The organism is Mesorhizobium sp. AR10 (assembly GCF_024746795.1).
GTDB lineage: Bacteria > Pseudomonadota > Alphaproteobacteria > Rhizobiales > Rhizobiaceae > Mesorhizobium.
This window is the reverse complement of sequence record NZ_CP080524.1, coordinates 2,410,838-2,523,380: the sequence shown is the minus strand read 5'-3', so window position 1 is coordinate 2,523,380 and position 112,543 is coordinate 2,410,838. Positions and strand designations below refer to the sequence as shown.

General features: G+C 61.8%; 104 protein-coding genes, 1 tRNA gene and 2 pseudogenes (2 of these 107 cut by a window edge). 57 read left to right on the top strand and 50 right to left on the bottom strand.

Annotated elements, in window-relative coordinates; all coding sequences use genetic code 11:
- The 3 genes from LHFGNBLO_RS15780 to LHFGNBLO_RS15770 all read right to left on the bottom strand — a co-directional run.
- Window positions 1-216 carry the 5' portion of a type II toxin-antitoxin system VapC family toxin gene (locus LHFGNBLO_RS15780; protein WP_258608824.1) on the bottom strand. It extends 171 nt beyond the left edge of the window, so 216 of the gene's 387 nt are visible here — the first part of the coding sequence; it begins with the start codon at window positions 214-216; the stop codon falls past the left edge of the window.
- Between the two features lie 9 nt (window positions 217-225).
- Window positions 226-459: an antitoxin gene (locus LHFGNBLO_RS15775; protein WP_258608823.1), complete on the bottom strand. Its 234-nt coding sequence runs from the start codon at window positions 457-459 to the stop codon at window positions 226-228.
- A gap of 79 nt (window positions 460-538) precedes the next feature.
- A complete protein-coding gene (locus LHFGNBLO_RS15770) occupies window positions 539-1,618 on the bottom strand; it encodes a hypothetical protein (protein ID WP_258608822.1) in 1,080 nt (359 codons plus the stop codon).
- A gap of 99 nt (window positions 1,619-1,717) precedes the next feature.
- Between LHFGNBLO_RS15770 and LHFGNBLO_RS15765 the strand changes: the two genes are divergently transcribed.
- The 6 genes from LHFGNBLO_RS15765 (at window position 1,718) to LHFGNBLO_RS15740 (ending at window position 8,039) form a co-directional block, all read left to right on the top strand.
- Complete coding sequence (locus tag LHFGNBLO_RS15765; protein WP_258608821.1) at window positions 1,718-2,155, top strand: DsrE family protein; 438 nt, start codon at window positions 1,718-1,720, stop codon at window positions 2,153-2,155.
- 63 nt (window positions 2,156-2,218) lie between these two features.
- Window positions 2,219-3,004 carry an SDR family NAD(P)-dependent oxidoreductase gene (locus tag LHFGNBLO_RS15760; RefSeq protein ID WP_258608820.1) on the top strand — a complete coding sequence of 262 codons (786 nt, stop codon included), beginning with the start codon at window positions 2,219-2,221 and terminating at the stop codon, window positions 3,002-3,004.
- Between the two features lie 51 nt (window positions 3,005-3,055).
- Entirely contained in the window at window positions 3,056-3,364 is a 309-nt protein-coding gene (locus tag LHFGNBLO_RS15755) for a putative quinol monooxygenase (RefSeq protein ID WP_258608819.1), read from the top strand.
- 82 nt (window positions 3,365-3,446) lie between these two features.
- A complete protein-coding gene (locus LHFGNBLO_RS15750; RefSeq protein ID WP_258608818.1) occupies window positions 3,447-4,535 on the top strand; it encodes an AbrB family transcriptional regulator in 1,089 nt (362 codons plus the stop codon).
- Between the two features lie 175 nt (window positions 4,536-4,710).
- Window positions 4,711-6,822, top strand: a complete 2,112-nt coding sequence (locus tag LHFGNBLO_RS15745; protein WP_258608817.1) for a TonB-dependent siderophore receptor — start codon at window positions 4,711-4,713, stop codon at window positions 6,820-6,822.
- Window positions 6,822-8,039: an MFS transporter gene (locus LHFGNBLO_RS15740; protein ID WP_258608816.1), complete on the top strand. Its 1,218-nt coding sequence runs from the start codon at window positions 6,822-6,824 to the stop codon at window positions 8,037-8,039. Before LHFGNBLO_RS15745 ends, LHFGNBLO_RS15740 begins: the two co-directional genes overlap by 1 nt.
- Window positions 8,040-8,060: 21 nt before the next feature.
- On the opposite strand, the gene LHFGNBLO_RS15735 is transcribed toward LHFGNBLO_RS15740, so the two are convergent.
- From LHFGNBLO_RS15735 to LHFGNBLO_RS15720, 4 genes are all read right to left on the bottom strand, one after another.
- On the bottom strand, window positions 8,061-9,140 hold the full coding sequence (locus tag LHFGNBLO_RS15735; protein WP_258608814.1) for a siderophore-interacting protein: 1,080 nt from the start codon (window positions 9,138-9,140) through the stop codon (window positions 8,061-8,063).
- Window positions 9,141-9,280: 140 nt separating this feature from the next.
- Window positions 9,281-9,595 carry a nuclear transport factor 2 family protein gene (locus LHFGNBLO_RS15730; RefSeq protein ID WP_258608813.1) on the bottom strand — a complete coding sequence of 105 codons (315 nt, stop codon included), beginning with the start codon at window positions 9,593-9,595 and terminating at the stop codon, window positions 9,281-9,283.
- Window positions 9,595-10,371: an esterase family protein gene (locus LHFGNBLO_RS15725; protein WP_258608811.1), complete on the bottom strand. Its 777-nt coding sequence runs from the start codon at window positions 10,369-10,371 to the stop codon at window positions 9,595-9,597. Before LHFGNBLO_RS15725 ends, LHFGNBLO_RS15730 begins: the two co-directional genes overlap by 1 nt.
- 4 nt (window positions 10,372-10,375) lie before the next feature.
- Window positions 10,376-11,542 (bottom strand): ATP-grasp domain-containing protein, encoded by a 1,167-nt coding sequence (locus LHFGNBLO_RS15720; RefSeq protein ID WP_258608809.1) that lies wholly within the window; start codon window positions 11,540-11,542, stop codon window positions 10,376-10,378.
- Window positions 11,543-11,958: 416 nt separating this feature from the next.
- Between LHFGNBLO_RS15720 and leuA the strand changes: the two genes are divergently transcribed.
- From leuA to LHFGNBLO_RS15700, 4 genes are all read left to right on the top strand, one after another.
- Entirely contained in the window at window positions 11,959-13,719 is a 1,761-nt protein-coding gene (leuA, locus tag LHFGNBLO_RS15715; protein ID WP_413774690.1) for a 2-isopropylmalate synthase, read from the top strand.
- A gap of 172 nt (window positions 13,720-13,891) precedes the next feature.
- The gene (locus LHFGNBLO_RS15710) at window positions 13,892-15,664 is read left to right on the top strand and encodes a hypothetical protein (RefSeq protein WP_258608807.1); all 1,773 of its coding nucleotides are present in this window, start codon (window positions 13,892-13,894) and stop codon (window positions 15,662-15,664) included.
- A 123-nt stretch (window positions 15,665-15,787) separates the two neighbouring features.
- A complete protein-coding gene (locus tag LHFGNBLO_RS15705; protein WP_258608798.1) occupies window positions 15,788-16,591 on the top strand; it encodes an alpha/beta fold hydrolase in 804 nt (267 codons plus the stop codon).
- 73 nt (window positions 16,592-16,664) lie between these two features.
- Window positions 16,665-17,282: a hypothetical protein gene (locus tag LHFGNBLO_RS15700; RefSeq protein ID WP_258608797.1), complete on the top strand. Its 618-nt coding sequence runs from the start codon at window positions 16,665-16,667 to the stop codon at window positions 17,280-17,282.
- On the opposite strand, the gene LHFGNBLO_RS15695 is transcribed toward LHFGNBLO_RS15700, so the two are convergent.
- Entirely contained in the window at window positions 17,272-18,207 is a 936-nt protein-coding gene (locus LHFGNBLO_RS15695; protein WP_258608796.1) for a metallophosphoesterase family protein, read from the bottom strand. The two genes, LHFGNBLO_RS15700 and LHFGNBLO_RS15695, sit on opposite strands and share 11 nt — an antisense overlap.
- Before the next feature lie 53 nt (window positions 18,208-18,260).
- On the opposite strand from LHFGNBLO_RS15695, the gene LHFGNBLO_RS15690 reads away from it, so the two are divergent.
- Complete coding sequence (locus tag LHFGNBLO_RS15690) at window positions 18,261-18,758, top strand: NUDIX domain-containing protein (protein WP_413774720.1); 498 nt, start codon at window positions 18,261-18,263, stop codon at window positions 18,756-18,758.
- 1 nt (window position 18,759) lies between these two features.
- Here LHFGNBLO_RS15690 and LHFGNBLO_RS15685 read toward each other — a convergent pair whose 3' ends face one another.
- The gene (locus tag LHFGNBLO_RS15685; protein ID WP_258608793.1) at window positions 18,760-19,749 is read right to left on the bottom strand and encodes a glutathione S-transferase family protein; all 990 of its coding nucleotides are present in this window, start codon (window positions 19,747-19,749) and stop codon (window positions 18,760-18,762) included.
- A 269-nt stretch (window positions 19,750-20,018) separates the two neighbouring features.
- Between LHFGNBLO_RS15685 and LHFGNBLO_RS15680 the strand changes: the two genes are divergently transcribed.
- The 6 genes from LHFGNBLO_RS15680 to LHFGNBLO_RS15655 all read left to right on the top strand — a co-directional run bounded on the left by LHFGNBLO_RS15680 (window position 20,019) and on the right by LHFGNBLO_RS15655 (window position 24,791).
- The gene (locus LHFGNBLO_RS15680) at window positions 20,019-20,543 is read left to right on the top strand and encodes a GNAT family N-acetyltransferase (protein WP_258608790.1); all 525 of its coding nucleotides are present in this window, start codon (window positions 20,019-20,021) and stop codon (window positions 20,541-20,543) included.
- A 120-nt stretch (window positions 20,544-20,663) separates the two neighbouring features.
- Window positions 20,664-21,425, top strand: a complete 762-nt coding sequence (locus LHFGNBLO_RS15675; RefSeq protein ID WP_258608787.1) for a 3-hydroxyacyl-CoA dehydrogenase — start codon at window positions 20,664-20,666, stop codon at window positions 21,423-21,425.
- Between the two features lie 21 nt (window positions 21,426-21,446).
- On the top strand, window positions 21,447-22,619 hold the full coding sequence (locus LHFGNBLO_RS15670; RefSeq protein WP_258608785.1) for a CaiB/BaiF CoA transferase family protein: 1,173 nt from the start codon (window positions 21,447-21,449) through the stop codon (window positions 22,617-22,619).
- A gap of 38 nt (window positions 22,620-22,657) precedes the next feature.
- Window positions 22,658-23,446 (top strand): HugZ family protein, encoded by a 789-nt coding sequence (locus tag LHFGNBLO_RS15665; RefSeq protein ID WP_258608783.1) that lies wholly within the window; start codon window positions 22,658-22,660, stop codon window positions 23,444-23,446.
- A 146-nt stretch (window positions 23,447-23,592) separates the two neighbouring features.
- Window positions 23,593-23,931: an ArsR/SmtB family transcription factor gene (locus LHFGNBLO_RS15660; protein ID WP_258608781.1), complete on the top strand. Its 339-nt coding sequence runs from the start codon at window positions 23,593-23,595 to the stop codon at window positions 23,929-23,931.
- A gap of 56 nt (window positions 23,932-23,987) precedes the next feature.
- Window positions 23,988-24,791, top strand: a complete 804-nt coding sequence (locus LHFGNBLO_RS15655; RefSeq protein ID WP_258608779.1) for a TrmH family RNA methyltransferase — start codon at window positions 23,988-23,990, stop codon at window positions 24,789-24,791.
- Between the two features lie 123 nt (window positions 24,792-24,914).
- On the opposite strand, the gene LHFGNBLO_RS15650 is transcribed toward LHFGNBLO_RS15655, so the two are convergent.
- Complete coding sequence (locus LHFGNBLO_RS15650) at window positions 24,915-26,072, bottom strand: hypothetical protein (protein ID WP_258608777.1); 1,158 nt, start codon at window positions 26,070-26,072, stop codon at window positions 24,915-24,917.
- A 192-nt stretch (window positions 26,073-26,264) separates the two neighbouring features.
- Window positions 26,265-26,801, bottom strand: coding sequence for a DUF1134 domain-containing protein (locus tag LHFGNBLO_RS15645; protein ID WP_258608776.1), 537 nt, complete (start codon window positions 26,799-26,801; stop codon window positions 26,265-26,267).
- 417 nt (window positions 26,802-27,218) lie between these two features.
- Here LHFGNBLO_RS15645 and chpT point away from each other — a divergent pair, with 417 nt between their 5' ends.
- Both chpT and LHFGNBLO_RS15635 read left to right on the top strand, forming a co-directional pair.
- Window positions 27,219-27,848, top strand: a complete 630-nt coding sequence (gene chpT / locus LHFGNBLO_RS15640) for a histidine phosphotransferase ChpT (RefSeq protein WP_258608774.1) — start codon at window positions 27,219-27,221, stop codon at window positions 27,846-27,848.
- A gap of 251 nt (window positions 27,849-28,099) precedes the next feature.
- Entirely contained in the window at window positions 28,100-28,468 is a 369-nt protein-coding gene (locus LHFGNBLO_RS15635; protein WP_258608766.1) for a response regulator, read from the top strand.
- A gap of 94 nt (window positions 28,469-28,562) precedes the next feature.
- Here the strand turns inward: LHFGNBLO_RS15635 and ctrA are convergent, their stop codons facing one another.
- Window positions 28,563-29,258: a response regulator transcription factor CtrA gene (ctrA, locus tag LHFGNBLO_RS15630; protein WP_006203583.1), complete on the bottom strand. Its 696-nt coding sequence runs from the start codon at window positions 29,256-29,258 to the stop codon at window positions 28,563-28,565.
- A gap of 449 nt (window positions 29,259-29,707) precedes the next feature.
- On the opposite strand from ctrA, the gene LHFGNBLO_RS15625 reads away from it, so the two are divergent.
- Window positions 29,708-30,085, top strand: a complete 378-nt coding sequence (locus tag LHFGNBLO_RS15625; RefSeq protein ID WP_258608764.1) for a flagellar export protein FliJ — start codon at window positions 29,708-29,710, stop codon at window positions 30,083-30,085.
- Between the two features lie 103 nt (window positions 30,086-30,188).
- Here LHFGNBLO_RS15625 and LHFGNBLO_RS15620 read toward each other — a convergent pair whose 3' ends face one another.
- Entirely contained in the window at window positions 30,189-30,593 is a 405-nt protein-coding gene (locus tag LHFGNBLO_RS15620) for a winged helix-turn-helix transcriptional regulator (RefSeq protein WP_258608762.1), read from the bottom strand.
- Window positions 30,594-30,683: 90 nt separating this feature from the next.
- On the opposite strand from LHFGNBLO_RS15620, the gene LHFGNBLO_RS15615 reads away from it, so the two are divergent.
- Complete coding sequence (locus LHFGNBLO_RS15615; protein WP_258608760.1) at window positions 30,684-31,610, top strand: NADP-dependent oxidoreductase; 927 nt, start codon at window positions 30,684-30,686, stop codon at window positions 31,608-31,610.
- 72 nt (window positions 31,611-31,682) lie between these two features.
- Here LHFGNBLO_RS15615 and LHFGNBLO_RS15610 read toward each other — a convergent pair whose 3' ends face one another.
- Window positions 31,683-31,958 carry a DUF1153 domain-containing protein gene (locus tag LHFGNBLO_RS15610; protein WP_006203587.1) on the bottom strand — a complete coding sequence of 92 codons (276 nt, stop codon included), beginning with the start codon at window positions 31,956-31,958 and terminating at the stop codon, window positions 31,683-31,685.
- Window positions 31,959-32,216: 258 nt separating this feature from the next.
- Between LHFGNBLO_RS15610 and mnmA the strand changes: the two genes are divergently transcribed.
- Entirely contained in the window at window positions 32,217-33,407 is a 1,191-nt protein-coding gene (gene mnmA / locus LHFGNBLO_RS15605) for a tRNA 2-thiouridine(34) synthase MnmA (protein ID WP_258608757.1), read from the top strand.
- Between the two features lie 4 nt (window positions 33,408-33,411).
- Here the strand turns inward: mnmA and LHFGNBLO_RS15600 are convergent, their stop codons facing one another.
- On the bottom strand, window positions 33,412-34,377 hold the full coding sequence (locus tag LHFGNBLO_RS15600) for a Gfo/Idh/MocA family protein (RefSeq protein ID WP_258608755.1): 966 nt from the start codon (window positions 34,375-34,377) through the stop codon (window positions 33,412-33,414).
- Between the two features lie 238 nt (window positions 34,378-34,615).
- Between LHFGNBLO_RS15600 and LHFGNBLO_RS15595 the strand changes: the two genes are divergently transcribed.
- From LHFGNBLO_RS15595 to LHFGNBLO_RS15585, 3 genes and pseudogenes are all read left to right on the top strand, one after another.
- A tRNA-Met gene (locus LHFGNBLO_RS15595) sits at window positions 34,616-34,692 on the top strand.
- Window positions 34,693-34,842: 150 nt separating this feature from the next.
- Window positions 34,843-35,960 (top strand): annotated as a pseudogene (locus LHFGNBLO_RS15590) (ABC transporter substrate-binding protein); the annotation flags it as partial.
- Between the two features lie 76 nt (window positions 35,961-36,036).
- Window positions 36,037-36,692 (top strand): annotated as a pseudogene (locus LHFGNBLO_RS15585) (IS5 family transposase); the annotation flags it as partial.
- A 122-nt stretch (window positions 36,693-36,814) separates the two neighbouring features.
- Here the strand turns inward: LHFGNBLO_RS15585 and LHFGNBLO_RS15580 are convergent.
- The 5 genes from LHFGNBLO_RS15580 to LHFGNBLO_RS15560 all read right to left on the bottom strand — a co-directional run bounded on the left by LHFGNBLO_RS15580 (window position 36,815) and on the right by LHFGNBLO_RS15560 (window position 41,669).
- Window positions 36,815-37,852: a trans-3-hydroxy-L-proline dehydratase gene (locus LHFGNBLO_RS15580; protein WP_258608753.1), complete on the bottom strand. Its 1,038-nt coding sequence runs from the start codon at window positions 37,850-37,852 to the stop codon at window positions 36,815-36,817.
- A 139-nt stretch (window positions 37,853-37,991) separates the two neighbouring features.
- The gene (locus LHFGNBLO_RS15575) at window positions 37,992-38,429 is read right to left on the bottom strand and encodes a GNAT family N-acetyltransferase (protein WP_258608751.1); all 438 of its coding nucleotides are present in this window, start codon (window positions 38,427-38,429) and stop codon (window positions 37,992-37,994) included.
- Between the two features lie 65 nt (window positions 38,430-38,494).
- Complete coding sequence (locus LHFGNBLO_RS15570; RefSeq protein ID WP_258608750.1) at window positions 38,495-39,601, bottom strand: Ldh family oxidoreductase; 1,107 nt, start codon at window positions 39,599-39,601, stop codon at window positions 38,495-38,497.
- Complete coding sequence (locus LHFGNBLO_RS15565) at window positions 39,511-40,257, bottom strand: N,N-dimethylformamidase beta subunit family domain-containing protein (protein WP_319944225.1); 747 nt, start codon at window positions 40,255-40,257, stop codon at window positions 39,511-39,513. The genes LHFGNBLO_RS15570 and LHFGNBLO_RS15565 overlap by 91 nt, the downstream gene beginning before the upstream one ends.
- Window positions 40,170-41,669, bottom strand: a complete 1,500-nt coding sequence (locus tag LHFGNBLO_RS15560; RefSeq protein WP_258608746.1) for a N,N-dimethylformamidase beta subunit family domain-containing protein — start codon at window positions 41,667-41,669, stop codon at window positions 40,170-40,172. The genes LHFGNBLO_RS15565 and LHFGNBLO_RS15560 overlap by 88 nt, the downstream gene beginning before the upstream one ends.
- 342 nt (window positions 41,670-42,011) lie before the next feature.
- On the opposite strand from LHFGNBLO_RS15560, the gene LHFGNBLO_RS15555 reads away from it, so the two are divergent.
- The 9 genes from LHFGNBLO_RS15555 to LHFGNBLO_RS15515 all read left to right on the top strand — a co-directional run bounded on the left by LHFGNBLO_RS15555 (window position 42,012) and on the right by LHFGNBLO_RS15515 (window position 50,305).
- Window positions 42,012-42,677: a GntR family transcriptional regulator gene (locus tag LHFGNBLO_RS15555; protein ID WP_258608744.1), complete on the top strand. Its 666-nt coding sequence runs from the start codon at window positions 42,012-42,014 to the stop codon at window positions 42,675-42,677.
- 173 nt (window positions 42,678-42,850) lie between these two features.
- Complete coding sequence (gene lhpH / locus LHFGNBLO_RS15550; protein WP_413774689.1) at window positions 42,851-43,918, top strand: trans-3-hydroxy-L-proline dehydratase; 1,068 nt, start codon at window positions 42,851-42,853, stop codon at window positions 43,916-43,918.
- Window positions 43,919-43,994: 76 nt separating this feature from the next.
- Window positions 43,995-44,816 (top strand): transporter substrate-binding domain-containing protein, encoded by an 822-nt coding sequence (locus LHFGNBLO_RS15545; RefSeq protein ID WP_258608741.1) that lies wholly within the window; start codon window positions 43,995-43,997, stop codon window positions 44,814-44,816.
- A 112-nt stretch (window positions 44,817-44,928) separates the two neighbouring features.
- Complete coding sequence (locus LHFGNBLO_RS15540) at window positions 44,929-46,137, top strand: amidohydrolase (RefSeq protein WP_258608739.1); 1,209 nt, start codon at window positions 44,929-44,931, stop codon at window positions 46,135-46,137.
- Window positions 46,138-46,224: 87 nt separating this feature from the next.
- The gene (locus LHFGNBLO_RS15535) at window positions 46,225-47,046 is read left to right on the top strand and encodes a transporter substrate-binding domain-containing protein (protein WP_258608738.1); all 822 of its coding nucleotides are present in this window, start codon (window positions 46,225-46,227) and stop codon (window positions 47,044-47,046) included.
- Between the two features lie 106 nt (window positions 47,047-47,152).
- The gene (locus LHFGNBLO_RS15530; RefSeq protein ID WP_258608736.1) at window positions 47,153-47,815 is read left to right on the top strand and encodes an amino acid ABC transporter permease; all 663 of its coding nucleotides are present in this window, start codon (window positions 47,153-47,155) and stop codon (window positions 47,813-47,815) included.
- 10 nt (window positions 47,816-47,825) lie between these two features.
- On the top strand, window positions 47,826-48,479 hold the full coding sequence (locus tag LHFGNBLO_RS15525; RefSeq protein ID WP_258608735.1) for an amino acid ABC transporter permease: 654 nt from the start codon (window positions 47,826-47,828) through the stop codon (window positions 48,477-48,479).
- Window positions 48,476-49,198, top strand: a complete 723-nt coding sequence (locus tag LHFGNBLO_RS15520) for an amino acid ABC transporter ATP-binding protein (protein WP_258608733.1) — start codon at window positions 48,476-48,478, stop codon at window positions 49,196-49,198. Before LHFGNBLO_RS15525 ends, LHFGNBLO_RS15520 begins: the two co-directional genes overlap by 4 nt.
- A gap of 153 nt (window positions 49,199-49,351) precedes the next feature.
- Complete coding sequence (locus LHFGNBLO_RS15515; RefSeq protein WP_258608731.1) at window positions 49,352-50,305, top strand: ornithine cyclodeaminase family protein; 954 nt, start codon at window positions 49,352-49,354, stop codon at window positions 50,303-50,305.
- A 280-nt stretch (window positions 50,306-50,585) separates the two neighbouring features.
- Here LHFGNBLO_RS15515 and LHFGNBLO_RS15510 read toward each other — a convergent pair whose 3' ends face one another.
- Window positions 50,586-51,536 (bottom strand): LysR family transcriptional regulator, encoded by a 951-nt coding sequence (locus LHFGNBLO_RS15510; protein ID WP_258608729.1) that lies wholly within the window; start codon window positions 51,534-51,536, stop codon window positions 50,586-50,588.
- Between the two features lie 93 nt (window positions 51,537-51,629).
- On the opposite strand from LHFGNBLO_RS15510, the gene LHFGNBLO_RS15505 reads away from it, so the two are divergent.
- From LHFGNBLO_RS15505 to LHFGNBLO_RS15465, 9 genes are all read left to right on the top strand, one after another.
- Window positions 51,630-52,505 carry a dioxygenase gene (locus LHFGNBLO_RS15505; protein ID WP_258608727.1) on the top strand — a complete coding sequence of 292 codons (876 nt, stop codon included), beginning with the start codon at window positions 51,630-51,632 and terminating at the stop codon, window positions 52,503-52,505.
- Entirely contained in the window at window positions 52,502-53,560 is a 1,059-nt protein-coding gene (locus LHFGNBLO_RS15500; RefSeq protein ID WP_258608725.1) for a maleylacetate reductase, read from the top strand. Before LHFGNBLO_RS15505 ends, LHFGNBLO_RS15500 begins: the two co-directional genes overlap by 4 nt.
- Window positions 53,561-53,594: 34 nt before the next feature.
- A complete protein-coding gene (locus LHFGNBLO_RS15495) occupies window positions 53,595-54,875 on the top strand; it encodes an ABC transporter substrate-binding protein (RefSeq protein ID WP_258608723.1) in 1,281 nt (426 codons plus the stop codon).
- Window positions 54,876-54,877: 2 nt separating this feature from the next.
- A complete protein-coding gene (locus LHFGNBLO_RS15490) occupies window positions 54,878-55,597 on the top strand; it encodes an ABC transporter ATP-binding protein (protein WP_258608720.1) in 720 nt (239 codons plus the stop codon).
- On the top strand, window positions 55,597-56,298 hold the full coding sequence (locus tag LHFGNBLO_RS15485) for an ABC transporter ATP-binding protein (protein WP_258608718.1): 702 nt from the start codon (window positions 55,597-55,599) through the stop codon (window positions 56,296-56,298). Before LHFGNBLO_RS15490 ends, LHFGNBLO_RS15485 begins: the two co-directional genes overlap by 1 nt.
- A gap of 238 nt (window positions 56,299-56,536) precedes the next feature.
- Complete coding sequence (locus LHFGNBLO_RS15480) at window positions 56,537-57,403, top strand: branched-chain amino acid ABC transporter permease (protein WP_258608716.1); 867 nt, start codon at window positions 56,537-56,539, stop codon at window positions 57,401-57,403.
- 5 nt (window positions 57,404-57,408) lie between these two features.
- Window positions 57,409-58,500 (top strand): branched-chain amino acid ABC transporter permease, encoded by a 1,092-nt coding sequence (locus tag LHFGNBLO_RS15475; RefSeq protein WP_258608715.1) that lies wholly within the window; start codon window positions 57,409-57,411, stop codon window positions 58,498-58,500.
- Window positions 58,493-60,259: an FAD-dependent oxidoreductase gene (locus tag LHFGNBLO_RS15470; RefSeq protein WP_258608713.1), complete on the top strand. Its 1,767-nt coding sequence runs from the start codon at window positions 58,493-58,495 to the stop codon at window positions 60,257-60,259. Before LHFGNBLO_RS15475 ends, LHFGNBLO_RS15470 begins: the two co-directional genes overlap by 8 nt.
- 8 nt (window positions 60,260-60,267) lie before the next feature.
- Window positions 60,268-61,152 (top strand): intradiol ring-cleavage dioxygenase, encoded by an 885-nt coding sequence (locus LHFGNBLO_RS15465; protein WP_258608711.1) that lies wholly within the window; start codon window positions 60,268-60,270, stop codon window positions 61,150-61,152.
- 301 nt (window positions 61,153-61,453) lie between these two features.
- Here the strand turns inward: LHFGNBLO_RS15465 and LHFGNBLO_RS15460 are convergent, their stop codons facing one another.
- Together LHFGNBLO_RS15460 and LHFGNBLO_RS15455 are read right to left on the bottom strand one after the other, a co-directional pair.
- Complete coding sequence (locus LHFGNBLO_RS15460; protein WP_258608709.1) at window positions 61,454-62,320, bottom strand: dienelactone hydrolase family protein; 867 nt, start codon at window positions 62,318-62,320, stop codon at window positions 61,454-61,456.
- A gap of 236 nt (window positions 62,321-62,556) precedes the next feature.
- Entirely contained in the window at window positions 62,557-62,772 is a 216-nt protein-coding gene (locus tag LHFGNBLO_RS15455; protein WP_183445348.1) for a CsbD family protein, read from the bottom strand.
- Between the two features lie 224 nt (window positions 62,773-62,996).
- Between LHFGNBLO_RS15455 and LHFGNBLO_RS15450 the strand changes: the two genes are divergently transcribed.
- Window positions 62,997-63,476: a pyridoxamine 5'-phosphate oxidase family protein gene (locus LHFGNBLO_RS15450; protein ID WP_258608707.1), complete on the top strand. Its 480-nt coding sequence runs from the start codon at window positions 62,997-62,999 to the stop codon at window positions 63,474-63,476.
- Window positions 63,477-63,670: 194 nt separating this feature from the next.
- On the opposite strand, the gene LHFGNBLO_RS15445 is transcribed toward LHFGNBLO_RS15450, so the two are convergent.
- From LHFGNBLO_RS15445 to LHFGNBLO_RS15435, 3 genes are all read right to left on the bottom strand, one after another.
- Entirely contained in the window at window positions 63,671-64,558 is an 888-nt protein-coding gene (locus LHFGNBLO_RS15445) for an SMP-30/gluconolactonase/LRE family protein (RefSeq protein ID WP_258608705.1), read from the bottom strand.
- 62 nt (window positions 64,559-64,620) lie between these two features.
- On the bottom strand, window positions 64,621-65,391 hold the full coding sequence (locus LHFGNBLO_RS15440; RefSeq protein WP_258608704.1) for an SDR family oxidoreductase: 771 nt from the start codon (window positions 65,389-65,391) through the stop codon (window positions 64,621-64,623).
- A gap of 206 nt (window positions 65,392-65,597) precedes the next feature.
- Window positions 65,598-66,362, bottom strand: coding sequence for an SDR family NAD(P)-dependent oxidoreductase (locus LHFGNBLO_RS15435; RefSeq protein ID WP_258608703.1), 765 nt, complete (start codon window positions 66,360-66,362; stop codon window positions 65,598-65,600).
- A gap of 156 nt (window positions 66,363-66,518) precedes the next feature.
- Here LHFGNBLO_RS15435 and LHFGNBLO_RS15430 point away from each other — a divergent pair, with 156 nt between their 5' ends.
- Window positions 66,519-68,000 carry a flavin-containing monooxygenase gene (locus LHFGNBLO_RS15430; protein WP_258608700.1) on the top strand — a complete coding sequence of 494 codons (1,482 nt, stop codon included), beginning with the start codon at window positions 66,519-66,521 and terminating at the stop codon, window positions 67,998-68,000.
- A gap of 9 nt (window positions 68,001-68,009) precedes the next feature.
- Here LHFGNBLO_RS15430 and LHFGNBLO_RS15425 read toward each other — a convergent pair whose 3' ends face one another.
- Window positions 68,010-69,089, bottom strand: a complete 1,080-nt coding sequence (locus tag LHFGNBLO_RS15425) for a helix-turn-helix transcriptional regulator (protein WP_258608697.1) — start codon at window positions 69,087-69,089, stop codon at window positions 68,010-68,012.
- Between the two features lie 85 nt (window positions 69,090-69,174).
- Between LHFGNBLO_RS15425 and betI the strand changes: the two genes are divergently transcribed.
- Complete coding sequence (gene betI, locus LHFGNBLO_RS15420) at window positions 69,175-69,807, top strand: choline-responsive transcriptional repressor BetI (RefSeq protein ID WP_258609747.1); 633 nt, start codon at window positions 69,175-69,177, stop codon at window positions 69,805-69,807.
- An 89-nt stretch (window positions 69,808-69,896) separates the two neighbouring features.
- On the opposite strand, the gene LHFGNBLO_RS15415 is transcribed toward betI, so the two are convergent.
- Complete coding sequence (locus LHFGNBLO_RS15415; RefSeq protein ID WP_258608696.1) at window positions 69,897-70,730, bottom strand: GNAT family N-acetyltransferase; 834 nt, start codon at window positions 70,728-70,730, stop codon at window positions 69,897-69,899.
- Between the two features lie 268 nt (window positions 70,731-70,998).
- On the opposite strand from LHFGNBLO_RS15415, the gene LHFGNBLO_RS15410 reads away from it, so the two are divergent.
- Both LHFGNBLO_RS15410 and LHFGNBLO_RS15405 read left to right on the top strand, forming a co-directional pair.
- Window positions 70,999-71,862 (top strand): hypothetical protein, encoded by an 864-nt coding sequence (locus LHFGNBLO_RS15410; RefSeq protein WP_258608695.1) that lies wholly within the window; start codon window positions 70,999-71,001, stop codon window positions 71,860-71,862.
- Between the two features lie 140 nt (window positions 71,863-72,002).
- Window positions 72,003-72,869, top strand: coding sequence for a hypothetical protein (locus tag LHFGNBLO_RS15405; protein WP_258609745.1), 867 nt, complete (start codon window positions 72,003-72,005; stop codon window positions 72,867-72,869).
- 28 nt (window positions 72,870-72,897) lie between these two features.
- Here the strand turns inward: LHFGNBLO_RS15405 and LHFGNBLO_RS15400 are convergent, their stop codons facing one another.
- Window positions 72,898-74,112 (bottom strand): ROK family transcriptional regulator, encoded by a 1,215-nt coding sequence (locus tag LHFGNBLO_RS15400; protein WP_258608694.1) that lies wholly within the window; start codon window positions 74,110-74,112, stop codon window positions 72,898-72,900.
- A 218-nt stretch (window positions 74,113-74,330) separates the two neighbouring features.
- Here LHFGNBLO_RS15400 and LHFGNBLO_RS15395 point away from each other — a divergent pair, with 218 nt between their 5' ends.
- The 6 genes from LHFGNBLO_RS15395 (at window position 74,331) to LHFGNBLO_RS15370 (ending at window position 80,403) form a co-directional block, all read left to right on the top strand.
- A complete protein-coding gene (locus tag LHFGNBLO_RS15395) occupies window positions 74,331-75,569 on the top strand; it encodes an extracellular solute-binding protein (RefSeq protein ID WP_258608693.1) in 1,239 nt (412 codons plus the stop codon).
- An 84-nt stretch (window positions 75,570-75,653) separates the two neighbouring features.
- Window positions 75,654-76,538: a carbohydrate ABC transporter permease gene (locus LHFGNBLO_RS15390; RefSeq protein WP_258608692.1), complete on the top strand. Its 885-nt coding sequence runs from the start codon at window positions 75,654-75,656 to the stop codon at window positions 76,536-76,538.
- A complete protein-coding gene (locus LHFGNBLO_RS15385) occupies window positions 76,538-77,383 on the top strand; it encodes a carbohydrate ABC transporter permease (protein WP_258608691.1) in 846 nt (281 codons plus the stop codon). Before LHFGNBLO_RS15390 ends, LHFGNBLO_RS15385 begins: the two co-directional genes overlap by 1 nt.
- Complete coding sequence (locus LHFGNBLO_RS15380; protein WP_258608690.1) at window positions 77,380-78,402, top strand: SIS domain-containing protein; 1,023 nt, start codon at window positions 77,380-77,382, stop codon at window positions 78,400-78,402. The genes LHFGNBLO_RS15385 and LHFGNBLO_RS15380 overlap by 4 nt, the downstream gene beginning before the upstream one ends.
- Complete coding sequence (locus tag LHFGNBLO_RS15375; RefSeq protein ID WP_258609743.1) at window positions 78,402-79,340, top strand: PfkB family carbohydrate kinase; 939 nt, start codon at window positions 78,402-78,404, stop codon at window positions 79,338-79,340. The genes LHFGNBLO_RS15380 and LHFGNBLO_RS15375 overlap by 1 nt, the downstream gene beginning before the upstream one ends.
- Window positions 79,327-80,403 (top strand): ABC transporter ATP-binding protein, encoded by a 1,077-nt coding sequence (locus tag LHFGNBLO_RS15370; protein ID WP_258608682.1) that lies wholly within the window; start codon window positions 79,327-79,329, stop codon window positions 80,401-80,403. Before LHFGNBLO_RS15375 ends, LHFGNBLO_RS15370 begins: the two co-directional genes overlap by 14 nt.
- A gap of 59 nt (window positions 80,404-80,462) precedes the next feature.
- On the opposite strand, the gene LHFGNBLO_RS15365 is transcribed toward LHFGNBLO_RS15370, so the two are convergent.
- The 11 genes from LHFGNBLO_RS15365 to LHFGNBLO_RS15315 form a co-directional block, all read right to left on the bottom strand.
- Complete coding sequence (locus LHFGNBLO_RS15365) at window positions 80,463-81,974, bottom strand: aldehyde dehydrogenase family protein (RefSeq protein WP_258608681.1); 1,512 nt, start codon at window positions 81,972-81,974, stop codon at window positions 80,463-80,465.
- A 177-nt stretch (window positions 81,975-82,151) separates the two neighbouring features.
- Complete coding sequence (locus LHFGNBLO_RS15360) at window positions 82,152-83,426, bottom strand: RNA polymerase sigma factor (RefSeq protein ID WP_258608680.1); 1,275 nt, start codon at window positions 83,424-83,426, stop codon at window positions 82,152-82,154.
- Window positions 83,423-83,797 carry a YciI family protein gene (locus LHFGNBLO_RS15355; protein WP_258608679.1) on the bottom strand — a complete coding sequence of 125 codons (375 nt, stop codon included), beginning with the start codon at window positions 83,795-83,797 and terminating at the stop codon, window positions 83,423-83,425. The genes LHFGNBLO_RS15360 and LHFGNBLO_RS15355 overlap by 4 nt, the downstream gene beginning before the upstream one ends.
- An 84-nt stretch (window positions 83,798-83,881) precedes the next feature.
- A complete protein-coding gene (locus LHFGNBLO_RS15350) occupies window positions 83,882-84,973 on the bottom strand; it encodes a DNA topoisomerase IB (protein WP_258608677.1) in 1,092 nt (363 codons plus the stop codon).
- A gap of 60 nt (window positions 84,974-85,033) precedes the next feature.
- Complete coding sequence (locus tag LHFGNBLO_RS15345) at window positions 85,034-85,585, bottom strand: hypothetical protein (protein WP_258608675.1); 552 nt, start codon at window positions 85,583-85,585, stop codon at window positions 85,034-85,036.
- Between the two features lie 202 nt (window positions 85,586-85,787).
- The gene (locus LHFGNBLO_RS15340; protein ID WP_258608673.1) at window positions 85,788-86,678 is read right to left on the bottom strand and encodes a glycosyltransferase family 2 protein; all 891 of its coding nucleotides are present in this window, start codon (window positions 86,676-86,678) and stop codon (window positions 85,788-85,790) included.
- Window positions 86,671-87,606: a glycosyltransferase family 2 protein gene (locus LHFGNBLO_RS15335; protein ID WP_258608671.1), complete on the bottom strand. Its 936-nt coding sequence runs from the start codon at window positions 87,604-87,606 to the stop codon at window positions 86,671-86,673. The genes LHFGNBLO_RS15340 and LHFGNBLO_RS15335 overlap by 8 nt, the downstream gene beginning before the upstream one ends.
- A gap of 138 nt (window positions 87,607-87,744) precedes the next feature.
- The gene (locus tag LHFGNBLO_RS15330) at window positions 87,745-88,629 is read right to left on the bottom strand and encodes a transglutaminase family protein (RefSeq protein ID WP_258608669.1); all 885 of its coding nucleotides are present in this window, start codon (window positions 88,627-88,629) and stop codon (window positions 87,745-87,747) included.
- An 8-nt stretch (window positions 88,630-88,637) separates the two neighbouring features.
- Complete coding sequence (locus LHFGNBLO_RS15325; protein WP_258608668.1) at window positions 88,638-91,049, bottom strand: circularly permuted type 2 ATP-grasp protein; 2,412 nt, start codon at window positions 91,047-91,049, stop codon at window positions 88,638-88,640.
- 6 nt (window positions 91,050-91,055) lie between these two features.
- A complete protein-coding gene (locus LHFGNBLO_RS15320; protein ID WP_258608666.1) occupies window positions 91,056-94,415 on the bottom strand; it encodes a DUF2126 domain-containing protein in 3,360 nt (1,119 codons plus the stop codon).
- Window positions 94,416-94,671: 256 nt separating this feature from the next.
- The gene (locus tag LHFGNBLO_RS15315; RefSeq protein WP_258608664.1) at window positions 94,672-95,868 is read right to left on the bottom strand and encodes an acyl-CoA dehydrogenase; all 1,197 of its coding nucleotides are present in this window, start codon (window positions 95,866-95,868) and stop codon (window positions 94,672-94,674) included.
- A 109-nt stretch (window positions 95,869-95,977) separates the two neighbouring features.
- On the opposite strand from LHFGNBLO_RS15315, the gene LHFGNBLO_RS15310 reads away from it, so the two are divergent.
- On the top strand, window positions 95,978-96,889 hold the full coding sequence (locus tag LHFGNBLO_RS15310; RefSeq protein WP_258608662.1) for a LysR family transcriptional regulator: 912 nt from the start codon (window positions 95,978-95,980) through the stop codon (window positions 96,887-96,889).
- On the opposite strand, the gene LHFGNBLO_RS15305 is transcribed toward LHFGNBLO_RS15310, so the two are convergent.
- The 8 genes from LHFGNBLO_RS15305 to LHFGNBLO_RS15270 all read right to left on the bottom strand — a co-directional run bounded on the left by LHFGNBLO_RS15305 (window position 96,890) and on the right by LHFGNBLO_RS15270 (window position 107,476).
- On the bottom strand, window positions 96,890-99,211 hold the full coding sequence (locus LHFGNBLO_RS15305; protein WP_258608660.1) for a Tex family protein: 2,322 nt from the start codon (window positions 99,209-99,211) through the stop codon (window positions 96,890-96,892).
- Window positions 99,212-99,330: 119 nt separating this feature from the next.
- On the bottom strand, window positions 99,331-100,509 hold the full coding sequence (locus LHFGNBLO_RS15300; RefSeq protein ID WP_258608658.1) for a serine hydrolase domain-containing protein: 1,179 nt from the start codon (window positions 100,507-100,509) through the stop codon (window positions 99,331-99,333).
- A 33-nt stretch (window positions 100,510-100,542) separates the two neighbouring features.
- Window positions 100,543-101,739, bottom strand: a complete 1,197-nt coding sequence (locus LHFGNBLO_RS15295) for a serine hydrolase domain-containing protein (RefSeq protein WP_258608656.1) — start codon at window positions 101,737-101,739, stop codon at window positions 100,543-100,545.
- Window positions 101,740-101,802: 63 nt separating this feature from the next.
- Entirely contained in the window at window positions 101,803-102,837 is a 1,035-nt protein-coding gene (locus LHFGNBLO_RS15290) for an extracellular solute-binding protein (RefSeq protein ID WP_258608654.1), read from the bottom strand.
- A gap of 23 nt (window positions 102,838-102,860) precedes the next feature.
- On the bottom strand, window positions 102,861-103,661 hold the full coding sequence (locus tag LHFGNBLO_RS15285; protein ID WP_258608652.1) for an ABC transporter permease: 801 nt from the start codon (window positions 103,659-103,661) through the stop codon (window positions 102,861-102,863).
- On the bottom strand, window positions 103,654-104,574 hold the full coding sequence (locus tag LHFGNBLO_RS15280) for an ABC transporter permease (protein ID WP_258608650.1): 921 nt from the start codon (window positions 104,572-104,574) through the stop codon (window positions 103,654-103,656). The genes LHFGNBLO_RS15285 and LHFGNBLO_RS15280 overlap by 8 nt, the downstream gene beginning before the upstream one ends.
- Entirely contained in the window at window positions 104,574-105,668 is a 1,095-nt protein-coding gene (locus LHFGNBLO_RS15275) for an ABC transporter ATP-binding protein (RefSeq protein ID WP_258608648.1), read from the bottom strand. Before LHFGNBLO_RS15275 ends, LHFGNBLO_RS15280 begins: the two co-directional genes overlap by 1 nt.
- A 128-nt stretch (window positions 105,669-105,796) precedes the next feature.
- Entirely contained in the window at window positions 105,797-107,476 is a 1,680-nt protein-coding gene (locus LHFGNBLO_RS15270) for an amidohydrolase (RefSeq protein WP_258608646.1), read from the bottom strand.
- Window positions 107,477-107,734: 258 nt separating this feature from the next.
- Between LHFGNBLO_RS15270 and LHFGNBLO_RS15265 the strand changes: the two genes are divergently transcribed.
- Window positions 107,735-108,388: a TetR/AcrR family transcriptional regulator gene (locus LHFGNBLO_RS15265; RefSeq protein WP_258608645.1), complete on the top strand. Its 654-nt coding sequence runs from the start codon at window positions 107,735-107,737 to the stop codon at window positions 108,386-108,388.
- Window positions 108,389-108,411: 23 nt separating this feature from the next.
- Window positions 108,412-109,443, top strand: a complete 1,032-nt coding sequence (locus LHFGNBLO_RS15260) for a histone deacetylase family protein (protein WP_258608643.1) — start codon at window positions 108,412-108,414, stop codon at window positions 109,441-109,443.
- Window positions 109,444-109,482: 39 nt separating this feature from the next.
- On the opposite strand, the gene LHFGNBLO_RS15255 is transcribed toward LHFGNBLO_RS15260, so the two are convergent.
- On the bottom strand, window positions 109,483-110,676 hold the full coding sequence (locus LHFGNBLO_RS15255) for a TMEM43 family protein (protein WP_258608641.1): 1,194 nt from the start codon (window positions 110,674-110,676) through the stop codon (window positions 109,483-109,485).
- A gap of 98 nt (window positions 110,677-110,774) precedes the next feature.
- Window positions 110,775-112,543: the 3' portion of a M16 family metallopeptidase gene (locus LHFGNBLO_RS15250; protein WP_258608640.1), read on the bottom strand. The gene runs 1,138 nt beyond the window's last position; only the last 1,769 of its 2,907 coding nucleotides appear in the window; its start codon lies off the right edge, out of view; its stop codon occupies window positions 110,775-110,777.

The following is a 112,543-nucleotide window of genomic DNA, read 5'->3' as shown; positions in this document are numbered from 1 at the left end:
TTCCCGGTCGAATTCGAGGACCGGAAACTGCAGCGCTTCTATGCGCGCCAGATTGTCGGCCTTCCGCTGGCTCTTTTCAGCACCATAGTAGAGTTCGTGCACAACAATGGCCGAAAGCGCAAAATCCTGAGGCCTGTGGTGCTTGAGCCGCGCCAGCAAATCCGCATCGCCTTTCATGATCGCGATGACGGCATTGGTGTCGAGCAAATAGATCACTTGAAGACGTCATCCAAAAGCAGGTCGATCCTGCTCGCCCGGTCGTTCAAGCGCCGCCTTGGCGAAATCGTCATCGAGCGTTCCAGTCACCTGGTCGAGCCAAGCCCAGTCCTGCGCAAGCGGCTCGAGAATTACGCTCTGGCCGTGACGGCGGATTGAAACCTCCTCGCTTTCAAAACGAAATTCCTTGGGCAGGCGCACCGCCTGCGAGCGGCCAGACCAGAACACCTTTGCCTTTTCCACAGTGTCCAACTCCTCGATGATACATACCAAAAATATATATCACTCTAGCGGCATAAACAAGACGGCGCGATACCAAATTTTAGGGCGCGCAAGCGGATTGCGGCATCGGGTTCAGGCGATAGATCTTGTCGTCGGATATGGTCTCGCCGTCGGCGGCCTTCGAACACAGGTCGACGATCGGCAGGCTGCTGTTGGGGTTGGCCAGCATCATCGTGCCATTGGCGCCGCGACGCAAGAAGACTTCCTTCTGGGTGATGTCGCAGGACAAATCACTCATCTTCGCACTCGCCGCGCAGCGCCACTGGTCGCCCTCGCCCTGGCAGGAATAGGTCTGCGTGACCTTGCTCGCCTTCTGGCGCGTGGTGACTGAGATAGTGAGATCGGCCCCGTCCGGCCAATTGGCGGTATCACCGCCAGCGGCAAAGGACGCCAGTTCGACCGGCGCACGGAAAACCCGGATGGATTGCGTCACCTGGTCGGGATGCGAGCCGAGATGCGCGGCATCGTAGTCGCGCCCGTAGCAGAAGGCCTGGTCCGGCTTCAGCCGCTCGCGCAATGGCGGGCCAAGCGCCGGGTCGATCGGGTCGACTCGCGCGAACTCCGCCTTGCAGGTTGCGGCCGGCATCGGGTCGAGGCGGAAATTGTCATCCTCCTTGCCGAGCGCCTGCCTGTCATATTCAGCCTCGCCAAGTTCGTCTTCCGAACCCGCGTCGAGATAAAGATCAGGCGAGACATCGTTGACGATCAACCGGCCCTTCTCGTCGACCTTCAACGAAGCCATGGTGCGGTCGCAATCCATGCCGCAATGGATCGGGCCGGTCTTGCCGTCCTCGGACTCGTGATTGCACCAGCCGCCGGCCCATTCAGGCGCCTTGGCGCCGCGCACCGTGGTGGCGATGAAGGCGTTGTAGGATGTATCGGCGCCCGGCCCCGGTTCTTCGTTGGGCCGGCTGACCGGGTCGTAGCCGTAGAAGAAGAATATCCGCGCCACCTTCTGCTTCGGATGCGCCTTGAGATGCGCAGCGTCATAGACACGGCCGAAACAGGCATCCTTGCCGTCGGGGCTGAGTTCGGTGAGCTTGGGCGTGTCGCCGGCGAAGGCCGTGCCGGCAAGTGACGCAAGCAGGGCAACGGCGCCCACCATTGTCTTCAACGGCATGTGACCTCTCCTCGCACCGACAGGACGTCGCCTCAATTTATGCTAGGATTGAGGCCGAGGCCACGCAATTTGCAAGGGCCGGAACCGGAGGATGAAGTCATGCAACGCCGCGACATTTTCCGCGTGGGTCTTGCCGGAGCCGCCGGTCTTTTCGGGCTGCGCCAGGCCAAGGCGGCGACCGTGGAAGAGGAGAAGCAGAAGGTTGCCTATCACCTGAGCGATGTCGACAAGGTCAATTTCGTGCTCGGCAACATCAAGAACCACTATGAAGGGACCGGCGGCAATGTCGACATCGCGCTGGTCGTGCATGGCCCCGCTCTCGCCGCCTTCAAGTCGAAGGGCATATCGGCAGCCATTTCCGGGCGTTTCGCCGGCCTTGTCGAGGGCGGTCTCAGCCCGCACGCCTGCACCAACACCATGCACGGCATGGATATCGCGCTCACCGACCTGCTCGAGGGCTTCCACGCCGCCGACAAGGGCGGCGTCGTCAAGCTCGCCGAACTGCAGCGCCAGGGCTATGTCTATCTCAGGCCCTAGGGCTTGAAAGCGCAGGCGGCAAGGGCCTACGAAGGGCGGGCAGAAATCCCGGAGGAATTTGACGTGCCAGCTACCGCGACCGACCTTGTCATCCCTGACCTCGCCGGCAAGGCGGTGCTGGTCACCGGTGCATCCACCGGCATCGGGGCGGCACTCGCGCTGGCCTATGCCGCACAGAAATGCCTTGTTACGCTGCATTACAATTCAAGCCGCGAGGCGGCCGAAAAACTGGCCAAAACCATTCGCGACCAAGGTAGCGAGGTGTTCCTCACAAAGGGTGATTTTTCGGTGGCCGCCGATGTCGAGCGCGTCGTCGAGGAAAGTGCTGAAAAATTCGGGCGGCTCGACGGGCTGGTCAACAATGCCGGCGGCATGCTCGGCCGTGTGCCCTATGCCGAGCAGACAGAGGCGCACTACGACGCGGTGATGGACCTCAACGCCCGCTCCGTGCTCACCGCCTCGCGCAAGGCTATCCCGTGGCTGAAGAAGCAGGGCGGCTTCATCGTCAACACCTCGTCGATCGCCGCGCGCAACGGCGCCGGTGGCGGCGCCGGGCTCTATGGCTCGGCCAAGGCCTTCGTCTCCAATGTGACCCGCGGCATGGCCAAGGAACTGATCGGCTTCGGCATCCGCGTCAACGCCGTGGCGCCGGGCACCATCGCGACACCCTTCCACGAACGCTATTCGACCGACGAGCAGATGAAAGGCATGATCGCCACCATTCCTCAAGGGCGCGCCGGCACGGCCGAGGATTGCGTCGGCGCCTATCTGTTCCTCTCGTCGGATCTTCTGAGCGGCTACATCACCGGCCAGGTGATCGAGGTCAATGGCGGCCAGTTGATGCCTTGAGCGACGACCTGCATACTGCTGTTCGCGCAACCCTGAAGGGAGACAAAGGGAATGTACGGACTGATCGGCAAGATGCGGGCGACGCGCGGCCAGCGTGACGCGATCATGGACGTCCTGCTCACCAGCACCGGCGCCCTGCCGGGCTGCCTGAGCTATGTCATCGCCAAGGACCCGGCGGACGTCGACGCGATCTGGGTGACCGAAGTGTGGACCAACGCCGAGAGCCACAAGGCCTCTCTGCAACTGCCCGAAGTCCAGGCGGCGATCGCCAAGGCGCGACCCATCATCGCCGGCTTTGAATTCCAGGTCGAGACCAACCCCGTCGGCGGCTTCGGCCTGCCCGCCGTCAAAAGCGACTGACACCTGCCGGCTTCAACAAACCACGCGCATTTTCCACTGCGTCGGGGTTCGCATTTTTCCGCGATGGGTCTAAGAGCCGGATATGGACTCCTCGCCTGACCAGCCGCCCCTAGAGCGCATGGCGCGCATGCGCCCGCTCTGGCAGTGGCTGGTTCTGCTGTTTTTCTCGGTCCTGTTTGCCGGTGCGCTGGAATTCGCCGCACTGCCCGCCGCATTGCTGATCGGACCGATGCTGGCGGCGATCCTCGCCGGCACCAACGGCGCCACGGTGCGCGTGCCGCGCCCGCTGTTCGGCTCCGCCCAGGCGGTCGTTGGCTGCCTTGTCGCCAGTTCGATCTCCGCCGATATCTTTCCGGTCTTCTACAAGGAATGGCCGCTGTTCCTCGGCGTCGTGGTGGGGACCGTGGCCGCGTCCAGCCTGCTCGGTTGGCTAATCAGCCGCTGGCGCATCCTGCCCGGCACCACCGCGGTCTGGGGCTCATCGCCGGGTGCTGCCACCGCCATGGTGCTGATGGCCGGCGCCTTCGGCGCCGACCAGCGCCTCGTCGCTTTCATGCAATATCTGCGCGTCATCTTCGTTTCGATGACGGCAGCACTTGTCGCAAAAATGTGGGTCGATACATCAGGCATCGAGGTCCCGGCGATCATCTGGTTTCCGCCGATCGAGCCGACAGCCTTTGCCGCGACGCTGGGCGTAGCATTCGCCGGCAGCCTGCTTGGAAAGCTACTCAGGCTGCCGTCGCCGTTTTTCCTCGGCACCTTCATTTTCGGCACCGCGGTCCATCTCGGCCTCGGCGTGACGATGCAATTGCCGCAATGGCTGCTGGCCGTCAGCTATGCGGCGGTAGGCTGGTCGATCGGGTTGAATTTCACCCGGCCGATCCTGCGCCATGCGACGCGGGCACTGCCGCAGATCGTCGGCTCGATCATCGTGCTGATCGCCTTTTGCGGCGGCCTCGGCTTCATGATCAGCCATCTGCTCGGCATCGACCCGCTCACCGCCTATCTGGCGACCAGCCCCGGCGGCATGGACAGCGTCGCCATCATCGCCGCCGCGGCGCAGAACGTCGACATCTCCTTCGTCATGGCGCTGCAATCGGCCCGCTTCCTCGTCGTGCTGCTGGTCGGGCCGAGCGTGGCGCGGCTGGTGGCGAGAAGCTTGAAGGACTGAGAGCTTCCGCATCCCCCTGAGTTCATAGGCTGGTTTCGCTGAAACCGGATGCGTTTTGCCGTCTGGTGACAACGCCAGACCAACCGGAGGACAGTGGCAAAAAATACTTGACTAAACCACTCATATTTGAGAGCGCGTGTCGGCAATCCTGCGTGTAGACAGTGGAGACGAGTTGATGCGGAAGCGGCCGACGACATGGCGCCTGGGAATATCATTGTTGGGTGGCGCAGCGATGCTCGGCCAGTCCGGACAGGCTTGCGCTCAAGACAGCGGAGACGTCACTGTCCTCAAGAAGATCGAGATAACCGCCGAGAGCGACGAGATACTGGTGCAGGATGGCTATGTCGCCAAGAAGGACCGCATCGGCACCAAGGTCGACACGCCGATCGCCAAAATCCCACAGGCCGTTTCGGTGGTGACGCAAAAGCAGATCGAGGACCAGAAGCCGCGCACGTTGAACGAATCGCTCGGCTACACGGCCAGCGCCAATCCCAACAGCTTCGGCTTCGACACCCGCTACGACGCCTTCTTCCTGCGCGGCTTCCAGGCCTTCTACAATGGCATGTTCCGCGACGGGCTGCGCCAGTACAACGGCCCCTCGGCCTGGTTCAAGACCGAGCCTTACGGCATCGAGGGCGTCACAATCCTCAAAGGTCCAGCTTCCTCGCTCTACGGCATCAGTGGCCCGGGCGGCATCGTCAACGTCGTCACCAAGCGCCCCAAGGAAGAACAATATCGCGAGATCGAATTGCTTGCGGGCGAGCACAATCGCTTCCAGGCCGGGCTTGACGCCTCCGGGCCGGTCAACGCGGACGGCAGCATTCTCTACCGCTTCACCAGTCTCGGCCGCACCAGCGACACCGAATTGCCTGCCTATCCCGATGACAAGATCTATCTGGCGCCGGCAATCACCTTCAAGCCGGACGAGGACACCAAACTGACCATCCTCGGCGAATATTCGAAATCCGCCACCGGCGGCACGGCGGCCTTCTACAATTCGGCCTATGGCGTGCTGTCCAACGTCTATGAGGGCGATCCGGCCTGGAACGACTTTGCCCAGAGCCAGGGCCGCATCGGCTACGAGTTCGAGCACCGTTTCAACGACGTGCTGACGGTGCGCCAGAACCTGCGCTACAACGCCGTCGACAGCGACATCGAATACAGCGGCCACTATTCGATCGGCGCCGACCAGCCGCTGCAGCGCTACTGGGGCCACTACACCGAAAACATGAAGAACTTCGTCGTCGACAACATGGCGCAGTTCGAGTTCGACACTGGACCGGTCAAACACACCGCTGTCGGCGGCATCGACTACGCCTGGTCGGACTACGATGCCGCCAGCGGTCTGTCCTATGTCTCGGTCGACGACATCAAGGCGATGCCAGTTCCCCACTCTGGCGGACAGGAGATGAACCAGCTCGGCGTCTATCTGCACGACCAGATGGAGTGGAACGACTTCACCCTGTTTGCCAGCGGCCGCTACGACTGGGTCGACACCACCTCCACCGCCGCCGACTTCACTGAGTCCAGCCAAAAGGACAGCGCCTTCTCCGGCCGGCTCGGCCTGTCCTACCAGACCGAATGGGGCATCACGCCCTACGTCAACTATTCGACCTCGTTCTCGCCCAACATCGGCTTTGTCTATGACGACGTCAGCAGCGACGTCTCCCGTGTCGCCCGCCCGACCATCGCCACGCAAAAGGAGATCGGCGTCAAATACGAGATCCCGGATTACAACGCGACCGTCAGCGCCGCTTTGTTCGACATCGACCAGAAGGACGGCGTCGTGTTCGACGCCTCGACCGGCATCAACAAGCAGCGCCAGCTCGACCTCAACTCGCGCGGCGTCGAGCTGGAAGCCAATGCCTCGCTCGAAAACGGCTTCAGTTTCATCGCCTCCTACACCTATCTGCGCGTGAAGATCGAGCGCGGCGCCGAGGAAACCACGGGCAAGGAGCTGTCGGCGACGCCGAACCACATCCTGTCACTCTGGGGCCACTACCAGTTCGAGAACGGCACGCTGGAGGGGCTTGGGCTGGGTACGGGCGTCCGCGTCGCCGGCTCGAGCTATGGCGACGACACCAACACCTTCAAGAATGACGCGCGCGCCTTCGTCGACGCCTCGCTTTCCTACGATTTCGGCTACCGCAATCCGGCCCTTGAAGGCGTGAAATTGCAGGTGAACGCCAAGAACCTGTTCGACAATCAAAAGACCATCTGCTCAGCCGGCTATTGCTACCGCGACGAGGGCCGCTCGCTGTTCGCCAGCTTGCGCTACCGCTTCTGATGGATATCGCCGTTTCGAGGCGGGCATCGCCATCGCCTGTAACCGTCCTCCTGTCGATCGGCGGCCTCTACGTCGCGCAGAGCGTGATCGGCGGCATCACCTGGACGGGCCTGCCGGCCGTCATGCGCGACCAGGGCTTGCCCCTCGATCGGATCGGTCTCATTTCGCTGGTCGCGCTACCATGGGCGCTCAAATTCCTGTGGTCGCCAGCGATCGAGCGCTATCGGCTTCCGCCGGCGGGAAAAACCCGCACCGGCACGATTGTTGTTGCCGGCGGCCTGGTGTCCATCGCCGGAATGTGCGCGGTCGGCGCGCTCGGCCCGGCTGCATGGTGGCCGGTTCTGGCTTGCCTGACCGTGGTCGCCTTCGCCGCCGCTACCGTCGACATCGCCTGCGACGGTTTCGCGGTGCAAAGCCTCGCAAAGGAAAACCACGGCTGGGGTAATGCCGCGCAGGTCGGCGGCGCCTATCTCGGCTCGGCCATCGGCGGCGGCCTGTTTCTGTTTCTGGTCGATAGCCATGGCTGGCGGATCGCCGTCTGGGCCATGGCTTTCCTGCTCCTGCCGCTCGGTCTTCCCTTCCTGCTCGGCGTGGCCAACCGGGCGCGCGCAGAGACGCGCGCGCACGTTCCCTCGCTCGCCAGCGCGTTGCGGCGCCCGGAAATACGGGGCGGTCTCGCCGCCTCGGCGATCTATGTCCTGGCCCAGAAGGCGGGGCTGGCCATGCTCGGCCCGTTCCTGATCGACGCCGGGCTCAACCTCTCCACAATCGGGATCGTGAACGGCATCGGCAGCATGTTCGTCGGCGTTGCAGCGGCGCTCGCTGGCGGCGCTCTCGTCCGATGGTGCGGCACCCGCAATGTGCTCGTCCTGGCGCTCATCCTGCAGGCCGGATCATTGTTCTTCTTTTCCGTCTTCGACGTGTTCGGGGGCTTCTCGACAACCGTTCTGATAGCCGTCGCAGTGCTCAGTTCATCAGGCGTCATGGCTCTTGGGTTCGTGGCACTTTACGCGCAGTTCATGCGCTGGTCGGACCCGAAGCAGGCGGGCGTGGATTTCACGCTTTTCCAGTGTATGGACGCACTGGTCAGCATGGCGGGTGGGATCGTGGCAGGCTATGCAGCGCAGTATTTCGGCTATGGCGCGTTTTTTGCCGGCGCCGGCGTGATCGCGCTCATGGCGGTGCCGGCGATTGCCGTGGTGTCCAACCGCCGCTGACCACAGCCGCGCGCAGCAGCACTATTCCTCGCTGCCCTCGTCCTCGCCTTGTGCCCCCCGACGCCAATAGGCCGTGACCAGATGCCGGTCGCGCGCCACGCCCCACTCCTTGCGGACGATCTTGCGGATCTCGCGGAAATCGCCAAACTCGCATCCGGCCCATACATAAAGGTTGTCCGGGAGCGCCATGCGATTCCGCTCCTTCAGGATTGCGGGCAGCAGTCCGGCAGTGCCGGCCTCGCGCCCTTGCCGATAGAGCCAGGTGACGTCGATATTCTTCCCGGTGGCCAACGGAACCCGGTCTTCGGGACCATCGACTTCGATGAACGCCTCGGCGCGGGTCGACGGCGAAAGATGCTCCAGGATTCTTCCAATGGCGGGAAGAGCGGTGTCGTCGCCGACCAGAAGCAAATTGTCCGCGTCAGGTACGCCGCCACCGCCGGGTCCGATCATGCCGATGACATCGCCCGCCAAAGCGTTTTCCGCGAAAGCGGCGGCGGGCGTGTCCCTGCCGGGATGAAGGACGAAATCGACGTCGAGCCAGCCGCTTGCGGCATCGAGTGCCCGGATCGTGTAGACGCGAACGACGAGAGCGTCGTCGCCCGAGGGCCAGACCAGCAGGCCGTCGGCGCCCATCGACGGCCAGGCCGGTCGCCGTCCAAGCGGCGGCAGCAGCAGCCGCACATGCAGGCCGCCTCGGGCAAACCGGCCGAGATCCTTGCCGGCGAAGCGGACTCGCTGCATGTGCGGAGAAATCCGCGTCGCGGACATCACCGTGATCTCGCGGAAGAACACCGGCGTGCCGGCATCGCTGCCGTCGCCTTCCCAGCGGATACCTTTGGTCGTGCCGAGATGTTCGGAGAAATGGCCGGCGACTGCCATCTTCATGTAGGAGAGGCAGGTTTCATCTTCAGCCGCGACCCGTATCAGCACGCTTTCGTCATCGAGCGTGGCGCGTAACGAGCCGTAATGCGTGCGAAATTCCCATTGATCGGCAACGCCGCTGTCGATCTCGAATTCACCGTGCTCGGCGCGAAGCTTGTCCATCACCAACCGGATGGCATCGTCGCTGATACGGGTTTGCGCGCTCAATTGGTCCATCGTTCGCCTCTCGAAATCGGTTGAGGCGACATGCCACAGCGGCACCGGCGTTTCCATAGAAACTTGATGAATGTAGTCATATTTTCACGAATGAGAGACCTGCATCGCACGGGTATGTTCCGCAGCCACGCGACAAATCCTCAGGCGATAACCAGGCTCGAGATGAGATCGCCGTCCAGCGTGAAGGTCATGTCGCCTTCGCCATTGAAGCCGTTGCCCCTCACGGCGATCCGGACGCGATAGGTGCCGTCCACTGCGGCGATGCGGACGATGCTGAGATTGGACTGCACACCGATATTGTCCGACTGGTTCCACTTCGCAATTTGCGCGCGGCCATTGAAAGTGCGGCCCCAGTCGCTGAGGAAAGCGTCGGCCGTGAAAATGTCCAGAAAAGCTTCCGTGTCACCTTCGTTGGTGGCTTCGACAAAGCGGCGAATGGCATCGGGCGTGGTCATCAGTCCAGTCGGTGCATCAGATCGTCATCGAGCCAGCGGGCAAAGAAATAGACCAATTGCTTGTGCCACCACGGCCAGTCATGGGCGACGTCGCCGCCCCAATAGTCGACCCATGCGGGGATAGATTTGTCGCGCAGGATCTGCTCCAGCGCATGCGTCTCGACCAGCATCCGTTCTTCCCAGGCGCCCTGCCCGCAGCAGAAGATCAACCGCAGCGCCTTCAGCCGGGCAAGCAGTTTCTGGTCGACGATGCCGGGCAGATAGTCGAGCGGCGAGTTGAAGAAAATGTCGCCGTCGAGCGCCTTGCCGAAGAAGTCGCGGGTCGAATAGACGCCCGACAGCGCGATCACCCCGCTGGCCAGTTCCGGAAAACGGAACACGAAGTTCGACGAGTGGTAGCCGCCCATCGAACAGCCGCAGAACAACGGCTTCAGCGCCCGCCCGCCATTTGCCTCTGAGGCTGTGGACTGCAATTCCGGCAACGCCTCTTCGCGCACATAGCGGAAATAGGCTTCATGGCGGCCGATGCGATGGGCGGGATCGGCATGCTTGTCGAAGAAGGATTCCGAATCGATGCCGTCGAGCGTGAACAGCTGGATGCGGCCGGTGTCGATGAAGTCGGCTAGCGCCCCGACCCCGCCGGAATCCTCGAACTGATAGAACCGGCCCTGCGAGGTCGGGAACACCACCACCGGCCTGCCGGCATGGCCGTAGCGCTTATATTCCATGTCGCGACCAAGGTTGCGGCTGGACCCCTTGTGATAGGAGATGTCCATTGGCTCACGCCTTTTCCGCGTGGATATAGTCGACCGCCTGGCGCAGCGCCTTTGGATCCTTGGAACGCATCTGGTAGGCGTAGTTTCCCATGGCGCGGCTGAAAACCTCTTCTATCGGCTGATGGTGGACGATCTTGTCGCCGTGGGCGGCTAGCACGTCCGCATGGCTGTGCAAATAGTGGAGGTGGCGCTTGCGGCTGGCATAGGCGGTGAAATACTTGCCCTTGTAGGGCCCGCCGGCGGCATCCTTCACCACCATGTCGGCCCATGCGCCGTAGACGTCGATGTCGAACGTGTAGTTGATCGCATCGGTCATCCAGGCGCCAGGCGGCCGCATGTTGACCTCCAGCGCGATGACACGGTTGTCCTGCGTCTCGAACAGCTCGATGTGGAAGAACCGCTCGCGCACGTCGAATGCCTTCAGGATTTTCCTGCCGGCCTCTTCCACCGCTGGGCTGATTTCGGGAAAGCAGGTGTAGCTCATGTGGCGATCCCGGTTGACCACCTCCATGACGCTCTGGTCGTAACGGTGGCTGGCGGCCAGCACCACCTCGCCGTCGCGATTGACCAGCCCGTCGAAGGTCACCACCAGCCCTTCGATGAACTGTTCCATGACGAAGCTGACATCCTCCGGCTTGTCCTTGAAGAACTGGTCGAGTTCCCGGGTGTTGGAAATCTTGTAGGTATTCGAGGCGCCGGAGCCGGAATCCGGTTTCACCACCACAGGGTAGCCGACACGGCGGATGAAAGTCATGGCGCCGGCGCGGTCGGAGCATTTGCGCTGCGGGATGGTCTCGACACCGCTCTTGCGGAAGAAGGCGCGCATGCGGCTCTTGCGCTTCAAATTCTTCACGAAATCGAGCTTGGTGCCGAAGATGTTGAAGTCTGTGCGGATGTTGGCTTCCAGCTCCAGCCAGTGCTCGTTGAGCGATTCAAAGCGGTCGATACGGCCCCATTTATGGATGAAATGGCCCATTGCCCGAAACACCGGCTCGTAGTCCTCCATGTCGGCGATACGGTAGTATTCCGAAAGCGCTGCCTTGAGCTTGCCGTCCAGCGCGTCGAAGGGCGCATCGCCGATGCCGAGCACCGTGGCGCCGGCCTTTTTCAGCCGGTCGCAGAAATCGGCGCCGTTGGCTGGAAAATGTGGCGAGAAAAACACGAAATTCATGGATGACCCCTCCCGGCAGCGAAGCAATACAGCCCCGTCGACGTGCAAGTTTGGCGTATTTGCCGCGCGTGTGGAAGAGCGCTGCGGGCAAGCGACAGAACGGCCCACTTGCCTGTCTTTGGCCGCTCCTGTATGAGAACCGTCATGAACACGCGCCCCGCATCGAACTCGACCCGTCAGACCGGCTTTGCCGGCGAGACCATGCGCGCGCTCGCTTCCACCCTGCTGCTTCTCGGCCTTATCGGCGATCGCCGGGTTCGCTGAAGGAGCGCCCGGCGGTCGAACCGCCGCTCACGCACGCTCCTTGGCCAGTCTCAAAATTGGCAAGTCACATCAAGCGAATGAAATCTGGTAAAGGCGCCGCTCGGCATCAATCCGCCTGAAGGTGGACCCGCGAGCCGCCGGGAGAAATGACGATGAACGCACGAGAAGAGATCCGTCCAAATGCCGAGAAAACCGGCAAGGATGCGACACGGGACATGCCAGAGGCAGCCCGGGGCATGCCGGACGCTGCCCGCAAATATCAGCCCTATCCGACCGTCGGTCTCACCGATCGCACCTGGCCTTCGAAGGTCATCGACAAGGCGCCGATCTGGTGCTCGGTCGACCTGCGCGACGGCAATCAGGCGCTGATCGATCCGATGGGCCATGAGCGCAAGGCGCGCATGTTCGCCCTGCTGCTCGACATGGGTTTCAAGGAGATCGAGATCGGCTTCCCGTCGGCCTCGCAGACCGATTTCGATTTCGCCCGCTGGTGCATCGAAGAAGGCAATGTTCCTGCCGATGTCTCGCTGCAGGTGCTGGTGCAGTGCCGGCCGGAGCTGATCACCCGCACCTTCGAGGCGCTCAAGGGCGCCACCAACCCGATCGTCCATTTCTACAATTCGACCAGCGAATTGCAGCGCCGTGTCGTCTTCGAGAAGGACGTCGCCGGCATCAAGCGGATCGCCACCGATGCGGCCAAGATGATCACCGACATGGCAGCGAAGGCCGGCGGCGGCTTTCGCTTCGAATACTCGCCGGAAAGCTTCACCGGCACCGAGCTCGAAGTGGCGCTGGAAATCTGCAACGCCGTCACTGAGATCGTGAAGCCGACGGCAGACAACAAGCTGATCATCAACCTGCCGTCCACGGTCGAGATGTCGACACCCAACATCTATGCCGACCGCATAGAATGGATGTGCCGCAACCTGGACAACCGCGACAGCCTGTTGATTTCGCTGCATCCGCACAACGATCGCGGCACCGGCATCGCCACCACCGAACTCGGCCTGATGGCGGGTGCCGACCGCGTCGAAGGCACGCTGTTCGGCAATGGCGAGCGCACCGGGAATGTCGACATCGTCACGCTGGCGCTCAATATGTACACGCAAGGCGTCGATCCCGGACTGGATTGCTCCGACATCAACCGGATGAAGGACGTCTACGAATATTCGAACCAGCTGAAGATCCCCGAGCGCCACCCTTATGTCGGCGAGCTCGTCTATACGGCCTTTTCCGGTTCGCATCAGGACGCCATCAACAAGGGCATGAAGGCGCTGCGCAAGGCCAACACGCCGCACTGGGAAGTACCATATCTGCCGATCGATCCGGCCGATGTCGGCCGCAACTACGAAGCGATCATCCGCATCAACTCACAGTCCGGCAAAGGTGGCATCGCCTATGTGCTGCAGGCGGACTATGGCCTCAACCTGCCGCGCAACCTGCAGATCGAATTCAGCCAGCACATCCAGGCGATCACCGACGCCGAAGGCAAGGAGGTGCCGGCCAGGCGCATCTACGAGCGCTTTCTCGAAACCTATGTCGACCAACCCGGTGGGCGGCTGAAATTCCTCGACCACCACACCTATCCGGACACCGAGACCAAGGGCAGGCGGGTGGTGGAGGCAATCATCCTCGACAAGGGCAAGGAGATGACGATCACCGGCTCCGGCACCGGCCCGATCGACGGTTTCGTCGATGCGCTGTCGCGCCATGTCGGCGTGGAGATGTCGGTCCTCGATTATTCCGAGCATTCCATGCAGCGCGGCTCGAATGCCTCGGCGATCTCCTATGTCGAGATGGAATATCCCGGTGGCAAGCTGTTCGGCGCCGGCATCAACACCAACATCGTCGCCGCATCGCTGGAAGCAGTGGTTTCGGCAGCCAACCGCATCGTCGGCCGCAAGGGCGGCTGAGCTTTTACGTCTGCGCATGATCCGGGCATCTCCGGTTTTCCGGGTCATGCGTTAACCCACCGGGAAATATCTGGTGGGGTACGTGATCGCATAATGCATGCATGCTTGTATGGCACTGTAGGCACTATATGATCCCAACCTTAACCTGTGCCGACTTCGAGAGGATCGACACTTGCAGCATGCCACGCCTGCCGCCCCCGCAGTGCGCGAGACGTTGGAGCGATTGCTTGCCAGCGAAACGTTCGGGAGATCCGAACGCGCGCGAAAACTGCTGCGCTATCTCGTCGAGCGCGAGCAGGCAGGCGAAGCCGACAGGCTCAAGGGCTTTTCCATCGCCATGGACGTTTTCGGCAAGGACGGCGATTTCGATCCGTCGACCGATGCCGTGGTCAGGGTGCAGGCGGGCAGGCTGCGCGAGCTTTTGCAGCATTATTTCGCCAACGAAGGCGTTGCCGAACCTGTCCGCATCGCCATTCCGCGCGGCGGCTATGTTCCATCCTATGAACTCAACGCCATTCGCTTGCCGGTCGGACAAGAGCCGGTCGAACAAGCAGCGGCGGTGACCGCCCTGTCCGAGCTGTCTGAAGAGCCCGGCGTCGGCGCTCCTGCTTCTTTGATGTCTTCGACAGTTCCCGAGCCGGTGCCTTCGTTGGCGCGCCATCTCCAGCTCTTCTGGGGCGCGATGGCTCTGGTCATCGCCATGCTGGGTGTGCTGATCCTTCGCCAAAGCGGCGATGTCTTGCTCAACAGCGATGAAGCAGCCTCGGCAATCGAGACCGCAGCGGCAACGAGCAGCATAGCAACGCCTCCGGTGGAGACCTTGCCCCTGGTCTATATCGCCGCGAAAGCCGATGGCGCCGAGGCTGCCCGTGTTGCTGCATCGTTGCGCGCCGGCCTTGCCGGCTTTGACACCATCGACTTCATCGGACGCGACGCCCACGGCCCGCCCGACCCGATCACCGACGCCACCAGTTTCGTATTCGATATCCTGCCGGGGCCAGCGGCGGGCGATGTCACGCTCGAACTTCAGAGCGTCGCGACCGGCCGCGTGTTGCTGTCACGCAATTTGACCGCCGCCGACAGCGCCCCCGCCGCCGTCGAGGACAGTATCGCCAACATCTTGAGTTCGACCATTCCCGCCTCTGGAACGATCTACGGCTATATCGAACAGAGCGGCATTGGGACCGGCCTAACCGAATGTCTGGTGCTCAACGACAAATACTATCTCGATCAGAGCGCCAAGAGCCATGAGGCTGCCTATCGCTGTCTCGAAAACCTGGCCAACAGGGACGCAAAGTCGTCGCTGGTCTATTCGGAACTCGCGTCCCTGCATCTTGAGGCGGTAACCGATCACTACGCCTATCCGCCCGGTGCAACGGTCGAACAGGCGATGTCGTTCGCCCATCGCGCCGTACAGATGGGACCGACGAGCCCCTATGCGCATCGCGCCTATGGCTACCTCAATTCGCGCCTCGGCAATTCCGAAGAATCGATCCGCTGGATGCACAAGGCCTACGAGCTCAACCCATACGACCTCGGCATGGCCGCGGCTTATGGCTATGGACTGATTTTCGCCGGTAAATACGCAGAGGGAACACCGATCCTTGCTCACGCGGTCGATACCGCCAGCGGCCATCCTACCTGGTGGGATTTCGGGCTCTTTGTCGGTGAGTTCATGCTGGGCAACATGGACAAGGCCGCGCTTGCCAGCGATGCATTGCGAACGACAGCAACGAAATCGCATTATCTGGCTGCGCGGCTGATCGGCGCGAAAGCCGCCGGCCGCGATCAACTGGCAAGCAAACTCGTGGACGAACTGACTGCCAAATTTCCGAAATTCGCCGCCGATCCACGCGCGACTTTCGTCGACAGAAAATATCCGGCCGACCTGACCGACCGGCTGATCGAGGCTCTGCACGCAGCCGGGCTTGGCAATGCCAGCTAGTTTCTTTTAAACTGCGCACTGAGCGCGGAAGTTTTACTGACCATCGTTCTTGACAAAGAGCGATCCAGCCACAATTTAAAACTCGGTGTTCTGCCCGATCTTGCAACGAAATCATACATTTTCATGATCTCATCTCTTTACGCTGCCGAACGGGGCACCGGCTCGAAGACGATCGTCTTCTTGCACGGCTTCGGCGGCAGCCACGAAGTCTGGCGCGAGGTAACCTCGGCGCTGTTGCCTGGGATTCGGGCCCTATCCTATGACCTTCCTGGCCATGGCCTATCCCTCGATTTTCCGGGCAGCGGTCCCGCCAAGACGGCCGCCCGGGCCGTTCTCGCGGATATAGCCGCGCGCGGACTAAAAAGGGTGCATCTCGTCGGCCATTCGATGGGTGGAGCGGTGGCAACGCTGATTGCATTGGCCGAGCCCGAAAAAATAGCATCGCTGACGCTTTTGGCGCCGGGTGGTTTTGGGACGGAGATCAATGGACCGCTGTTGCGCCGCTACGCCGCGGCTGCCGACAAGGATGAAGTTCGCGCTTGCCTCGCTGCGATGTCCGGACCGCAAAGCCTGCCTTCGGAGCGCATTGTCGATATTCTTGCCGACATGCGCCGGCGTCCCGGTCAGTTGCAGAAACTTGTCGAAATCGCGGCCGCCATGACCAGGGACGATCGACAGGGTGTCATCCCGCGCGAACAATTCGACACGCTGAACATGCCGGTCATGGTGGTCTGGGGAACAGACGATGCGGTGCTGCCCTTCACTCAGGCCGATGATCTGCCGGTGCATTTTCACCTGCATCATGTGCTGAAGGCCGGTCATATGCTGGTCGAGGAAGCGCCAGGCCTGATTGCCGAGGTCGTGCGCCGCAATATGAACCGCCGCAGCAGGCGCCCACGTCCGGGGCTTGAGACAGCGACGGGCTGACCGCAACACGCCAGTGCAATTTGCCGGCGGCTGTGTTAACTCGCTGTTAACCAGACCCGCGAGGCAAATGCCGATGAAGGACACAGGCGAGAAAATCACCCCCATCGTTCAGTCGCACAAACTGTCCGATGCCATTCGCGACGTGAAGAATGCATTCGCCGACCGCGACGATGTCGTGGTCGACATGCGCGAGGCGCATCGCATGCGGCTCGATTTGCTTGCCGCCGAACTTGCCCCCGTCTTCGCGGAGGTGCCGGCCGACATGGACAATTTCGACTTCGCCGTGTCGTCCGGTCTGCAGCCGCGCCTGTGGATCGATGCCGTCAGCCATGTCGCCATGGGGCGCGATCGCCGCACCTATCGCTTCCTCAGGGATACGCGCGTCGGCCGTGTGGTGCTCGCCGAATCGACCGATATGAAACCCGTTGCCGATCAGGTGACGCGCTATCTGGCGGAGCGCGTCGTCGAGCGCCAGCGGATGATGGAAGGCGGAGTCGAGCAGGCTGTCGCCGGCATGAGACGCGCTGCCGCGCCGGAAGCCGAGCCGCCGCTGCAATCCGCCACGCGCGGCAATGGCTGGTCGACCTTCTTTTCCGGCCTCGGCGTGATCACCGCCGGCGCGCTTGTCGGGCTGGCCGTGTCGGCCGCGCTGTTCTGGGATCGCCTCATGGCGATGAAAATCAGCTTTTGATCAGTGGCCGGGATGCTTCGGTATCCGCGCCAAGCTCCAGCACCTGCAGATCGGAAGGCGGTATGGCCGGCCCCGTCAGGCCGCGTCGCGTCAGCCTGATCCGCCAGTCGCCCTTCTCGCCGTCGATATCGAGCAGATTGTACTGTGCTGCCGGGTTCCTGCCGCCAGGCGCCTGCCCAGCGGCAGCAACACCGACGATCGGAATTCTGGCGCCGCGTCCGCCGATGAAGAACAGCGACGGCAGATGCGAATGGCCGTGTAGCACGAGTTCGGCCCCGTGCCGGTGAACGGTCTTGTGGAAGCGGGCGATGCCGAACAGCCGCTTATACTGAGAAACGGCGCCGCGCACTGGCGGATGGTGGATCATGATCACCCGGAACAAGTCGCGCTTGGCCGTTGCGTCGAGCACCGTGCCCAGCCTTTTGGCCTGGCCTTCGAGAAAAAAGCCGTTGGCCATGAACGGGGCCGTGGCACGCGCTGTCGAGACACCGATCAGTGCGACATTGCCGCGCACGCGCAGATAGGGAAAGGCGTTGCGATCGACCGGAGTGCTGACGCCGTCGCCGCTCATCCACGCCGCCCAGGACCGGCAGGTCTTGTCGAAGGCGCCTGGCACATAGGCGTCGTGGTTTCCCGGAACGACCGACACGTCATCGGGAGAGCCCAGCGTCTCAAGCCAGTGTTTGGCCATCTCGATCTCGCCATCGAGCGCCAGATTGACCAGATCGCCGGTCACAGCGAGGTGGTCGGGTGCGCTCGCCTTCATGTCGGCGACGATCGTGTCGATGACGGCGTCGTGCATATGGCGGCGGCGATTGCGCTGCCAGTTGACGTAGCCGACCACGCGCTTGGAGGCGAGATCGCGATAGGTTACATCGGGGAGTGGCCCCAGATGGACATCGGAAATATGCGCGAGCCTGAACATTCCTCCTTCATAAGCGACGCGCCCCCCGCTTTCCACTCACGGTTTCAAGGATGATGGCGACCAATACGGAGGCCGCTTTCCGCCAGACCGGTTGGGCCGGTCTCAGGGCAAGGCTGTTCCACCTCTATTTCGTGCTGCGGCGACCAATGACGCTCGGTGTGCGCGGCCTGATCCATGACCGTACTGCCAATTCCGTCTTCCTCATCCGCCACACCTACGTTCCGGGCTGGCAGTTTCCGGGCGGTGGCGTCGAGGTCGGCGAGACACTGGCCGAGGCGCTGGCGCGTGAGCTGGCCGAAGAAGGCAACATCGCCTTGACCGCCCCACCAGTGCTGAAATCGATGCATTTCAACCGCCGCTCCAGCCGCCGCGACCATGTCGGCCTCTACCTGATCGAACACTTCAACCAGGCCGCACCCAAATTGCCGGACCACGAGATCGCCGAAGGCCGCTTCTTCCCACTCGACAGTCTGCCGAAAGAAACAACGCCGGCGACGCTACGGCGGATCGCTGAAGTGCTTGGCGGCGAACCACCCTCGCCCTACTGGTAGATCAAGCGGCCTTCCTGAACCGCGTCCGATCATGCAGCGCGGCATAGTCCAGTTCGGGCCCTACCGGGACGATCCGCGTCGGGTTGATCGTCTCGTGGCTACCGTAATAATGCGCCTTGATGTGGTGCAGATTCACCGTGCCCGCGACGCGAGGTACTTGGTAAAGATCGCGCAGATAGTTCGACAGGTTCGGATAGTCGGCAATGCGGCGCAGATTGCATTTGAAATGGCCGACATAGACGGGATCGAAGCGCACCAGCGTGGTGAACAGCCGCCAGTCGGCCTCGGTGATCCGGTCGCCGACCAGATAGCGCTGGCGTGACAGGCGATCCTCCAGCGTATCGAGTGCCGAGAACAACTCGCCAAATGCTTCTTCATAGGCGCCTTGTGTGGTGGCGAAGCCGGTTCGATAGACGCCGTTGTTGACCGAGGGATAGACCAGCACATTGATGCGGTCGATCTCGCCTCGCAGCGCTTTCGGATAGAAATCGAGACTGGCATCGCCCCATGCGTCGAAGGCCGAATTGAGCATCCGGATGATCTCGGAGGATTCGTTGGAGACAATTGTCTGCTCTCGTTTGTCCCACAGCACCGGCACCGTCACCCGGCCCGAATAGGTAGGATCGGCCTTGGTGTAGATCTGATGCAGGAAGTCGAGACCATAAAGCGTGTCGCCGGTGGCGCCGTCTTCCGCCAGGAATGTCCAGCCGTTCGCGCCCATGAAATGATGCACGATCGAAACGGAGATGATGCCTTCGAGCTTTTTCAGCGCCCGAAAGATCAGCGTCCGGTGCGCCCACGGACAGGCAAGCGAGACATAGAGATGATAGCGGCCAGGCTCGGCCTTGAAGCCGTGGCTGCGGTCTTGCGCCGGCGCACCGTCGACGGTGATCCAGTCACGCCACTGCGCCTGCGTCCGCACGAACTTGCCGCCGCTGGCTTTGGTGTCATACCAGCGATCCTGCCATCTGCCTTCGACCAGCAATCCCATGCAATGCCCTTTCGTCTTTGTGCCCATATAGGCGCAAAGCAGCCGTGCCGAAGTCGCCAGGCACTGAACAGACCGTCACTCGGCGGGGGCGGCTGACGAAAACGGCTGATTGCGGAGGCTGACAATTGGTGCTAGCGGAAAATCCGCATGTTCGACTTTGCTTTGATCCGGTTCGACCGACGACGAAAGGGCGCCCGCGCTTGATGCGCTGACTGGCGAACGCTGCCGCTTGCAGCAAACCTTTCCTCGTAGACCGGAACGCAAAGACCATGAGCCTTGCCGACGTGAAATACCTGCCGGAAACTCCGGCGCATGACCCCCAAGTCGAAGCCATCAACGAAGAAGCCTTCGGGCCGGGTCGTTTCGTGCTGGCCGCCTACAAGATCCGCGAGGCAGGCCCGCATGAGCGCGCCCTGTCTTTCGTGGCCGTCGATGGCGACATCGTCGTCGCCTCTGTGCGGATGACGCGCATCGCCGCCGGCTCTGGCCGTGCACTGATGCTCGGGCCGCTCGCCGTACGGCCGGCCTTCAAGAATCTCGGTATCGGCCGCCGGCTGGTGGCGATCGCGCTGGAGGCCGCTGGCAAGGCCGGCGTGCCGGCCGTGATGCTCGTCGGCGACGAGCCTTACTATGGCCCGCTTGGCTTCAAGAAAATCCCGCGCGGGCAGATCTCCATGCCGCGCCCGGTCGATCTTGACCGGCTGCTGTCGCATGAGATCGAACCGGGCGCCGTGGCGCGGCTCTCAGGTGAGGTCTGCCATGCCGACCTGGCGCGGATTGCCGCCATCGCCTGACAGGTTGCGCCTCCGCTCTGTGTTTTCGAATCTATTGCATCGGTCCGAAAATCGATTCCGATCTTCGGACCGATGCAATAGGCTTCGCAGCATGATCCTGAGAGGTTGGAGGATACCGGTATGAACCCGAATGGCCAGATTGCGATCGTCACCGGCGGCGGCTCTGGCCTCGGCGAGGCGACAGCCCGCGCTCTTGCCGCGAAAGGCGCCGACGTCGCCATATTCGATATCGGCATCGACCGGGCAGCGAAGGTGGCGGGCGACATCGGCGGTATCGCCGTCCAATGCGACGTGAGCAGCGCCGACAGTGGTGCCGCAGCAGTCGCGGAGGTGGAAAAGAGGCTCGGCGCACCGCGCATCCTGGTCAATTGCGCCGGCATCGCCATCGGTGTGAAAACCATCGGCAAGGAGGGTCCGCACCCGCTGGAACAATACCGCAAGGTCATCGAGATCAACCTCATCGGCACCTTCAACATGATCCGCCTTGTTGCCGACCGCGCTGCGAAGCTCGAGCCCCTGCAGGGCGGCGAGCGCGGCGTCGTCGTCAACACCGCATCGGTCGCCGCCTATGACGGCCAGATCGGCCAGGCCGCCTATTCGGCGTCCAAGGGCGGAGTCGTCGGCATGACGCTGCCGGTGGCCCGCGACCTGGCCCGCTCAGGCATTCGCGTCTGCACCATCGCGCCCGGCATCTTCAAGACACCGATGATGGCCGGCATGCCGCAGGACGTCCAGGATTCGCTGGGGGCTGCGGTGCCCTTCCCGTCGCGTCTGGGTGAGCCTTCCGAATATGCGGCACTTGTGCTCCATATCGTCGAGAACCAGATGCTGAACGGCGAGACCATCCGCCTCGATGGCGCCATTCGCATGGCGCCGAAGTAGCCAGCCATGAGTGCCCCGGCCGTGAGTACCGACGTCTCCGGCTCGGCCAAGACCGGCCCGCTCGCCGGCCTGACGGTGATCGAGATGGCCGGGCTTGGGCCCGTGCCGCTGGCCGGCCTGATGCTGTCGGAAATGGGAGCCGAGGTGTTGCGCATCGAGCGCGCCGGTTCGAGCCGGCCGTTCCTGTCGCTGCCGGAGGAATACGATCTGGACCGCCACGGCCGCTCTATCCTGCGGATCGATCTGAAGCGCCGGGAAGGCACCGAGCTGGTGCTGCGCCTTGCCGAACGTGCCGACATGTTGGTCGAAGGCTTTCGTCCTGGCGTGATGGAGCGGCTGGGTCTCGGGCCGGACACCGCACTGGCACGCAACCCGGCGCTGATCTACGGCCGCATGACCGGCTTCGGCCAGCACGGACCGCTTTCGGGTCGCGCCGGCCACGACATCACCTATCTCGCCTATTCCGGCGTGCTGCACGCCATCGGCCAGGAAGCAGGCCGGCCAGTCCCGCCGCTCAACCTCGTCGCCGACTATGGCGGCGGTGCCATGATGTTGATTGCCGGCGCCCTCGCCGCGCTGTTCCAGCGCTCGCGCACCGGCAAGGGCCAGGTGATCGACGCGGCAATGGTCGAGGGTGCTTCAATGCTGGCGACACCTGTGCATGCCTTAATGGCGGCAGGTCTATGGAGCGATACGCGTGGCGCGAACGTGCTCGATTCCGGCGCGCCTTTCTATGATACCTATGAGACGGCGGACGGACGGCACATCGCCGTCGGTTGCCTTGAGCCCCGATTCTTCGCCGAATTCGCAAAACTGCTGCCGCTCGACGAGCGTTTTGTCCGCGGACAATACGACAGGACATTGTGGCGAGAGATGCGCGCAGCCATTGCAGATCGGGTCAGGCAAAAGTCGCGCGATGACTGGGCCGGTCTGTTTGCCGAGACCGATGCCTGCGTTGCGCCGGTGCTGTCATTGCGGGAGGCCAGGGATCATCCTCATAATCGTGCTCGCAACGCCTTTGTGAAGGCCGGCGGGCTTGAGCGCCCAGCGCCCGCGCCGCGCTTCTCGGGCTCCCAACCGACGCCTGCCACCATGCCGGCCGATGACAACTGTCGGCCGGCGATCGTGCTGGCGCGCTTCGGCATTGCGGAAAGCGAGACTGAAGCCCTTGTCAGATCCGGTCTGATTGGTTGATAACCGGACAAGAAAATCAACTTATTGCGGTGAGCACAGTGGCCGATCGTAAGAAGGACGTGATCCGCGAGACCGACGCCGAGGCAGTCAGGCTGGCCAGCACCTTGATCCGCAGCGCTCGTTTTGGCGCACTGGCGGTGATTGAACCCGGCACCGGTTCGCCGCTGGCCAGCAGGGTCGGCATCGCCACCGACATCGATGGCGCGCCGCTGATCCTCGTGTCGATGCTGTCCGCCCACACGCGAGCGGTTCTCGCCGACCCGCGTTGCTCCTTGCTTGTCGGCGAACCCGGCAAAGGCGATCCGCTGGCGCACCCGCGATTGACGCTGGTCTGCCGGGCGGTGCGGCTTGAGCGTGGATCGAACGAGCACGTCCGCGCCGAGCGGCGTTATCTCAACCGCAATCCCAAGGCGAAACTCTATGCCGGGCTTGGCGACTTCTCGATCTTCCGCCTCGAGCCCGAGCGCGCCAGCCTCAATGGCGGCTTTGGCAAGGCCTATTTGCTCGATCGTTCGAATCTGATCGCCGCCGGACCGATCGTCGACGAACTTGCCGCCGGCGAACAATCAGCCCTCGACCACATGAATGCCGACCATCTCGACGCAATCGCCGTGTACGCGCGTCATTTCGCCAAGGCCAAAGGCGATGGCTGGACCCTCACCGGTTTCGACGCCGAAGGCATGGACCTGGCGTCGGGTGACAGCATTTGCCGGGTCTTTTTTCCTGAGCCCCTGAAGACGGCGCGCGACCTGCGGCATGTTCTGGTCGACATGGCCAGGACCGGACGGCAGCCGGCTATTCACAAAGTCGGTAGTTTATCGTCATAAATCGAAAGCAAGTCTTGAGATTTGGACGAAATGTTCTACGATTCCATATGTCGCTGATTCAGCAGCGCGTATCCAGAAGCGAGTCTATGGAATCAGACGCTATTGCCCCCATAGCGTTCGGATGAGCTGGAAAACATGGGGGATCGATGGTCTCGACCAAGCTAATTGCCAACGCCGGATCAGCGGCCACATTTCTCACGCTGATGGGCAACGAAAAACGGTTGTTGATCATGAGCTACCTGATCGACGGTGAAATGTCGGTCGGCGCCATCGCCGAAAAGGTCATGCTCAGCCAATCCGCTCTGTCGCAGCATCTGGCCAAGCTGCGGGCCCTCGATCTTGTCGAGACCCGCCGCGACCGGCAGATGATCTATTATTCCTGCAAATCCGGAGCTGTGCGCGAACTCCTCACCATGCTGGACGGCATTTTCGGCGAAGGTGAGTTATCCCAGATGGCCTACCGCCTGCGCCGCGCCGGGACTTGACCGGCAGGCCGGATCGTCCCTTACCTCGCTGACGGTTTTTCGTCCGCGAGGTGCACGTGGTTCCGGTCCATATCGATGATCCACAAGATCCGCGCGTCGCCGCCTATCTCGATATCCGCGAACGCGATCTCACCGGCCGGCACGGCCGCTTCATTGCCGAAGGCAAGGTGGTGCTGGACGTGCTGCTCTCGGCCGGGCGCTTTGCCGTTGAGTCGGTTCTGGTTCTTGAAAACCGGCTGGCCGGCCTCGATGAGACCTTGCGCAAGGCACCATTGGACCTTCCGGTCTATGTCGTGGCCAGCGAGGTCATGGACAGGATCGCCGGTTTTCACATGCACCGTGGCATATTGGCGATCGGCAGCAAGGGCACCTTGCAGCCGGCCGAGGCCTTGCTGGACACCTTGCCCGCCAGCGCGCTGTTGGTCGTACTGGTCGGCATCGCCAACCATGACAATATGGGTTCGATCTTCCGCAACGCCGCCGCCCTTGGCGCCGATGCCGTGCTTCTGGACGCGACCTGCTGCGATCCGCTGTACCGCAAGGCGATCCGCGTCTCGGTCGGCGCGGCGCTGAAAGTTCCCTTTGCATCGTTCGGCGACACCGCCGGCTTCACCGCGGCGCTCGACCGGCTGGGCTTCAGCCAGTTCGCCCTGTCGCCTCGCGGTCGAACCGACATTCGCGACGCGAGAAGAGTGGAACGACTGGCGCTCTATCTCGGCACGGAAGGTGAAGGCCTGCCCGCAAGCCTGCTCGCCCGGCTTCAGACGGTGCGGATCGACATGTCCAAGGGTTTCGACAGCCTGAATGTCGCTGCCGCATCAGCCATCGCCCTACATCACTTTTCCGCGATCAAGGCCTGATGCATGTCGGCCAAAAGCCTGCCTTCGGACTTGACCCGAGGGTGCGCAGCGGTTTTGGGACAGCGACATGCATCAAAACTTGGAGCGTGCCGACTGAACCCGTTCAACGCGACGCGCACTATCTCAATTTGTCGAAGCGGCCTTTTGCAGCGCCCGCACGCGGTCGGCGAGGCTGGTGGTCCCGGACCGCACGTCCTGAGATGCTGAAAGCGCCTTGGCGATCGGCGAGTCCGGCCCGTCGAGTTTCACCGTCAGATAGACGACCTCCGCCGCCAGTTGGTTCATCTGCTCGCGCAATGCCGCATTTGCGGCGCGCGCACCGTTGCCATCTTCGGATCTCGATGCTTCGATGGCGGCGATATCCATCTTCAGCCTCTTGTTCTCGCGCGCCAGCGTCGTCAGCCTGGCCTCCAGCCGCTCCCGGTCGCCGTCAAGCTTGGTGATCGCCTTGTCGATGTCGTCAGCCCTGGCGGGTTGATTATCCTGCTCTCCAACGGATCCCGCGGGCGGAGCATTTCCTGCGGCCTCGCCTTTCGATCGTTCGCGAAGCCGTGCGAGCTCCTTTTCGCGGCGATCAAGCTTGTCCTCGCGATCGGCAAGCGTTGCGAGCAGCCGCTCGAGCTTCTTGTCCAGTTCGGCGTTTCTTTTCTTCTCGGCCTTCAGGTCATCCCGGGCCGCCTTGCTTTCGGCCGCAATCTCCTGATTGCGCCTGTCCGCCTCCTTGCGCTGACCGCGCAGCGCCGAGATGTCGTTGGCAAGCTTTTCCAGTTCGGATTCCCGCGCCACGAGTTCGATCTGACGGCTGCTGGAAGAGAAGCTGGCCTCGTCATACATATGCTCCAGCTTCTCCAGTTCGAGTGCGCGCTTTTCCAATATGCGCTCCGTCTGTGCCAACCGGTCCGATAGGCGCTGCGACTGCTCCTCGCGCTGCCGAAGCGCTTCGCTCTTGGCTTCCAGTTCGGAAAGCGCCTGGTTCTTGTCCTTCCGCTCGACCGCCAGCCCCTTCAGCGCCTCATGCCCGCGATTGATCTCGACGAGCTGTTCGGCCGATTTCTCTCGCAGCGTCTTGACGCTTATTTCGAGCCGGCGCATCGACATCGCGAACTCGGCCCGGATGCGATCCTTGTCCGCCTGGATCTCGGTCAGAGTCTGCGGCACCGAAGCCTCGACGCGTTTGCGCGTCAAGGCGACGGCACGCCGCCAAATCGCCGGAGCAACCATCAGCACCAGAAAGCCGGCGCAGAGAAAGCCGAGGGCGAAGAACAGGATCGACTGGACCAAGGTGACTATCCGTTATGGATGGCAGAGAACCGCCAAAGCTGGACTTTGCCATCTTCGCATGACGGAAATCCAGTGCTGCGGCAAGGGTATGCCGCAGCAACGTTCAGCTTGTGCCTCACAAAATCCGGTCGATGCGCTGTCACGGCGAAGGTTCAGGCCAGGCCGGCATTACCTGAACACCGACAAGCAAGGTCAGAACGGGTTCCAGGTCGGCTTTTGCGTAAGCTTCAGATAGCCGAGATTGATGCCGAGCCGCGCACCGACGCCGGTCCGGATCGGTACAAGCAGAACCCTGTTGTTCTGCAGCACGTTGAAACCGACGCCCGCCACGACATAGGCGGAGCCGGCAACGCCGCCGAAGCGATTGTAAAGACTGGTCACATCATCGAGATTGTAGACTAGCATCATCACGCGCGATCCCTCGCCGCCGAAATCCCAGCCGAGCGACGGACCCTGCCAGAACACTTTGTGGTCGCCGGCATTTTTGGTGTAGAGCGTGCCTTCGCCATAGGTCAGGCCGCCGATCAACGCGCCGGAGCCCTCTTCGCCGAGCAGATAGCCGTTGGGCAGGCCATAGGAGGAAAAGATCTTCTCGACGACAGTGGCGAGCCCGCCCGATGTCGCCCCGAAGAATTTGTGACCGGAATCGACAATCTCCTGAGCGGTGTATTCCTGCGCCCGCGAAGCCGAGGTCGAAAAGACGAGGAGGCCCATGAGGGCAATCGCCATTGAGAAGACACGGAAAAAAGTCCGGTCTGAGATGACACGGAAAGGAGTCCGGTCGTAGAATCGGGAAAACATGCTTCCAATCTCCGTCAGGGAGCACTTTCGCCGACGCCTCGCACCCGTGCGGCTCTTTGGCGGCCGTTCGGGGTGACTGTTACGGGCAAACTATGCCGTAATCCTTTTTCAACCATTAAGTTCCCACATGAAGATGGCGGTTCGAAGGCTGTTTCGAACCGCCTGCGCAGGCGCGCCACCCTGCGTGAACACGCCATTTTCGCCGATGACAATTTTGGATTTGTTGCTGCACGCACGGGCGCTGTGTATTCAGAATGCTTGCGAAAGAGTGTGATTCGCGTGAACAGGCGCGACTGTTGATCGCCCGGCCATCAGGGCCATGAATTTTTAGCAGGGATTTCGTCGATGGCCGAGCTTTTCACCCTTTCCGCACCCGATCTCGCAGCGTTGTTGTGCAGCCGGGTCTGCCACGACATCATTTCGCCCGTCGGCGCCATAAACAACGGCCTAGAGCTGCTCGATGAAGGCGGTGCTGACGAAGACGCCATGAAACTGATCCGCCAGAGCGCCAAGAACGCTTCGGCCCGCCTGCAATTCGCCCGCATCGCCTTCGGCGCCGCCGGTTCGGCCGGCATGATGATCGACACCGGCGACGCCGAGGCCGTTGCCATCGCTTTCCTGAAGAACGAGAAGCCGGAACTGATCTGGAACGGACCCCGCGCGCTCTTGCCCAAAAACAAGGTCAAGTTGCTGCTCAACCTGCTTCTCGTTGCCAATGCCGCCATCCCGCGCGGCGGCAAGCTTGTGGTGACGCTGGAAAATCTCGACACCGAGCCACGTTTTGCACTTGCAGCAAGCGGCCCGATGCTGCGTGTGCCGCCGAAATTCCTGGAGCTGCATTCCGGTCACAAGCCCGAGGAGCCGATCGACGCCCATTCGGTTCAGCCCTACTACACGCTGCTCCTGGCGCGTGAGGCCAGCATGACGATATCGATCCACGCGACCGCCGAAGAGATCGTGCTTTCAGCGGCCTGAATTTTCGCCCCGATCGGCAGGAACAGATCAAGTGTTTGTTTCTGCTAATATTTACGACACCGGTTCGCAATTAAAGGCAAGCACGCTTCGCTGGCCTGGCCGCGCCGAACTGGCGACGAAAACGGTGCGTAATAGGCATCTTTGCAAAAACTTTACCTAACGGCTTTTCAGCTTCTTTACCAAATCGCTCTATGGTGCCTCGCAGATGCCCGGATGCCGCCGGTTCGCCCCATGGCTAAGAGGACCCGGAAATGAAACGCTGCATGTTCGTCGACGATTCAAGCGTCATCAGGAAAGTTGCAAAACGCATCCTTGGCGGCTCCGACATGGTGGTGATCGAAGCGGCCACCGGACTTGACGCCGTCGAGATGTGCGCTGCCGACATGCCTGATGTCATCGTTGTCGACGGTGCGTTGCCGGACATGCCGGCGGTGGACCTCATCCGCCGGGTCCGCGCCATGGAGGGCGCGATAAGGCCTCAGATCCTGATTTCACTGGTCGAGGTCGACGTCGCCTCGATCATGCGGGCAAAGCGTGCCGGCGCTCAAGGCTACCTGCTGAAGCCATTCAACCGGCCGCAGTTGCTCGAGCGTTTCCGCACCTTGAAAATCGCCGCCTGATTCGCTCGACCGCGATCGTCCAGCAACACATGCAAAAAACCCGGCCGAGGCCGGGTTTTTGTCGGGGAAAGTCAGTCGGACGGGCGTTTCTCGTTCAGGCGCTGACGCGAATATCTTCCGGTTCGCGCAGCACATAGCCGCGGCCCCAGACAGTCTCGATGTAATTCTGGCCGCCTGAAGCGGCGTCGAGCTTCTTGCGCAGCTTGCAGATGAAGACGTCGATGATCTTCAATTCCGGTTCGTCCATGCCGCCGTAGAGGTGGTTGAGGAACATTTCCTTGGTCAGCGTGGTGCCCTTGCGCAGCGAGAGCAGCTCCAGCATCTGGTATTCCTTGCCGGTCAGATGCACGCGCTGGCCGCCGACTTCAACGGTCTTGGCGTCGAGATTGACCACCAGGTCGCCAGTGGTGATGACCGACTGGGCATGACCCTTGGAACGCCGCACGATGGCGTGGATTCGCGCCACCAGCTCGTCTTTGTGGAATGGCTTGGTCATGTAGTCGTCGGCGCCGAAGCCGAGACCGCGCACCTTGTCCTCGATTCCGGCCATGCCGGACAGGATAAGGATCGGTGTCTTCACCTTGGAAAGGCGAAGTGTTCTCAAGACTTCATAACCCGACATATCGGGGAGGTTGAGATCGAGAAGGATGATATCGTAGTCGTAGAGCTTTCCGAGGTCGACACCTTCTTCGCCAAGGTCGGTCGTATAGACGTTAAAGCTTTCCGATTTAAGCATCAATTCGATGCTTTGTGCGGTTGCACTGTCATCTTCTATCAGCAGAACGCGCATTTCATTCCCCTTTTCTGCTGCCGGACCATTTCACGACCCGTCCGGGACCGGAGCAGTGATTGCCTGAACAGAAGGTGCCATCGAATGGTTAACAAAACCTAATTCCGCATCGAGGACGGTACCAGATTTTTTAACCCCTTTCTACACCTACTTGAATTTAATAACGAATCACAAAATCAAACCGCTAATGCAACACATTAATAAGCCGGACTAAGTGACTCCAGGGACTCGTCGGCCGTGCTTCCGTGTCGAAAGCCGGAATTTTTACCCGGCCTTAAGTCCTGGGCCGTATGATTAACAATGCCCGTAAACGAATGGTTACCGCCGGCAAAAAACTTTAGGAGTTTGTTTCCCATAGTTCCGGGAATGCCGGTGGAAACGGGTGGCACCAGGCCATTGCCGGGTGGATTGGACGATATGCAGGTGTGCGTTTCCGGGAGTACCGAATCATGAAGTCACGTGAGAACCTCGTTCGACTGAAGCAGTTTCAGGTGAATGAGAAGCGGCGGCAGCTGCTGCAGCTCGACATGATGATCGCCGAGTTCGAGCGCATGGCTGTCGAGCTGGAGCTTCAGATCACCGCCGAAGAAAAGAAGGCCGGCATCACCGACATCAATCATTTTGCCTACCCGACCTTCGCCAAGGCGGCGCGCTTGCGCCGCGACAACCTCAGAAATTCGCAAGGCGACCTCGCTCAGCAGCGAAGCGCTGCCGAATCATTACTCGGCGAAGCTGAAGCGGAGCTTTCCAAAGCGGAAATGCTCGAATCGCGCGACACCAAGATCCGCGACGCCGAATTGGGCGGTCGCAGCGCCATGATCGGCTGAAAACAGGACCTTGCACCCAGTCGGCGGTCGCAGCGTGGCGCTGCCGCTCGTCCAGCAAAACGCCCAAGGCTAGCAGCCCGATCCGGCACCTTGGACCCCAGCCTCAGGCTTGAGGCAGCAAATCCTCTTCGTGACCTCCGGCCGCCCGCGCGCGGGCATCCTTGATATCGGGTGCATGCTGCTCCGACCAGGATCTTATCTGATTGAGCAGTCCCGCCAGGTTCTGGCCGAGTTCGGTCAATTCATATTCGACCCGCGGCGGGATGACCGGAAAGATTTCGCGTCGCACCAGGCCGTCGCGTTCGAGGACCCGTAGCGTCTGCGTCAGCATCTTTGGCGTGATGCCTTCGAGCTTGCGCGCCAACTCGCCATTGCGCATCCGGCCCCGCCGCAGCGCGCAAACCGTCAGATAGACCCATTTGCTGGCCAGCATCTCCAACACGGTGTGCGAAGGGCACGTCCGCCGGAAGGCGTCGTAACCGAAGGGGCAATCGTCATCACTTTCCATGAGGTGCCTATATATAGAAAAGGTACATACTAGACAAGAGAATATTACTATCCAAATGATAGCGGCATCAACCAAGCAGGAGAGCCTCCCATGCGTGCTGTTATCCAGAATTCCGTCGGCGGACCCGACGTCCTTGTCAGCGCCGATCAGCCCAACCCGAAGCCAAAAGCCGGTGAGGTGCTTGTCCGCGTCAAGGCGGCCGGCATCAATCCGGTCGACGGCGCGGTGCGCGGCGGCCACTATCCGCTGCTCGGCGAACCGCCTTTCATCCTCGGTTGGGATATTTCGGGGACCATCGAGGCGCTGGGCGCAGGCGTGACCGGCCTCAAGGTCGGTGACGCCACATACGGCATGCCGCGCTTTCCCAAGCAGGCAGCGGCCTATGCCGAACTTGCCGTCTCGCCTGCCGACGAGATTGCGCTGAAACCGAAAAGCATCGACCACATCGATGCAGCGGCGCTGCCTCTGGCAGGCCTGACGGCCTGGCAAGGCCTGGTTCGCCATGGCGGAGTGAAACAAGGCCAGCGCGTGCTGATCCATGCCGGAGCCGGTGGTGTAGGACATCTGGCTGTCCAGATCGCGAAGGCGCGCGGCGCTTATGTCACCGCCACAGCCAGCCCGGAAAAGCTCGATTTCGTCCGCTTGCTCGGCGCTGACGAGGTCATCGACTACACCAAGGGTGATTTCACCGACAAAGTCCGCGAGCTCGACCTGGTGCTGGAAACACTGGGTGGCGAGCATGCGGAACGCTCATTGAAGGTGCTCAGGAACGGCGGCGTGCTGATCTCGCTGCTCAATGTCAGCGACGCCACCAAGACACAGGCCAAGGCGCGGAACATCCGTGTCGAGCGGATGTCCGTCGTGCCCGACCGCGAGGGCCTTGTGGAACTTGGCAAACTGGTCGATGCGGGGAAGCTGGCCGTTCACGTGGCGAAGACCTTTCCGCTCGAAGAAGCGGGCGCCGCCCATGCGTTTCTCGCCACCAGGCCGATCGGCAAGGTCGTACTGACGGTGTAAAACCGTCAGGCAATACAAAAAGGGGCGGTGTTGCCGCCCCTTTTCAGTGCAATAGTTGCTTTGCAGCGAAATCTAATGCCGGTATTGCTGAATGCGCGTCGTGCGCAGCCCGGCAAGGCCGTATTCGTCGATCGACGCCTGCCAGGACAGGAATTCCTCGGTTGTAAGCTTGTAGCGCTGACATGCCTCTTCGAGGCTCAAAAGCCCGCCTCGCACAGCCGCCACCACTTCCGCCTTGCGCCGGATAACCCAGCGACGAGTGTTCGTCGGCGGCAGATCGGCAATCGTAAGGGGGCTGCCGTCAGGCCCGATAACATATTTGACTCGCGGTCTAACCAGATCGGTCATCGTACTCTCTACAAAAAACTCAAAGACCCAATCCCCACCACATTACCGCCACAGCTTTAAAAATTGCCTAAGCAGACCCTAATGACTAGGTAAGGATCATGAACGCCGCGTTAGGCTTTTCGTCGGCATTTGAAATACCTGCCGGCAAGTCGGGAATTTGCTCGCAAAAATCGGCTGTCGCTCAAAGCTGGCGCACCCGGAGAGCTTGACCTATATTCGCGCCATTGGCATTCAAGCGCCGTGCAGTACGAAAGAACCATGAACAGCCTCGATCTTCCCGGACGCCCGCAAGACACCCGCATCGTCGTCGCAATGTCGGGCGGCGTCGATTCATCGGTCGTCGCCGGCTTGCTGAAGCGCGAAGGCTACGATGTCGTCGGCGTCACACTGCAGCTCTATGATCACGGCGCGGCAACGCACCGGGCCGGCTCATGCTGCGCCGGCCAGGACATCGACGACGCCCGCCGCGTTTCCGAGACGCTGGGCATCCCGCATTATGTGCTCGACTACGAGGAGCGCTTCCGCAAGGCGGTCATCGATCCTTTCGCCGAAAGCTACGTGGCCGGCGAAACCCCGATCCCTTGCGTCTCCTGCAACCAGACGGTGAAGTTCGCCGATCTTCTGGCGACCGCCAAGGAGCTTGGCGCCGACGCGCTGGCTACCGGCCACTACATCCGATCGGGCGCCAATGGCGCGCATCGCGCGCTGTACCGCCCGGTCGATGCCGATCGCGACCAGAGCTATTTCCTGTTTGCCACCACCCAGGCGCAGATCGACTATCTGCGCTTTCCGCTCGGTGGCTTGTCGAAGCCTGAGGTTCGCACCATTGCCGAGGACATGGGGCTGACTGTCGCCACCAAGCAGGACAGCCAGGACATCTGCTTCGTGCCGCAGGGCAAATATTCCGACATCATCGCCAAGCTGAAGCCGACTGCCGCCAATCCGGGCGACATCGTCCACATCGACGGCCGCGTGCTCGGCCGCCATGAAGGCATTTTGCGCTACACGATCGGTCAGCGCCGCGGCATCGGCATCGCCTCCGGCGAGCCGCTTTACGTCGTCCATCTCGACGCCGACCGCGCCCGCGTCATCGTCGGCCCGCGCGAGGCGCTGGAGACGCACAAGATCTATCTGCGCAACATGAACTGGCTGGGCGACGGGCAGCTCGCCGACATCCCGGCAGCCGGGCTGGAACTTTTCGCCAAGGTCCGCTCGACGCGCCCGCCGCGCCCGGCCGTGCTGCATCACCGTGCCGGCAGCACCTTTGTGGAGCTGGTCGACGGCGAGTCCGGCATCGCGCCCGGTCAGGCCTGCGTGCTCTATTCGGACGACGGCAACGAGGCCCGCGTCTTCGGCGGCGGCTTCATCGAGCGCTCCGAGCGTGGCGCCGAGGCGGAAGCCATGCTGACGCGTCTGGCAGCGCGCCCGGCGCAGGTTCCCGCCGAGTAAATCTTCAGGAACTGGATTTGGTGTGCGTAACCGTGCCCGCGGTCAGGATGCGCAGCACCCTGATGGCTTCCTCGCCGCTGGTGCGCGGTTCGGCCCGCGTTTCGATGCACTGGATGAAGTGCTCGAGCTCACGCGTCAGCGGCATGCCTTGCGCAACAGCCACATAGGACGGTTCATTGGCGGTGAAGGCCCACTGGCCGCTGTCCTGCCACACGGCGTGGCGGTAGACGGCCAGCTTTCGCTCCCATGGCTCGACATCGTCGAACACCGCCATTGCCTTGGTGCCGACCACGGTCAGCCGCCTCTCGCGATAGGGATTGAGCCGTGAGGTGAAGAGATGGCTGCGCAGGCCGTTGGGAAAACGCATGTGCAGATGCGCGAAATCGCTGAGATTGTCGAGCAAGGCAGCCCCCTCGCCCCGCACCTCGATCGGCTCCGTGCCGGTGATCGCCAGGATCATCGACAGATCGTGCGGCGCCAGATCCCACAGCGCGTCATTCTCGGTGTGGAACTTGCCGAGCCCGAGCCGGTGCGAATGGATATATCGCACCTCGCCGAGCTCGCCATTGTCGATCAGCGCCTTCAGCGTCTCGAAGGCGGGATGAAAGCGCAGCACGTGGCCGACCATGAAGACGCGGCCATTGTCCTTTGCCGCCTGCACCGAGCGCTCGGCATCGGCCACCGTCAGCGCAATCGGCTTTTCCACCAGCACGTCCTTGCCACCCATGACGGCGCGTACCGCCATGTCGGCATGGAACTGCGGCGGCAGCGCCATGACGATGGCGTCGATGTCGTCGTGAACGAACAACTGCTCTGGCTCGATCGCCAGGCAATCCTGTTCGCTGGCAAAACCTTCCGCGCGGGCGCTATTGAGGTCCGAGACCGCGTGCAGCGCGCCGAGCGCCTTGAGGGTGCGGATGTGGTTGCTGCCCCAGTATCCGCAACCGAGGACTGCGATGCGCGGTTTCATTGTTTTCAACTCTAGAATTTCTTGGCCGAGACATAGCGACGTGCCCCGTCGAACTCAACCCCGGTATCTCAGCTCAAATGTCTGCCCGGCAAAGCTTTTCGGCGACGCGCGAATATGCCGACAGCCGGTTGCTTCGATGCTTGACAGGCTTGCCCTCCCAACCTTATATCCGCGCGACCTTGGCGAACGCCTCGACACGCCTTTCGATTTGAGGCGGATTTCGGGCCTTTCGCCCCCTGGCGGGGTAGCTCAGTTGGTTAGAGCACGGGAATCATAATCCTGGGGTCGGGGGTTCAAGTCCCTCTCCCGCTACCAAATCCTGATTAACCAACTGAAATATATAATAAATCTCTCCCTTCGGCGGTGACGCCCTCAGACGGAATTTGACCATCGTTTGGCCGGGGAGCAAGCGCTTGTTCGACTATCTGCCTTCAGGTTCGGGAAACTGCCTAGTCGAACCGCGCGAAGTCAAAATCCGGCGCCCTTGGTCTGATGCGCGGGATCGACACGATCAAAGCTGATGGCGACAGCGTTGTCATAGGTTTGAAAGATGGCGACGCTGATCTGCCCTATATCTTGGCGGACTATCATCTGGCGATCCAACCAAACGGGGGCAACGACGATCCCGCGGCAGGAATAGGAACCGGGCCATACAAGGTTTCGACCAACCAGCCGGGTGTGCGGCATGCTGGAGAGAAGTTTTCTGGATACTGGAATGGCGATGTAGGCCATGCCAGCGAGGTCGAGATCATTGTGATCAACGACACAACAGCTCGTACCGCCGCACTCCAGGGCGGTCAGGTCAATATGATCAATCGTGTCGAGCCGAAGATCGTCGATCTGATCAAACGAGTACCTGGCGTGACGATCCGCACGGTTGCAGGAAGGGGACATTACCTGTTCGTCGTTCACTGCGACACCGTGCCGTTCGACAACAATGACCTCAGGTTGGCGCTGAAATATGCGGTTGACCGCGACGAAATGGTCAAGAAAATTCTGAACGGCTATGGCAGCGTCGGCAATGATAGCCCCGATAAACGCGACTTATCCGCTCTACACGCAAAGCCGCCTTCCATTATAAGAAATCCGGACACAGCGGTTCAATCCTTCTGCGAACCTCCGAGGTCGCGTTTCCCGGCGCGGTCGATGCGGCGCAGCTTTATCAACAGAGCGCTTCCAGGGCGGGTATCAAGCTGGACATCAAGCGCGAACCTGGAGACGGCTACTGGTCAGAGGTGTGGAACAAGCAGCCATTTTGCGCTTCTTATTGGGGCGGGCGGCCAACGCAAGATCTCATGTACACGACGGGATATTATTCCAAGGCCGATTGGAACGAGACCCGATTCTTCCGCGATGATTTTGACAAGATGCTCCACCAGGCCCGCTCGGAGTTGGACGCTGAAAAACGCAAGAAACTATACGCTGACATGGGATCCATTGTCAGGAATGGTGGCGGGGCCGTCGTTCCCATGTTCAACGATTACATCGACGCAACCGGTCCAAATGTGGAGGGCTGGGTCGACGATCCAAATTTCGAAATGTCCGGTGGCTCAGCCTTGGTCCGCTGCTGGATGACCTCCTAGGACGTGTGGACTCTTGGGATTCCCAAGTGTGAGGGTCTGTGATTCAAAGCTGTCTTTTGGAGGCAGCGATGGGTGTTTTCGGGAAGCGGTCTTGTGGATCGTGCGTACCGGATCGCCGTGGCGCGATCTGCCCGATGTCTTCGGCGACTGGAACAGCGTGTTCCGCCGCTTCAGCCGCTGGAGCCATAAGGGTGTCTGGTGGCGCATCTTGGCGGCGATGTCGGACGATCCGGACTTCGAGTATCTGATCGTCGATTCCACGATCATCCGCGCCCATCAACATGCTTCGGGCGCCAAAAAAGGGGGTCTGAAGAGATCAGGCCCTTGGCCGTTCCCGCGGCGGCCTGAGCACCAAGATCCATATGGCCGTCAGAGGTCTCGGTTGCCCGGTGCGCTTCACCCTGACCGCCGGCCAACGGGGAGATTGCCCACAGGCTTATGCCCTGATCGACGGCTTGCCCGCCAAGGTCGTCATGGCCGACGCTGCCTACGACGCCGATCGCCTGCGTCAGGTGATCGCAGACAAGCACGCCGTGGCTGTCATCCCCAACAACCCGTCGCGGGCTCGAAAATACCCTATCGACAACCACCTCTACGCGCAGCGCCACCTGATCGAATGCTGCTTCTCAAAACTCAAACAGTTCCGACGCGTCGCAACACGCTTCGAGAAAACAGCAAGGAACTTGCCTCGCCGTCGTAACCCTCGCCGCTACAATCCTATGGATCAGATAAGTGTCCACAACTCCTAGCAGGCGGTTCGCCCTACCAAATCCTTTGCATAATCTCGTGCGGTCTGGCGACTCGGAGAGGAGGCCTGACTTGTTTTACCAGGAAGAGGCCGAACACCATCGCCTTCAGTTCACGTCCTCAGCCGGCCAAGTGTCAGAAAGCCGATAGCCGGTTGGAAACGGATCGGTTGGATCAAGCATGTGCTGGTGGATACCCGTTATCCACGCGCTTCCCGAAATAATCGGGACGATTCCGGCCCTGCCAGCCACCGAGACCTCTGACTCAATGTGACAGTCGAATTCGGATCCGATTATGGACTTTCCAACAAACCGTTGACCGATGCCGAGGCGACCCTTCGCATGCAGGATGGCCATCCGCGCCGAGCAGCCGGTGCCGCAAGGCGAACGGTCGATTTTTCCAGGGCGAATGGCAACTGCGTTGACGCCTATGAGCGTATTGTTGTCGGAGACAATCGGACCCGCAAATTGACAGAACGAAATATGATCCCAGTCAGAATTCTCAGGATGTGAGAAGCCAATCTGCTCATTCGCGGCCCGAGTTATCTTGACACCCAGTTCCGCAAGGTCGCGTGCCTCATCAGGGCGGACGGTAAAGCCGAGCGCCTCGGCATCGACAACCACGAAGCTGTCACCGCCATAGGCGATATCCACGGTCAAGGTGCCGATGCCGGCCACTTCGAGCTGCGCGTCGAGCTTGTCCGTGAACGATGCCACATTGCGCACGCTTATTTGCTCGGCCTTGCCGTTCCTGCAACGCGCAGTCACCTCAATGAGGCCTCCGGGTGGCTCGAGCACCATGCGCGTCTCCGGCTCCTGCATTGGTACCATGCCCGTCTCGAGCAGGACGGTCGCAACGCACATCGAATTCGAGCCCGACATGGGTGGGGTGTCCGCAGGTTCCATGATGATCCACCCAAACTGGGCGCCAGGCGTCTTTGGCGGCACCAACAGGTTCACATGCCTGAAGACGCCACCCCGAGGTTCGTTGAGAACAAAGTTCCGCAAGGTCTGGTCGGCGGCGATGAACCGGGACTGCTCCCACACCGTCTCACCCGGCGGAGATGCAACACCGCCAACGATCACGTCGCCGACCTCACCTGCAGTATGGCAACTTACGACGTGGACAACTTTCGAAGTGCGCATCGACGCCTCCCCTCTCATTTCGAATTGACCAATGGAATCCGCGCTGCTCGCGTCTGCGGCATCTGCCGCGCCGGACACGCAGGCTGCACCTTGGACGACCTCGTCTTGGATGCAGGCGAATGGAGCTTTGCTCTCGCCTCTAGGTGGACTGTCTCATGAAATAGAGGCCCGGCAGCTTATCCGTGAATCCCCATTTTTCATAGAAAGGCACCATGTCCTGTAGACAGTAGAGCTCTCGGTGCTTGACGTTGGCGAGTGCGGGATCATTCAGCACGGTCTCCATCAACAAGGCACCCAATCCCGTGCCGCGCCATGTGGTTTTGACGATGATGTCAAAGATCATCGCCTTGTAGACGCCATCCGTGATGGTGCGAGCGAATGCGACAAGATCGTCGCCCTCGGGATCCACGAACGCGAACATCGGCCCACCCAGTTGCAAGGCTCTTTCGGTGTCTGCCCGCGTTCGGCCCTTTGTCCACCATTCGGTCTGAAAGAGGGCCACCAGCTGGTCGGTCTGCGAGGAGGTAAGCGACCGCTTGAGGGCGAGGCGATTTTTGTCTTGAACAAGGTTGGTCATGCTGTTTCCAGTGACATTGGTTGTGAATTCCGATCCTGCGTTTCTTTCCGTGAGAAATCGTCTCGTCAGGCAGCCAAGGCTTTCAGTTGAAGAAGATTGTCCCCTGAGATTGGAATGCCGAAGCGTTCTGCGTTGAGGCGGCTTGCGTAGCGTCGTTGACCTGGCAACCGATCCTGGCCGGCATCGATCAGTCGTGAGCACAGATGCGAAACGCGCTGCGCAAATCCGGCGTTGCCGCCGCGCGTCGGGTCTATGACCATGAGCAACTGTCCAGCCTTCGGTGTCTGCGCACCGACGCATTCGCCAAAGTCGTTTTCGAAGGACAGTTGGCCGCCCGTCAATGCCCCGGCCATGAGCTCGACCAGGAACGCAATGGACGACCCCTTGTAGCCGCCGAAGGTGTTGAGCGCTCCGCCCGCCAAGACGGCATGGGGGTCCGTGGAAGGCCTTCCGGCACTGTCGACACCAGCCCCTGGCGGAAGCGGGGTGTTGGCAAGGGCATGAAGCCTAACCTCCCCATTGGCCATCACGCTTGTCGCCTGATCGACGACGAGTGGTTCGGCATTTGCCACAGGCGTTGCGAAGGCAATTGGGTTCGTTCCGTAGACCGGGGCGTGGCCGCCGTGCGGCACAACGTTGGCCAAACCGTTGACGAAGGTAAGCGCTAGCAAGCCTTCGCGGGCAAACGGCTCGACATCGGGCCAGAGCGCGCTGAAATGATGAGAATTTCGGATGGCAACGATCGCTATGCCCGTGCTTTCCACCGCGGTCTTGATGGCCTCCGCACCCGCGGCCAGGGCCGGTTGAGCGAAGCCGTTGCGTGCGTCGATACGAATGAAGGACGGACTTATCCGCTCGACGTCAGGTTCTGCCTTGCCGTCGACCCAGCCGGTTTCAAGGGATGCCAGATATCCGGGAATACGAAATATGCCATGACTGATGGCGCCGTCTCGCTCGCAGCCAGCGCAATTTGCGGCAAGAATATCGGCAGCGACGTTCGATGTTCCGTTGTTGAGAAAAATGTCCCGAAGGACAGATCGGAGATCGTTGAAACTGATGCGGAGTTCGCCCGGTCCCGTTGTCATTGCGGCGCCTCGAGAAATTTCCGCAGGCAATTTTCGAGAAGGCGCGAAACGTTGTTGTCGTAGCCATTGTGCGAAAGACTGCCGCAAAAGGTGATCGAACCCACGGCGAACAGGCCTCCGCCATTGTCCGCGATCCCGCAGACAATGTTCGAACGGATGCCGCCATAGGGTCGTGGATCTCCATCGAAGACGCCAGGCAGCAGCAGTTCTTCAAATGTGGTTTCGAACGTTGGCCCATGGCCTTCGGACGCGGCAACGACGCGTGCAAAATCTGGCGTCCCGAGATCCGCGGCGGCCTGGTCGATCTCAAATCCAGCAGCGCCACCGCCGGAGAGGCCGAAGTCGCCTATTCTCTGATCGTTCGGGATGCCGTCGAACAAGAACGACAGGTCGGCTTCAACCGACTCTTTGGTGCGGACATAGTAGGTTCCTTCAAAGGCGCCTTCGGCGGTGAAGCCGACGCCGGCGACCCTCTGCGGTGCTATGCCGTTGCGGCGCCACAATCCGCCATATTCGCCGTCGAGCTGATTGTAGTATTCTCCGGGCCGACTGGCCCAAACCCGCATGCCGCCTTCGGCCCGGCGAATCTCGATCATATGGGGTTCATTTGGACTGCGACCGATCTTCCAGTAGAAGCCGTTGCCGCCGAGATACATCAGCTTGCCGCCTCCCTCCCTGTAGGAGATGAGCGCATCAAGTGTCTGACGGGTGTGGTACTCCGGATGCGTCCCCGTGATGACCACATCATACCCGGACAGGCGTCCGCGCCGTCGCGATCCAGATCTTCGTCGGTCAAGACATCGAATGAAAAGCCTTTGACCCTTAGCCAATCCGTCAGATGGGAATCCGCGGAAAAATGGCGCATCCCCGAGCCATTTGCGTCGAAGTATGTGAGATATTGCGGGCGCATCGTCATGATCGGCCGCAGCCGCGATGACAGGGTTACGCCCGATCCGTCCGGATGGCGGTTGTAGGTGGAACAGCCAAAGGCGCCGATATTATCAGGATTGTGGGGGAATGCGTTCCACTCCTTGACCCGCGCTTCCAGCGCGCCGGAAAAATTGCCCCGAGCGTGGTTCGCGTAGGCCATGTAGGTGAATGTCGGCGCCAGGAACAAGATTCTTTGCCTGGGCAATTCCGGATTGCGCAGGACATAGAACGGAATGATGTCGGTGCCGACCCCGTTGTCGACCAAGAGACCATAGACGCCTGAGGGCACTTCTGCCGGCACCTCGATCGCTATCGTTGTTTCCCACTTGCAATCGCTCAGATCATCGGAATGGAAAGTGATCGCGGCATAGTCCTGCGGCGCAACCTTCCAATCCATGTCGCGGCCGGTCCAGCTTGAAGACCGGACAGCGCGCATCGGCATGTTGATCAGAGTAAGACGGCGCGACCGATCGACATTGTCCTCAACCCATTCGCGGCCGATGGTATTCGCGAGGGTCCAACTGGCCAGGACATCACCGCTGGCGTCGCTTACAACAGGTGCTTCGATCGATCCATTGAAGCAGTCTTCGGGATGCCCAATCCAGGTTGCCGCGAAGCAAGTGTGATCAACTTCGCGAAGCACATTCAAAACGTCGTGCGCTGCAACAGCGACTTCTGAGTTTTCGCGGGTGTGGATGACGGACCTGCGAGCGGAGACACCGTTCTCGTAGAAGGTGACGTTGAGCTTGGTCCATTCGTTCAATCGCAGATCGAGTTTCAGGTCGATGGTTACCTGAGGTTTCCGCAGCGCCTTGAGAAAGAGATTTCCGTCGACCAGAACCAGGGCCAAGCCCTTTGAGCCATCGGAATTCTGCAGCGAGAAAATGGTCTGGCTAGAGGCACTTGAAAGTCTTGGCTGGACGACAAGGCTGATGACCAGGCCCTGAATTTCAGGGCGTTTTGGAAAGGGTCCAATTGCGCAGGAGCCCAAATGAGCCCTCTGCTCGACCGCCCGATACCTCCGCTCCAATCCGAATTCGACCCGCTCGCGCTTTACTCCCGGGCCAGCCGGATTTGGGTCGCAGCAGTCCAACCTGAAGACGTTTGCCGCTACATCACGGTTACCCGCCGACGAAATCTTGAACTGAAGAATCTCACCGGCTTTCGCACTGAGGGGCGTCACGTAGCCGATGACTGCCGGCAGAGGATTGTGGGAATTGAGCATGTCGTACCAATACGAGAGACACCAAGCCGGTCTTCGGTGATGACGCAGACAACAGCTTGCAACGGCAAAACGCCTACGCTACATATCGCGCAGGATCGAATATCGTATACGCTATCCGATTTGTCAACGGGAGTTCGGATTGTCCCGGCCCCCCGGGCCCTCCTCGGGGAGCCCTTGGTACTGGACATCCGATTAACTCAACACTAAGTGGAATATTGTATACGTTTTGAGATTCGACCGGCGATGTGCAAGGTAAACACCAACTGCAGATATGTTCTGCGACCAAGCTCTAGATCGGACAGTTTCACGGACGCGCTGTAACTTGCGGACCTGGAGATACCATTGCCCCTGAACCCCGCAGGTCTGCCATCTCTCGGTTCCGCACCGACGGCCTCCGACCTCATCGCCAAGCACATGCGGGAAGCCATCATCACGGGCGAGTTTGACGAGGGGGAACCCATCCGTCAGGACGACGTCGCGAAACTGTTCGATGTCAGCAAGATACCGGTTCGGGAAGCGCTCAAGCGTCTCGAAGCCGAAGGCCTGGTGGAGTTCCAACGCAACCGTGGCGCTGTCGTCAGAAGTGTTTCGGAGCCCGAAATAGCGCAGATCTTCGAAGTAAGAGCCATGCTGGAGTCGAGCGCCTTGAAATTGTCGGTGCCGCACATGACGGCAAAGACGTTCCGGCGGGCTGAAGAATATTGTGATGCGTTCGCCCGGGAGACGAACGTTGCGCGATGGGCCGAGCTCAACTGGCAGTTCCACTCCTGCCTCTACGAAGACGCCAACCGAACCTTCCTGATGAACCTTATTCGGTCCGTTAACGACCGGATAGAGCGCTATCTACGCATCCAGATCACGCTTCAGGGCGGAACTGGCATTGATGACAGGGAACACCGCGAAATTCTTGCGGCTTGTCGCGACGGAGATGCCGATCGAGCGGCACAATTGCTGCATGACCACATCACCAAGGCATGCGCGTCCCTGCTGGCAAACATTCGCAAATAGACATTTCCAGGTTCCGCACTCCCTCCCACAGCCGGAAATCCTACATCGGCTTTCGAACCGGCAACTTTTGCCCTTGACGTCAACCGTTTATCGTATACGATATATTATGTAAGGTTCATTTTGTCCGAAGATACCTTGCCTTGAGGCCTGCGCCTCAAGGTGGGCACTGGTCAATGTTGCCTGCCCGCTACCTCCGTGACGGACTAGCGAGAGATACCGTTTTGGGGAGTGATATGAAGTACGAGAGGTTTTTGAACACTGTCGAGTTGCACACGTGCGGTGAGACATTCCGGCTGGTAACGCAGGGGCTCCCGAAAATCCCCGGCAAGACCATTTTGGAACGCAGCGCCTGGCTGAAGAAAAACGCGGATCAGTACAGGCGCGCCGTGATGCTTGAGCCGCGCGGCCATAAGGACCTCTACGGCGGCTACCTGACTTCCCCTGTCAATGAAGGAGCGGATTTCGGCATCATCTTCCTGAGCAATTTGGGCTACAGCCCGCATTGCGGTCATGGCGTCATCGCACTCGCGACCGCTGCGGTGGAGTTGGGCTGGATCGAGCGGGTTTCCCCGGAGACCCGTGTCGGCATCGACGCTCCTTGCGGTTTCATCGAAGCCTTTGTCGAATGGGATGGCGAGAGGGTTGGATCCGTTCGGTTCGTGAACGTGCCGTCATTCGTCTTCAAGCGGGATGTAACCGTCGATACTCCAACTTTCGGCCAGGTGACCGGTGACATTGCCTATGGCGGCGCAACATACTTCTACGTCGATGGGCGCCAGCACAACATCACCATTCGGGAGAAAGACCTGCAGAACATCACGCAGCTTGGCTACGAGATCAAGACTGCCGTGAACGCCAAGATGTCCGTCATTCATCCCGAAATTCCTGAGTTCAACGATGTCTACGGCGTCATGGTCCACGGCGCACCGCGCCATGAGGGATCAACGCAGGCCAATTGCTGCGTCTACGCCGATCGGGCGATCGACCGGTCCCCGACCGGATCAGGGACAGCCGGCCGAGTCGCGCAATTGTACCTGCGTGGGGAGCTAACCGCAGAAGACACTCTGGTGAACGAATCGATCATCGGGACGATCTTCAAAGGACGTGTTCTCAGCGAAACAAAGGTCGGGGAGTTCGACGCCGTCATTCCCGAAGTGAGCGGGCGGGCCTCGATCTGTGGCTTCGCGAACTGGGTCATCGATGAGGCCGATCCGCTGACCTATGGCTTCCTTGTACAGTAGTATCGTATACGATATTTCAGATACGATATCGATACCGTGTCTAGAGCCTGCAATCAAAACAAAGAGAAAAACTGAAATGCGCATTTCTCCATTCATCTTCGCCACCGCTCTGGCATCTGGGCTCGCGACCGCGGCACATGCCGACCAGCTGGACGACATCATCTCGGCCGGTAAACTGCGGTGCGCGATCGAGCTCGATTTCCCGCCAAACGGGGCGCGCGACAAGGACAACAAGCCGATCGGCTTTGACGTCGACTACTGCAACGATCTGGCGAAGGCGCTTGGCGTGGAGGCCGAGATCGTCGACACGCCCGATCCCGATCGAATTCCCGCAATTCTTTCAGGACGCGCCGACGTGGGCATCGCGGTTGCATCCGACACACTGGAGCGGGCGAAGACGATCGGCTTCTCGATCCCCTATTTCGTGTTCAAGACCATCGTTCTGGCACGTGAGGATTCCGGCATCAAAAGCCCGACTGATATCAAGGGGCACACCGTCGGAGGACCGGCGGGCGCCTATGAGACGCTTGCTCTTGAAGAGCAAGTCAAAGGCTTCAATGACGCGAACGGCAAGATGCTTACCTTCCAGTCCCAATCCGATACGTTCCTGGCGCTGAGCCAGAAGCAGATCGATGCGACCTACACGACATCCACGATCGCGACGTCCATCATCCAGTCGGGCAAATATCCCGGCCTGAAGATTGTCGGTGACGCTCCCGTCGACGCCGACTATTGCGCGCTCCTCGTGCTGCGCCACGAGCAGGGATTGCTCAACTATGTGAACCTGTTCCTGAACCGGCAGGTTCGCTCCGGCCGCTATGCCGAACTCTACAAGAAATGGGTCGGGACAGAAGGCGGCCCCGCTCCTGATCTCTCCGTAGCAGGCGTCTATCGGTAGCAGTTCGCGCCGCCCCGGATGCAGTCTTGTGACTGCGTCCGGGATGCTTGCGACGACCTGTCTCTACTGATTTCAGCCCGCGAAACTGCAAACATGTCGAGGAGGCGTTCTGATGGTCGAGTTGTCGGCGTTGCAGCGCGAAATGATGGTGTGGAGGCGCGATCTCCACCAGCACCCGGAGTTTGGTTTCGAAGAGCAGCGCACGGCGGCATTCGTGGCTGCCAAGTTGCGTGCATTCGGCTTGGATGACGTCGTCGAAGGCGTCGGTGGCACCGGCGTTGTCGGCACGCTGAAGCGGGGCACAGGCAATCGCTCGATCGCCCTCCGGGCCGATATGGACGCGCTGCGTATCCCGGAACAGGGGAGCGTAACCTACAGGTCGACGAATCCCAGCCTCATGCACGCCTGCGGCCACGACGGACACACCTCGATGCTTCTCGGCGCCGCCAAGCTCCTGGCCGAGGAAGGTGGTTTCAATGGCACGGTCCGCTTCGTTTTTCAGCCGGCCGAGGAAACGGGGCAAGGCGCTCTCGCCATGCTTGCCGACGGCTTGATGGAACGGTTCCCATTCGAGGAAATCTACGGCATCCACAACATGCCCGGCGTCCCCGTTGGCGAATTCCGGACGCGCGGCGGTGCCATAATGTCGGCAGAGGATCTGTTCGAGATCACGTTGCGGGGAATTGGAGGCCACGCCTCCCAGCCTCATATCAGCAACGAAACGCTCGTTGCGGCCTGTGCACTCGTTACAAATCTTCAGACCATCGTGTCCCGCCGCATCAATCCGACGGACGTGTCGGTGGTGTCGGTGACTGAACTGATCACCGACGGGATATGTAACGCGCTGCCAGGGCTCTCCCGTATTCTTGGCGACGCGCGCAGCTTCAGGCCGGAGGTCAGCGCCAACATCGAAAAGCAGATGCGCATCATCGCACAAGGTATCGCGCTCGCGCACAATGTTTCAGCAGAGGTCGGATACACGCGCCGATGCCTATCGACAATCAACGATGAAGATCTCACAACTGAGGCTCTGGCTGCCGCGGCTCTCGTCTTCGGTCAAGACGCAACGATGACCGCTAACGCCCCCGCCCCGGGATCGGAGGATTTCGCTCAATTCCTCAACCATGTTCCAGGTTGCTATGCCTTCATCGGCAATGGTGAAGACTCCGCGCCACTGCACAACCCAACCTATGATTTCAACGATGCCGCCCTTATGGGCGGAGCAGGCTTTCACGTCGCAGTCACTCGGCGCCGGCTGCCAGCCGTGGAAGGCCCTAAACGAGCGGGGCGAGCCTCCATCAGTGACGCTGGAAGGATTTGACCAAATCGTAGTTTCGTATACGATATTCTAGATACGATATCAGGCACCGTGTTCAATGCCTGCAATCAAAAAAGAGAGGAACTGAAAATGCGCATTTCTCCATTCATCTTCGCCACCGCCTTGGCATCCGGGCTTGCGACAGCGGCACATGCCGACCAGTTGGACGACATCATCTCGGCCGGTAAGCTGCGGTGCGCGGTCATGCTCGATTTCCCGCCAAACGGATCGCGCGACAAGGACAACAAGCCGATCGGCTTTGACGTCGACTACTGCAACGACCTGGCGAAGGCGCTTGGCGTTGAGGCCGAGATCGTCGATACGCCCGGTCCAGAGAAAATTATCTCTGTTCTTTCAGGACGGGCCGACGTCGGCGTCGCCATTACGTCCGACACGCTCGAGCGCGCAAAGACGGTCGGCTTCTCGATCCCCTATTTCGTATTCAAGACCATCGTTCTGGCGCGGGAAGATTCCGGCATCGAAAGCCCGGCTGATATCAAAGGTCACACCGTCGGCGGGCCGGTGGGCGGCTATGAGACGCTTGCTCTTGAAGAGCAAGTCAAAGGCTTTGGTGACGCCAACACCAAGATACTGACCTTCCAATCTCAAGCCGACACGTTCCTGGCGTTGAGCCAGAAGCAGATCGATGCGACCTACACGACATCGACGATTGCGACAGACATCATAAAGTCGGGCAAATATCCGGGCCTGAAGATCGTCGGTGACGCTCCGGTGGACCCCGATTATTGCGCGCTCCTCGTGAAGCGCGAAGAGCAGGGACTGCTCAACTATGTGAACCTGTTCCTGAACCGGCAGGTTCGCTCCGGACGCTATGCCGAGCTCTACAAGAAATGGGTCGGGACCGAAGGCGGTCCGGCTCCTGATCTCTCCGTAGCAGGCGTCTATCGATAACAAGTTCGGACCGTCCCGGACGCCGTGTTTCGATTGCGTCCGGGATGCTCGAAGACCTGTCTTTGCTGGCCGAAGAACAGCATCCATCGCATGAAGGGGTCCTCGCATGGCATACACCTTCCAATGGCGCCCCGTGCTCCACTCACTGCCAGAGATGCTGTGGGGTGCGTTGGTGACACTCGAAATCGCGGCCCTGGCGATGGCAATCGGCACGGTCTTCGCTGTTCTGATGGCGCTTGCAAAAAGATCGGGCGGAAAGACGCTCGCGGCCCTGGCCGACATATGGATCGAGACCGCGCGAAACACCCCTGCCCTGTTTCAGATCTACCTGATCTATTTCGGCCTGGGATCCTTCGGGCTTCGTGTCGACTCCTATTCCGCGCTCTTGCTGGGCATTACCTTCAACAATGCCGGCTACCTTGCTGAAACCTTTCGCGGCGGATTCTCGGCTGTCCCGGAAACCCAGACACGCGCGGCACGCTCACTGGGATTGGGTCAAATTCGGACCATGTGGCACATCGTCCTGCCGCAAATGCTGCGCGCGGTGTTCCACGCCATGACAAACCAGATGGTTTGGTCGATCCTGATGACATCGCTTGGGGTGGTAGTCGGCCTGACAAGTGACTTGACCGGCGTTACGCAGCAATTGAATGTCAAGACTTACAGGACATTCGAATACTTCTTTGTCGCAGCCTGCTTGTACTACATGATATCCAAGATATTCACGATAGGCGCACGCCTGGTTGCGTCGCGCCTGTTCCGTTACTGAGGATCTGCAAATGTTTTTTGGCGCCTCATTGTCATTGAGCGACATTCTCTTTATGTTGAATGGCGCTGTCACCACGATCGCCATCACCTTGGCCTCCGTGGCCATCGGCACTGGCCTTGGCGTTTTGTTCGGCCTTGCCAGGGCCGGCTCACCATGGTGGGTCAGTTGGCCGATTGGCGGAATTCTGGACATCTTCCGGTCCATCCCGTTGCTCATCCAACTGGTGCTGTTCAATTCGTTCAACAGCATGTTTCGCCTTCATTGGCCGACCTATCTGGTGGCCTGCCTTTGCCTGGGCGTCTATGCTGCGGCGTTTTGCACCGAGATCGTCAGAAGTGGTGTAACGGCAGTCCCGACAACGACGAGGCGAGCCGCCCGATCGCTTGGTTTGACCTGGTTTCAGGAGGTCGTGGCGATCACCTTGCCGATGGCAACCAGGATCGTGTTTCCGAGTTGGATCGGTCTGGCGCTGGGGGTCATGAAGGATACAGCCCTCGTGCTCTGGATCGGCATCGTCGAGCTTCTGCGAAGTTCGCAGATTGTTACCACCAGGGTGCAGGAGCCACTGCTGATCCTGTCCATCGCTGGCCTGATCTATTTCCTGATGAGCTTCCCGATTGCGAGGCTCGGAGCACAGCTCGAGAAAAGGTGGCGGATACAATGATAAAGATAGAAAACGTACACAAACACTTCGGCGCTCTGCACGTTCTCAAGGGTGTAAGCCTGAATGTGAACAAGGGTGAAGTTCTGTCGATGATCGGTGGGTCGGGCTCCGGCAAATCGACCATGCTAATGTGCATCAACGGTCTCGAGGGCATCCAGAAGGGACGTATCAGCGTCGACGGGATCGACGTTCATGCCAAGGCGACAGATCTCAACAAGCTTCGCCGCAGGATCGGCATCGTCTTCCAGCAATGGAACGCCTTCCCACACCTCACCGTCCTCGAAAACGTGATGCTCGCTCCCAGGAAGGTGTTGGGCAAATCGAAGCAGGAAGCCGAGGCCATCGCCGTCCAACAGCTTGGCCATGTCGGGCTCAGTGAAAAGCTTAGGGCGTTTCCGTCGCGTCTCTCCGGCGGACAGCAGCAGAGAATGGCCATCGCACGCGCGCTGGCCATGTCACCCGACTACATGCTGTTCGACGAAGTGACCTCCGCACTTGATCCTCAATTGGTCGGCGAGGTTCTGGACACTTTGCGCATGCTCTCGAAAGAGGGAATGACCATGATCGTGGTGACGCACGAAATGCGCTTCGCACGGGAAGTATCAGATCGCGTCGCCTTCTTCTGCCAGGGACAAATTCATGAACTTGGCACGCCCGAGCAGATTTTCGACAACCCTCAGAAGCCGGAGACAGTCGACTTCCTGCGCTCGGTACTGTGACCGTCGGCTGCGGGACAATTGGCACAGAACCTACACGCAAACGACCGCGGCCTGCAGGTGGGCAGCCAGCATGAGGGTTTGCTGTCAGCGCCACTACCAGACCGTCGGCAAGGGCGCCCTGAAGCGATGCCGGCCGCTCTTAACGGAGAAGACATGACCATGCTCAAAGTCGCAGACGCCGAAACAACATCGCGTCACCTGGACTACGGTCGATTGATAGAGGCGCTTGAACGCGGATTTGCCCAAGGCTGCGTCGTCCCGATGCGCCACCATCACACCATCGAAAAGGACGGCCAGCCCGATGCCACTCTGCTCTTGATGCCGGCCTGGAGCAGCAACTCCGATGAGGTCAGATATCTTGGCGTGAAGCTCGTGACCGTGTTCCCCGGCAACACGGCGAAGGGCTTGGCGGGCCTCACTTCGACGTATGTGCTCTACGATGGCGACACAGGACAACACCTGGCGATGCTGGATGGCGGCGTCATCACCGCGCGGCGGACAGTGGCGACCTCAGCGCTTGCGGCGCGCTACCTTTCCCGTGAGGACTCTCGAAAACTGCTCGTCCTGGGCTCGGGCCGCGTGGCAAGTCTTATACCTGAGGCCTATCGCGCCGTTCGTCCGATTGCCGAGGTGTCCGTCTGGGACATCAATGCGGAGAGCGCAGCCCGCCTGGTTGCCGATCTGCGCGACAAGGGTTTCTCAGCATCGATCGAGAGTGACCTCGAAGCCGGAGTAAGAAATGCGGATATTGTCAGCGCGGCGACGCTTGCCACATCGCCTTTGATCCACGGCGAATGGCTCTCCTCCGGGACCCATGTTGACCTGATCGGAGGTTTCACACCAAAGATGCGCGAGGCGGATTCCGAGGCCGTGCGGCGCGCTGCCGTGTATGTGGATACCCCCGAGGCACTGCATGAGGCCGGAGATTTGAGCCAGCCGATTGCGAGCACACTTATATCCGCAAATCATATCCGTGGCACCCTTGCGGAGCTTGCAAGGGGAGCGATCAGCGGGCGGAGCAATCCGCAGCAGATCACGCTTTTCAAGGCAGTCGGCTCGGGCCTGGCAGATCTTGTCGCAGCTAAACTGGTGTTTTGCTCGCTGTGAGCCAGCGCACAATTTGGCGCCTGCTGTGCATTCCCCTTTCATTGCGACCGGCAGTTCTCAGAAGCCCACCATAAATCAATGAAATCTTGTGCCGTCTGAGTTGACCGTGACCGTTGGGGCACAGACCGTGGTGACGATGTTTCACGAGCGGATCAGCGTGCAACCTGACGAACCATCTGGCTGCAACCGCAGGCCAATCGCGTAGTTCGACACCGCTGGGCGGCGGATGACTTGGAACCTGTTAGCAAACAACGAGGTCTCGAGCGCGGCATAATGAAGCTCACATACCCCAGACCACCGCCTGCTCGTGGCGCTTGATCAGGTGCTTGAGGTTGTCGAAACTCTGGCGGATGTGGCGGGCAAAAGCATCAACGGCCGGCGCACGCGGCGTATCGGCAAGTCTGAGCAGACCGAGCGCTCGCTCGGGATGCGGAATAGCCACAGGAAGCGCAGTAATCGACTTCTCCTTGCGGAAGGTGAAGACGACGCTGTGTGGCAGCACTGTCAGCGCGTCGGTTTCCTTCATGTAGTTGATGGCGCTGGTCAGCGAGCCGCCGGAATAGCGGATTTTTATCTCTGTGGCGCCGAGCGACAGCAACAGGCTGCGCAGATCCTCCAGCAGCGGGCTGCCGGGCGGTGGCGCGATCCAGGGATAGTCGAGCAGGTCGACCGTCCTGAGCTTGCGCCGCAACAGCAATGGATGCGTGGCACGGCAGGCGACGACGTTGCGGCCGGGCAGGATCTCGCGGAACTCCATGCCCGAGCCCTCCTCCAGAATGTCGATCGGGCAGACGGCAAGGTCGATGCGGTCGGCATTGATGGCGGCGCGCAGATCGGAGAGATAGCCATAGCTCTGGTCGACACGCACATCCGGGTAGGCGTTCTGGAAATCGGCGATCATGCCGGAGATCAGCGCATCCATGAAGAACGGCGTGCCGCCGACCCGCACCACGCCCGAGCGTCCCTGGCTGAAATTGGCAACGATATCCGAGGCCTTGCGCGATGCCGCCAGCATCACCTGGCCATGATCGGCCAAGGCCCGGCCAAGCGGCGTCGGCTGCAGCGGCCGGCGTCCCCTAAGGAACAGCGGCTCGCCCAGCCGTTTCTCCAGCATCGACAAGGTGCGCGAGATGGCCGGCTGCGACAGGCCGATGAGGGCCGCGCCCTCGGTGACGCCGCCGGCCTGAACCACGGCGGCCAATTGAACCAGATGCCTTTCGTCGAGCTTCATAACGATATGGTATATTAATCCAGGCAGAAATCATCATCTTCGTGCATGGCCTGCGTTATTGTTCCCTTCGCGAGGTGAAAACCGGGGAGGACCATGTCGCAGGCCGGCCCATCATCGTTCAACGAGAGCAACTCGTCCGAATTGGTCGCCCAGCGCCTGCTCAGGGCCAAGGCCGGGCCGTTGGCGCGCTTTCTGGCGACTGTAGTCGATCATCTCCACCAGATCGTCCGGGAAACCCGACCGACCGCGGCGGACTGGCGCCAGGCCATCGCCTTCCTCACCGAGATCGGCCACGCCAGCGACGAGAAACGGCAGGAATGGGTATTACTCTCTGACCTGCTCGGCGTCACCGCGTTGGTCGAGGAGATCAACTCGCGCCGGCCCGCTGGCGCGACGCCAAACACCGGGCGTGGGCCGTTCTATCGCGCCGACGCGCCACGGCTGGCGCTCGGCTCCGACATTTCGCTCGATGGCGTCGGCGCGCCGCTGACTGTTTCCGGGCGCGTTGTCGATCTCGACGGCCAGCCGATCGCAGGCGCGACGGTCGAGACCTGGCAAGCGAATTCGCAAGGGTTCTATGAAAACCAGCAACCCGACCTGCAGCCGGAATTCAACCTGCGCGGCGTCTTCACCGCCGACAAGGACGGCCGCTTCCACTACCGCACGGTGAAGCCCGCCGGCTATAGCGTGCCGGATGACGGGCCGGTCGGGCAGTTGCTCGGCCGCATCGGCTATCCGCTGAGCCGCCCAGCGCATCTGCACTTCCTCATCCGGGCCGACAATTTCGAGACGCTGACGACGCAAGTGTTCGAGCGTGGCGACCCGCGCCTCGACGAGGACGCGCTGTTCGGCGTCAAGCCGGAACTGGTCGGCGACTTCAACCGCATCGCTGGGCAAGGCCGCGACAGCTGGTCGCTCGACTTCGGCTTCGTGATGATCATGGCGCGCAAGGGGAGCCGGGCGGCATGACGCGTTCCTTCACCTATTCCGGCAGCCCGTCGCATATCGTCTTCGGCAATGGCGCGTCCTCGGATGTTGCAAGCTGGGTCGAGAAACTCGGCTGCAAACGCGCGCTGGTGCTGTCGACGCCGCATCAGGCGGCCGACGGCGAGGCGCTGGCCAAGAGGCTCGGCGCGCTAGCGGCTGGGGTGTTTTCGGGCGCGGCCATGCACACGCCGGTCGAGGTGACCGAGGCGGCGATGGCCAAGGCGAAGGAACTTAGGGCTGACTGCGTCGTCGCGCTCGGCGGCGGCTCGACCACCGGGTTGGGAAAAGCGATCGCCTGGCGCACCGACCTGCCGCAGATCGTCATTCCGACCACCTATGCCGGCTCCGAGGTGACGCCGATCCTCGGCCAGACCGAAGATGGCGTGAAGACCACCCTGCGAGACCCAAAAATCTTGCCGGAAGTGGTGATCTACGATCCGGAGCTGACCATCGGCCTGCCCGTGGCAATGAGCGTCACCTCCGGCATCAACGCCATGGCGCATGCGGCCGAGGCGCTCTATGCGCAGGACCGCAATCCGGTATCGACGCTGATGGCGACCGAGGGGCTGCGCGCCCTGAAGGCCGCGCTTCCCGTGCTGGTGAAAGAACCGAAAAACCTCGAGGCACGCGGCGACGCACTTTACGGCGCCTGGCTCTGCGGCACGGTGCTCGGCACCGTCGGCATGGCGCTGCATCACAAGATCTGCCACACGCTGGGCGGTTCCTTCGACATGCCGCATGCCGAGACCCATGCGGTGATGTTGCCGCACACGATCGGCTTCAACGCCGTCGCCATGCCCGAATTGCTCAAGCCCCTCGCCGACATCTTCGGCAGCGCCGGTGGCGGCCTGCACGATTTCGCCAAAGCCATCGACGCGCCGCTGACCCTGAGCGAACTCGGCCTCAAGCAGGCCGATCTCGACCGCGCCGCGGGGATCGCCACCCAGAATCCATACTGGAATCCGCGGCCTTTCGACCGCGCCGCAATTCGCGCCCTGTTGCAGGACGCGTGGGAGGGAAGACGCCCGCAGGACTGAAGACAAAGCTGAAGGTAACAAGGGAGGAACAGCAGTGATCACCAGACGCGAATTCATCAGGAATACCGCCGCGACCGGCGTGCTTGCCGGCACATCGGGGCTGGCCATGCCGGCGATCGCGCAGAATGCGCCGATCAAGCTCGGCTATGTCAGCCCGCAGTCCGGCCCGCTGGCGGCCTTCGCCGAGGCCGACAAGTTCATCATCGATGGTTTCCTGACCGCCACCAAGGCGGCCGGCCTCAACTATGAGGTCGTGGTCAAGGACAGCCAGTCTAACCCTAACCGGGCGGCGGAAGTCGCCAAGGAACTGATCGTCAACGACAAGGTCAATCTGATGCTTGTCGCCTCCACACCGGAGACCACCAACCCGGTCGCCACCACGTGCGAGGCCGAAGAGGTGCCGTGCCTGTCGACGGTCGCGCCGTGGCAGCCCTGGTTCATCGGCCAGCAAAGCAATCCCGGCGACCCGGCCTCGTGGAAGCCGTTCAACTACGCCTACCATTTCTTCTGGGGGCTGGAGGACGTGATTGCCGTGTTCACCAACATGTGGGCGCAGGTCGAGACCAACAAGAAGGTCGGCGGGCTGTTCCCCAATGACGGCGACGGCAACGCCTGGGGCGACGGCACTGTCGGCTTCCCGCCGGTGTTGTCCAAGGACGGCTACGGGCTGACCGACACCGGCCGCTACCAGAACCTGACCGATGATTTCTCGGCACAGATCAATGCCTTCAAGGGCGCCTCCTGCGAGATCATCACCGGCGTGATGATCCCGCCCGACTTCACCACCTTCTGGAACCAGGCCAAGCAGCAGGGTTTTGCGCCCAAGGTCGCCTCGATCGGCAAGGCAATCCTGTTCCCGCAATCGGTCGAAGCGCTCGGCAAATCCGGCCACAATCTGTCGTCGGAAGTCTGGTGGACGCCCAACCATCCGTTCAAGTCGTCGCTGACCGGCGAAAGCTCGGCCCAGGTCGCCGAAGGCTTCACCAAGGCCACCGGGCGGCAGTGGACGCAGCCGATCGGCTTTGTCCATGCGCTGTTTGAAATTGCCGTCGACGTCATGAAGAGGGCGGGCGAGCCCGGTGACGGCGACAAGGTGGCAGCGGCGATTGCCGCGACCAAGCTCGACACGCTGGTCGGGCCGATCGCCTGGGACGGCGCCAACCTGCCGCCCTTCGCCACCAAGAACATCGCCAAGACGCCGCTGGTTGGCGGCCAGTGGCGGCTGAAGGAGGGCGGCGGCTACGATCTCGTCATCACCAACAACAAGACGGCGCCGAACATTCCGACCGGCGGCAAGATGGAAGCCATCGCCTAGCCATGCCCATCCTCGCGCTCGTCAATGTATCGAAACGCTTCGGCGCCCTCACGGTCGCCGACGCGGTTTCGTTCGAGCTTGGCGAGGGCGAGGCGTTGGGCATTATCGGTCCGAACGGCGCCGGCAAGTCGACGCTGTTCAACCTGATCACTGGCAACTTGTCGGCCGATGCCGGCGCCATCACCTTCGATGGCCGTGACGTGACAAGACTGCCGCCGATGCAGCGTTGCTTTGCCGGTGTCGGCCGCTCGTTCCAGATCCCGCAGCCCTTCGAGAAGCTGACCGTGTTCGAGAACCTGCTGGTCGCCGGCGCCTTTGGGGCGCGCAAAACGGAAGCGGAAGTCAGCGAGCGCTGCGCCGAGATCCTGGTCGAAACCGGGCTGATCGACCGCGCCAACCATCCCGCCGGCGGCTTAAGCCTCTTGCAGCGCAAGCGGCTGGAGCTCGCCCGCGCCCTGGCGACCGAACCAAGGCTGCTTCTGCTGGACGAGATCGCCGGAGGTCTGACCGAAGGCGAATGCGGCATGCTGGTCGATACGATCAGAGGCATCCACAAGGGCGGCATGTCGATCATCTGGATCGAGCACGTGCTGCATGCGCTGAACTCGGTCGTCGAGCGGCTGCTGGTTCTGAACTTCGGCAAGATCATTGGCATGGGCACGCCCGACACCGTGATGGCGTCGCGCGAGGTCCGCGAAATCTATCTCGGGATCGAAGTATAATGGCGCTGCTCGAGACCAAAAACCTCACCGCGCGCTATGGCGATTTCCAGGCGCTGTTCGGCGTCGACATCGCGCTGGCCCAGGGCGAGACCGTCGCCATCATCGGCGCCAACGGCGCCGGCAAGACGACGCTGATGCGCTCTATCTCGGGAATTTTGGCGAACCAGCCGGACGCGGTGCTGTTCGATGGCGAAAAGGTCGGCGCCCTGCCCGCCCCCGACATCGTCGCGCGCGGCATCGCCATGGTGCCGGAGGGGAGAAAACTGTTTCCCTCGCTCAGCGTCGAAGAGAACCTTTTGATCGGCCGCTATGGCCGCGCCGTTGCCGGCCACTGGAGCCTCGAAACCGTCTATGAACTGTTTCCGGTCCTGAAGGAGCGCCGCACCAATCCGGGCACGGCGCTGTCGGGCGGCCAGCAGCAGATGGCGGCGATCGGCCGCGCGCTGATGTCCAACCCGCGCGTGCTTCTGTGCGACGAGATCAGCCTTGGCCTGGCGCCGGTCGTCATCAAGGATATTTACGCCGCCTTTCCGCGCATCCGAGCGGCCGGCGCCTCGATCATCATGGTCGAGCAGGATATCGGCCAGGCGCTGAAGGTGTCGGATCGCGTCTATTGCATGATGGAAGGTCGCATCACGTTGTCGGGTGCGCCGTCGGCATTGACGCGTGAGGATATTCACGCCGCGTATTTCGGGCATTGAGGGCGGTGATGGAAAGATCGTTAAAACCGAGCCCAGCCACCCCCCTCTGGCCTGCCGGCCATCTCCCCCTCAAGGGGGGAGATTGGATGTCGCGAATGGTTTCGCCAATCTCCTACGTTGCAAGATGTGCGGCAGCGCTGAAGCTGCTGATCTCCCCCCTTGAGGGGGAGATGTCCGGCAGGACAGAGGGGGGTGGGCGGGAACTCGACCTTGCCGGTCAGCGATCGGGTCAAACCTCATGACCAGCGCGCTCGACACCCTTATCCAGGGCATCCTGCTCGGCGGCCTCTACGCACTTTTCGCGGCGGGCCTCAGCCTGGTCTTCGGCATCATGCGGCTGGTCAACCTGGCGCATGGCGATCTCATCGTGCTCGCCGCCTTCCTGATCCTGGTGCTGGTATCGGCACTCGGGCTCAATCCTTTCGTGGCGGCGCTTGTCGCGATGCCGCTGATGTTCGCCATCGGCTGGGCATTGCAGTTCTACTTGCTCAACCGCACGCTCGGCGCCGACATATTGCCACCGCTGCTGGTCACCTTCGGCCTGTCGATCGTTATCCAGAACGGCCTGCTCGAAGGCTTCTCCGCCGACAGCCGGCGCATCCCGGTCGGCGGCCTCGACTCCGCTTCGGTTGCGCTTGGGCCGATCAATGTCGGCGTCATGCCACTCTTGACCTTCGCCTCGGCGCTGGCGGTGATCGTCGGCCTCAACCAGCTGTTCTACCGCACCGCGCTCGGCCGCGCTTTTCGCGCCACCTCGGACGATCCGGTCACCGCCGGGCTGATGGGCATCCGGCCGAAAAACATCTTCGCCACCGCAACGGGGATCGCCATGGTGGTGGTGACCATCGCCGCGCTCTATCTCGGCACAAGGGCGAATTTCGATCCGACCATCGGTCCGGCGCGGCTGATCTACGCCTTCGAGGCGGTCATCATTGGCGGCCTCGGCTCGCTGTGGGGAACGCTGTTTGGCGGCATCGTCATCGGCGTCGCGCAGACTTTCGGCGCCGCGATCAACCCGGAATGGCAGATCCTGGCCGGGCACCTGGCTTTCCTGGCCGTGCTGCTGGTCAAGCCACGCGGCCTGTTTCCGCGGGCGGTGGATTGATCGCGATGACCGACGCCTCCCTCACCCGCTGGAAAGTCGAAACGCGATCGCGGTCGTCGTCCGCATTCGCCATCGTCGCCGCGTTGATCATCCTGTTCGCCTTCGCCGCTCCCGTCTTCGTCTCGCGCAGCGTGCTGCAGGACCTGTTCTTCATCCTGACCATGCTGGTGCTGGCGCAGAATTGGAACCTTCTCGCCGGCTATGCCGGGTTGGTCTCGGTCGGCCAGCAGGCCTTCGTCGGCCTTGGCGCCTACGCGATGTTCGCGTTTATCATTCTCGCCGGGCTCGACCCGCTGGTCGCGATCCTGTTCGCCGGCTTTGCAGGCGCCTTGCTCGCCATCCCGACGGCCTTCTTCCTGTTTCGCCTGCAAGGCGCCTATTTTGCCATCGGTAGCTGGGTCATCGCCGAAGTGGTGCGGCTGGCGCTGGCGCAATGGAAGGCGCTTGGCGGCGGCACCGGCACTTCGCTGCCGCGCGAGGCCATCCGCGACATGCCGGCGCTGAAACTGATCGGCGAGCTCTTCGGCGTCAAATCGTCGGGCGCCGGCGACATCCTGACTTACTGGCTGGCGCTGCTGCTCGCCATCGCCACCATCGGCCTGGTCTATCGCCTGCTGCGCTCGAAGCAGGGGCTGGGGCTCGCCGCCGTGCGAGACAACCAGGAGGCGGCGCGCTCGGTCGGCGTCGACGCGCGGCGCATGAAGACGCTGGTCTATCTCGCAGCCGGTTTCGGCACCGGCCTCGCCGGCGCGCTGATTTATGTGCAGAAGGCCCGCATCTCGCCCGACGCTGCCTTCTCCGTCGTCGACTGGACGGCCTATGTCATCTTTATCGTCGTCATCGGCGGCATTGGCACCATCGAGGGACCGATCGTCGGCGTCATCGTCTTCTACATCCTGCAGAACCTGCTTGCGGACTACGGCTCCTGGTATCTGCTGATCCTCGGGCTGATCGGCATTGCCATCATGATGTTTGCGCCGCGCGGCCTGTGGGGCCTGTTTGCAGAGCGCAGCGGCATCCAGCTTTTCCCCGTCCGCCGCCGGCTGACCGGTGGACCAGACATTTCAAGCAAAAAAAAGGGAGGGCCGCATGGCTGACATCACTACCGACGTGCTGACCATCGGCACCGGGCCGGCAGGCTCGGCCACGGCAGCGCTGCTTTCGACCTATGGCGTCGAGAACATGGTCATCAACCGCTATCGCTGGCTCGCCTCGACGCCACGCGCGCACATCACCAACCAGCGCACCATGGAGGTGCTGCGCGACCTCGGCAAGGAGGTCGAAGCCGAGGCCTACATGCATGCCACCGAACAGGATCTGATGGGCGAGAACGTGTTCTGCACCTCGCTCGCCGGCGAGGAGATCGGCCGCATGCGCAGCTGGGGCAAACATCCGCTCTCCCGCGCCGAGCATCTCTTGTCTTCACCTTCGCACATGAACGACCTGCCGCAGACCTTCATGGAGCCGCTACTGTTCAAGACCGCCTGTTCACGCGGCACCCAAGCTCGCATGTCGACCGAATACCTCTCGCATGTGCAGGACGCCGACGGCGTCGCCACCACCTGCCGCGACCGGCTGACCGGCAAGGACATCACCATCCGCTCGAAATATCTGGTCGGCGCCGACGGCGGCAATTCGCTGGTCGCCGAGCATGCCGGGCTTGGCTTCGAAGGCAAGATGGGTGTCGGCGGCTCGATGAACATCCTGTTCAAGGCCGACCTGTCCAGATACGTCGCCCACCGCCCGTCGGTGCTCTACTGGGTGGTGCAGCCGGGTGCCGATGTCGGCGGCATCGGAATGGGCCTAGTGCGCATGATCCGCCCGTGGAACGAGTGGCTGATCGTCTGGGGCTATGACATCAACCAGCCGGCGCCCAAGGTCGACGAGGCCTTCGCCAAAAAGGTGGCGCGTGATCTCGTCGGCGATCCCGATCTGGAGATCGATATCCAGTCGATGTCGACCTGGACCGTCAACAACATGTACGCCACCGAGACCTCCAAGGGCCGCGTCTTCTGCATGGGCGATGCCATCCATCGCCACCCGCCGTCGAACGGCCTGGGTTCCAACACCTCGATCCAGGATGGCTTCAACCTTGCCTGGAAGCTCGCCCATGTGTTGAAAGGCAAGGCCGGACCGAAATTGCTGGCGAGTTTCTCGCAGGAGCGCGCGCCGGTCGCCAAGCAGATCGTCACCCGCGCCAACAAGTCGATCGAGGAATTCGGCCCGATCTTCAAGGCGCTCGGCCTGCTCGATTCCATCGACCCGGTGAAGATGCAGTCGAACATGGATGCGCGCTGCGACGACACGCCGGCGGCCGAAACGCAGCGCGCCAAGATCCGCGAGGCGATCGCCTTCAAGGTCTACGAATTCGACGCGCACGGCGTCGAGATGAACCAGCGCTACAAATCGAACGCCGTCATCACCGACGGCCAGGAGGAGCCGGCCTTCGAGAAGGACGCCGAGCTGCACCACCAGCCGACGACCTGGCCGGGTGCCCGACTGCCGCATGTCTGGGTGCACTCCGACGACCCAGCCCATCGGGGCGACAAGGCATCCACGCTCGACCTGACAGGCCATGGCAAGTTCACCGTGCTGACCGGCATCGGCGGCCAGGGCTGGCTCGACGCGGCCAAGGCGGTCGGCAAGGAGTTGGGCATCGACATTGCAGGCCACCTGATCGGCCCGCGCCAACCCTGGCAGGATTTCTCCGGCGACTGGGCGCGCGCCCGCGAGGTGCGCGACAGCGGCGTGCTGCTGGTGCGCCCGGACCAGCATGTCTGTTGGCGACAGGACGCCGTGACATCGGACCCGACCGCGGATCTGCGCCGGGCACTGACGGCAATTCTGGATAGGTGAGGACGAATATGGAAGCGCACGAAAAAGGCTTCTTCACCGAGGAGAATTCAGTCGAGGTCGTCACCGGCCGCAACAAGAACGCCAGCGACGAGCGGCTGAAGAGGGTGATGGAGGTCATCACGCGAAAGCTGCATGAGGCGGTCAAGGAGATCGAACCAACGCAGGACGAATGGTTCGAGGCGATCCAGTTCCTGACCAGGACCGGCCAGCTTTGCACCGACTGGCGGCAAGAGTTCATCCTGCTTTCCGATGTTCTCGGCGTTTCCATGCTGGTCGATGCGATCAACAACCGCAAACCGACCGGCGCCTCGGAATCGACGGTGCTGGGACCGTTCCATCTCGCCGACGCGCCGGAGTTGCCGATGGGCGCCAACATCTGCCTCGACAACAAGGGCGAGGACATGTTCATCCACGGCCGCATCCTCGACACCGAAGGCAAGCCGATCGCCAATGCGGTGCTCGATGTCTGGCAGGCCAATGACGAAGGTTTCTACGACGTGCAGCAGAAGGGCATTCAGCCCGATTTCAATCTGCGCGGCGTCTTCCGCACCGGCGCTGATGGCCGCTACTGGTTCCGGGCGGTGAAGCCGAAATTCTACCCGATCCCCGACGACGGCTCGGTGGGCAAGTTGCTGCACGCCCTCGGCCGGCACCCCTATCGCCCCGCGCATCTGCACTACATCCTGAAAGCCGAGGGTTTCGAGACGCTGACCACCCATATCTTCGATCCGGACGATCCCTACATCAATTCGGACGCGGTGTTCGGAGTGAAGGAGAGTCTGCTCGCCGAGTTCAGGCGGATCGACGATCCGGCGCGCGCCAAGGGGCTAGAATTCGCTGGCCCGTTCTGGGAGGTCGAACATGATTTCGTACTCGCGACAGGCATGTCTTGATGGCCGACGGCGGCTACAGCGCCCGGTGACTGCGAGGAGACAGCCCACCCGTAAATTGGAACGGCTGGTGGTCGATCAGCACGAGCACTGACTCTTCCGGGGTGAGCAGGGCACCGAAGAACCTGTGACCTTTGCCTTCGGAGGGCATCGGCTGACCTCTGCCCCCAGACTGGAAAGTTTTGAACTAAGCCGCGTGTCTCCGACAGCAGAAGAACGCCTCTTCGATAGCGGGTCTCGCGATGTAGCGCTCTCCCGCTACAGAATTCAAATAAGTTATTGAAATAGCTATAAAATCTTGCATCTATGGTTCGCGGAACACGTGCTGTAGAAAGACACGGACGTCGCTGATCGATTGATCGGCCGCAGCCGCATTGTACTCCATCCGGTGACCATGGACTTCGATGCCGGTCTTCAATCCTGGGGAGTCGAATCCGTGACGAGCGCCTTTGAAGACGTCTAGCTGGACGGCACTTCCCTGGCCGCTGCGTTGGGCCATCATCACCTGGCAGTTCTTGGCGGGGGTCCAATCGTCAAGCTCGCCGATCAGGATCAAGGTCGGGACCGCCATGTCGCCATTGGTTGCCGAGCAATTCGGATAGTAGGCAACCGCTGCCTTGAACTTGCGCTCCATAAGCTGCTCGGCACCACCAAGTTGCACGGCCTCGAGCGTTGCGATCCCGCCAGCGGAGAACCCCATCAACGCGACGCGCTGCGGGTCGACAAAGCTATACTTCGATATGAACTCCAGAGCGCCATAGGCGTCATAGACGCGATCAGCAAGGAGGCGACCACAGGTATCCTTTATGCCGCGCGTGCTGAAACTGTCGACAACGAGAACGACATAGCCCCGGGAAGACAGCCGCTCGGACCAGGTTTTCCTTACATTTGGGGAGAGGCCCCCACATCCGTGGAGAACAACGATAGCCGGGAACGGCCCTTCACCCGGCGGTCGCGTCAGATACCCGTTTAATGTCGTGCCGGGAAGAGCTTTGAGCACTTGCCCGTTTTGTTGCGCATTGCGCTCCTGAAACGGCGTCGGCTTAGCAGCCGCACTTGCAAAGTGCACCAACTCATCTGCGTTCGCATGCGCGGCCCAGAGGTGGATAGCAACAACCGTTAGCCAAACGATCCTCTTGCGCAACCGCAACAATCGCGCGCCCTGGGCCATTCTCTGCAACTCCAACCGAACAGCTACCATGCTAGCGCAACGTCTTCCGCACATCTCCTCACAAAGCGGTGTGCTTCATCATGACAGTCAAGAAGGCCATCGCTTAGGCAAAACATACGGACGGTGAGCGACTCCATTGCCAGGTCGGCAATAAAAAAGGGAGCGCCGTGAAACTAACCTCAGCCGTCACGCAGACAGATAGCGTGGCCGGTGTTGCGTTGCCGGCCCTTCTAGCGTCAGAGCTTCTTATTAATCGCTGCCGCCGTCTTGTTGGTCGCATCCTTCACTGCGGACTTCACATCGCCAACAGCTTTCTGAACTTTGCCCTTCGCTTCCTGAGCTGCGCCCTCCGCTCTCAGCCTGTCATTTCCAACGGCCTTGCCAACACCCTGCTTCACATTGCCGGCCGCCTGATTTGCAAGGCCGGCCGCTTTATCGCTTGTGCTTCCCATGACTATGCGCGCTCCTTAGGGGTAATCAGTGCATTCAGAACGCTGCGGTATGGAGGAGGTTCCTCTACGAGGCACTCGAGGGACATCGGCGACGAGCCGCGCTAGTTCGCCCCCAGCTTGCTTGGCCGAGCCCTCTCCTGCCCATCCACGTACGATCGTTGCTTGGATGGAACAGACATGGCCGGGGGTCGTTTTCTTCTTGCCCAACCCTGAAAGGAACGACCATGCCGACTCCTGCCGAACTCGAAGCCAAGTTCTGGAAGTCCCTGAAGTCCGACATGACGATGATGATCGGCCTCGATGGATCTCTGATCACCCCTCGTCCAATGACCGCACAGCTAGAGGATGGAAAAAGACCGATCTGGTTCTTCACTGCGAAAGATACAGAGCTGGTGCAGGTCCTGACAAATGGCGGCAAGGCAACGGCTACCTTCACATCCAAGGGCCATGATCTGTTCGCGACAGTGCAAGGGAAACTCTGGGTGGACAACGACCGCGCGGCGGTTGATCGGCTTTGGAACCGTTTTGTAGCTGCCTGGTTCGAAGGTGGGAAAGACGATCCGAAGCTAGCGTTGCTGCGGTTCGACCCACAGCAAGCAGAGATTTGGCTGGATGGCTCCAGCGTGATAGCCGGAATTAAGATGCTGCTCGGGTTCGATCCCAAGGAGGATTACAAGGATAGTGTCGCCAAGGTGGATCTCTAATTCGGTGGTGAACGTGTGACGGTGCACGCAGCTCGCGGCAAAGCAAACCTGATCACGCTGTAGAGATTTGCCGCATTAGCACGGACGAGGCAGGCGTTGCTGGTGCCTCGGAATGTCGGCACCCAACACCGTAACGCGCCTTGGGTGCCCGTCTCTTGCCTGCTCAGGTCGAGACAGCCGACTAAATTCGTATCCTAAAGCTTGATGACTGGCTCCGGCAGGCCAGGACTATCGACTGGCCGCATGAAGACCGCGCCGCCAACATCCTTCGCCTTGGTCGCTTCCGTCGTGCTGCTGTTCCAACCGGTCGTGACATACAGCGTCTTGAGTTCTGGCCCGCCGAAACAGAGGCTTGTAACGAAAGTAGCCGGCAAATAGAGCGACCGTCGGAGCGTCCCCTTGGCGTCAATGCACACAACTTTGCCGCCGCCATAGAGTGCGCACCAGACATTCCCGGCGCTATCAACCGCGAGGCCGTCTGGCATTCCATCATTGTTTGCAAAAGTGAAGAAGACCCGCCGGCCGGATATCATTCCGTTGCGATCGAGGTCATAGGAGAGGATGCGGTGGCCAACCGTGTCACTGAAATAGAGCATGCGATTGTCGGGGGAGAAAGTCGGGCCATTGCAGATGACAAAACCTTTGTCGGCCAATTCTGCCTTGCCGTCCGATGCCATCCGATAGAAAACCGCGCCAGCTTCCCTCTCGGAGAGATCATAGGTTCCGATCCAATAGCGCCCGGCCCGGTCGACCTTGCCGTCGTTGTAAGCCAGGTTCGCTTTCCCGGTTTTGGGATCGGCGAAGAAGCGTGTCGTGCCGGTGCTGGTATCGAAGAGATGGAGGCCGTGATCAACAGCGAGAAGGAGGCGGCCCTTGTCGGCGAAGACGAGCGATCCTATCGTCTCTCCTGAATCGATCTTCCAGCTCTCGACCATACCGCTGCCACCCTTCTGGCGATGCACGAGTGGGCCGTAAAAATCGATCCAGTAAAGAGCTTCCTCCACCGGATGCCACAGGATGCTCTCGCCCAGTCGGTCGCGAGTTTGAGCACTGATTTGCCATTCTGAATTGCCTGTCGGCATGTCCTGGTGGTCCGCTATCGATGCTTGCTGCCCTTAGCGAGTTTGCTTGCTGTGCAAGAGCGTCAGCTGCCTATGTGGAACGTCTCGGTGTGGCCGTCGACAGCGATTGCCTGGCCGGTCATCATCTTGGCGGCGGGCGAGGCGAGGAAGAGGCACATATCGGCGATCTCTTCCGGCTTGACGAAGCGCTTGATCGACTGGGACTGGACGTATTCCTTGTGGACGAGATCGAGGGAGACGTCGCGGCTTTCGGCCTCGGCCTTCATCACCTGCTGCATGCGTGCGCCATCGACAGAGCCCGGGCAAATTGCATTGGCGCGCACGCCATACGGACCCAGCTCGACGGCAAGGGATTTGGTAAACCCGATTACCGCCCATTTGGCAGCGGCATAAGGCGTGCGAAGGCCATAGCCGTAGAGCCCGGCGGTCGAGGAGATATTGATGATGCTGCCCGAACGCTGGTCCTTCATGGCGGGTGTGGCCCGCCTGGCACAAAGGAACTGAGCATCGAGACAGACGCTCAGACATTCGCGCCAGTCGTCGAGCTTGAGCTCCTCGACATAGCCGGTCGGCCCCTTGGTGCCAGCATTGTTGATCAAGACATCGAGGCCGTTGAGATCGCCCAAGGCATCGTCGAACCAACGGTCGATCGCTTCCTCATCCGTCAGGTCGAGTCGACGGACCGCGATCTGCGGATATTTCTCGGTGACTTCGCCAAGCGCCCGCTCGTCGACATCGCAAATATGAACCCTGGCGCCATTGTCGACGAACGCCTTCGCGATCGCCCATCCTATGCCCGAACCACCCGCTGTGATCATGACCCGTTGCGGCATTCTTTCCTCCCTGTGGTCCTTGGCTTTGGCTTCTTTCGCGCTGCCGACCCGCACCGCCGAAAATTTCCGCGCTCCGGTCGGCAGTGCTGCCGATGTCGCGCGCTGCAGCGAGACCAAACGATTGCTGGAGAAGCAGGTAGATCGATATCCTGCTTAGCTGCGCGGCGCGCAGATCGCGATTTGGCGACTGCCGATGGTGCTTTCAGTCATCGCGAAAGTTCTCCGCCGTCGACGACGATATTGGATCCGTTCACATAGGAGCAGAGGCCTGAGCAGAGCGCCACAGCGACGGATGCAATCTCTCCGGGTTGCGCAAAGCGGCCCATGGGGATGGCCGCTTCATAGCCGGCGCGAATAGCCGCGGCATCAGCTCCCGATTGACGCGCAATATTGGCGGTGGTTGTTGCGACCATCTCCGTGTCGACGCTGCCAGGCGAAATCGTATTCACGCGTATGCCCTGCGGTGCGAGTTCCCCCACGAGCGTGTCAGCCAACCTCAATACGCCAGCCTTGGAGGCACAATAGGCTCCCCACAGGGGCCACCCCTTGAGGCCGTACTGCGAAGCGACAAGGACGAGATTTCCGCCGCGGCGCATATGGCGCGTCGCCTCTCGCGCGACCAGGAAGGCACCCGTCAGGTTCACGTCCAGCACGCGGCGGAACTCCGCTGCCGACATGTCAGCCAGTGCAGCGACGGCGCCAATCGCAGCTGCATGGACGACATCGTCGACGGGTCCGTCGGCTGCCACGTCCATGAATGCACGCACCACGGATTCTTCATCTGCCACATCACAGCTGCGAACAGAGTCGGAAGCCCTTATGTCAAGGCGGACCACCGTCCCTCCGGCCGCATCGAAGGCATCGGCGATTGCCTTGCCGATGCCACCCGCTGCACCGGTCACGACGGCGCGGCGGCCAACAAGAAGAGGCGGCACCTGGAACCTCTCCTGTGATGAGTGATTGAGTGTCATGGAACGGCTCCCGGCAAAGCGATCGTGGATGCCAGAAAACCTATTCACAGGTCGCGGCTCCAACAATGGTGCCGACGGTCACCATCTGCAGAGTGGGCCTCTGCTGCGGCCGGGCCAACATTTACAAAAGTCTTCGCGGCGACGCACCCAAACTCTATGGTGACCGTCGGCACCATTGTTGGCACCACAAAGCGTGATCTAGGCTCCTCGCACATCCAAGATTGTTTCGCCGGAGCCTTTGCCATGAAGCCAGATACTCTTCCCAAATGCTGCGTCATCGGAGCCGGCTGCAGCGGCATCGTCACCGCCAAGGCGCTTGCCGAACGGGGCATCCCTTTTGACTGGTTTGACATGAGCGACCGGATTGGCGGCCAATGGGCATTCGAGAATCCAAATGGGAAGTCGGCGGCCTATCGCTCCCTGCACATCGATACGTCGAAGCTGCAGCTGCAGCTTTCAGACTTTCCAATGCCTGCCGATACGCCTCACTATCTGCACCACACGCAGGTGCTGGCCTATTTGCAGGCCTATGTGGAGCACTTCGGCTTATCCGGCAAAGTCAGACTCAACACGGAAGTCACCGAGGCCAATCGTGACGGTCAGGGAATATGGCAAATTCGCTTGGGCGACGGCCAGACGCACTCTTATGATGCCCTGTTCGTCTGCAATGGGCATCACTGGGATTCCCGCCTGCCGGACCCCGCTTATCCCGGCCATTTCGACGGCACGCAATTTCATTCGCATACCTATCGCGATCCCTTCAACCCTGTCGACTTCAGGGATAAGAGCGTTCTCGTTGTCGGGATGGGCAATTCGGCAATGGACATCGCCACCGAGCTTTGCCCACGCCACATAACGAAGAAGCTCTTTGTGAGCACGCGGCGCGGCGCGCATATCTTTCCACGCTTTCTCCTCGGAAAGCCGGCCGACAAGGGCAAGCTGTATCCCTGGCTGCCGCTGTCATGGCAACGCTGGGTCGGTCGTCGGATATTCCATTTCGCAGTCGGCTACATGGAGGACTTCGGTCTGCCGAAACCCGACCACCGCGTCTTCGAGGCTCATATCTCGGTATCGGACACGTTCCCAACTCTTGTCGCTTCGGGCGATATAGAGATTCGGCCTGGGATCAGAGAGCTTGATGGGGACAGCATCGTTTTCGAAGACGGGCGTCGCGAAAAGATCGATATCATCGTCTGGGCCACCGGCTACAAGGTCACCTTTCCATTCTTCGATCCGTCCTTTATAGCGGCGCCCGGCAATCGGCTGCCTCTCTTCAAGCGCGTGCTCAAGCCCGGGATCCCGAACCTGTTCTTCATCGCTTTGGCCCAACCCAGCATCACGCTTTTCGCGCTTGCCGAGCGCCAGGCGAAATGGATCGCGGCCTACTTGTCGGGCGAATACGCATTGCCGGACGTGGAGGAACAGTCACGCATGATCATCGCCGACGAGAAGAAGCATATGGCGCGCTACTACGCTTCGGCGCGCCACACCATGCAGCTCGATCAGGACATCTATTTTGCCGATCTGGACAGTGAACTGCGGCGTGGCCGGAAGCGAGCGCGTGCCCTTGGCTTCGGACGCACACGACTGCCGGTGCCTAGCCTTGCTGAGACCGAAGTTCCCGCTGCAGCTGAGTGAACATGGGTATCATCTTCCAGGGGCTCGCAGATGTTGCATGTAGGTGAGAAAAAGTTCTCTCTCGGTGGTGATGTCGAGCTTCTGGTAGAGGCGTAGCCGATGGTTCTTGACAGTGCCGCGCTTGAGGCCGAGGCGGCTGGCTATGCTCACGATCGGATGCCCTTCCAGAGTGAGCATCACAATTTGCCTCTCTCGGTGGGTAAGGCACGCAAGCCAGCCGTCGTCTTGCCCACTCGGAGCGTTCAGGGCGGACACTTCCACCTGATCGCACAAGCCTCCTGGGGCGGCACCAAAATCCGCAGCCAGGGGAGACCTGACGATGAGCCGACCGTCGGCAAGCGATGTCTGCGTTCTGCCGGGACAGGCCAAATCCGCCAGGGCTTCGACGAGCCCGCTTCCTGGATCTGCGGCCAACGTCCTCCACGCGTGATTGGCCGCGAGCTCCTTGCCGCTGCGGTCGATCAAGCGCAATGGCTTTTCTGTCGAATGGCCGATCAATCCGCGGCTGATAATTGCCTTGAGATGCGCATTGTGCAGGCCCGCCAAAAGCGGAAACACACTCTCGACGCGGACGACCTCAGCGGCCGTGAACTCGCCAACGGCCCGGTCAACAATGAGGGTTGGGCTGGCTCCGCCGATTGGCGGCAAGAACACCGCGATTTCGTCGCTAATGCGCGCGGCGCGTAAGAATTCCAGGGCATAGCGGCTCTTCCACAATTCGTCGGGCGCCAGCCGACGCAAGGATTTGACGGCAGGCTCCCCGACAGTTCGCCAATAGTTGTGGAAAGGGTCGAACGCATAGAAACCAGAGTCATAAGGTGCTGCAACCTCAATCCTGATCTCACGAGGAATAACCAGATCGGGTGCGCCAAAACTTGAATAGCGGACCAGAGAAAGAAGGTCGGCTTTTACCAACGAGCTCAGCACCTCTAGAAGCCGATCATAGAAGGTCTCGCCGCCTATGGCTGCACTGGCGCGCCCGATCGCGTCCCAAAATCCCATCTTGGCTGCGCGGCGCGGAATTTCGGACGCGTTCCGCGTCCACGCGCGGTCTCGAGGATCGGCGCTTACTGGAGAAAGAACATTCATTTCTCTCCTCCTTGGCTAGGCATCCTGTAAATTGGTCGTCTGGCCGATTCTTGATCCTATTGGCCAAATATGTCAATGTCGGCGCATGAGTCTCACGAGAATAAGCGATATTCGACGCCGCGAATTGCGCCATGCAGCCTATGAGGTCCTCCAGGCGGAGGGTATGGGCGGAGCCACCATCGAAAAGGTCGCCCAGAGGGCAGGCGCGTCGAAGGGCATTGTCCACCACTATTTCAAAACCAAACAGGAACTGTTCGAGCATGCCATGCGGCACTCGAATGCTTTGCTGCGGGATGAGGTCATCCGCTTGATGCGCCTTGCTCGTAGCCCGGATCAGCGATTATGGGCGATCATCGAAGGCAATTTCAGCACGGCGTTTTTCACTCCCGGGATTTGTCGCGCCTGGCTTGCCCTTTGCGCCGAAATCCCGCGCGAGCCACAGCTGGCGCGTATCCAGCGCGTCGTTCATGCCCGCATGCATTCAAACCTGATGACGGCACTGTCGGCGCTCGTGCCGTCGGGCGAATGTGAAACCGTCGCGCTTGGCATAACGACACTTATCGACGGGCTTTGGCTCAGGCTGGCGTTGCACCCAGGCCAACTGACCGCTTCTGACGCGCTGATGCAAATGGCCGACTACCTAGCCCATCGTATCCCGCACATTGAATGGAACGAACATCTGTCCCGGGCTTGCGCTGCGAGCGCGCAGGCCCGCTAGTTGGCCGTCTCCGCTGCTGCTCTTGCTTGAGTTTGTTGGAGTTGCGCAGGGCGATTTCGTGGACGACGAACTTCTCTGAGCCGACCGTATCAGCCCAATTCGAGTGTCGTTACCCCGAAAACCCTGGCTGGGATATTTTCAGGCACGCCTCCCCTGTACATTCGGGTCGTTGTGAAGCTGGGCGACAGACCGGCCGCTTCGAGCCTCGCTGTAAAATCGCCGTTGGTTGCCGGGACGTCGATGTGCAGGGTCTTGCCGGCGTGAACGCTTGCCAATCCCGTCAAAAGTTGCAGCGCAATTTCCATATCGTCGGCGAACAACGGCCCGATCTTGAAACCATCGCGGCACGGCCGCGCCACGCCGTAGCCGGAAACCGTTCCGGATTTGACGATCGCAAGCGCAATGCGGGGCGGCTGCAGCCATTCCTCGAGGAAGGATTGCCGTGGTGCCGGGAAACAAATGCGATCGTAAGCCAGGATATCGGCGATGCGCTCCGGCGCGACAGGCTGGATGTCGCCCGGGCTCGCCAGGGTGCCGACCGGCCCACTGTAGCGAACAGTGTCGTAAGCAGGCACGAACCCCATGCGCTGGTAGTTGTCACGCTGTTCAGCAACGCCATCGAGGCCGATCGTGCGGTTGCCGAGCCGCGCCATACCGGCATGCCAGACCGCCTTGCCATGCCCTTGGCCGCGCCTGTCCGGGCGGCAGATGTAGAGGCCGATGAACCCGAAGTCGGCACCATAGATAACGGCCGAGATACCGGCCACCATCTCGCCGTCGACAAAGGCGCCGATGAAGCCCTCGGGATCGGCCGCCCGGAACACCGCGGCATCGTCGAGGCCGGGGTTCCAGCCTTCGGCGGCCGCCCAGTCGACAAGGGCTTCCACGTCCTCGGGCGCAAGCGTTCGGATCGTTCTAGGCATTGCGGTCACTCGGCGTCGACAGTTCCAGGGCGAAGGATTTCAAGGCGCCACGATAGGGCTTTGCCAACGGGTTTGCATAGGCGCCGCGCTTGGATGTCGACAGGCCAAGCGCGCAAGGTCGGCCATGCCATGAATATTGCCGATCAGACTTTCCCTGCAGTTGACGACAGGCCTGTTCTTCGCATCGCAACGCTGGACACAGAAGGTGAAGGCTGAAAATGTAATCTGTATCTTCGAAGCTGGGGGCTTGAGTCGGAGCGCGAGGGGGATGGCGCTGAATTTGGAAGATATTGCCGGCCATCCGGCATTGCATCGCGGTGTTCGGGCGCAGTCGCTGGCACTGATCCAGATTTATGAAGCAACCCCGCGTCTTGCTTCCGTGTTCGCCTCGCAGCAGCGTTGGCTGATGGCCCATGTCGGGCTTGCCTTGCACTTCAGACGAGACCCGCGCGACCATCACACGGAACTGACGGTGACACGGTTCATGGCGGCCATACGCCAGAATTCGGTGGGCAGCCGCAACACCGCTGACGCTTTCATCAAGGAGATGCTGCACTATCACATCGTCGAGTATCTGCCGACGACCGGGGACGGGCGCGCCCGACCTTTTCAGGTGACGGCGGCCACGCTGAAAGCATTTACCGGCTGGGTCGTTGCCCATCTGCGAACACTGGACAGTCTCGATGGCGGCAGCCGGTTGGCCATGTTCCTTGAGCGACCCGACATGATTGCCAAATTGCAGCCGCTGGTGGCGGACGGCCTGCTTTCCTCCAATCCGGTGCGCGAACCCAAACAGACCTTTTCCCTATTCATCTGGCTCAACAATGGCGGCATCGTCATGGATTGGCTGATGTCCGGCATCGATCCCGACCATGCCGGCCTCGATCGTATCCCGACGAGCGTGGTTTCCATCGGCGACATGGCCAGTTGGCTCAAGCTCTCGCGAACCCATCTTGCCCGCAAATTGCGCGACGCCGAGGCGCTCGGCAGCGTCGGCTGGCTGGGCTCGCGCGGCCATTCGGTCATGTGGGTCTCGAACCAGTTTTACCAGGAGTACATGACGGTCCAGGCCGCCAAGCTCGCCATTGTCGAGGCAGCCTACCAGGCGTGTTTTCCGACAACTGAGGAATGAAATCAGCGGCACCGACTGCATAACGCAGCTGTGATCGATCCACTGTCGTTGTCTGGATTGGGCGTCTGGACACGAGCCGCGAAGACTGAAAATGTGATTTGCGTCTTCGCAGCTGGGAGGCTGGAGCGGAGCACGGGGGGATAGTGCTGAACTTGGAAGATATTGCCAGCCATCCGGCATTGCATCGCCGTGTCCGGGCGCAAGCGCAGGCGCTGCTTCAGGCCTATGAAGAGAACCCGCGTCTCGCTTCCGTGTTTGCCACGCAGCAGCGTTGGCTGATGGCGCACATCGGCCTTGCCTTGCACTTCAGGCGGGACCCGCACGACTTTCGCAAGGAATTGACGATCGCCCGTTTCATCGAAGCGATCCGCCAGCATTCGGTGGCCAGCCGCAACACCGCCGAAGCCTTCGTCAGGGAGATGCTGCACTACAATTTCATTCAGTATGTGTCGACGAGCGAGGACGGGCGTATACGCCCCTTGCAGCTGACGGCGGCCACGGTGGAAACATTTGCCGGCTGGATGCTTGCCCATCTGCAGACATTGGACAGTCTCGATGGCGCCAACCGGGTGGCCAGGTTTCTCGAACGACCAGACATGCTTGCCGGATTGCAGCCGCTGGTGGCCGACGGCCTGCTTTCTTCCAACCCGGTGCGCGAGCCGAAACAGACCTTTTCCCTGTTTACTTGGCTGAACAATGGCGGCGTCGTGATGGATTGGCTGATATCCGGCGTCGATCCCGATCATGCCGGACAGGATCGAATTCCGACCGATGTCGTTTCGATCGGCGATTTCGCCAATTGGCTCAAGCTTTCGCGCACCCATCTTGCCCGCAAGCTGCGCGATGCCGAACAACTCGGCAGCGTTGGCTGGTTGGGCCAGCGCGGCCATTCGGTCATGTGGGTCTCGAACAGCTTCTATCAGGAGTACATGACCGCCCAGGCAATCAAGCTTGCCATTATAGACACGGCCTTCACAGCGTGCTTTCCAGCATTGGTGGACAGCTAGCCAATGACGCCGATTGCGGCGGCTTTTCTCAGAAGCTGCCGGATCGTGTCTTCAGGATCGCCGAGAAACGCGGGTCGAAGGCACGGCTGATCGGCTCGGCCGCGGCACCCAGTGCGATCGACCAGGGATCGGTGATGCCGAGTTGCAGGCGCGGCAATAGCCGTCCGGGCCGGTCGGCGATCGACGGCAGCAGCGGGTGCATCGCTTCCAGCAGCCGGCGAGCCAGCGCTTCCGGCGCACCACTGGTCAGAATGACTGTTTGCGGATCGAAGATGGTTTCGATGAGGTGCACGCTCCAGCGAAGGTCATGCGCGGCGCCCTCGATCCAGGCCATGATCTTCGGGTCCTCAGCCATGGCCAGTGCATTCATCTGTTCGTAGAGGCCCCCATCGGCAGGGTTCATGTCCAGGTGCTGGTAGAGCGAGGCGAGCGAAGCGCGATGCTCGAGCGGCGTCGAGCCGGGACCGGCCGGCGACAGCAATGCCATGCCGATCTCACCAGCATTGCCGTTGCCGCCGCTATAGAGTTCGCCATTGAGGATGAGTCCCGCACCGATGCCGTAGCCGACATAGAGGCAAACCGCATGATCGACACCATGCGCGGCTCCGACGATGCGCTCTGCCGTCGCGCAAGCCGCCGCGTCGTTCTGCAGCCCGACATTCAGTCCGGTGCCGGCGGCAAGCGTCTCCAGCAGCGGAAACTTCTGCCAGGCCGGCATCATCCATTTGTCATCGGAATTTTTCACCCCGAAAGGGCCGGGCATGGCAACGCCGAGGCCGACGAGCCGATTTTCGGACTGGCTGGAAATATCCGCCAGTTGGCGTCTGACGCCATCGATGAGACCGAGGATGACCTTGACGCCCCTCGACGGTTCATCGACGGGCAAGTTTGCCTCGGCGCGCGCCAGGACGCTGCCGACCAAGTCGACGGCAACCGCCCGCGTCAGGTGGCGGTCGATCTGCAGCCCTATGGCGAAGGCGCCTTCCGGAACCAGACTGTAAGGGGTCGAAGGCTGGCCCCTGCCCTTCCTCACCGTATCCAGCGCCACGACAAGGCCATCGCGCTCAAGATCCTCGATGATGTTGGAAACCGCCTGTTTGGTCAGCTGTGTCGCCCGCGCCAGGTCGGCGCGAGAGAGCGCGCCGTTGAGCCGCAACGCCTCGATCATGACACGGCGGTTGTGCGCGCTCGTGCCTTCCTGGTTGGTGCCGCTTTTGGCGCGGATCGGGCTGATATCGTGCACCGGCGTTTCCCTCTTGACTCCAATAAACTATTGATCGACTAATTAAGTCAAGCGGATTGACTTAATGGTGGAACCGAGCGCTCCAGAAAAAGACGGCCAAGGCTGAGTGCCTATCGCCGCCGGTCACTCGAGGAAGTCCAGGTCACGCGACATCAGTTCGAGGAGGCGGTGCAACGCCGGCACCACCAACTCATCAACGCTTGCAATGGGAGATGGAAATGCTGAAATCGATCGGTAAGACACTCTTGGGTGCAGTCTTCGTTGGAGGATTGCAGGTTCCCCACGCTTTCGCCGAAACGTCGTTGAATGCGCTGTTCATGGCGCAAGCCGCCTACAGCGAGGCCGACGTCCGCGCCATGACGGAGGCCTTCACCAAGGCCAATCCGGACGTCAAGGTCAATCTCGAATTCGTCCCCTATGAGGGACTTCACGACAAGACGGTGCTGGCGCAAGGATCAGGCGGCGGCTACGACGTTGTGCTGTTCGACGTCATCTGGCCGGCCGAATATGCGACCAACAAGGTGCTGGTCGACGTGTCGCCGAAGATCACCGACGACATGAAGAAAGGCGTGCTGCCCGGCGCCTGGACCACCGTCGAATATGACGGCAAATATTACGGCATGCCCTGGATCCTCGATACCAAGTATCTGTTCTACAACAAGGAAATTCTCGAGAAGGCCGGCATCAAGACCCCGCCCAAGACCTGGGACGAACTCAGCGAGCAAGCCAAGATCATCAAGGACAAGGGCCTGCTGGCGACGCCCATCGCCTGGAGCTGGTCGCAGGCCGAAGCCGTGATCTGTGACTACGCCATGCTGGTCAGCGCCTATGGCGGTGATTTCCTCAAGGACGGCAAGCCCGACTTCCAGAACGGCGGCGGGCTCGACGCGCTGAAATACATGGTCGCCAGCTACAAGTCTGGCCTCACCAATCCGAATTCCAAGGAATTCCTCGAAGAGGATGTCCGCAAGGTCTTCGAGAATGGCGACGCCGCCTTCGCGCTCAACTGGACCTACATGTACAACATGGCCAACAATCCCAAGGACAGCAAGGTGGCGGGCAAGGTCGGCGTCGTGCCGGCGCCCGGCATTGCCGGCAAGAGCGAGGTTTCGGCCGTCAACGGTTCGATGGGTCTTGGCGTCACCGCGGTCAGCAAGCACCCGGACGAAGCCTGGAAGTACATCGAGTTCATGACTTCGCAGGCGACACAGAACCAGTACGCCAAGCTCAGCCTGCCGATCTGGGCGTCGTCCTACGACGATCCGGCCGTCACCAAGGGCCAGGAAGAACTGATCGCCACGGCCAAGGTCGGGCTTGCCGCCATGTATCCGCGCCCGACCACGCCGAAATACCAGGAGATGTCGACCGCCCTGCAGCAGGCGATCCAGGAAGCCCTGCTCGGTTCGGCTTCGCCGGAGGACGCGCTGAAGACGGCTGCTGAAAACAGCGGCCTCTGAGCCGACCTTATGCCTGAAACACGGGCGGCTTTGCGTCGCCCGTGTTATCTCTCAAATCGCGATGAATGAAGAGAGGCTGCTCCGATGTCGGGCACCTGGATGACAACCCGTGCGTGGCTGCTAATGCTGCCGCTTCTCGTGGTCATGGTCGCCGTCATCGGCTGGCCGCTCGTCGATACCGTCGGCCTGTCCTTCACCGACGCCAAGCTGGTCGGCACGGCGGGCAGTTTCGTCGGCATCGACAACTACACCAAGATGCTGTCGAGCTCGAACTTCTCGCGCACGCTGATCACCACGACGTGGTTTGCCGTTGCGTCCGTCGCCATCGAAATGGTGATCGGCGTTCTGGCGGCACTGTTGCTGAACCAGGAGTTTCGCGGCCGCACCTTCCTGCGGGCGCTGATGATCCTGCCCTGGGCACTGCCGACCGTGGTCAACGCCACGCTGTGGCGGCTGATCTACAATCCGGAATATGGCGCGCTGAACGCGGCATTGACGCAGCTGAACCTTATCGACGCCTATCGCTCCTGGCTCGGCGAACCCGGGACCGCGCTGGCGGCGTTGATCGTCGCCGACTGCTGGAAGAATTTCCCGCTGGTGGCGCTGATCGCGCTCGCCGCCCTGCAAACGGTCCCGCGCGACATCACCGCTGCCTCGCTCGTCGACGGCGCCGGACCTTTCGCCCGCTTCCGCTTCGTGATCCTGCCCTATCTCGCCGGACCGCTGATGGTCGCGCTGGTGCTGCGCACCATCGAGGCCTTCAAGGTCTTCGACATCATCTGGGTGATGACTCGCGGTGGCCCGGCCAACAGCACACGCACGCTGTCGATCCTCGTCTACCAGGAAGCCTTTTCCTTCCAGCGTGCCGGTTCCGGCGCCTCGCTGGCGCTGATCGTAACATTACTGGTCACCGTGCTCGCGGTCGCCTACGCCGCGCTGGTGAAGAAGACCGCCGGGAGCGCCACCTGATGGAACGCAAAAGCCCCGCCTTCACCATCTTCATCTACCTCTGCGCGCTGCTGCTTGCCGCGGTGATCCTCGCCCCCATTGCCTGGCTGTTCATCATGAGCATCTCGCCGGCCGCCGACCTTGCCACCAAGCCGCTGCGCTGGTGGCCGCAAAGCGCCGACTTCTCCCGCTACCAGCAATTGTTGTCGACGACCGAGAACAGCGCCGGTGCCGCCTTCACCGCATCGCTGCGCAACAGCCTCGAGATCGCCGGCATGGCGACGATTGCAGCGCTCCTGCTTGCCATCCCCGCCGGCTGGGCCGTCTCGCGCACGCCGTCGATCGGCTGGTCGCTGTCGATGGTCATCGCCACTTACATGCTGCCGCCGGTGGCGCTTGCCGTGCCGCTCTATATGGGCCTTTCCCATCTTGGCCTGCTCAACAACATCTTTGGCCTGGCGCTGGTCTATCTGACGATCCTGGCGCCCTTCACCACCTGGCTGATGAAGTCGGGCTTCGACGCCATCCCGCGCGAGATCGAGGCGGCGGCAATGATCGACGGCGCCGGCCTGTTCCAGACGCTGCGCATCATCACGCTGCCGCTTGCGGCACCAGTGATGGCGACATCCGCGCTGTTTGCCGTGCTGCTTGCCTGGGACGAGTTCTTCTACGCCTTGCTCTTCACCTCGGACCAGCGTGCCAAGACCTTGACCGTCGCCATCGCCGATCTGGCCGGCGGCCGTGTCTCCGACTACGGACTGATTGCGACAGCCGGCGTGCTGGCCGCCCTGCCTCCGGTGCTCATCGGCCTCGTTATGCAACGCGCGCTGATCTCCGGCCTGACCAGCGGCGGTGTCAAAGGATGACCATGACTGTAGAAAAAAACCGCCCGTCTGGGCTCGTCGCGATCGACCGCGAAATGGCGCGCCAGCACACGGATGCGATCGCGTCTTTCCAGCAGAACGCCGCCATGGCGGCCAAGGTCGCTGCCTCGATAAGCCAGAGCGGCCGCTTGCTTCTGCTCGGCATGGGCGGCTCGCACGCTGTCGGGCGCACCGTCGAACCGCTCTATCGCGCGCATGGCATCGACGCCCTTGCCCTGCCGCTGTCCGAACAGCTTGGCCAGCCACTGCCACTGGCGGGCAGGACCGTGCTGATCACATCGCAATCCGGCGAAAGCGCCGAGGTTATCAGATGGTTCTCCGAGCAAGGCGGCTCTGCCGATGTCTTCGGCCTGACGCTGGAGAGCACCTCGTTCCTTGCCCGGACGGTGCCCTGCCTCGTCGGTGCCGGCGGCACGGAGCTTGCCTTCGCGGCAACCCGCAGCCTGACAGTCACCTTTGCCCTGCACCTCGCGATCCTGGCGGCGCTCGGCGATGATCCGACGGCAGCGCTCGGCGTGCTCAGCGCTCCGGAAACCGCCGCCATCGAAGATGCGCTCGCCGCACTGGACAAGGTGACAGCTATCGTCACCTCAGGCCGCCGGCTGCAGGGTCTGGCCGAGGCGCTGGCGCTCGGCCTCACCGAACTGTCGCGATTGCCGTGCTTCTCCCTCGAAGGTGGCCAGCTCCGTCATGGGCCGATGGAGATGCTCGGCCCACATATTGGCGTCATCCTGTTTCGCGGCAAGGACCAGACATCGGGCCTGTTGACCGCCATGGCAATTTCAGCAGTCGAGGCCGGTGCCCCGGTCGTTGTCTTCGATTCCTCAGGTGACGCGCCGGTCGCGGGAACCGCTACGCTGTCGTTCAGGCCGGCCTCCGGCCTGGCGGCGATCTTTGCCATGCTGCCGGTGGCGCAGCAGTTGATGATCGCTTTTGCCGACGCTCGCGTCGACAATGCCGGCACGCCGGTTCGTTCCACCAAGATCACCAGGAGCGAATGATGCGACCGCTTGCGGTGATCGGCAACGTCAATGTCGACCTGATTGTCGGCCCGGTCGCACCATGGCCGGCGGCGGGAACGGAAACCGTCGTCGATCATGACGAATTGCGCGTCGGCGGACAGGCGGGAAACAGTGCGCTCGCCTGGGAAGCGCTCGGTGTCGACTTCGAGATTGCCGCCAATGTCGGCGATGACCAGTTCGGCCGATGGCTTCGCGAAGCCTTCGGCAGCCGGGCCGACAAATGGCAGGTTTGCCCCGAAGGCACGACGCTGTCCGTCGGCATGACGCACCCCGACGGCGAACGCACTTTCTTCACCACGCGCGGGCACTTGCCGCGCTTCAGCCTCGCCGATGTCTTCGCCGTTCTCGACGGCAAGCGGCTCTCCGGCGGCTATGCCCTGTTGTGCGGCTCCTTCCTCACCGACGACCTGACCGGCAACTACGATGGGTTTTTCGATTGGGCGGACAGTCACGGCATTGCCGTGGCGCTTGACACCGGATGGCCGATGGGCGGCTGGACGGCGGCCAACTGCGAAGCGACGCGCACCTGGCTCTCACGCTGCGACCTGGCGCTTTTCAACGAGGTCGAGACGCTGACCCTGGCAGGGCTGGAAACTCCCGTAGACGCCGCGCATGAGATCAGGTTCAGGATGAAGAAAGGCGCAACCGTCGTAGTCAAACGCGGACCGCAAGGTGCGCTCGCCATCGGCCCGAACGGCGCCTTGGTCGAGGCGGCCGCGCCGAACGTCAGGGTTGTCGACACGATCGGCGCCGGTGACGTCTTCAACGCCGCCTTCCTGGCAGCACTTGCGCAGGACCAGCCACTGGCCACTTGCCTGTCCGCCGCCACGCGGGTGGCATCCCGTGCGATCTCCACTCTGCCCCGTAATTATGGCGGGCCTATGCAATTCGAGGACGCCGTCCATGAGCGCGCTTGAAATCCGCAACATCCGCAAGAACTACGGCGCCATCGAAACGCTGAAAGGCATCGATATCGCGCTGGAAAGCGGCGAGTTCCTGGTCCTGCTCGGCTCGTCAGGGTGCGGAAAGTCGACACTTCTCAACATCATTGCCGGGCTGGCCGAGGCGACCAGCGGCGACGTGCTGATTGGCGGCCGCTCAGTGCTAGGGGTCCATCCCAAGAACCGCGACATCGCCATGGTCTTCCAGTCCTACGCGCTCTATCCGAACCTGACTGTTCATCGCAACATCGGTTTCGGGCTGGAAATGCGTGGGGTATCAGTCGCCGAACGCGACAAGACGGTGCGCGAAGCCGCAAAACTCCTGCAGATCGAAGCCCTGCTCGACCGCAAGCCGAGCCAGCTTTCCGGCGGCCAGCGCCAGCGCGTCGCCATCGGCAGAGCGTTGGTACGCAAGCCGCAGGTCTTCCTGTTCGACGAGCCGCTCTCCAATCTCGATGCAAAGCTGCGGCTGGAAATGCGCACCGAGCTCAAGCGCCTGCATCAGATTCTGCAGACAACCGTCGTCTATGTCACCCACGACCAGATCGAGGCGATGACGCTGGCGACGCGCATTGCCGTCATGCGCGACGGCAGGATCGAACAGCTCGGCACGCCCGAAGAAATCTACAATTTCCCGGCAACACTCTACGTCGCGGGTTTCGTCGGTGCACCATCGATGAACATGCTGCAGGCTGTTGTCGAGAATGGAAAGCTGGCCATTGCCGGCTCGCCTGCGCGATTGCCCTTGCCCGCCCGCCTTCGCAACGCGGTCGCGGACGGCGCACAGGTCGTTGTCGGGATCAGGCCGGAAGCGCTGCGTCTGGCGACGGGCATCGCAAAAGAACTGTCATTGCCGGTCGAAATCGACGTTGTCGAGCTAACCGGCCCGGAATTGGTCACCACGGCCCGGATCGGCACCCAACGGCTGACGGCCTGCCTGCCGCCACGCGCTCGCGTCGCCAAGGGCGAAACATCAGCATTCGCCTTCGATGAAGAGACCTTGCGCCTCTTCGACCCGGCAAGCGGCATGGCCCTGTAACCGCAAAGGCATCCCAGCACGGGGGGATGCCTCTACTCAGCGATCAATCTTCGCAGTCCTCAGTCGATGTCGAAAGACACGCCCTGCGCCAGCGGCAGCGCCTTGGAGTAGTTCACCGTGTTGGTGGCGCGGCGCATATAGGCCTTCCAGGCATCGGAACCGCTCTCGCGGCCGCCGCCAGTCTCCTTTTCGCCGCCGAAGGCGCCGCCGATCTCGGCGCCCGACGTGCCGATATTGACGTTGGCGATGCCGCAGTCCGAACCGTCGACGCCGAGGAAGCGTTCGGATTCCTGCAGGTCGCGGGTGAAGATGGAGGACGAGAGCCCAGCACCCACCGCATTGTGTTCGTCCAGCACGGCGTCGAAATCGGAATATTTCATCACATAGAGGATCGGCGCGAAGGTCTCTTCCGTGACGGGAGCCACCTGCTTGGGCATTTCGACCAGTGCCGGATGCACGTAATAGGCATCGGGATGGCCGTTCTCGACCCGCGTGCCGCCGGTCAGCTTGCCGCCATGAGCGGTGGCTTCCTTGAGCGCCTTCTGCATGGCGTCATAAGCCGCCTTGTCGATCAGCGGACCGACCAGCGAAGAGGTCTCCAGCGGATTGCCGACCGAAACGCTCTCATAGGCCTTCTTCAGACGCGGCAGCAAAGTATCATAGACGCTGTCATGGACGAACAGGCGCCGCAGCGTCGTGCAACGCTGGCCGGCCGTGCCCATGGCGCCGAAGGCAATGGCGCGCAGCGCCATGTCGAGATCGGCAGTCGGGCAGACGATGCCGGCATTGTTGCCGCCAAGCTCCAGCACGGCGCGCGCAAAGCGCTTGGCCAGCCGCGGACCGACATCCCGACCCATCCGGGTCGAGCCGGTAGCCGATACCAGCGCCACCTTCGGGTGGTCGACCAGGATCTCGCCAACGGCGCGATCGCCGATCAGCACCGGCGCCAATCCTTCCGGCGCATCACCGAAGCGCTCTGCCGCGCGCTTGAAGATCGCCTCACAAGCAAGTGCGGTCAGCGGCGTCTTTTCCGACGGTTTCCACACCACGGCATCGCCGCAGACCAGCGCCAGCGCTGTGTTCCACGACCACACCGCCACCGGGAAGTTGAAAGCCGAGATGACACCGACGACGCCCAGCGGGTGCCAGGTCTCCATCATGCGATGCCCGGGTCGCTCGGTGGCGATGGTCAGGCCGTACAATTGCCGGGAGAGGCCGACGGCGAAATCGCAGATGTCGATCATCTCCTGCACTTCGCCGAGGCCTTCGGACGGGATCTTGCCGACCTCGATCGACACCAGCCGGCCGAGTTCGGTCTTGTGGGCGCGCAATTCCTCGCCGAGCAGCCGCACCAATTCGCCACGCTTCGGCCCCGGCATCAGCCGCCAGGTCTGGAAGGCCTTGTGGGCGGCTTCGATGGTCTTTGCCGCATCGGCTGGCGAGATCGTCTTCAGCACCGCGATCTGCTCGCCGGTCACCGGGCTGCGCACGATGAGATCGCCGCCCGAAAGTGCGCTCTTGGCGACGCCCAGTTTCGCCAGAAGTTCGGCTGTTTCCTTCGCTATCGTCATTTCTATCCCTTTCACATCCCGTCGCTGATGGCGTCGGTCAAAGCCTTGCGCCATGCCTGCCCCTGTGCAGAACGGCACATCAGGCGCTGTCATGGCGTGGCATTACTCGTTTCAGGGGAAAATCACCACCCCGGCATGGTCTAAGCAGCGCTCAGACCATTGAACCAGACGGATGGATCAGAGTGCGGCCTTGGTAGCACCCGGCGCAGCACCGTCTTTCATCAGGCGGTCGATATGCATCCGGATATGGGCGGCTTCCGCAGCCGTGTTGGCAAGCGCGATGGCGCGGTCGAAGGCGACACGCGCCTCCTCGCCTCGGCCAAGCTGCATCAGCAGGCCGCCCTTGAGGCCGAAGAAGTGGAAATAGCCGGACAGCCTCTGCTCCAGCGGCTCGATCATCGCAAGTGCCGCTTCCGGGCCGCGCACCTTGGAGACGGCGACAGCGCGGTTGAGCGTCACCACCGGCGACGGCTGCATGTGTTCGAGCAGGCTGTAGAGCAGGTCGATCTCGGTCCAGTCGGTGTCCTCCGGCTTTTCCGCCCGCGCATGCAGTGCGGCAATTGCCGCTTGCACCTGGTAGGGGCCAGGCTTTTGATGGCGCAGCGCCTTGTCGACCAGCGCCAGGCCTTCATCGATCATCTTGCGGCTCCACAGGCTGCGATCCTGGTCTTCGAGCAGTACGATCTCGCCATTTGCGTCAAAGCGAGCCGGCGCCCGCGCGTGCTGGAGCAGCAGCAGCGCTGCCAGACCCATGATCTCCGGCTCGGTCTGAAACAGCCTCAGCAGCAGTCGGGCCAGCCGGATCGCCTCTTCGCAGAGCGGCGCGCGGGCCGGCGCCTCGCCGCTGTTGGTCGAGTAGCCCTCGTTGAAGATCAGATAGACCATCGCAGCGACAGCGGCGAGCCGCTCCGAACGCTCGACCGCGCCCGGCGTCTCGAACGGCACGCCGGCGTCCGCAATGCGCGCCTTGGCGCGGGTGATGCGCTGCTCCATGGCGCTTTCGCCGACAAGGAAGGCGCGGGCGATCTGCTTTACAGTGAGGCCGGAGACGATGCGCAACGCCACCGCGATCTGCTGTGTCGGCGGCAGGTCGGGATGACAGCAGATGAACAGCAGTCGCAATATGTCGTCGCGGTAATGCGCCCCATCAAGCCGCTCGGCGATGTCAGTCTCGGCATCTTCCAGGTCGGAGATCTGATCCTCCTCCGGAAGCGGCGCCTGTTTGGCTCGCTTGCGTACCGCGTCGATACCGCTGTTGCGGCCGACGAAGATCAGCCAGGCTGCCGGATCGCGCGGCGGGCCGTTTTTCGGCCAGTTGTTCAGCGCTCTCAGGCAAGCATCCTGAAAAGCTTCTTCCGCCGCATCGAGATCGCGAAAGTAGCGCAACAGCGCTCCCATCGCCTGCGGGCGGGCGGTGCTGATCGCCGTGCTGATCCAGGCGAGTTCGGTCATGCGGGAACCTTGGCGGGATTGAAGAGGGAAACCGGCCGTATCTCGTAGGAGCCGCCGCTGGGATTGACCTCGGAAAGCTCGCGCGCGAATTCGACGGCCTCGTCGAGATCGGCGCATTCGAGCGTGTAGAAGCCGAGGAACTGCTCCTTGGTCTCGGCAAACGGACCGTCGATGACGACCGATTCGCCCTTGACCTTTCTCAGTGTCGTCGCGGCGGTCGTCGGCAGCAGCCGCGCCACCGGGCCGAGCCGGCCAGCCTTGGCGTACTTTTCCTGGACGTCGAGGAGATTGGCCATGACCTCGTCGTCCTGCGCCTTGCTCCAGGAGCAGACGACGTCTTCGGAGGCGTAGCAGAGGATGGCGTAGAGCATGGGATGTCCTTTTCTCTGTCAAAGGACGAAACACTAGGACCGATCCCGACATGGCGTCGATAAAAAAATGCGCCTGACTTTGCGTCAGCCTTGGCTGGCCTTCAACCATCTCAAGACGAGGGCTTCCTCGTCATCGAGACCTTGTATCGATCGCTTGCGCTTGTTCGCATCCGTCAGTTCGCCGAGCAGCCGTCCTTGCGACCAGGCTTCGAAGACCTGCGGATGGATGTAGCATTTGCGACAGACGGCGCGTGTGTTGCCCAGCCGCTCGGCGACCTTGTCGATGACGCCGTTCATCACCCTTTTCAACTGTGCCTGGCTTTCGGGACGCTCGGTTTGCGCAAGCAACGACGCGGCATGGATGGTGCCGCCCCAAGTTCGGAAATGTTTCGAACTGAAATCGGCGCTGGCTGCTTCCCTTATGTAGCGATTGACATCGTCGGAGCGGACCGGTCGCCTGTTTGCGTCTTCGTCGAGATACTGGAACAGCTTCTGGCCCGGCAGATCCTGCGCCCCGCGCACGATCTTGGCGATGCGGCGATCAACGAGTTTCAGTTTCCATTCCTTGCCGGACTTGCCCTTGAACGCGAAGCGCAGGCTCGATCCCTTGATGTCGACATGGCGATCGCGCAGCGTGGTCAGTCCGAAACTCTTGTTGTCGCGGGCATAGGCGGCATTGCCGACGCGGATCATCGTGTTGTCGAGCAGCCAGACGATCGCCGCCACCACGCGTTCCAGCGGAAGTCCGTGACGGCGCAGGTCGGCATCAATCCGACGCCGCAATTCAGGCAGGTTTTCGGCAAAGGCAACAAGGCTCGAATATTTGGCGCCGTCGCGCTCCTGTGCCCATTGCGGATGATATCGGTACTGCTTGCGTCCCCGCTGGTCCCTGCCCGTCGCCTGGATGTGACCGGTGGCATCGGGCGAAATCCACACATGCGTCCAGGCCGGCGGTATGGCGAGCGCCTTGATCCGGGCAAGGGTGCGCTCGCCTATGGCCCGGTCGTTGGGCGCCTTGTACGCAAATCCCTTGCCGGCGCGCAGACGGCGAATACCGAGCTCGGTATCGGTGATGTAGGTAAGCGAGGCTTGATCGGCCGAGGCCTGCGCCCCGTTCCTTGGTGCAGCCTCGCCGGCAGCCGATCGGTCGGATAGCGACCCGGATTTTTCCAGCATGTCCTCTCCACGGAATTTCCCGTAGATAAGCTGCGGGACCGGCAGCTGGTTCCACGTGCTCTATGGAATTTCGTCAGGCCTGCTTGCCGTTGGTGCCTGCCGGACAGCAGCCATCCAAAGGCCGCCGTCATCGACATGAAGCGGGCGATAGTCGCGTCCGGGCGGAATCTGATCGAACACAGCGCCTGCCTCTTCAGCGAGATAGTCGTAGCCCACCTCCTGATGCAAATGTCTCGGGTCGAGATGGTGATAGAGATCGCGGCGAGCAATCCGCCGCTTTGGCTCGATCATTTTCAGATGATAGAGGTTGAGCCCGCTATTCCTGGCCTTAAAACCAAGATCGGAAGGATACCAGAGTCCATGCAGGTCCTGTGACCGGTAGTTGGCCGGATCATAAGCTCTGAACAGACGATGCTGAATTTTCTCGCCCCACAGCCCATCAACCCGGTACTCGGTCGGCGAATACATTTCGCGGAACCGAAACCCCCAGGCAATGCGTCTGTGACCGCTCGTCAATTGCCTGACTCGATCCGCAGCGCCGCGTTCCAGCCGCTCGTCGGGATCAATAGCCAGAATCCAGTCGGCGCCAGCTTCATGCGCCGCTTCGAGCAAGAGCTGCCGCCGTTGCGGCTCATTGCTGAAAACGTCAGTCGCCCCACGATCGTCATAGGCAATCCAGCCATCGACGACCGGATCGACATTGGCGATCAGATCGGGAACCAGATGCGAATCATAGCGATAGCTGAAAACCGCGATCGTTCTCTGCTGCGTCCAGAACAGTCCGCTCCGTCGCCAGCGTCGAGGTCTAATTTGGCTAGTGATCATTCTTTTGTCGCCAGTTCGCTTTCCCGCGATTACGCGCGCCGGCATAGACGCCCACAGACTTGACCAACAGGGCAAGCCAGACAACTGGCATGGATCGCATGGCAAAAGTCAGGTCCGGTCCGGAGAGCCCGACCTTTGCCAATTTGCGGACCTGGCGCCGGTCGCGAAAAGTGTCGCGAAAAAACCGAAAGGGCGTGTTTCGGGTGGACGCGGCCAGATAATCGCCGCGGCGATAGCCACGCACGTACTGATCGGCAAGCAATCCGAGCAGCCGTGTTTCGTTGCGATGAACCGTTCGTACCCCCGGTTCCCAAACCGGCTGCAGTACCTGCGGCAACCGCTTTAGAAATTCGGTGTCTTCAGCAATAGGTATCATTTCATCGAACAACCCATATTCATCGAACAACCGGCGGTCGAACGACACGCCGTAGCGCAGTGCCTGATCCGCCGGCAGACCGGGAAGACGCCGCATGAACGTCACCAAGTGAGCCGCACAAGCAATCAGATTGCGCGGATGGCTGTTCACGATGGCGCTCGCCACGGCGCGGTCGCCGGCCAGATGCCGCCGCAGCCGTGTTTCAGCCCACCCGGGGCAGGCAAGACAATCGTCTGCAAGAAAGCCGACGAACGGCGCTTGCGTCGCCGCAATACCCACGTTGCGGGCCGCACCAACGAACAACGTCCGACTGACCTCGATCACCGGCACCTCGAGCCCGGCGGCAGCCAGCAGTGCACGCGCCTCCCCTCCACCTGAGTTGACCACAACGATCTCGAGCGGCGTATTCTGACCAAGGAGAGATGTCACCGCCTCGACGATTCGAGCCGGCGCGCGGTGGCCAATGACAATGACGGCAAGCTTCGGCGGGTCTGAATCAGGCACTTTGCAGCTGGGCTTGCGGAAATGAAAAACGGCGGCGCACCGCAAGCTTGAATTGGTAGCGCATGCAGCGCCAGACATCCGAGGGAACCTTCGGCGCCGCCGTGGCCACGGCGAGGAACCGCGCCGCGGTCTCCAGGTCGCCGCGTGTGTAGTGGACACGGGCGATCTTGAGGGCGACCAGGCCTTCCCTGACCTTGAGCGCCGACTTCGGAATGCCGCAGTCGGTGAGCTTGCGCAACGCCAGGTGCCAGTCGAGGAAACGTTGCGCCGGGTTGATCGTGAAACGATTGTCGGAGCGCTCCGCCGAAACGACGTAGATCATGACAGGCTGTGTAATCACGGCTAGTGAGGCCCTGCTCATCAACCGCACCCAGAACAATGTGTCCTCGTCATAGGCGAGCCCGGTCGGGAACCTTGTATCGCCGACCACGCTCCGGGACACCAGGGCGCTGCCCACGGCAATCGAGCGGATGTGACCTTGCAGATAGGCTGAAGCATTGGCGATGCTGGTGGCCGTATAGCCGGCCGGAAACTTTATATGCCGATCCTCGCCATTGGTCCGTCGGCGAAAGGCGCCGACCACCATATCGGCCGTCGGCTGGGCCTCCGCCCGCAGCAGCAGCGACCGTAGCCCGCCTTCCAGATGCAGATCGTCGGCGTCGATCATGTATATCCAGGGGCAACTTGCCTGCGCCAGTGCCAGATTGCGGGCGCCGCCTGCGTCTCGGCAGGTGCCCTTGAGCACGCGCAACGGCAATGACAGTTGCGAAGCTGCGTCTTGCGCGACGGCTGCTGTGCCATCCGACGACGAATCGTCGACCAGCAGCACCTCGCCGATGACCTCAACCTCCGAACGAAGTGAAGCCAGCGTGCCGGCGATGGTTGCCGCCGCATTATGTGCTGGAATGACGACGCTGACCGCTTTCAATGACAAACCCTACACCGGTGCATTTCATGCGCGCCGGCGTCCCCCTGCATGAGGCCTAGGATAGCGGCCGTATCTGCGTTTGAGAAGCAATCTTTGCTGGCTCGAAAGCGCCGGCGTGATCCGCATCGTCGCCCGCCGTCAAGCCTTCTCGAGCACGACCGGAATGACGTCTACCGCCTGGTCGCCGACTTGCCCCCCGGTGGTTTTCAAGACACCAACGATCGGCGCCACATCCGAGTAGTCGCGGCCATAGCCGACAGTGATGTGGTCATTGCTTGCCCGCATGCCGTTGGTCGGATCGAACTCCTGCCAGCCGGCATCGCGCCCGCACCACACCCTAACCCAGGCATGCATGGCGTCGGCTCCTTCGAGCCGAGGCTTGCCCTTCGGCGGAATGGTGCGCAGGAACCCGCTGACATAGCCGGCGGGGATGCCCAGGCCGCGCAGCCCCGCAATCATGATGTGCGAAAAATCCTGACAGACGCCCCGCTTCAGGCTGAACGCGTCGCTGGCCTTCGTCCGAACGGTGGTCGCCTTGCCGTCATAGGTGAAATCACGGTGAATGCGGTTGCACAGATCCATAGCCGTACCGACGGTCGAGCTGCCGACGCTGTCTCGCGCATAGGCAGTGATCGCCGCATCGATGCCGGCATGATCGCTGGCCGCCAGAAAGTGATGCGGTGCATCAGGCGACAGCGACCGCACCGTGCCGAGTTCGGCCCGCAGTTGTTGAATGTCGGGCGAGACGTCGAGCCCGGGCTCCGGCCGCGACACGGCCACGCGCGCGCTCATTCTGATGTCGAGCGCGTCGTGAGCGTCGCGAAAGGCGATCGAGGTGACGTTGTTGCCGAAGAAATCGGCAAAATCCAAGCGTTCGCTCGGCGCCGGCGCAAACGACAGCGAAGCGGCGATCACCCGCTGCACGCCGGCGATCGTCGGCGGCAACACGCGCACCTGATGGCGGCCGCCGCCGGCCGCAGCGTCATAGTCGTAGCGCAGATGGAGCCTGATGTCGTAGAGCATGCCCGCCTTTACCCGAAATAGGCTTTGGCGAGGCTGTTGTAGAGGCCGCCGATCTCATTGGCGAGATCGTCCAGGGCCTTCGCCGTCATGTCCGAAGGCTCCTTGATGGCTATCGCGGTGTTGAGCTGCAGGATCTCCTTCGCCGCCAGCGACATATGCCCCTCGCCACCGATAGCGGGCAACAGCCCGATTTCAGCCTTCAGCCGTTCGAGTTGGAAAAGGATCGAGCGTGGGTTGAGCGGATCGAGCACCAGGAGGTCGATCACCGTTCGCCTGCCGGCCTGCACCGGATACTGCCGCCGGTGAGTCATGACGCTGTCGCCGATCTCCAGCATCATGTCGAGCGCGCCGTCGGGTGCTTGTGCCCTGGTCAGCCGGGCCAGCGTGCGGGCGATCTGGATGCCGCGTTCCAGCCGCCGGCCGATCTCCAGGAAGCGCCAGCCGGTGAAGCGGTACATGTTCTCATGCAGCAGGCCGGAAAAACCGGCAAGCTTGCGCAGGAGGACCGTCATCGCCCGCGTCGCGTCGTCGCCTGGCGCCACCGTCGTGGCGAACTGATGGACCGTCTTCGACAGATCCTTCAGCGCCAGCCAGCCATCGGGCGAAAAACGGTCGCGGATCTGCCCGGCGCTGTAGACGGCGCTGTCCAGCGTGCCGATGAGACCGGACGGGATGGCCGATTCAAGGTCGATGCCGAAGGGGTCGAGATAGTCTCTGACATCGGCAAGCAGCGGCATATCCGGGTCTGACGTCTCGGCCAGCCGCACGTGATAGGCGCGCAGGATGCGCACCGTGTCTTCCGATCGCTCGATGTAGCGGCCGAGCCATGTCAGGTTCTCCGCCGCGCGGCTGGGCAGGCTGCCCGGCATGGTGCGGGTGAAACTGTCATGCTCCTGCGGCAGCAGCGTTTCGCGCTCCACCGCTCTGTCGCTGACCACCCAGACATCCGCCGCCTGGCCGCCGCGCTGCATGGCGATGGCCGTCGGGTCGAGTGAAAAGCCGACGCGGGCGAACCCGCCGGGCATCACCGTCCAGCCATCGGCCGTTCGCGCCAGATAAACACGTAGGCTTGCCGGGCGTGGTTCCAGCCAGCCGCCGACATAGACCGGCGTCGTCGAAAGCGTCACCGCTTCCTGGCCGACGAAGTCGCCGCCGTCGCGTTCGATCCGCGCAATCAATTCGGCCCGTTCCCCGGCGGACAGGGCCGAGCCGAGCTTTGTCGATTCGTCATCCTCGAAAGCCAGTCTTGTCGACAGAGCCGGCCCGATCACCATGCGGTCGATATTGGCCAGCACATGCGCGCGTTCGGATTCTTGTCCGCACCACCACGTCGCGACGCTTGGCAACAGGAGCTCTTCGCCCCGCAGGGCGCGCGAAATCTCCGGCAGGAAGGCGAGTAGTGCGCGCGTTTCCATCAGGCCCGAGCCCAGCGCGTTGACCGTCGAAACAGCGCCCTGGCGGATCGCTTCGACCAACCCCGGCGTACCGATCTGCGAATCCGACCGCAGTTCGAGCGGATCGGCGAAGGCTGCGTCGAGCCGCCGCCACAGCACGCCGACCGGCTTCAGCCCCGAAACCGTGCGCACCATCAGTCTGCCGCCCGAGACGGTCAGATCCTCGCCTTCGAGCAGCATGATGCCGAGATAGCGGGCGATATAGGCATGCTCGTAATAGGTTTCGTTGAGCGGTCCCGGCGTCAGGATGGCGACGCGGCCGCCGGTCGCCTTGGCCATGCCGATCAGCGCATCGCGGAAGCGTCGGAAGAAACCGGCAAGTCGATGCACATGCATCTCGCCATAGATGTCGGACAGCGCACGCGTGGTGGCAACGCGGTTTTCCAGCGCAAAACCAGCTCCCGACGGTGCCTGTGTGCGATCGCCCAGCACCCACCACCGTCCGTCCGGTCCGCGGCCGAGCTCGAATGCGCAGAAATGCAGGAAATGGCCACCGGCCGGCCTGGTGCCGACAACGGGCCGCAAATATTCCGGGCTGGCTGCGATCAGTCCAGCCGGCAGGATGCCCTTCTCGATCAGCCGGTTCGGCCCGTAGATGTCGGCGATCGTTTCCTCGAACAGTTCGGCCCGCTGGACGAGACCGGCGCTGATGTCAGCCCATTCCTTGTCCTCGATCAGCAAGGGAACATGCGCCAGCGGCCATTCGCGCTCATTGGCGCCGGCCTTGTCGTAGACGCGGTAATAGACGCCGGCATCGCGCAGATACTGGTCGGCACGGGCAAAGCGCTGGGCGAGCTTTTCGGGGCCCAGTTCTTCCAGCGCCTCGATGAAGTTCTTCCAGGCCGGGCGGGGATTGCCCGATGCATCGACCATCTCGTCGACGACGCCGTCGATCGGCTGGTAGTGCTCCAGCAGGCTATGGGTTTGCGGCTTGCCGCGTACCCTCTTGTGATTCCCCTTTGCCATCGCTGATCAGAGTCTGGCAGGGCGTCGAAGGTCAAGGGTCATCGGGAAGTCTTCAGCGGCTTCTTCGTTGCGCAGCACGTAACTGGACGGCGTATGGCCGCGCGGCTCGAAGCGGGCGAGCCGCCGCGCCTCGGCTTCGTTGCCGTTGACCGGGAAGGTGTCGTAGCTACGCCCGCCGGGATGCGCGACATGGTAGACGCAGCCGCCGACCGCCCGGCCCGACCAACGATCGTAGATGTCGAAGACCAGCGGCGTGTTGACCGGCAGCGCCGGATGCAGGCCCGATGACGGCTGCCAGGCCTTGAAGCGGACGCCCGCCACCGCGATCTCGCGGTTGTCGGTCACCTTCATCGGCACGATGCGGCCATTGCAGACGATGGCATGGCGCTCCGGGTTGAGCCCTTCTGTCTTCACCTGCAGCCGCTCGACCGAGGAATCGACGAAGCGCACGGTTCCGCCAATCGCCCCTTGCTCGCCCATCACATGCCATGGCTCCAGCGCCTGCCGCAGCTCCAGCTTGATGCCGGCATACTGGACCTCGCCGCAGAACGGGAAGCGGAACTCGAGCTGCGCATCGAACCATTCGGGCCGGAACTCGAAACCGTTCAGCTTGAGGTCGTCGAGCACGTCGAGGAAATCGGCCCAGACATGGTGCGGCAGCATGAAACGGTCATGCAGCGAGGTGCCCCAGCGCACGAAACGGCCGTCGAGCGGGTTCTTCCACGCGCGGGCGATAATGGCACGTACCAGAAGCTGCTGCGCCAGGCTCATGCGCGCATTGGGCGGCATCTCGAAACCGCGGAACTCGACCAGGCCGAGACGACCGGTCGGGCCATCCGGGGAAAACAATTTGTCGATGCAGATTTCCGAACGATGCGTGTTGCCGGTTACATCGGTCAGCAGATTACGGAACAACCGGTCGACCAACCACGGCAATGGTGCCGCGCCTTTGTCTGGATGCGGCACCTGCGCCATCGCGATCTCAAGCTCGTAGAGCGAGTCGTGGCGCGCCTCGTCGAAGCGTGGCGCCTGGCTGGTCGGGCCGATGAACAGGCCCGAGAACAGGTAGGACAGCGACGGATGCCGCTGCCACTGCAACACCAGACTCTTCAACAGGTCAGGCCGGCGCAGAAACGGGCTGTCATTGGGCGTCGCGCCGCCGACGACGACATGGTTGCCGCCGCCGGTGCCGGTGTGACGGCCGTCGATCATGAACTTGTCGGCACCAAGCCGCGTCTGCCGCGCTTCCTCGTAGATCGCCGTGGTTGTCGCCACGCAGTCCTGCCAATTGGAGGCCGGATGGATGTTGACCTCGATGACACCGGGATCCGGCGCCACCCTGATGACGTTGAGGCGTGGATCGTGCGGCGGGCCATAGCCCTCGATATGCACCGGCAGGCCGATCGCTTTTGCCGCGTTCTCGGCCGCCGCGACCAGTTCGAGATAATCTTCCAGCGCCTCGACCGGCGGCATGAACACACACAGCCGCCCGTCACGCGGCTCGACCGACAGTGCAGTGCGCACCGCGCCGCCGATCTCGGTGATCTCCTGCTCGACACGGTCCTGCTGGCCGGTCGTTGCCGTGAAGGATACCGCCTGCTGGCGACGCGCCATTTCGTCGGCGCCTTCAAGTTCGGCTGGAGCCGCTTGGGGCAAGATAGCCTCGCGCGCCGGCAGCGGCCCGCGCGGCAGCGACGGATCGACCGGCACGATGTAGGGGAACTGCGCCGGCGGCACATAAGGCAGCGTGCCGAGCGGCAGGCGATAGCCGACCGGTGAATCGCCGGGCACCAGGAACAGCCGGCCGCGCCGTGTCTTCCATTTCTCCGAGCGCCAGCGCGGTCCCGATGCCTGGCTGTTCCAACGCTGCACCGGCAGTACGTAGCCCGACGGCTTGGTCAGGCCGCGTTCGAACACGCGCGCCATGCGGCTGCGCTCCTCCGGGTCCTCCAGCTTGGAATTCGACGGATCGACATTGTCGGGCAGCTTGCCTTCCTTGAGCAGCCACTCGGCCGGGTCCTCATAGGCTTCGCTGACCATGGTCGTTTCGATGCCGAGTTCGCCGGCGATTGCCGTCAGCAGGCTTTCCGCCTGCTTTGGTCCAATATCGGCCTCGCTCTTTTCCCGTGCGATCAGCGACGGATCGCTCCACACCGGCTGGCCGTCGGTGCGCCAGTAGAGCGAAAAGGTCCAGCGCGGTAGGCTTTCGCCAGGATACCACTTGCCTTGCCCGTAATGCAGGAAGCCGCCCGGCGCGAAGCGTTCGCGCAGTTTTCGGATCAGCGCATCTGCCTTTTCGCGCTTGGTCGGGCCGACGGCGGCAGTGTTCCATTCCGCGGACTCGAAATCGTCGATCGACACGAAGGTGGGCTCGCCGCCCATGGTGAGCCGCACGTCGCCGGCCGCGAGCGCGGCGTCGACCTTGTTGCCGAGCGCATCGAGCGCCAGCCAGCTTTCATCCGAGAACGGCTTGGTGATGCGTGGGTGCTCGGAGATGCGGTCGACCCGCATCTCGAAGCCGAACTCGACATTGGCAAAGCTCGCCATACCGGAAATCGGCGCGGCATTGCGGAAATGCGGCGTCGCCGCCAGCGGCACATGGCTTTCACCGGTGAGCAGGCCGGAAGTCGGATCGAAACCGATCCAGCCCGCGCCCGGCAGATAGACCTCGCACCAGGCATGGAGGTCGGTGAAGTCGACGGCAGTGCCGGGCGGCCCGTCGAGCGCCACAAGATCGGGCTTCAGCTGGATCAGATAGCCGGAGACGAAACGTGCGGCAATGCCGAGGTTCCTCAGGATCTGCACCAGCAGCCAGCTCGAATCCCGGCACGAGCCTTTTGCCGCGGTCAGCGTTTCCTCAGGCGAGAAGACGCCGGTCTCCATGCGCACGATATAGGCGATCTCGCGCTGCAGGCGGGCATTGAGGTCGACGACGAAATTGACGGTGTTGGTCGGGCTGCGGTCGATGGTTTTCAGGAAGGCGGACAACAGCGGCCCAGCCGGCTCGGGCGTCCGATAGATGGCCAGATCATCACGTATCTCTTCCGGGTACTCGAACGGAAACATCTCTGCAGACGGCTCGACGAAGAAATCGAACGGATTGTAGACAGTCATGTCGGCGACGAGGTCGACCTCGATCTTCAGTTCCGCCACCGGCTCCGGAAAGACGAAGCGGGCGAGGAAATTGCCGTAAGGGTCCTGCTGCAGATTGACGAAATGGTTCGCCGGCTCGACCTTCAGCGAATGGCTCAAGACCTTGGTGCGGGAATGCGGCGCCGGCTGCAGCCTGATGACTTGCGGGCCGAGGACAACCGGCCGGTCATATTTGTAGTGGGTCAGGTGGTAGACGGCTGCCAGAATTGCCATGGGGCCCCGGAGTTCAGCGTTTCAAAACGATTTCGCCGAACCCTGACACAAATGGCGGCCATTCTCCAAGCAGAGATGTTGCGGTGCACCTAATTTAAGCAGCGGAAGCCTGCCCAAGATGTGTTGAGATTAGGTCAGGCCGAGCCGAAAATGGTGGCTTCCGAGAACCGGAGCGGAGCGTACTTTGGGTGCGTGAGCACCGGAAGCGCAGGAAGCCGCCCTTTGCAGGCCGGCCTCACCTGAATATCGGCACAGCTCAGAAGAACGCCTGTATCCCCGTCTGTGCCCGCCCAAGGATCAGCGCGTGCACGTCATGCGTGCCCTCATAGGTGTTGACGGTTTCCAGGTTCTGCGCGTGGCGCATGACGTGGTAGCCGATCTGGATGCCGTTGCCGCCATGCATGTCGCGGGCCTGGCGGGCAATATCGAGCGCCTTGCCGCAATTGTTGCGCTTGACGATCGAGATCATCTCCGGCGCCATTTTGCCTTCGTCCATCAGCCGCCCGACCCGCAGGCTGGCCTGTAGGCCCAGCGCGATCTCGGTTTGCATGTCGGCGAGCTTCTTCTGGAACAGCTGCGTGCCGGCCAGCGGCTTGCCGAACTGCTTGCGGTCGAGGCCATATTGGCGGGCGCGGTGCCAGCAATCCTCGGCCGCGCCCATCGCCCCCCAGGAAATGCCATAGCGCGCCCGGTTGAGGCAGCCGAACGGACCGCCGAGGCCCTTGGCGTTCGGCAGCAACGCGTCTTCGCCGACCTCGACGCCTTCCATCACCACCTCACCGGTGATCGATGCGCGCAGGCTGAGCTTGCCGCCGATCTTCGGCGCCGACAGCCCCTTCATGCCCTTTTCCAGCACGAAGCCGCGAATCTCGTCCTTGCCGTTCTCGCCCTTGAGCTTCGCCCAGACGACGAACACGTCGGCGATCGGCGCGTTGGAAATCCACATCTTGGAACCGGAAAGCTTGTAGCCGTTCGCCGTCTTCTCGGCCCGCGTCTTCATGCCGCCGGGATCGGACCCCGCATCCGGCTCGGTAAGGCCGAAGCAGCCGATCCATTCGCCCGAGGCCAGCTTCGGCAGGTACTTCTTGCGCTGCGCCTCCGAGCCATAAGCATGGATCGGAAACATCACCAGCGACGACTGCACGCTCATCATCGAGCGATAACCCGAGTCGACGCGCTCGACTTCCCGCGCCACCAGCCCGTAGGTGACATAGTTGGCGCCGAGCCCGCCATATTCCTCAGGAATCGTGATGCCGAGCAGACCCGCATCGCCCATCTCGCGAAAGATACCGGCGTCGGTCTTCTCCTCAAGATAGGCTTCCTCGATCTTCGGCGCCAACTTGTCGGCGGCAAAGGCCACGGCGCCGTCGCGCACCATGCGTTCGTCTTCAGAAAGCTGGTTCTCGATCAGGAAGGGATCTTCCCAGACGAACGCGTTCTTGTCGGCGGCCATGGCTGTCGGTCCTCTCAAACGAAATCTTGAAGTGCCCGGCTTATCCGCCTCCGCCTTGAAAAAATCAAACGAAATTGCATCACGGATCAATGAGCGTTAGTAATGAATCATGAACGTCCAGCGCCGCCTTTTGCCGAACATCAGCGCCCTCGCCGCCTTCGAGGCGGTGGCCCGTCTGGGCAGTTTTACCGCTGCTGCCCAGGAGCTCGATCTGACCCAGGGCGCCGTCAGCCGGCAGGTCAGGCTTTTAGAAGACCAGTTCGGCCGCCGCCTGTTCGAGCGCGACAGTCGCAATGTCAGGCTGTCGACGGCGGGCGAAATCTATGCCGAGGCGGTTCGCTCCGCGCTTGGCCAGCTGCGCGACGCGGCGCTCGGATTGATGAGCAATCGGCATAGCGGCATCCTGAACCTCGCCATATTGCCGACCTTCGGCACGCGTTGGCTGATGCCGCTCATTCCGGATTTCGTCGAAAACAATCCCGACATCACCATCAACTTCGTCACCCGCATCGGACGCTTCGACTTCGCCCGCGAGCGACTGGACGCCGCCATTCATCATGGTCAGCCCGACTGGCCGGACGCCGACTCCACGCTGTTGATGCGCGAGACAGTGATGCCGGTGGTTTCACCCGAATTCCTGGCCAGCCGCGCCATTGCCACGGCGGTCGATATCAGCCGCCTGCCGCTACTGCACATGGCGACGCGTCCCGGTGCCTGGGGCGAATGGTTCGAAGAGCAGGGTCTCAGCCCGCCGACCGGGCCCGGCATGCAGTTCGAGCAATTCGGCACCGTCGCCCAGGCCTGCATGGCCGGGCTTGGCGTGGCGCTCCTGCCGGAGATCCTGATTGCGGGCGAGCTGCAGCGCGGCCAGTTGGTGCCGGCGCCGGGCCGGCCGATGCAGAGCCGCAGCGCCTACTATCTCGTCGTGCCACACGACAAACGCGGCCATCCGCCCGTCGCCAGCTTTCGCGACTGGCTGCTGGGCCAGGTTGAGAAGGAGCCGGCTGTTCTGGCGTGGTAGCTACTTCCGCTTCATCGCTTCAGCCAAAGCCGCACCAAACGCGCCCTGCGCCGGCCGCTCCGGCTGGCGCTGTGGCGCCGCCGAACGCGGCGTCGGCTTGCCGCCACCATTGTCGCGCGCCCCGGCTTTCGATACCCCACCCTCGCCACCATCCTTGCGCATGGAAAGGCCTATCCGCTTGCGCTTGATGTCGACGTCGACAACGCGCACTTTCACCACGTCGCCCGCCTTCACCACCTCATGCGCATCCTTGACGAAGCGGTCGGCCAGTTGCGAGACGTGCACCAACCCGTCCTGATGCACGCCGATATCGACGAAAGCGCCGAAGGCCGCAACATTGGTGACGGTGCCTTCCAACAGCATGCCGGGCTTCAGGTCCTTGATGTCGTCGACGCCCTCGGCAAAGGTCGCGGTCTTGAAGCCGGGGCGCGGATCGCGGCCGGGCTTTTCCAGCTCCGCCAGGATGTCGCGCACCGTCGGCAGGCCGAACCGATCATCGACGAAGACGCGCGGATCGAGCGCTTTCAGTGCCGCGCTGTCGCCCATCAGCGCGCGGACGTCGCGCCCGCAGGCGGCAACGATCTTCTTCGCCACGCCATAGGCTTCGGGATGCACCGACGAGGCATCGAGCGGCTCGCTGCCATTGGCAATGCGCAGAAAGCCGGCGCATTGCTCGAACGCGCGAGGTCCAAGGCGGGAGACCTTGAGTAGATCCTTCCGGCTGGCGAAGGGGCCGGTCGCGTCGCGATGCGCAATGATCGCTTCGGCCAGCGAGGCGCCAAGCCCTGAAACCCGAGCCAGAAGTGGCGCCGAGGCCGTGTTGAGGTCGACACCGACGGCATTGACCGCGTCTTCGACCACCGCCTCCAGTGAGCGGCCGAGCCGGTACTGGTCGACATCATGCTGGTACTGGCCGACGCCGATCGATTTGGGTTCGATCTTGACCAGTTCGGCCAAGGGATCCTGCAGCCGCCGCGCGATCGACACTGCGCCGCGCAACGACACGTCAAGACCGGGAAATTCCGCCGCCGCGGTTGCCGAAGCGGAATAGACCGAGGCGCCCGCCTCGCTGACGATCACCTTGAGGGGCTTCGGCCCAGAGTCCGCCGGCATATCGGCCAGCATGTCGGCGACCAGCTTCTCGGTTTCACGGCTGCCGGTGCCGTTGCCGATGGAAATCAGCTCGACCTTGTGCAGGCGGATGAGCTTGGCCAGTTCTGCCTGCGTGCCGCGCACGTCGTTCCTTGGCGGAAACGGATAGACCGTCGTCGTCGTCAGCACTTTTCCGGTGCCATCGACCACCGCCACCTTGACGCCGGTGCGAATGCCCGGGTCGAGCCCCATCGTGGCGCGCGAGCCGGCCGGTGCGGCGAGCAGCAGATCCTTCAAATTGCGGGCGAATACATGGATCGCTTCTTCCTCTGCCCTTTCACGCAAATCCCGCATCAGGTCGAGCGTCAGGTGCAGCGACAGTTTTATGCGCCAGGTCCAGCCGGCGACCTCGGTCAGCCAGCGGTCGCCCGGCAACTGGCGGCCGATGGCGTAGGCGTCGGCAATCATCCGTTCGACCGGTTTCACCTGGGAGGCGTCGTCGGCATCGACCTCGATGTCGAGCGACAGCACTTCCTCGTTGCGGCCGCGCAACATGGCCAGCGCGCGATGGCTGGGTACGTTGGCCCAGCGCTCGACATGGTCGAAATAGTCGGAGAATTTCGCGCCGGCCTCCTGCTTGCCGTCGACCACCTTAGCCCGCATGAAGGCGCGTTCCTTCATGTAGCTCCTGAGCTTGCCCACCAGATCGGCATTTTCGGCGAACTGTTCCGACAGGATGTCGCGCGCGCCGTCGAGCGCCGCCTTGGCATCGGCCACCTCTTCGGTCAGATAGGCCAGCGCCAGTTCCGTGGGCACCGCCGCACGGTCGGCAAGAATGGCCTCCGCCAGCGGTCCCAATCCCCGCTCACGCGCGATCTCGGCCTTGGTCCGCCGCTTTGGCTTGTAAGGCAGATAGATGTCTTCGAGCTCCGCCTTGGTCGTTACATCAGCGATCTTGCCTTCCAGTTCGGCCGTCAGCTTGCCCTGCTCGCGGATCGAACCCAGGATGGTGTCGCGGCGCGCGTCGAGCTCGCGCAGATAGGCAAGCCGTTCGGCCAGCAGGCGCAATTGTGTGTCGTCCAGACCGCCGGTGACCTCCTTGCGGTAGCGCGCCACGAACGGCACTGTCGCCCCCTCGTCCAGCAGTTCGATCGCCGCTGCGGCCTGTTCGGGCCGCGAAGCGATCTCGGCTGCTATGAGTGCTGCGATGCGCTTGATGTCAGATGCCATGTGGTTCCTATGCCCAGTCGAAAAGAGCAGCGACCATAGGCGCTGAGCATCGCCGCGCCAACCGCGGCGTTTTCAACCGTCTGAGAGGTCCACAGGAAAGCGCACCTTAGTTCGGATGCCTAGACCATCCGGCTCAATGCCTCGAAGAAGGCGACGAGTTCCAGGTCGAGCGGATCGTCGACCGGCGCCGGCTGCGACGACATCTTTGCGATCACCACCTCATCCCTGGGATTGACATAGAGCCATTGGCCATGGATGCCGAGGCCGAAGAAGGCACCGCTTGTCCCACCCGTCTGATACCATTTGTTGCGGTAGCGGCCCTGCGAAAGGAGGAACGCCATGGTGCCGCGCTGCCATGCGGCGGCGTCACCGCCCGTCTCGATCGTGTCGCGCACCCAGGCTTCCGGCACGATGCGGCGGCCATTGGCCATGCCGCCTTGCCGCATCATCTCGCCGACGCGCGCCAGGTCGCGCGGCGTCACCGAAACGCCGCCGGCCGTGCGCGCCGTGCCTTCCATATCGACCGTCACCGAGGCTTCGCTGGCGGCACCGAGCGGCAGCCACAATTTCTCGCGCATCAGATCCGTGACGCGCTGGCCGGACGCACGTTCGATGAGGATGCCCAGCAGATCGGAATTGGGCGAGCGATAGCGGAACGTCTGGCCATGCGGCTCGGGCAGGCGCTGCAGCGTCAGGATGAATGCGCGGAGGCTTTCACTACCGCCGCCCGGATTCCACAGCGTCGCGCGGCGGTAGCGGGCAAAGGCGCTTTCCGGATCGAGATAGGCCTCTTCAAAGTCGAGGCTGACGGTCATGTCGAGCACGTGCCGCACCGTCGCATCGCCATAGGCCGAACCGGCTGCTTCGGGAAGGTACCGGGTCACCGGCGCTTGCGGATCGAAAATCCCCTCACCTTCCAGGATGCCGGCAACAATGGCGGTCAGCGATTTGCTGATCGAAAAGATGATGTGGCGTGCGCCGAACTCCATATGCGGTGCGAACCAGTCGCCGACGACCTTGCCGGCCTTCATGATCGTCAGCGCGTCGGTATCGGAGCGAACGAGAAAGTCCGCGACAGTCTCCTGACCACCGGCCAGAGTGACCTTCTCACTGAGCAGCCCGTCCAGAGACGGTGCCGGCACGTCGTCACCACCCGACGCAGCGATGCGTGCGCTGGGTACCAATTCGCCGACATTCTGGAACGACCATCGGCTGAACGGCTTTTCGCGCCAGTTGCCAAGCAGCACCTGGTTACGGGCAAAGCCATACCTGGTCTCGAACGCGGTCTTGCCAGTCACGGCGTTTCCTTCCGGATTGTTCTTGCCTTGGGATTAGCCGAGTACCGCGGCGATGGCGTGCACGGCCTTCAGCGTCGCCATCGAATAGGCGGTGTTGGTGAAATCCGGATAGGTCGAAAGCTTCACCACGACCATCCTCGTGTCCCAGTCGATATGGATCAACTGCCCGAACACGCCCCGGCACATGAGCGCGCGCGAGCGCGGGTTCTCGATCCAGAACTGGTTGCGGTAACTACCTTCCGGCAGGCTGGGATTGAAATCCGGTCCATGCCTGCCGTTGCGTGTCGCCTCGATCCAGTCGGCCGGCACCACGCCGCCGCCATTGTCGAGGATCAGCTGGCCGAAGCGGCCATAGTCTCGCAGCGTCGCGTTGAAGCCGCCGTCGGCCACGGCATAGCCGGCGCTGTCGACCGTGAAGCAGGCGCTTTCATCGGTGCCGAGCTTTTGCCACAGCTCCTCGGAGACTAGCTGCGGCAGCCGCTTGCCTGTGACCCGCTCCATGATGAAGGCCAGCACATCGGTCTCGATCGAGCGGTATTCGAAAGCAGCGCCATGCGGCCGGCTTTTCTCCTTGAGACCAAGGATCAGCTCGAACATGTGCGACGGCCAGCGGAACGTCGGATCACTGCCCGGCGGCACCGGCTTCCAGCCGCCTGCGACATCGACCTGGCCGATATCGGAATAGGGGTCGGTGTATTCCTCGGAAAAGCGCACGCCACTGGTCATGTCGAGCACATGCTGTACGCTGGCGCCGGCCCAGCCGGTGGCGGCAAGCTCCGGCAGATAGGCCGTCACCGGCTGGGCCGGATCGATCAGCCCGCGCCCGACCAGTATGCCGAACACCGAGCCGGTGACCGACTTCGCCATCGACTGCGACAAATGCAGCGTGCGGTCGGTCATACCGTTGAAATAGCGCTCATAGGCGATCTTGCCGTCCTTGAGCACGAGGAAGCCGTCTGCATAGGTCTCGTCGAGCAGCCCGGCCAGCGTCGTCGGTGCCCCGGTGCTATCGCTCATCGGCAGCGCATCGAGATCGACCTCGGCCCGATCGAAGCGGTGCCGGTGGCCATTGCCGCGCCAGACTTCGGCGGTCGGCAGGAACTCGCGAATGTGCTGGAACGCCCAGCGGTTCCAAGGCCCCCTGTCCCAATCGAGCTTCGGCAGCACCAATTGCGGCGGCGACCCCTGCATGATCGGTGGCGCTGGATCGCTGTTGCGGTAGGAGTCCATGATTTCATGTCCTGACGAAAAACGGACCCGGCGGCGGCGGCCGCCGGGTCCGTCTTGAGGCGGCTATTTCTGCAGCTCGGTCCAGATCTTGGTGTAGATCTCCTGCACATCCGACGGACACATGACGCCCAATTCACCGTGAGGCTTCGCATCTGCCGGGATAATCACCTCCGGCGCATCCTTCATGTCGGCCGGCATGTATTTATCGGAACCCGAAATACCATTGGCATAGCGATGGAAGGCCGACAGCTCGGCAGCCACTTCCGGATCCATAATGAAGTTCTGGAACAGCTTGGCATTCTCGACGTTTTTGGCTTCCTTAAGCACCACGACATTGTCGCTCCAGTAGGCAAAACCCTCCTTCGCATAGCCGTAGTGGATGGCGGGGTTGGCCAGCCGCTGGCGCAGTGCCGAGCCATTCCAGTCGCTCGTCGCCTTGAAGTCGCCGGCGCCCATCTTCTCGATGGTGTTGTATTCCATCGATATCCAGTTCGGCTTGGCCGCTACCAGAAGGTCGCGCACCTTCTTCAACACTTCCTTATCGCCGGTGCACTGCTGCCCGCCAACATATTTGATGGCGGCGAACATGACGTCGTTCATTTCCGGAACGACATTGACCTTGCCCTTCAACTCATCGGGCGTGTTGAAAACAATGCCCCAGGTGTTGATATCGCCCTTGTACACATCAGTGTTCACAACGACGCCGACGGTGCCCCAGGCCCACGGCACCGAATACTTTCTGCCGGGGTCGAAGTCGGGATTGGCCCATTCCGGCGCCACGTTCTTGAAATTCTCCATCTTGCCCGGATCAGTCTCAAGAAACAGGCCTTCCTTGATCCAGATCGGCATGTAGTTCTGCGATGGTACCACGATGTCGAAGCCGGTGCCGCCCTGGCGCACCTTGGCCAACGCCGTGTCGTTCGAATCGTAGTCGGTGATGGTCACCTTGACGTTGTACTTTGCCTCGAACTTCTTGATAGCGTCCGGGCTGGTGTAGTTGCCCCAATTGTAGATGTTCAGTACGCCGTCGGCGCGAGCCAGGCTCGTCGTTGCGAGCAGCGCCAACCCGATGGCGGTCGCTTTTGTCTTCCAGTTCATGGTTTTAGCTCCCATTTGTAGGTTCAGTCCCGTTTCCTGCTGATCAAGAAAAACAACGTCACGATGGCGACCGACAAGAGCAGGAACACGGTCGAAATCGCGTTTATCTCAGGGGTTATCCCCCGTCTTATCTGGCCGAGCATGTAGGTCGGCAGCGTGTCCTGGCCGCCCGATTTGACGAACTCGGTGATGACAACGTCGTCGAGCGAGATGACGAAAGCCAGCATCAGCCCGGCCAATATGCCGGGCCACAGCAGCGGCAGCGTGATGCGCCGGAATGTCCGCCACGGCGTTGCGTAAAGATCGGCAGCGGCGCGCTCCAGCGTCAGGTCCATATTCTCCAGCCTCGCGCGGATCGGCAAATAGGCGAAGGGGATGCAGAACGCCGTATGTGCGGCAATGAGATAGCCGAGGCCGGAATAGCCGGTGAATATCTTGATGCGCGAGAAGAAGATCAGCAGCGCCACACCGGTGACGATCTCGGGCACCATCAACGGCTGGTTGATCGCCGCATATTTGAAGGTCAGGCCTGGATAGGCGGCCGTGCGGGTTGTCGCCAACGCCGCCATGGTGGCGGCGATGGTCGCAAGGGTCGCCGCAATGGCGCCGATCTGAAACGAACGCAGCGTCGCATCGATCACCTGCGTGTTCTGCCATGCAGACTGGAACCATTTGAGCGAAAAACCGCCCCATTCGGACGTCGATGTCGCCGCATTGAACGCATAGACGACCAGCACGACGATCGGCAGATAGAGCAGGACAAAGCAGGTCGCGGCGATCGCAGTGAATCCTGGCTGATGCTTGACGGAGAAGCTGCTAGCCATGCCGCACCTCGGATCTGCCGGCATTGCGCACATAGACAAGCAGGGCAACCATGACGATGACCATGACGGCGATCGACAGCGCCGAGCCGAGCGGCCAGTTGCGGCCCTGGCCGAATTGCAACTCGATCAGGTTGGAGAGCATCATGTTCTTGCCGCCACCCAGGACGCTTGGCGTCACATAGGCGCCGATTGCCGGTATGAAAACGAGGATGGACCCGGCAATGACGCCCGGCTTGACCAGCGGAAAGATGATCCGCCTCAGCACCTGGAAGCGATTGGCGTAAAGATCGTAGCCGGCCTCGACCAGCCGGAAGTCGAGCTTCTCCATGCTGGCATAGACCGGCAGCACCATCAGCGGCAGATAGACATAAGCCATGCCGACGAGGATCGCGGTATCGGTGTAGAGGATCTGGATCGGCGCCGAGATGATGCCGAGCTTGAGCAGCACCGTGTTGATGATGCCTTCGTTGCGAATGATCTGTAGCACCGCGAAGGTGCGGATCAGAAGGTTGGTCCAGAACGGTATGGTGATCAGGAACAGCCACAGATCGCGCGTCTTTTCACTGCGCGTCGCCATGAAATAGGCTGTCGGGAAACCAAGCACCAAGGTCGCGATCGTCGTCACGATTGCCAGCTTGATGGAACGCCAGAAAATAGTGACGTGGGCGGCGGCGAGCGAAAGCGTGTCGTCGAAGATGTCGCGTTCCATGAACACCGACACCCAGGCCTCCGGCGAGAATTGCCACTTGACGTCGCCGTAGGAACCCGGCGTCAGGAACGAATAGACCAGCACGATCAGCAACGGACCGGTCGCGGCAAAAAGGATGATCAACAGTGCCGGCGCCGACAACAGCCAACGATCGCGGATATCGCGCCGTTCGGCTGCCTTGGCGACTTCCTCCGCGCTCGCCATCAGTCCCTCAGCACTTGCGCGGCATCATTGCCGATTGAAATGCCTACCTTGTCGCCGCGTTCGAACCCGCAGCCTGCGCTGCGCGTGTTCTGCTGCCGCACGGTGAAGGCTTCGCCGCTGTCCAGATGGACATGGATATGCGTGTCGGTGCCGAAATAGACGATGTTTTCGATCGTCCCCGACAGGTCGCCCTTGCCCTTTGTCAGCTTGGCATGCTCGGGCCTCACCACCACGGTGGCGTTGTCCTTCGGCTGGAAGCCTTCGGCCACGGTCGCGTCGATCGTCGCGCCGGATTTGAGCGTTGCGCGTGCCTTGCCCTTGCCCATGCCGGTGATGGCGGCGGTCAGGAAATTGGTTTCGCCGATGAAGTCGGCGACGAAGCGTTCTGCCGGCTTGTCGTAGATATCCCACGGCGAGCCGACCTGCAGGATCTTGCCGGACGACATCACCGCGATGCGGTCCGACATGGTCAGTGCTTCCTCCTGGTCGTGGGTGACGAAGATGAAGGTGATGCCGGTCTCGTGCTGCAGCCGCTTCAATTCGATCTGCATTTCCTTGCGCAGCTTGAAGTCCAGCGCCGATAACGGTTCGTCGAGCAGCAGCACCTTCGGCTGCGGCGCGAGCGCCCGCGCCAGCGCCACGCGCTGCTGCTGGCCGCCGGAAATCTGGCTGGTGCGACGCGACGCCAACGCCTCCATCTTGACCAGCTTCAGCATTTCGTCGACGCGCGCCTTGATCTCGGTCTTAGGCTTGCCGAGCATTTCCAGGCCAAAACCGATATTCTCAGAAACCGTCATGTGCGGAAACAGCGCATAGGACTGGAAGACGGTGTTGACCGGGCGCTTGAACGGCGGCAACGGCGCGATATCGTCGCCATAAAGCAGGATTTCTCCAGCGCTTGGATAGTCGAAGCCGGCGATCAGCCTGAGCAGTGTCGTCTTTCCGCAGCCCGAGGGCCCCAGCAGCGTGAAGAATTCGTTCTCGCGGATTGACACCGAGACCGTGTCGAGAGCGGCGACCTGGCTCTCGCCGGAGCCGAACACCTTGCGCACGCCACGAACTTCGATCGCATTCCTACCCGGTTGTTCCGGCACGCAGTACCCCACTGATAAAGCCTGCTCTTGGCGGCAGGTCTCGTTGCTGTTCGATTGTCACCACATGCCGGTCGGCTTGGCAACCACACAGTTGAATCTCGATTCAGAAAGCAAGCTCCGTGCCACCGTCACGCCTGATAAGTCACTTTGCCACCACAGATAGTCGTCACCGGCCGCACCGTATGCAGCGCTTCCGGCGCGGTCGTTTCGATATCGGCCGAGAGCACAACCAGATCGGCCATATAGCCGGGTTTGAGCATGCCTTTTCGATGCTCGGCGAATTCGGCATAGGCGCCTTCCACCGTGTAGCCGGCAATGGATTCCTGCAGCGAGAAGCTCTGGTCGGGGTCGCCGTCTGCCCAGGGCTTGCGCAGCACTGCCGCCTGAATGCCCAGGATCGGATCGATCGGCGACACCGGCCAATCCGAAGCGAAGACCACGCGCGCGCCGGCATTCTTCAGCGTCCGCCAGGCATAGCTCAACGGCCAGCGGGCCGGCCCGATGCGCGACAGGGTCGGCTCCAGCGGAAAATCCATGGCACCCGGCGGATGCGGCGGCTGCATCGAGGCGATGACGCCAAGTTCGGCAAAACGCGGCACATCGGCAGCCGTGACCACCTCGATATGTTCGACGCGGTGCCGGCTGTCGCGCTTGCCGTTCGCCTTCTGCGCCGCCTCATAGCCATCGAGCACCGCACGCACGGCGCCGTCGCCGATCGAGTGCACCGCCATCTGCAGCCCTCGCCTGTCCACGGCCACCGCGAGATCGATGAACTGCTGCGGCGTGAAAAGCGGTTCGCCGACCCAGTCTGGGCGGTCCGCATAGGGCTCCACCATCACCGCCGTCCATGAATCGAGCACGCCATCGTAGAACACCTTGACCATGCCCGACGACAGCCATTCGCTATGATAGCGCTCGGCCATTGTCGACGCCTTGTCGAGCATGTCGAGGGTCATGAAATTCTTGAAGTGGAACGGTATCTGCACCCGGCAGGGCAAGCCTTCCTCCGCCTCGATCTCGGCAAGCAGCTCGAGCTGGTAGAGATTGCCGTCCATGTTCTGGATCGAGGTGATGCCGTGGCGCGCGCACCAGGCAAGCCCGCGCCGCATGACGTCGCGGTCGGCAGCGCGTTCGGCAGCGGTCGGTATCGGATCCGGCTCGCCGCCGGTCGCCAGCCCCAGCCGGACCCGGTCTTCGCCGGCGAGATCCAGCACCGGGCCGAAGGCTTCGCCTTCACGCAATTCGCCCTCGGCCAACCCGTCGGCGCCCATGACGATCTCGTTGCCCGGACCGAGCGTGCGCCCGTGCAGGATTCCGGCCATCTCCAGTGCCCTGGTGTTGGCCCACATGGTGTGATGGTCGGGCGCTGCCATGCAGAAGGGGCGGTCGGGCAGGATGGCGTCGAGATGATGCCGGGTCACCCGCTCAGCCCCGAGCACGGTGTAGTCGACGCCCTGGCCGACCAGCATTTTCGCATCCGGCCGGGTCGACGCATAGGCGCGGGTCGCCTTTTGCAGCGCCTCGAACCCGAGGATGCCCGACAGCTGAAGATGCGCAAGCTCAGCCGCGCCCGAAAACAGATGCATGTGGGCTTCGATGAAACCCGGGAGCACCGAACCGCCCTTGGCGTCGATCACCTCTGTGGCCGGTCCCTTGAGCTCTTCGATGGAGGCGCGGCTGCCGATGGCAATGATGGCGCCGTCCTTGACGGCAATGGCCTCGGGGGCGGGATTGTCATCGTCCATGGTCTGCATACGACCGTTGATGACGATCAGATCAGCATTGTGACCCGCACCCGTGACAGACATCGCGACTCCGCGCTTTTGACGACTGACTGAGACCGACAACCCCTTCGTCCGAAGACCTGCCACTTCAACGGAGCGGCACTGTCGACAAAAAGGACGCCAGTTCGCTGTCTTCGAAATTCCCCTTGTTATCCCTGAAAACAGCGCGGATAAAGAATGCGACTAATTATTCGCGTTTGTCAACGTTCGGAATTTCGAATGTATAGTGGACAGCACCCTGCGCTTGTGTTGAGACCGGGCGGGGAACGAGGACATCAAGCAGTGAAGCGCAGTCTCGACCGCAAAACCAGGATAGCGCTCGAACCACGCAAGCAGCCGCGGCAACAACGGTCAAGCAAGGTGGTCGACAGGATTCTCGACGCGGCGCTGATCTTGACGCGGGAGCAGGGAACCAAGACGCCGACGACGCTCGCCATTGCGCAGCGCGCCGGCTTGTCGGTCGGTTCGGTCTACCAATACTTTCCCAATAAGGAAGCCATCCTTCTGGATCTCGCCCGGCGCTGGCTGTCATCCTTTCCCGAGGTGATCGCGAAGCGCATCAAGGTCGACCCGCCCACCAACCGCGAAGAGTTTCGGCGGGAAGTGCGCAAGCTCTTCATCGACACGTCCAGGCTCTATCTCGACAACGCCAGCCTGATGCCGGTGATCGAGGCCATCTCCGGCAACGCCGACCTCAGGCCGATCCAGAACGAATATGACGACCAGATCATCGCCCTCTACGCCGCATGGTTGCAGCACGTGAACCCGGCCCTTGAAGACAAGATCGCCAGCCGGCTCGGCGTGGTGATGATGGAGGTCGGTCACGTCTGCCGGCTTGTGGGGCTGAAAAAAGATCGCAGGACGTTCGACCTCATCGAGGACGATGTGGAAACCATGTGGCTCGCTCTGGTGAGCCCCTATCTCAATCTTGACTAAGTTCGCACTTCGAGAGGAATTTTATGAAGACTGTCTATTCGCCTCTCCATGCCGGTCATGCCGGGCAGATGGAGCTGGTCACCGCGGCCATCGTGCCCGGTTTCGAAATGCCCTCGCGGGCCGAGTTCATCAAGGCACGGGTCGAAAGCCAGAAGCTGGGTCCGATCATCGGACCGGTCGAGCACGATCTCACAGCTGCCAAGCGCATCCACAAGGCCGACTACATCGACTTCCTGCCAACGGTCTGGCCGCAATGGACGGCTGCCGGCTTCACGGGTTCGGCCATGCCTTTCACCTGGCCGACGCGGGGCCTGCGCGGCGACGTGCCCCCGCAGCGCATCGACGCTCTGCTCGGTTACTATTCCTTCGACGCCGGCGCCACCTTCGTCGAAGGCACCTGGGCCGCGATCAAGTCATCCTACGACGTGGCGCTGACGGCGGCAGCCCTGGTCAAGGGCGGCGAGAGATCAGCCTTCGCGCTCTGCCGTCCGCCCGGCCACCACGCCGGCGCCGGCTTCATGGGCGGCTATTGCTTCATCAACAACGCCGCCGTCGCCGCGCAATGGTTTCGCGACCAAGGCGCTGCGCGCGTCTCGATCCTCGATGTCGATTATCACCACGGCAACGGCACACAGGAGATCTTCTACGGCCACGGCGATGTCCAGGTCATCAACCTGCATGGTGATCCCCTGACCGAATATCCGTTCTTCCTCGGCCATGCCGACGAGCGTGGCGAAGGCGACGGCGAAGGCTTCAACCTCAATTATCCGATGCCGTTCGGCACCGGCTGGGACGCGTGGGGTGCATCGCTGGACGATGCCTGCGCGAAACTTGCGGCCTACGCTCCCGACGTCGTCGTCGTCTCGCTGGGTGTCGACACGTTCGAGAAGGACCCGATCAGCCAGTTCAAGCTGAAAAGCCAGGACTATCCGAAGATCGGCCGCCGCATCGCCAGGCTCGGCCTGCCGACACTGTTTGTCATGGAAGGTGGCTATGCCGTCGAAGAGATCGGCATCAACGCCGTCGGCGTGCTGACCGGCTTCGAGGACAGATAAAAAGGGTCGGCCATGGCCGCCCTTTTTGTTTGCAAGATTTCAGCTGGTGGCGCCGACGCTCGGCGTGGCAACCGGTGCCGCTGCCTTGCGCGACCGGCCGATGTAATAGACCGCCGCCGCAGCGATGAGACCCGCCGCCAGAATGCCTGCCGCCAGCACCGGCCGATACCAGAACCAGGCGATGGCGATCGTCGCCGTCCCGACCAGGATCGCCAGGAAGAAGGCGATGATGCCGGTTCCCATCCTCGCCATGCTGCCGAGGAAGGGAATGACATCGAGGATGACGCCGATCGGGCTGAGGAACAGGGCGAAGCCGATCGTCAGCAGCAGCAGACCCGCCGCACGCAACAGCCAGGTGATCACTGTGTTTTCCGAGACCGCGTCGGCGAACATCTTCGCAGCCGGCACATCGCCGGTATCCACCATCAGCAACTGGTCGCCGGCGACGGTCTGGTAGGGTTCGAACTGACTACCGGTCTGGCGCGCGACGATGCTCACCACACCGAGCGGGGCCAGCTCATAGCCGATGCGATAGTCGCCCAGCGCCGGCGATGTCGTGTCGGAGCCGAGATAGATCTTGCCGTCGACGACGTTGAGCGGCTTTGTGCCTGTATAGGCAGCTTTGATCGCGGCCGCCTGGCTGGACGTGAGCGAGAATTCCTTGTCGCCTTCGATACGATCAAGCACCGGCGTGCCGAGATTGAAGGCGCCGAGCCTGCCGTCCGGAATCTGGAAGGTCTTGCTGTGGATCGCCATCGGCGGATTCTGGTGGCCGTCCGGCTTCTTGAAATCCGACGAGTCGATCTGGCTGTCGTCCCACACCCTGGAATAGCTGTAGGTGGTCACCGTCTCCTCGCCGCCGCCAAGCTTCTTCGTCGTCTCCGATTTCGAGTCTTCCTTCCACTGATACATCTCGGCGGTGCGCGACAGGCGCAGCCCTTGCGCCGCAATGCCGAAATCCGGATCGGCAAGGCCACCGCTCGCGGTCACCGGGCCAGTGACATGCACGAGCTTGCCGTCATTGGCGGCATCGACAGTCTCAGTGCCGATTGAGACGACCGCGCCGGATCCCTCGGCCAGCGAGCGCGCCGTCTGCACGGCTCGGCCCTCGTTCCAGAACAGTCCGATCACCACCAGTACGATCAAGAGCAAACCGATGACCACCCCACCGACCGCACGTTTGATCCGCCCGAACCACGAGACAGATGTTACTTCCTGAAATGAATCGCTCATTGTTTCCCCCGAAACCGCTGTTTGCCGAAACCTGCGCACGACACACTGCCTCGCGCTTCCAACCCATCATTCGGTGTGCCCATCATTCGGCGTGCCCATCATTCGGCGTGAATGCGCGCGCCGCAATCCTTGGCCGCCTCGCAGGAATGCACCGCCCGCGTGGTGCCACCGTCGCCGACCCGCCACGGCGAGGCGGACAGCGGCGCCTGTTGCTTGCCACCAAGGAGATCGAGTGCGCGCAAGGCGGTCTGCTGGTCTTCACGCTGGACGATCTCCACGTCCTTGAGGCCGATCGCTGCAAGCTGCGGCCCAACAACATCCGGATCGCCCGCCACAACGATCAGCGAAGGCTCGAGCGACGCCAGAGCCAGCGCCTGTTTTTGCACCCCGTCGAGCGTGAGTTGGGTGCGCGCCGTCATGCGGCTCTGCTGGTCCTCCAGCGTCGAACCCGTACCCACGGCGCCGACCAGCGAACTGAACAGTCCCGCCGAGGTTTCCGCCGATCCGGCGAGCGCCCGGCGGTAGACGGTCACCGTGCGGTCGACCTCTTCCTGCGCCACGGGCAAGGTCTTCAACCCGGCAAATCCTCTGAGGATTTCGCTGATCGCCGGGCCTGTGTTGGCCCGCTCGACCGTGGTTGCCACCACCAGTCCGGAGCCGGCCTTCATCGGACTGAGCAGATAGCTGGACACGCCGTAGGAATAGCCCTTCTCCTCGCGGATCACCGAATTCAGCCGGCTCGAAAAATCGTCGCCGAGCAGATTGGCGACAGCCGTCGATTCGGCGCGCTCGCTTTCGTCGGTGCCGGGCGCTGGCCGCGCCACGAACAGTGCCGACTGGCTGGCACCGGGTTCCGGCACCAGCAGCACCTTCTGGCCGCTGTTGAAATGCGCGGCCGGCGACGGCTCCGCGGCAAAGGCGGCAGCACCGCCGGTCCATGCACCAAACGTCTTTTCAAGGCCGGCTGCCACAGTCTTCACCGGCACCGGGCCGACACTGTAGAATGTCACAGCCTTCGGCGTGAACACGGCCTTGAAGGCAGCCTTCGCCTCGTCGAGCGAGATCGACGCCAGCGCCTTTGCCGACCAGTCGATTGCGGCCTTGCCTGGCACCTGCGGGATGAGCGCCGCCTTGGCCGCGCGCCCTGCAACCCCCGGCAGGTCCGCTTCGCGGCCGTTGAGCCAGTCGAAGGTCTGCGCCGTCAGGACGGTCCAGTCGGCCTTGTCGAAACGCGGGTTCAGCACCGCGTCGGCGAGCAGTCCGATACCTTGATCCAGTTTCTCGGGCTGTACGCCGAGCGTCATCGCGGTGGTCAGATAGCCCGCCTGGTAGCCGACGCTGGCGCCGATATCGCTCGTTGCCTTGGCGAAGTCGGCGGAACCGCGCTCGCCGGCGCCGCGTGTCGCCATGCTGGCGGCAAGTTCGAGCAGTCCTTCCTTGCCTTCCGGCACGCTGTTCCAGCCACCTTCGGCGCTCGCTGCCAGATAGACCATCGGCGCTTTTGGCATGGTGTAGTGGACCACCTTGATGCCGTTCGAGAGCGTCGCCGTTTCCATGGCCGGCAGCACCGCCGAAGGCGCGTTTCCGGCTTGATGCTTGGGAATGTCGATCGCCACGCGCTCCGGCGCCGTGAAGGGCTGCGGCGTGCCCGATGATCCCATCAGCGCGTCCGGGTAGCCGCCGCGCGGACCGGGCTTCAGCACCAGAACACTGGCGGCCTCCGGCTTCAACAGCCGTTTGATCGTTGCCTCGATATAGGGAACGCTGGCATCCTTGATCCTTGGATCGTCTTCCAATGCGCTCTGCGCATCGCCGAGGATGTCGGCGTTGTTGGAGACTGCACCGGCGCGGTCCTTCAGCGCTTCGG

What these genes read in the sequence shown, in the direction of transcription:
- LHFGNBLO_RS15770 (WP_258608822.1), bottom strand. Translation starts at nt 1,618, where the DNA reads ATGCCGTTGAAGACAATGGTGGGCGCCGTTGCCCTGCTTGCGTCACTT.
- LHFGNBLO_RS15765 (WP_258608821.1), top strand. Translation starts at nt 1,718, where the DNA reads ATGCAACGCCGCGACATTTTCCGCGTGGGTCTTGCCGGAGCCGCCGGT.
- LHFGNBLO_RS15755 (WP_258608819.1), top strand. Translation starts at nt 3,056, where the DNA reads ATGTACGGACTGATCGGCAAGATGCGGGCGACGCGCGGCCAGCGTGAC.
- LHFGNBLO_RS15750 (WP_258608818.1), top strand. Translation starts at nt 3,447, where the DNA reads ATGGACTCCTCGCCTGACCAGCCGCCCCTAGAGCGCATGGCGCGCATG.
- LHFGNBLO_RS15745 (WP_258608817.1), top strand. Translation starts at nt 4,711, where the DNA reads ATGCGGAAGCGGCCGACGACATGGCGCCTGGGAATATCATTGTTGGGT.
- LHFGNBLO_RS15740 (WP_258608816.1), top strand. Translation starts at nt 6,822, where the DNA reads ATGGATATCGCCGTTTCGAGGCGGGCATCGCCATCGCCTGTAACCGTC.
- LHFGNBLO_RS15735 (WP_258608814.1), bottom strand. Translation starts at nt 9,140, where the DNA reads ATGGACCAATTGAGCGCGCAAACCCGTATCAGCGACGATGCCATCCGG.
- LHFGNBLO_RS15730 (WP_258608813.1), bottom strand. Translation starts at nt 9,595, where the DNA reads ATGACCACGCCCGATGCCATTCGCCGCTTTGTCGAAGCCACCAACGAA.
- LHFGNBLO_RS15725 (WP_258608811.1), bottom strand. Translation starts at nt 10,371, where the DNA reads ATGGACATCTCCTATCACAAGGGGTCCAGCCGCAACCTTGGTCGCGAC.
- LHFGNBLO_RS15720 (WP_258608809.1), bottom strand. Translation starts at nt 11,542, where the DNA reads ATGAATTTCGTGTTTTTCTCGCCACATTTTCCAGCCAACGGCGCCGAT.
- leuA (WP_413774690.1), top strand. Translation starts at nt 11,959, where the DNA reads ATGAACGCACGAGAAGAGATCCGTCCAAATGCCGAGAAAACCGGCAAG.
- LHFGNBLO_RS15705 (WP_258608798.1), top strand. Translation starts at nt 15,788, where the DNA reads ATGATCTCATCTCTTTACGCTGCCGAACGGGGCACCGGCTCGAAGACG.
- LHFGNBLO_RS15700 (WP_258608797.1), top strand. Translation starts at nt 16,665, where the DNA reads ATGAAGGACACAGGCGAGAAAATCACCCCCATCGTTCAGTCGCACAAA.
- LHFGNBLO_RS15695 (WP_258608796.1), bottom strand. Translation starts at nt 18,207, where the DNA reads ATGTTCAGGCTCGCGCATATTTCCGATGTCCATCTGGGGCCACTCCCC.
- LHFGNBLO_RS15690 (WP_413774720.1), top strand. Translation starts at nt 18,261, where the DNA reads ATGGCGACCAATACGGAGGCCGCTTTCCGCCAGACCGGTTGGGCCGGT.
- LHFGNBLO_RS15685 (WP_258608793.1), bottom strand. Translation starts at nt 19,749, where the DNA reads ATGGGATTGCTGGTCGAAGGCAGATGGCAGGATCGCTGGTATGACACC.
- LHFGNBLO_RS15680 (WP_258608790.1), top strand. Translation starts at nt 20,019, where the DNA reads ATGAGCCTTGCCGACGTGAAATACCTGCCGGAAACTCCGGCGCATGAC.
- LHFGNBLO_RS15675 (WP_258608787.1), top strand. Translation starts at nt 20,664, where the DNA reads ATGAACCCGAATGGCCAGATTGCGATCGTCACCGGCGGCGGCTCTGGC.
- LHFGNBLO_RS15660 (WP_258608781.1), top strand. Translation starts at nt 23,593, where the DNA reads ATGGTCTCGACCAAGCTAATTGCCAACGCCGGATCAGCGGCCACATTT.
- LHFGNBLO_RS15645 (WP_258608776.1), bottom strand. Translation starts at nt 26,801, where the DNA reads ATGGCGATTGCCCTCATGGGCCTCCTCGTCTTTTCGACCTCGGCTTCG.
- chpT (WP_258608774.1), top strand. Translation starts at nt 27,219, where the DNA reads ATGGCCGAGCTTTTCACCCTTTCCGCACCCGATCTCGCAGCGTTGTTG.
- LHFGNBLO_RS15635 (WP_258608766.1), top strand. Translation starts at nt 28,100, where the DNA reads ATGAAACGCTGCATGTTCGTCGACGATTCAAGCGTCATCAGGAAAGTT.
- ctrA (WP_006203583.1), bottom strand. Translation starts at nt 29,258, where the DNA reads ATGCGCGTTCTGCTGATAGAAGATGACAGTGCAACCGCACAAAGCATC.
- LHFGNBLO_RS15625 (WP_258608764.1), top strand. Translation starts at nt 29,708, where the DNA reads ATGAAGTCACGTGAGAACCTCGTTCGACTGAAGCAGTTTCAGGTGAAT.
- LHFGNBLO_RS15620 (WP_258608762.1), bottom strand. Translation starts at nt 30,593, where the DNA reads ATGGAAAGTGATGACGATTGCCCCTTCGGTTACGACGCCTTCCGGCGG.
- LHFGNBLO_RS15615 (WP_258608760.1), top strand. Translation starts at nt 30,684, where the DNA reads ATGCGTGCTGTTATCCAGAATTCCGTCGGCGGACCCGACGTCCTTGTC.
- LHFGNBLO_RS15610 (WP_006203587.1), bottom strand. Translation starts at nt 31,958, where the DNA reads ATGACCGATCTGGTTAGACCGCGAGTCAAATATGTTATCGGGCCTGAC.
- mnmA (WP_258608757.1), top strand. Translation starts at nt 32,217, where the DNA reads ATGAACAGCCTCGATCTTCCCGGACGCCCGCAAGACACCCGCATCGTC.
- LHFGNBLO_RS15600 (WP_258608755.1), bottom strand. Translation starts at nt 34,377, where the DNA reads ATGAAACCGCGCATCGCAGTCCTCGGTTGCGGATACTGGGGCAGCAAC.
- LHFGNBLO_RS15580 (WP_258608753.1), bottom strand. Translation starts at nt 37,852, where the DNA reads ATGCGCACTTCGAAAGTTGTCCACGTCGTAAGTTGCCATACTGCAGGT.
- LHFGNBLO_RS15575 (WP_258608751.1), bottom strand. Translation starts at nt 38,429, where the DNA reads ATGACCAACCTTGTTCAAGACAAAAATCGCCTCGCCCTCAAGCGGTCG.
- LHFGNBLO_RS15560 (WP_258608746.1), bottom strand. Translation starts at nt 41,669, where the DNA reads ATGCTCAATTCCCACAATCCTCTGCCGGCAGTCATCGGCTACGTGACG.
- lhpH (WP_413774689.1), top strand. Translation starts at nt 42,851, where the DNA reads ATGTTGCCTGCCCGCTACCTCCGTGACGGACTAGCGAGAGATACCGTT.
- LHFGNBLO_RS15545 (WP_258608741.1), top strand. Translation starts at nt 43,995, where the DNA reads ATGCGCATTTCTCCATTCATCTTCGCCACCGCTCTGGCATCTGGGCTC.
- LHFGNBLO_RS15540 (WP_258608739.1), top strand. Translation starts at nt 44,929, where the DNA reads ATGGTCGAGTTGTCGGCGTTGCAGCGCGAAATGATGGTGTGGAGGCGC.
- LHFGNBLO_RS15535 (WP_258608738.1), top strand. Translation starts at nt 46,225, where the DNA reads ATGCGCATTTCTCCATTCATCTTCGCCACCGCCTTGGCATCCGGGCTT.
- LHFGNBLO_RS15530 (WP_258608736.1), top strand. Translation starts at nt 47,153, where the DNA reads ATGGCATACACCTTCCAATGGCGCCCCGTGCTCCACTCACTGCCAGAG.
- LHFGNBLO_RS15525 (WP_258608735.1), top strand. Translation starts at nt 47,826, where the DNA reads ATGTTTTTTGGCGCCTCATTGTCATTGAGCGACATTCTCTTTATGTTG.
- LHFGNBLO_RS15520 (WP_258608733.1), top strand. Translation starts at nt 48,476, where the DNA reads ATGATAAAGATAGAAAACGTACACAAACACTTCGGCGCTCTGCACGTT.
- LHFGNBLO_RS15515 (WP_258608731.1), top strand. Translation starts at nt 49,352, where the DNA reads ATGACCATGCTCAAAGTCGCAGACGCCGAAACAACATCGCGTCACCTG.
- LHFGNBLO_RS15510 (WP_258608729.1), bottom strand. Translation starts at nt 51,536, where the DNA reads ATGAAGCTCGACGAAAGGCATCTGGTTCAATTGGCCGCCGTGGTTCAG.
- LHFGNBLO_RS15505 (WP_258608727.1), top strand. Translation starts at nt 51,630, where the DNA reads ATGTCGCAGGCCGGCCCATCATCGTTCAACGAGAGCAACTCGTCCGAA.
- LHFGNBLO_RS15500 (WP_258608725.1), top strand. Translation starts at nt 52,502, where the DNA reads ATGACGCGTTCCTTCACCTATTCCGGCAGCCCGTCGCATATCGTCTTC.
- LHFGNBLO_RS15490 (WP_258608720.1), top strand. Translation starts at nt 54,878, where the DNA reads ATGCCCATCCTCGCGCTCGTCAATGTATCGAAACGCTTCGGCGCCCTC.
- LHFGNBLO_RS15485 (WP_258608718.1), top strand. Translation starts at nt 55,597, where the DNA reads ATGGCGCTGCTCGAGACCAAAAACCTCACCGCGCGCTATGGCGATTTC.
- LHFGNBLO_RS15480 (WP_258608716.1), top strand. Translation starts at nt 56,537, where the DNA reads ATGACCAGCGCGCTCGACACCCTTATCCAGGGCATCCTGCTCGGCGGC.
- LHFGNBLO_RS15475 (WP_258608715.1), top strand. Translation starts at nt 57,409, where the DNA reads ATGACCGACGCCTCCCTCACCCGCTGGAAAGTCGAAACGCGATCGCGG.
- LHFGNBLO_RS15470 (WP_258608713.1), top strand. Translation starts at nt 58,493, where the DNA reads ATGGCTGACATCACTACCGACGTGCTGACCATCGGCACCGGGCCGGCA.
- LHFGNBLO_RS15465 (WP_258608711.1), top strand. Translation starts at nt 60,268, where the DNA reads ATGGAAGCGCACGAAAAAGGCTTCTTCACCGAGGAGAATTCAGTCGAG.
- LHFGNBLO_RS15460 (WP_258608709.1), bottom strand. Translation starts at nt 62,320, where the DNA reads ATGGCCCAGGGCGCGCGATTGTTGCGGTTGCGCAAGAGGATCGTTTGG.
- LHFGNBLO_RS15455 (WP_183445348.1), bottom strand. Translation starts at nt 62,772, where the DNA reads ATGGGAAGCACAAGCGATAAAGCGGCCGGCCTTGCAAATCAGGCGGCC.
- LHFGNBLO_RS15450 (WP_258608707.1), top strand. Translation starts at nt 62,997, where the DNA reads ATGCCGACTCCTGCCGAACTCGAAGCCAAGTTCTGGAAGTCCCTGAAG.
- LHFGNBLO_RS15445 (WP_258608705.1), bottom strand. Translation starts at nt 64,558, where the DNA reads ATGCCGACAGGCAATTCAGAATGGCAAATCAGTGCTCAAACTCGCGAC.
- LHFGNBLO_RS15440 (WP_258608704.1), bottom strand. Translation starts at nt 65,391, where the DNA reads ATGCCGCAACGGGTCATGATCACAGCGGGTGGTTCGGGCATAGGATGG.
- LHFGNBLO_RS15435 (WP_258608703.1), bottom strand. Translation starts at nt 66,362, where the DNA reads ATGACACTCAATCACTCATCACAGGAGAGGTTCCAGGTGCCGCCTCTT.
- LHFGNBLO_RS15430 (WP_258608700.1), top strand. Translation starts at nt 66,519, where the DNA reads ATGGTGACCGTCGGCACCATTGTTGGCACCACAAAGCGTGATCTAGGC.
- LHFGNBLO_RS15425 (WP_258608697.1), bottom strand. Translation starts at nt 69,089, where the DNA reads ATGAATGTTCTTTCTCCAGTAAGCGCCGATCCTCGAGACCGCGCGTGG.
- betI (WP_258609747.1), top strand. Translation starts at nt 69,175, where the DNA reads ATGAGTCTCACGAGAATAAGCGATATTCGACGCCGCGAATTGCGCCAT.
- LHFGNBLO_RS15415 (WP_258608696.1), bottom strand. Translation starts at nt 70,730, where the DNA reads ATGCCTAGAACGATCCGAACGCTTGCGCCCGAGGACGTGGAAGCCCTT.
- LHFGNBLO_RS15410 (WP_258608695.1), top strand. Translation starts at nt 70,999, where the DNA reads ATGGCGCTGAATTTGGAAGATATTGCCGGCCATCCGGCATTGCATCGC.
- LHFGNBLO_RS15395 (WP_258608693.1), top strand. Translation starts at nt 74,331, where the DNA reads ATGCTGAAATCGATCGGTAAGACACTCTTGGGTGCAGTCTTCGTTGGA.
- LHFGNBLO_RS15390 (WP_258608692.1), top strand. Translation starts at nt 75,654, where the DNA reads ATGTCGGGCACCTGGATGACAACCCGTGCGTGGCTGCTAATGCTGCCG.
- LHFGNBLO_RS15385 (WP_258608691.1), top strand. Translation starts at nt 76,538, where the DNA reads ATGGAACGCAAAAGCCCCGCCTTCACCATCTTCATCTACCTCTGCGCG.
- LHFGNBLO_RS15380 (WP_258608690.1), top strand. Translation starts at nt 77,380, where the DNA reads ATGACCATGACTGTAGAAAAAAACCGCCCGTCTGGGCTCGTCGCGATC.
- LHFGNBLO_RS15375 (WP_258609743.1), top strand. Translation starts at nt 78,402, where the DNA reads ATGCGACCGCTTGCGGTGATCGGCAACGTCAATGTCGACCTGATTGTC.
- LHFGNBLO_RS15370 (WP_258608682.1), top strand. Translation starts at nt 79,327, where the DNA reads ATGAGCGCGCTTGAAATCCGCAACATCCGCAAGAACTACGGCGCCATC.
- LHFGNBLO_RS15365 (WP_258608681.1), bottom strand. Translation starts at nt 81,974, where the DNA reads ATGACGATAGCGAAGGAAACAGCCGAACTTCTGGCGAAACTGGGCGTC.
- LHFGNBLO_RS15360 (WP_258608680.1), bottom strand. Translation starts at nt 83,426, where the DNA reads ATGACCGAACTCGCCTGGATCAGCACGGCGATCAGCACCGCCCGCCCG.
- LHFGNBLO_RS15355 (WP_258608679.1), bottom strand. Translation starts at nt 83,797, where the DNA reads ATGCTCTACGCCATCCTCTGCTACGCCTCCGAAGACGTCGTCTGCTCC.
- LHFGNBLO_RS15350 (WP_258608677.1), bottom strand. Translation starts at nt 84,973, where the DNA reads ATGCTGGAAAAATCCGGGTCGCTATCCGACCGATCGGCTGCCGGCGAG.
- LHFGNBLO_RS15330 (WP_258608669.1), bottom strand. Translation starts at nt 88,629, where the DNA reads ATGCTCTACGACATCAGGCTCCATCTGCGCTACGACTATGACGCTGCG.
- LHFGNBLO_RS15325 (WP_258608668.1), bottom strand. Translation starts at nt 91,049, where the DNA reads ATGGCAAAGGGGAATCACAAGAGGGTACGCGGCAAGCCGCAAACCCAT.
- LHFGNBLO_RS15320 (WP_258608666.1), bottom strand. Translation starts at nt 94,415, where the DNA reads ATGGCAATTCTGGCAGCCGTCTACCACCTGACCCACTACAAATATGAC.
- LHFGNBLO_RS15315 (WP_258608664.1), bottom strand. Translation starts at nt 95,868, where the DNA reads ATGGCCGCCGACAAGAACGCGTTCGTCTGGGAAGATCCCTTCCTGATC.
- LHFGNBLO_RS15310 (WP_258608662.1), top strand. Translation starts at nt 95,978, where the DNA reads ATGAACGTCCAGCGCCGCCTTTTGCCGAACATCAGCGCCCTCGCCGCC.
- LHFGNBLO_RS15305 (WP_258608660.1), bottom strand. Translation starts at nt 99,211, where the DNA reads ATGGCATCTGACATCAAGCGCATCGCAGCACTCATAGCAGCCGAGATC.
- LHFGNBLO_RS15295 (WP_258608656.1), bottom strand. Translation starts at nt 101,739, where the DNA reads ATGGACTCCTACCGCAACAGCGATCCAGCGCCACCGATCATGCAGGGG.
- LHFGNBLO_RS15290 (WP_258608654.1), bottom strand. Translation starts at nt 102,837, where the DNA reads ATGAACTGGAAGACAAAAGCGACCGCCATCGGGTTGGCGCTGCTCGCA.
- LHFGNBLO_RS15285 (WP_258608652.1), bottom strand. Translation starts at nt 103,661, where the DNA reads ATGGCTAGCAGCTTCTCCGTCAAGCATCAGCCAGGATTCACTGCGATC.
- LHFGNBLO_RS15280 (WP_258608650.1), bottom strand. Translation starts at nt 104,574, where the DNA reads ATGGCGAGCGCGGAGGAAGTCGCCAAGGCAGCCGAACGGCGCGATATC.
- LHFGNBLO_RS15270 (WP_258608646.1), bottom strand. Translation starts at nt 107,476, where the DNA reads ATGTCTGTCACGGGTGCGGGTCACAATGCTGATCTGATCGTCATCAAC.
- LHFGNBLO_RS15260 (WP_258608643.1), top strand. Translation starts at nt 108,412, where the DNA reads ATGAAGACTGTCTATTCGCCTCTCCATGCCGGTCATGCCGGGCAGATG.
- LHFGNBLO_RS15255 (WP_258608641.1), bottom strand. Translation starts at nt 110,676, where the DNA reads ATGAGCGATTCATTTCAGGAAGTAACATCTGTCTCGTGGTTCGGGCGG.